Origin of the sequence: Actinophytocola sp. NPDC049390 (assembly GCF_044466355.1) — a bacterium.
In the GTDB taxonomy this organism is placed as follows: domain Bacteria; phylum Actinomycetota; class Actinomycetes; order Mycobacteriales; family Pseudonocardiaceae; genus Actinophytocola.
The window spans coordinates 57,672-170,240 of the sequence record NZ_JBITMQ010000012.1 but is presented as its reverse complement, the minus strand read 5'-3'; the positions used below and the strand labels follow the sequence as shown (position 1 = coordinate 170,240).

Sequence of the window (112,569 nt, the reverse complement as noted above, 5' to 3'; positions counted from 1 at the left end):
GTCCCCCAGCAGGTCCCACACCCGCCGGTGCGTCTTGAGCTGGGCGACGGGGCGCAGCGGGGCGCCGCGGGTCATCGCCGTCGTCAGGTCGGCCAGCTCGTCCGGCGGCGCGTTCGTCACGCGTTCCGGCCGGTCGTCGAGCGGCAACCGCAGCTCGGTGCGCGAGTCCGTCCCGGCGGGCACCTTGAGGTGCCAGCCCGCGTCCCCGCCGCCGGTGCGCCTGCGCAACGTGGCGCCGTACCGGGCGAGCCGCTGGTCGGCGGTGTCGAAGTAGACGGCCGACAGGTGTTCCGTGCGTGGCCCGCGCACCTCGGTGACCCCGGGGACGTCCGTCCACGCGGGCAGGTCGGCGTGCGGGTCGGCCTCGTACTTGCGTTCTGTCTCGGCATGGGCGGTGACAGCCATGCCTTCATACTTACCCCAATCAGGGCCCGGCGACGCGACTCCACGTCCGCAGGTACACCTCCGCGCCCCTGCTCATGTCGGACACGATCTGCTGCCCGTCCGGTCCGGCGACGATCCGCAGGTCCTCCAGCCAGTCCGGCAGCAGGCCGTAGTGCGCGAGCCCGTCGGTGTTCACGTCGAACACCCGCTGCCCCGTCCGCTGACGGTCCACAGTGGAGCCACCGTCGAACGTGGTGAACGGGTACCGGACGGCAGAACCGGGCCTGGGCGGCGGCTGGTGCCCGAACCCGCCGGTGTCGAAGCCCGCGCCGAAACCGAAGTCGGCGCCGGGGCCCGCGGCGGCCTTCATCGACCGCCACGCGCCGAGGAACTGCTCGGTGCCCCAGCCGTACGGGACCGCCATCCCGCCCAGCGCGTAGATCCGCGGGTAGTAGGTCGGGTCGACCCACGAGTGGCTGGACACCACACCCGGGTAGTTCCGCGACTCGAGCAGGTCGAGCGCCTGGTCGGTGGCCTTGGCGCTCATGTGGTCGATGTCGATGAGCATCCCGCGGTCCATCATGCCCCGCATGGCGTACGCGCCCAGGTCGGTGAGCCCGTTGACGTTGCAGTGCGGCGCGCTCGGGTAGACGGGCAGCGTCACGCCGGGCGGCAGCAGCGCCTCCAGCGGGCCGGATAGCAGGTCGCTCTGGAACTGGATCGTGTTGTCGTGTGCCGCGGTCGGACACTTCTCCACCTGCCAGAACCGGCCGGTGGAGGCGAAGTTCGCGGCGTTGATGATCGTCCCGGCGGCCCCTTCGTCGAACCGCACGCCGCACAGCGCGTTGTCGAACTTGTGGCACACGAACATCCGCCGCACGCCCAGGTCGTACAGCTCGTCGAGGCCCGCGTCGATGTCCGCGCGGTCGCACAGCGGGGTCCCGTCGCGGACGCCGCACCCGAACGGCTGCGACACCTCGACACCCAGCACCACCGCGAGCTTGCCCTGCTCGATCACCGACCGCGCCTGCGCGGGGTCGCGCACGATCCGGAACCAGCCACGGCCCGGCCCGCCGTGCTGGGTGTCGATGAAGTCCTCCAGCTCGTGGATCCGTTGCGCCTGCAGGCGGATCGACGCCATGTCGTCGCACGGGTTGGACTTGATCGGGTAGATCTCGCACAGGGCCTCGTTGTTCACGAACAGGTTCGTGTAGACCCGCAGCCCGCCACGCCACGCCCGTTCCAGCCACTTGTAGTACATGGCCTCGTGGGTCCACGAGTTGTGCTTGGGCCAGTCGGCGAAGGTGGGCCAGCCGGTCGTGTCATGCGTGAAGGTGGGGTAGCCGCCGCCCGCGAGGTTCTCCCACCACGCGCCGAGGCCGTTCGGTTCGTGGTCCGGGCAGTCGACGAGCGCGGCCGTGATGCCGTACTGGCTGAACGGGGCACCGCAGTGGATGTCGCCGCCGATGAACTCGTACGCCGTCAGGTGGCTGTGCAGGTCGGCGAGACCGCGCACCTCACCGTTCACGGTGCCGGTGAACGGTTCGCCGGTGATGTTCAGCTCCGCCTCGGGCGCGGTCGCACAGCCGGACGCGGGCACGAGCGTGAACGGGGTGGCGGTGGACCGCAGCGCGAGCGCCTTCAGCAGCGGGTCCACGGCGAGCTGCCGGTTCGCGGCGACTGCCGTGACCGTCACCGCGTCACCGGACGCGGTCAGCCGCCAGTTCGTGTCCGCGCCCGCGGCACGCGCGGCGAGCACGCCCAGCGCGCCCAGGCCCTGCCCGAGGAAGTCGTTGCCCGTGCCGTACAGCAGGTAGGTCGCGGGACCGGTTTCCTGCAACCGGAACGGCTGCGACGCACCACCGCCGGTGGCCTGGTAGCCACCGAGAGCGTTGCGCACCACGAACTTCCCGCTCGGCGCCTGGAGCGCGACGCACGCGCCGTCGAGCGCGGCGACGTCCGGCGGAGCGGCCTGCGCGCTGGGTACCGGCATGCCGAGCGCCGCGACGGTGAGCACGGCGGCGAGTGTTCCGAGCAGACGTCGACGACGCATGGCGACCTCCGTTGGTCCGAGCCACCCCCAGATTTACTCGTGAGTAAGTTTCACGTCAATCCTCCACCCAAAACCCCGCGAGTCACGCCCCCGAACACATCGAGTCGTCAACCTCGTGCACACCCAAGCGAACGCCGCCGACACAAACCCGACAACTCACCACGCACGAACGCGCAACTCGCACTGCCCAAACACGCGACTCGCGCACCAGAACCCCCGCGAGTCGCGCTCTAAAACAGCGCGAGTCGCGTTGCCGAACACATCGAGTTGTCGGTTTCGTGCACATCCGGGCCAGCGCCGCCTACACGAACCCGACAACTCACTACGCACGAACGCGCGACTCGCACTGCCCAAACACGCGACTCGCGTTCCAGAACCCCCGCGAGTCGCGCTCTAGAACAGCGCGAGTCGCGTTCTCGAACATGTCGAGTTGTCGGTTTCGTGCATATTGGGGCCTGCGTGGCCTGCATGAACCCGACAACTCGATGCGTGCGAGCGCGCGACTCGCGGTGTCTGGGCGCGCGACTCGCCGCGCGCGGTTCACGGTTGCGGCCGGCCTCTGTTGGCCGCAGGGCCTGTTTCACATTGTGCTGGACGTATGGGGGGCAGTCGCCACTCCCGCGACGATCGTCCGGCGCTGGACGAAGTCCTCGGGCCCCAGCTGCGCGAGCCGGGCGCGGGCGGCGGTCAGGAACTCCGCGCGTGCCGCGTCCGACAGACCCGCGTAGCGGCGCGCCGGGTGGCCGAACCCCGTGTACCGCACCACGAACTCCTCCAACGACGGCCGGAACTCCCAGTCGACCGCCCGCATGTCCGCGTCCGCGAACCCAGCCGCGGTGACCAGCTCGGCGACCTTCTCCGGCGTGTCGACCACGTCGTGGTTGGCGAGCAGCGACTCCTCCTGCGGCGCGCCGTGCCGGTCCAGCTCCTCCAGCCAGACGTCGACGGCCTTCATCTGCTGGTCCGGTCCCCACGTGGCCAGGCCGAGCACCCCGCCGTCGGCGAGCACCCGGCGTGCCTCCCGCAGCCCGGCGGCCGGTTCGGGCAGGTGGAACAGCATGAACGCGGCCACGGCGACGTCGAACGAGCGGTCCGCGAACGGGAGCCGGGTCGCGTCGGTGACCACGCGCGGGAAGTCGGTCGGCGCGCGAGCGATCATGCCGGGCGCGCGGTCGATCCCGGTGACGAGCGCGTCCGGCGCCGCCGCCCGCAGCGCGGGCAGGAGCGTCCCGACCCCGGTGCCCACGTCGAGGACGCGGCGCGCACGGGCCAGGGGTAGCCGCTCCATCAGCTTGCGGCTGACCGGGTGGAGGGCACCGGCCCAGGTGCGCTCGTAGGTGTCCGCCGCTTCGGAGTAGTGCCGCGCGAGGGCACGAACGTCGTCGCTCACGCGTCCACGATGTCACATGTCGAGTTGGGCGCGGCCCGTTCGTCCTCGGTGCATGGAGCTGTACACACGAGCACAGAACGAGTTCGACACGATGCTTGCCGCGGTGCCCCCGGGCGGCTGGGACAAGCCGTCCATGTGCCGCGACTGGACGGTCCGCGACGTCGCGGGCCACGCCGTCTGGGGCCAGCACCAGCTGCGTGCGTGGGCGACCGGCGGCGAGGACCCGGCGCGGGACGGCGCCCCGGGCATGCCGCATCCCGCGGTCATGGCGGGCGACGACCCGGTGGCGGCCTGGCGGGCGGCCCGCTACGTGCCCTCCGGCGCGGAGCTGAGCCGGACGGTCACCATCACCGGCATGGGTGAGGTCCCGGTCGCGGGCCTGATGGCGTTGCTGGTCACCGACCTCACGGCCCACACGTGGGACATCGGGCACGCGCTCGGCCTCCCGGCCGACCTGCCGCCGCCGCTGGTGACGGCGTCGTTCGACTGGGCACGCGAGCACGTGGTCCGGCGGCCCGGGTTCTTCGGACCGGAGCTGCCCGCCGCACCGGACGCCGACGACCAGACCCGAATGCTGGCGTTCCTGGGCAGGACCACGTGACCCGGCCAGCGACGCGAGGATGATCTCGCGCGCCGCGTGGACCGTGGCGGCGAAGGCGGCCGGGTCCCGGCCGATGCGCGCACCGGCGCGCATGACACCGGACAGCAGTTCCACCGCGAGCACGATCGCGGTGGAACGGGCTGTCCGGCCCCTTCGGCAACTCGTCGCCCCTGGTCCGTGGACGCCGCCAGGAAGGCCTGGTGATCGAGTCGTGGTTCTCGTAAAGACTACGAACTGTCGCCAAAATCGAGGCCGTAGTCCGCGAGCGCCGCGCCGACCGCGGCGGCCACGGTCAGCTCGAACACCTCGTCCTCGGAGCCGGGCAGGCGGGCGACGTCCTCGTCGGTGATCCGGTACGAGGCGTCACGGACCAGCGCCGTGTAGGACGCCCAGGGCTCGGTGAGCCCGTCTCCCGTCGCCGCGGCCCGGCGCCGCGCCGGGTCGGTCACCGCCGGGGCCTCGAAGACGGCGTGGCGCAGGTTGTCCACGGGATCGTCGTGCCCGGCATCGGTGCCGCCCGCGAGCAGGAACGCGGGAAAGCGGTACCCGAACCGGTGCAGCGCCTTCGTGCCGGTGTGCAACTGGTCGCCGCGCAACGCGAACCCGAACGCGTTGCCGAGCCGGTTCACGACGTTCCAGACCAGCGCCACCCGCGCCGCCTCCCGTCGCGCGGCAGGCGGCGCATCGTCGACGTCGCGGGACGTGGCGGGGTCGTGCCCGGCCAGGCGGGTCATCTCGGCGTGCGAGTCGATGCAGAACGGGCAGCGGAGGCGTTCCGCGATCCGGTGCGCCATGTCCTCCCGTTCGCCCACCGTCCAGTACGACGGGCCACGCATCGCCTCGACCGTCAGCGCCAGCAGCGGACGCGCGAAGAACTCCGGGCGGTACAACAGCATCCGCACCACGTCGGGTGCGTCGCGGGAGGTCATGCGGAGGAACAGCCTGGCCCGCGGCCGATGCCCGTTGTCCAGACAGGACAGTCTCATGTGGTCTCCAGTAGTCGGCCGGCCAGGAACCGCCGCTCGGCCGGGTCGGTGGCGAGGTCGTGCGCGTGCCGGTACGCGGCCGCGGCGTCGGCGCGCCGACCCAGCCTGCGCAGCAGGTCCGCGCGGGTCGCGTGCCACAGGTGGTAACTGTCGAGCCCGTCGATGCGGTCGACCAGCGCGAGCCCGTCAGCCGGACCTGCCGTCTCGGCGACGGCGACCGCGTGGTTGAGCGCCACCACCGGCGTCGGCGCCACCGCGAGCAGCCCTTCGTACAGGGCGGCGATCCGTGCCCAGTCGGGTGGTTCGCGCGTGTGCTGGACCGCGATCATCGCCTGCAGCTGGTACGGACCCACCACGCCGTGCCGGAGAGCGCTCTCCAGCACCCGGACCGCCTCGGCGATCATCGCGTGGTCCCACCGCGCCCGGTCCTGGTCGGCGAGCAGCACGAGGTCCCCGCCCGGCGACCGGCGCGCCGCCGCCCGGGACTCGTGGAGCAGGAGCAACGCGACGAGCCCCATGGCCTCGGGCTCGTCGGGCATGAGGGCCGCGATCAGCTTCGCCAGCCGCACGGCCTCGGCGCGCAGGTCGTCGTCACCCGGGTAGCCGTGCGTGTAGATGAGGTAGACGACGGCGAGCACCCCGGCCAGGCGCTCGGGCAGCCGGTGGTCGGGTGGCACGGAGAGCGCTATCCCGGCGTCACGGATCTTCCGTTTCGCCCGCACGAGCCGCTGCGCGAGCGTGGCCTCGCCGACGAGGAACACCCGCGCGATCTGTGCCGCGGTCAACCCGATGACGGCGTTCAGCGTCAGCGCCACCCGCACCTCCTCCGCGAGCGCGGGGTGGCAGCAGGTGAAGATCAGGCTCAGCCGCTCGTCACCGACGCTGACCAGGCGTTCCTCGGCTGGGAAGTCCGACGTGGGCGGCACCGACTCCTCCTTCTCCCGGCCGACCCGCGCGCGGCGGAGCCGGTCGATCGCCTGGTTGCGTGCGACGGTCAGCAGCCACGCGACCGGGTCCTCGGGCACGCGTTCGGCCCACCGGCGCAGCGCAAGGGCGCACGCGTCCTGCAGCACGTCCTCGGCCAGTTCGAAGTCACCGACCGCGCGCAGGAGTGCCGCGAGCATGCGTGCCCGGTGCTCCCGGTAGACCCGCTCGACCTCAGCCGACGGCGTGGTCGACACCGGGTACCCGGACGACGGGCCGGACCTCGATCGTGCCCACCGCCGCCAGCGGGCACAGGGCGGCCAGTTCGAGGGCCTCGTCCAGGTCGCGGCAGTCCAGGACGTAGTAGCCGCCCAGGTGCTCGCGGGTCTCCAGGAACGGGCCGTCGGTGATCATGGTCCGGCCGTCGCGGACGGCGACCGTCGTCGCGGCGCCGTCCTTGGTCAGCGGGTCGCCCGCCACGAACGCACCGCGCCGACGGCACTCGTCGGCGAACGCGTTCACCCTGGCCAGGGCGTCCTCGAAGCCGGGGTCACCGGGTTCCGGCCGGTCGCAGTTGTAGATCAACAGCAGGTACTGCACGTCTCCTCCTCAGGTGCGTACACAGAGGATGACGAACAAACCACCCGGAACTCGACAGGTTCAGCGAGGTTTTCTCGCGGCCGGGAGGGCGACGACGACGCTGTCCTCGCCGATCTGCCGCACGTCGGGGTGCTCGGTCTCGTTGCACCAGTAGCCACCCTCGCCGAGGTAGCGGAAGCGCATCTCGGCGCCGTGGGGCACGGTGACGGACACCGAGCGGGTGCCGTTGCTGCGCGGGCGCAGCTCGTGCGCGCCGGGCCGCCACTCGTTGAAGTCGCCGACGACGCTCACCCGGCCGCGCGGCGCGTTGGGACGCAGGACGAAGGTGACACGGACGGCGCCGGAGCGGTCACGGTCGATCTTCAGCATGGCTCTCCACGGTAGGTCCTTCTCGGGTGCGCGGACATCATGCCGTGGATCGGTGGGATTCGCCCGAAGGACAACGCTTCCGGGTGACGACACGAGGCCAGGACCTGCCTAGCTTTGCCGCATGGCACGTGTTCCCGTCGCTCTCGCGGCCGCCCTTGTCCTCACCGGACTGTCCCCTGTGGCCGATGCGGTCCCCGACGACGAGTGGGCCGTGTGCGACCGGATCGCCGCCGCACACCCCAGCCCGCCGGACGGTGCGGTGGTGGTGGAGCCGGTCGACAGCGCTGTGCAGCAGGCGACCGCCGCGCACCCGGCGGGCACGACGTTCTGGCTCGCGCCCGGCACCCACACGCTGGGCGACGACGAGTTCGGCCAGGTGATGCCGAAGAACGGCAACGTCTACCTCGGCGCCCCGGGCGCGGTGCTCGACGGCCGCGACGTCAACCGCTACGCCTTCACCGGCGAAGCCACTGGCGTCGTGCTGCGGAACCTGGCGGTGCGGAACTTCGCCGCCCCACGCGACGAGGGCGTGGTGAACCACGACTCGGGCGACGGCTGGCTGATCGAGCACAACACGGTCGAGGACAACCGCGGTGCCGCGTTGATGGCGGGAAACGACCAGGTCGTGCGCGGGAACTGCCTGCGGAACAACGGCCAGTACGGCATGAACGCCTACAAACGTGGCGGTCTGCGGGGCCTCCTGGTCGAGGGCAACGAGATCACCGGCAACAACACGGACGACTGGGAGAACCAGACGCCGGGCTGCGGCTGCACCGGGGGCGTGAAGTTCTGGGCCGTCGACGGCGCCGACGTCCGCGACAACTGGGTCCACGACAACCGCGGCGCCGGCCTGTGGGCGGACACGAACAACAACGACTTCCTGATCGAACACAACCTGATCGAGAACAACGACGCCGAGGCGCTGTTCTACGAGACGAGCTACAACGCGGAGATCCGCGACAACGTCTTCCGGGGCAACACCCTCGTCCAGGGCAGGAGGTTCGCCGACCGGGGCGACGACTTCCCCGTTGGCACAGTCTACGTCTCGGAGTCGGGCGGCGAACCGAGGGTGCCCGCCCGCACCGACCTGTTGGACATCCACCACAACACCTTCGACGGGAACTGGTCCGGCATCACGCTGTGGGAGAACGCGGACCGCTTCTGCAACAGCCCGGCGAACACGTCCACCGGCCACTGCACCCGCCTGGTGGCGGAGGAACACCAGTGCTCCCAGCCAGCCATCGCCCAGAAACCGCTGCGTGACGACTGCCGATGGAAGACCCAGCGCGTGGACATCCACGACAACCGCTTCACCATCGACCCCGCGGCACTGAACTGCGACACGCTCTGCGGCCGCATGGCGGTGCTGTCGAACTGGGGCACGTACCCGGACTGGTCGCCGTACATGGGCAAGGCGGTGCAGCAGGCGATCACGTTCGAGCAGCAGAACAGGTGGCACCACAACACGTACGTGGGCCCGTGGACGTTCACCCCGTTCGACCGGTCGCGGGTGCTGCAGCCGGCGGAGTGGCAGGCGGAACCGTACAACCAGGACGTGTGCAGCGCCTTCACCCTCCTGCCGACGACCTGCTGACCCTCGCCCAGGGCCGGAGGCCACCCCCGAAATCCGCTGACACACTGGGGCCATGGCACCGGTGACCGAGTTCGAGCCCCGCCGCACCAGGCTGTTCGGGCTCGCCTACCGCCTGCTCGGGTCCGCCGCCGAGGCGGAGGACGTCGTGCAGGACGCGTACCTGCGCTGGGACAAGGCCGACCGCACCACGATCGACCACCCCGACGCGTGGCTGGCGAAGGTGGTCACGAACCTGTGCCTCAACCGCCTGACCGCCGCCCGCACCACCCGCGAACGCTATGTCGGCCAGTGGCTCCCCGAACCCGTGCCGACCGACCTCCTCGGCCCCCTCGAGACCGTCGAGCAGCGTGACTCCGTCTCGCTCGCCGTGCTCGTCCTGCTCGAACGCCTGACCCCCGCCGAGCGCGCCGTCTTCGTGCTCCGGGCGGCGTTCGGCTACGGGCACCGCGAGATCGCCGAGGTCATGGAACTGTCCGAAGCCAACTGCCGCCAGCTCTACCGGCGCGCGGCCCAGCACCTGGCCGACCACAAACCCCGTTTCCAGCCGTCACGAGAGGAGCGTGAACGGCTCGCCACCCGGTTCTTGGCGGCCGCCCAGAACGGCGATCTGCGTGCTCTGGAGGACCTGCTCGCCGACGACATCACGTCCTGGGCGGACAGTGACGGTCGCCACCCGATGGCACGCAACCCCGTCTCCGGCCGCGCCCGGGTCGCGCGTTACTTCGCGGGCGCGTGGCGGAAGGTGCCCGACGGCATGGCGTTCACGTTCGCCGAGGTCAACGGTGGTACGGCGATCGTCGTCACGGTCGGCGGCATGCCCATGGGCGTGGTCGCGATCGACGTCGACGGGGAGCGGATCGCCGCGGTCCGGATCATCGCGAACCCGGCGAAGCTGTCACACATCGGGAGCCTCGCCGGTTCCTGACGGCATGACACCGATTCTCGTCACCGGCGGCACGGGCACGCTCGGCCGTGCGGTGGTGGCCGAGCTGACCGCTCGCGGCCACGACGTGCGGGTGCTAAGCCGTCGCACCGGAACCGACCTGGTCACCGGCCGCGGCCTCGGCGAGGCCCTGCGCGGCGCGGACACCGTCCTGCACCTCGCCACCACGCTCCGCGGCCGCCGCGACGTCGTCGCCACCCGCAACCTCGTCGACGCCGCCCCGGACGTCGGGCACCTGCTGTTCGTCTCGATCGCCGGCATCGACCGGATCCCGCTCGGCTACTACCGGGGCAAGCTCGCCGCCGAGCGGCTCGTGGCGCAGCGCCCGCACACGGTCCTGCGCACGACCCAGTTCCACGACCTGATCCGCACCCTGCTGGCCGGTGCGGCGAAGCTGCCGATCATGCCCGTGCCCGCGGTACGGGCCCAGCCGATCGACGTCCGCGACGTCGCCACCCTTCTCGCCGACCTGGCGGCGGGCGCACCGCGGGGCCGGGTGCCCGACGTCGGCGGCCCCGAGACCAAGTCCCTCCGCGAGCTCGCGGACGACTACCTGCGTGCCGTCGGAGAGCGCTCTCCCATGGTCTCGTTGTCCTTTCCCGGCAAGGTCTTCCGCGGCTACCGCGAGGGCGCCCACCTCGTGCCCGGCAATCCGGCGGGCACCATCACGTTCACGGAGTACCTGGCATCATGATCCGCGCCGGACTGATCTTCCTCGCCGCGGCGCAGGGCGCCGCCGGACTCGTCCAACTGTTCGCGCCGAAGTTCTTCTACGACGACTTCCCCACCGCGGCCACCCCGTGGGTGTCGCTCCTCCCGCCGTACAACGAGCACCTGATGCGCGACGTCGGCGCGCTGACCCTCGCGTACGTGCTCGTGCTGACGGCCGCCGCGATCTGGCCGGAGCCGAAGCTGGTGCGCGTCGCACTGGCCGCGAACCTCGTGTTCACGGTGCCGCACTTCGTCTTCCACGCCACCCACCTCGACCACTACCCCACCGGCTCGGCCATCGCGCAGACCGCGCTGCTGGCGGTCGCCGTGCTGCTCCCGGCCGCGCTACTCGTGCTCACCGTGCGACGACCTGCACGTCCGGCGGACTGATCACGATGTGACGCTGGTCACGACACGCTCGGTGGGCCGCCAGGACACGCGCACGGCTGTGAGTTGTGCCGGAACGTGCGGAACCGTGGCGCGTCCACCCCCGCCCACTCGTGTTCGTGGGCGAACGGCTCGGAGTCGATGTCCTGGCGCCATGCCTGGAAAAGGGCGATGAGCTGGGCTTCCGTCGACTCCACGAACCCGTACGTCGCCTTTTCCAGCATTACCGTTACCGCCGTTCACCCGTTTCACCGGCCGGGAGCGAAGTCCGCCACCAACCCACAGTGGTCACTGGGCCATACCCCATCCACTGGGGTGTCAAACGTTCGCGCACAGTTCGTCACTCTGAGTGTCGGCCCGGCGCGGCCGCAGCGGACGAAGATGTAGTCGATCCGGCGGTCGAGGTCGGTCTGCCAGTGCTCGTCGACGATCGGGACGAGCGACGGCGCGAACGTCGGGCCGGGCTCGTCGCCGTGCGTGAGCTCCCACGCGTCGCGGTAGCTGACGCTCGTGCCGTCGAGCGCCTGGACGCCCCGCCAGAACCGGATGCTGTCGGCCTCCGGCACGGCGTCCATGTCACCGGCGACGATGACGTGCTGGCCGGTCCGCTCCACCAGTTCCTCGACGAAGCCCGCGGTGAGCACCGCCTGCCTGCCGCGCTCGTACTCGAGGTCGGTGGCCCACGACGGCTTGTGGTTGACGAGCAGCAGCGGCGTCTCGGTGTACGGCCAGTGGATGTCGGCGATCTGCGCGCTGGCGGGGAAGTCGGCCGTGCGCGGCCCGACCTGCAGGTCGAGTTCGCGCACCACGCCGATGGGCCAGCGGCTGGCGATGGAGATGCCGGAGCCGTCCGGCCCGCGCAGCGGGTGGTGGGTGACGTGGAAGCCGTCGCCGAGCACCTCGGTAACCTGGTCGTGGTCGTCGGTCGCGATCGCCTCCTGGAGCGTCACCACGTCCGGGTCGAGGCGCCGGAACCAGTCGGCGGCCGCCGGCAGGCGGCGTGGCCAGTCCCTGTGATGGCCAAGCAGGTTCTGTGTGACCATGCGCATGCATTCGAGTCTGGTCGGGGCCACCCCCGCCCGCATGACGGTGCGCATGAACGACCGCGACCGGGGTACGCCGTCGTGGCGGGAAAGGTGACGTGATGCGGGAGACGTTCCACGCCGAGCTGGCCGAACTGCGGGCACTGCTGGCGGACATGTGCGAACGAGCGGCGACCGCCATGCGTCTGGCGACGGACGCGCTGTTGACGGCCGACAAGGAGACCGCCGAGCGGGTGCTGGTGGACGACGCGGAACTGGACAGCCTGCGCGACCGGTGCGAGGAACGGGCGCAGCAGATGCTGGCGCTGCAGGCGCCGGTGGCGACCGACCTGCGCGTCGTGCTGTCCGCCATCTACTGCGCCGAGAAGGTCGAGCGCATGGGCGACCTGGCCGAGCACATCGCGAACACGGCCCACCGGGTCCACCCGAACCACGTCGTCCCACCCGACCTGCGCGACGCCTTCGACAGGATGGGCACGATCACGGCCGATATGGCCACCGCGCTGGAGTCCCACGTGAGCGACCCCAGCCCGGGTGCCTACGCCGAACTGGACGCCACCGACCGGTTGGTCGACGACCTGCACGCACAGGTCCTGGCCACCGTCACGGCGAACCCGTGCGCGTACGACGTCCCCACCGCGACGACGCTGGCCCTGGTGGCCCGTTTCTACGAACGCTACGCCGACCAGGTCGTCTCGGCCGCGAAGCGCGTCGAGTTCGTCAGCACCGGCACGACGCCGACGCATCCGACGAACTGAGGCCCGCTCGTTCCGTCCAATCGCGACACTGCCCGGGGCGACTACGCCACCCCGGGCGGTTAGTCAAGGCTGGATCCTCGTCGGCGATGCGCATAAGCTGCCGGGTAATCGATTACCGGAGGCGTTCGATGACGACTGCATCCGAGTGCTGCGCAGACGGCGGCTGCTGCGAGGAACCCGCGGGCCACTCCCGGCGCACCTTCCTCGCCATGGGCATGGCGGGCGTCGGCATGCTGGCCGCCCCCGCCGCCGCTGCCGCCGAACTGGGCCTCGATCCCGACGGCCTCATCGCCGTCCCCGCCGACAAGGACCTCGATCCCGCCGCCCTCACCCGCCGCGGCAGACCCACCGAGTACACCGGCCCCGCGCTCCAGCGCATCGGCATGCCCGTCGGCGGCGGCTGCAGCGGCCAGGTCTACCTCGCGGGCGACGGCAAGCTGTGGGCGTGGGACATCCTCAACCCCTCGACCTTCCCGCTCGGCGGCGCCACCCCCGGCGGCCCGCACTACGCGCGACCGCTCACCGCCACGTCCCCGTTCGCGCAGGGATTCTCCTTACACGTCAACGGGACGACGCGCACGCTCGACGCCGACGGCTTCGCCGACGTCCGCTTCGTCGGCCAGTACCCCATCGGCACGGTCACCTACCGCGACCCCGACTGCCCGGTCGTCGTCACCGCGGAAGCGTTCTCCCCCTTCATCCCGCTCGACACCGCCGACTCGACGATCCCCGCCACCACCGTCGGTTTCACCGTCCGCAACACGAGCAGCCGCGCGGTCGACGTCGAGTTCGTCGGCGCGTCCGAGAACCCCGTCTGCCTCACCGCCCGCGGCCAACAGCCCACCGAACTGCTCGCGGCCCCGTTCCCCGGCGGCGTCCAGTTCGCCGCCCGCGCGGGCGAGGAACCCGACAGCACCGACATCGTGTTCGAGGACTGGGAGTCCGGCGGTTTCGACGGCTGGACCGTCGAGGGCGACGCGTTCACCATCGCCACCCAGGCCGAACTGCCCGCGTACATGCGCCGCTTCGGCGACCTCCTCGTGCACGGCACCACGTTCGTGACCTCGCACAACTTCCGCCTGGCCGGCGACCCCGACGGCCGTCGGGGAGCGCTCTCCAGCCGCGAGTTCACCGTCGAACGCAGCCACGTCGCGGTCTCGCTCGGCGGCGGCAACCGGCCGGGCGAGACCGGCGTCGAGGTCGTGGTCGGCGACCAGGTCGTGGCGAGCGCGACCGGCCGCGACAGCGAGCCGATGGTCGCGGTCATGCTCGATGTCAGCGCTCACCGGGGAAAGATGGCACGCATCCGGATCGTCGATCGCGCGACCGGACCGTGGGCGCACGTCAACTGCGACGCGATCGTGTTCACCGACCGCCCGGACGTCGTCTTCGAGACCTGGGACTCCTTCGACGGCTGGACCGTCGAAGGCGACGCGTTCGGCGCCGGACCGGTCACGCCCGCCGACTGCCCGCCGGACTTCCGCCGCCCGTTCGGCGAGGTCAACGACCTGAACGCGGTCGACGGCCGGTTCGCGACGTCGTACAACTTCCGCGCCTCCGGCGACCCGGACGCCTACCAGGGCCGCCTCGTCAGCCGACCGTTCCAGGTGGACAGACGGTACGTGACGGCCTGGGTCGGTGGCGGCGCGCACCTCGGCCGTACGTGCGTGAACGTCGTGGTGGACGGCGAAACCGTCGCGAGTCTCACCGGCCGCGAGATCGAACCGCTGACCGCCATGTCGGTCGACGTCAGCCGCTGGCACGGACGGACCGCCCACATCGAGGTCGTCGACTCGATCGCCGCGGGTTGGGGGCACGTCAACGTCGGCCGGATCGTGTTCAGCGACCGGCCGGTCCGGTCGATCCCGATCGAGCGGCTTCCCGAGTTCGGCACGTTCGTCATCGCCGCGGCCGACGACCAGGCGCGCGTGTCGACCGACGGCGGCGCCGCCGCGACCATCACCGTGCCGTTGACCGTCCGGCCAGGACAGTCGCGGTCGGCGCGGTTCGTGCTGGCATGGCACTTTCCCACCCCGCAACCAACCGCGTTCGGCTGGCTGCGTGACGGACCCCGGCTGCGCCACCACTACGCGACACGGTTCCGCGACGCCCGCGCCGTCGCCGACCACACGCTGGCGCACCTCCCCCGGCTCGACGCGCAGACCCGTGAGTGGGTGCGCACCTGGTACACGGATTCCTCGCTGCCCCACTGGTTTCTGGAACGCACGCTCGCTCCGGCGTCCACATTGGCCACCAGCACGTGCTTCCGCTTCGACAACGGCCGCTTCTACGCCTGGGAGGGCATCTACTGCTGCGCGGGCACCTGCGGTCACGTGTGGAACTACGCCCAGACCGTCGCCCGTCTGTTCCCCGACCTCGAACGCGACACCCGCGAGCGCGTCGACCTGGGCATCGCACTGCGCCCCAACGGTGAGATCGGCAACCGCGGCGAAGCGGGCGAGGGCTGGTTCGCCGACGGCCAGTGCGGCACCGTCCTGCGTGTCTACCGCGAACACCAGATGTCGCCGGACACCGCTTTCCTGCGCCGCGTCTGGCCGTCCGTCCAGAAGGCCCTGGAGTGGGTGATCACGCAGGACGGCGACGCCGACGGCATCCTCGAGGGCGGCCAGTGGAACACGCTCGACGCACAGTGGTGGGGTGAGATCCCCTGGATCAGCGGCCTGTACGTGGCTGCCCTGCACGCGGGTGCCGCCATGGCGCAGGAGATGGGCGACCCGGAGTCGGCGGCCCGGTACACACGGCTCGCCCACCGCGGCTCCTCGTATCTGGAGAGCGCTCTCTGGAGCGACGAGTACGGGTACTTCTTCCAGCGCGTCGACCCCGCGCACCCGACCGCGCCGAACTCCAACCGCGGCTGCCACATCGACCAGCTCTACGCGCAGACCTACGCCGACCAGCTCGGACTGCCTCGCGTGTTCCCCGCCGACAAGGCCAGGACCGCGTTGGAGAGCGTTTTCCGAAACAACTTCGTACCGGACGCGGCGTCGTACCGGCCGCCGGGCATCCCGGACCCGCGCGTGTACGCGATGCCGGGCGAGGCGGGCACGCTGATGTGCACGTGGCCGCACGGCGGGTCGACCGAAGCGGGCGCGGGTGGGGTCGTCGGGTACTTCAACGAGGTGTGGACCGGGCAGGAGTACCAGTTCGCGGCCGGCCTGGTGAGCGCGGGCATGGTGGCGGAGGGCCTGGCCGTGACGCGGGCGGTGCACGACCGGCACCACGCCGCGAAACGCAACCCGTACAACGAGATCGAGTGCAGCGACCACTACGCGCGGGCGATGATGAGCCACGGCGTGTACCTCGCGGTCTGCGGCTACGAGTACCACGGCCCACGGGGTCACCTCGGGTTCGCGCCGAAGATCAAGCCGGACGACTTCCGCGCGGCGTTCACAGCGGCCGAAGGGTGGGGCCTGTACCGGCAGAAGCGGCACGGCGGCAGGCAGACCTGTGAGATCGAGGTGCGGTACGGCAAGGTCCGCCTGTCGACGCTGGCGTTCGAGGTGGACGGCCGGGTCCGCACCGTGACCGTGCGGGGAGAGCGCTCTCCGTTCCAGCAGACGGGCTCCCGGGTGCTGGTCACGCTGCCGACCGCGACGACCGTGCGAGCCGGCGCCGCCCTCACCGTCGACCTTGTGGGGTAATCGATTACATGGCCATCTTCGTCCCGGTGAGCGGTTTCCTGGGTGCCGGGAAGACCACGACCCTCCTGGCGGCCGCACGGGAGCTGCGTGCCCGCGGCCACCGGCCCGCGATCGTCACCAACGACCAGGGGTGCGACCTGGTGGACACGCGACTGGCGCGAACCCTGACGGACGCGGTGGGCGAGGTGCTCGACGGGTGTTTCTGTTGCCGTTTCGGCGATCTCGCCGAGGTGACGACGACGCTCGTCGAGGCGGGCGCGGACGTCGTGCTGGCCGAGGCGGTGGGCAGCTGCACCGACCTGCGCGCGACCGTGGTGCGCCCGCTGCGGGCCTACCACGGCGACACGCTGACGGTGGCGCCACTGACGACGGTCGTGGATCCCGTGCGGTACCGGGCTTTCGCGCGGGCGTGGGCCGCCGGCCTCGACGACGACGCGGCCTACCTGTACGCACACCAACTGGCGGAGGCCGACGTCCTGGCGCTGAACAAGGTGGACCTGGTGGGCGCGGACGTCCCGGCACTGGTGTCGGACCTGACCCGGCGCAACCCGTCGGCGCTGGTGATCCCGTACTCGGCGCGATCGGGTTCGGTAACCGCTCTCCTGGACCGCTGGCTGGCGGGTGGCGCCGAGGACCGCCCGGACGAGGAGTTGGACTACGACCGGTACGCGGCCGCCGAGGCGGCGCTGGCGTGGCTCAACCAGGAGGTCGCGGTGACCGGTCCGCTCGCCCCGGGCCGGTGGGCGCGGGTGGCGCTCGCGTCCCTGTCCCGCGCGGCGGCGGGCACGTTGGTGGGCCACGCGAAAGTCAGCGTCGAGACCGAGGCGGGCATGGCGAAGGGCAGCGTGACGTCGGGAGGCGCGGCCCCGACCCTCGACCTACCGGGTCCGCCGACGGCGGCGAACGCGCGGGCGGTGTTCAACCTGCGGGTGGCGTGGCCACCAGCGACGCTGGACGCGGCGTGCGCGGAGGCGGTCCGGGCAGCGGACGCAGCCTGCGGCACGACGAGCACGACGGTCGGCGCGCCCGCGGCGTTCCAGCCGTCGTACCCGAAGCCGGTGCACCGGCTCACGCGAGACTGACGGATCGGCACGGTGTCCCACGCCGGAGCGAGTGACGCTCGAAAACCCGAGCCCCAGGACAGTTGCGCAGGCATCCCCCACCCGAACCCGGGGGGCCACCCCGACGCCAATTCTACCGGCGGACACCGACAACACGGCCGCTGACGATCTTGCCTGTGGACAACTCGCCGATCGCAGGCAGTTGCTCAAGTAGTGCCCGCGGGTACGCGGCACATGACCGGACGTCCGGCACCCGGCAAAACCGCCGAACCGCGAAAACGCCGCCATCGCAGGCCCCACCCGATCCCGGGGGCCACCCGCCTTGCCAGCCTACCAGCGGGGGGCGACAGACCCGGGGTTGTCGATCTTGGCTGTGGACAACCCGGCGAGCTGTGGACAACCACGAAACACGACACGCCGACACAACATATGGGTGCTGTTCTCGATCAAGACCCTATGTATAGTGATCGCGAGCTGGTTCGGCCATCGCGCCATGGTGGTCGTCGCAAGAGGGAACCCGGTGGGAGTCCGGGACTGCCCCGCAGCGGTGAACGGGAACGAACGCCGTCACGAAGCACTGGACGTGAGTCCGGGAAGCGACGGTCAGTAGGCGTCTGCCCGTAAGTCCGAAGACCTGCCCGCTCCCCCGGCCACACCCGTGGCCGGGTGCAGTCCGCTTGCCCCGAGGGAGGGCGTGCGGGGACAACCCCCAACGGTCGGGGTTCTCTCGCGCGCCCGAAAAGCGAGGAGAACACGTGACCGCCATCCAGGACACCATGCGTGTCCGGAAACGCAGTGGGGAAACCGAACCGGTCGACGTCGACAAGATCGTCCGCGCGGTCGCGCGCTGTGCCACCGGACTCCCGGCGGTGGCGCCGCAACGCGTAGCCACGAAGACGATCAACGGGCTCTACGACGGCGCCACCACGGAAGAACTCGACCGACTGTCCATCCAGACCGCCGCCGAGCTGGTCGCCGAGGAGCCCGAGTACTCCAAGCTCGCGGCGCGCCTGCTCGCCACCTACGTCGACAAGGAGGTCCGCGGCCACGGCATCCACTCGTTCAGCCAGTCGATCAGCGTCGCCCACTCCCACGGCCTGATCGGCGACGACACCGCCAGGTTCGTCGCCACGCACGCGCGCAAGCTCGACGACGCCATCGACCACGACGCCGACCGGCGGTTCGAGTACTTCGGGCTGCGCACCGTCCACGACCGCTACCTGCTGCGCCACCCCAACAGCCGCACCGTGCTCGAACGGCCGCAGTACTGGCTCCTTCGCGTCGCGTGTGGACTGTCGCACACGCCGGCCGAGGCGATCCGGTTCTACCGGCTCATGTCGAGCCTGTCGTACCTGCCCGGCTCGCCGACGCTGTTCAACTCCGGCACCCGGCACACACAGATGTCCTCCTGCTACCTGCTGGACTCGCCGCGCGACGAGCTCGAGTCGATCTACGAGCGGTACGCGCAGGTCGCCCGGCTGTCGAAGTTCGCGGGCGGCATCGGCATCCAGTGGTCACGCGTCCGCTCGCGTGGCGCGCTGATCCGCGGCACCAACGGCCACTCCAACGGCATCGTCCCCTGGCTGCGCACGCTCGACTCGTCCGTCGCCGCGGTCAACCAGGGCGGCCGTCGCAAGGGCGCGGCCTGCGTCTACCTCGAGACGTGGCACCCGGACATCGAGGAGTTCCTGGAGCTGCGGGACAACACCGGCGAGGACGCGCGCCGCACGCACAACCTCAACCTCGCCAACTGGATCCCGGACGAGTTCATGCGCCGGGTCGAGACCGACGCCGAGTGGTCGCTGTTCGACCCGGACGAGCTGCCCGAGCTGCCGGACCTGTGGGGCGAGGCGTTCGACGAGGCGTACCGCGCCGCCGAGCAGGCGGGCCGGGCCGTCCGCACGGTCAGGGCGCGCGACCTGTACGCGAAGATGATGCGCACGCTCGCCCAGACCGGCAACGGCTGGATGACGTTCAAGGACACCGCGAACCGCACCTGCAACCAGACCGCCGAGCCCGGCAACGTCGTGCACCTGTCCAACCTGTGCACCGAGATCCTCGAGGTCACGTCCGACGACGAGACCGCGGTGTGCAACCTGGGGTCGGTCAACCTCGGCGCGCACGTGGCGGACGGCGAGATCGACTGGGCGCGGCTGCGGGACACCGTGCGCACCGCGGTCACGTTCCTCGACCGCGTGATCGACATCAACTACTACCCCACCGAGGAAGCCGCGCGCGGCAACCCGCGGTGGCGACCCGTCGGGCTCGGCGTGATGGGTCTGCAGGACGTGTTCTTCGCGCTGCGCCTTCCGTTCGACAGCGACGAGGCGCGCACGCTGTCGACACGGCTCGCCGAGGAGGTCTACCTCACCGCGCTGGAGACGTCCGCCGACCTGGCCGCGTCCGCCGGCGCGCATCCCGCGTACGCGCAGACCCGCGCCGCGCGCGGCGACCTGCAGCCGGATCTGTGGGGCATCACGCCGAAGCAGTCCGACCGGTGGGCCGCACTGCGGGAGAAGGTCGCCGAGCACGGCCTGCGCAACTCACTGCTGGTGGCGATCGCGCCGACCGCCACGATCGCGTCGATCGCGGGCTGTTTCGAGTGCATCGAGCCGCAGGTGTCCAACGTGTTCAAGCGCGAGACGTTGTCCGGCGAGTTCCTGCAGGTCAACTCGTACCTGGTGGCAGAACTGAAAAAGCACGGACTGTGGACGGCGGCCACTCGCGACCAGCTCAAGCGCGACGACGGCTCGGTGCGGGGGCTGGCGGGGCTGCCCGCGGACGCGAAGCGGCTGTTCCGCACCGCGTGGGAACTGCCGCAGCGCGCGCTGATCGACCTCGCCGCCGCACGTGGTCCCTACATCGACCAGAGCCAGTCGCTGAACCTGTTCGTCGCGTCGCCCACCATCGGGAAGCTGTCGTCGATGTACCGGTACGCGTGGGCGAGCGGCCTGAAGACCACGTACTACCTGCGGTCGCGCCCGGCGACCCGCATCCAGCAGGCGACCGTCAGCACCGCGGTCCCCGCGGACGCGGTCGCCTGCTCCCTGGAGAACCCCGAGTCCTGTGAGGCATGCCAGTGACCACGCTCGAGAACACCGCCCGCAAGCAGGTGCTGCTCGACCCCGGCATGGACCTGACGCTGCGTCCGATGCGCTACCCGCTGTTCTACGAACGCTTCCGGGACGCCATCAGGAACACGTGGACGGTCGAGGAGGTCGACCTGCACTCCGACCTCGCCGACCTGACCAAGCTGACCGACGCCGAACGGCACCTGGTCAACCGGCTCGTCGCGTTCTTCGCCACCGGCGACACGATCGTCGCGAACAACCTGGTGCTGAACCTGTACGAGCACGTCAACGCACCCGAGGCGAGGCTCTACCTGTCACGCCAGCTGTTCGAGGAGGCCGTGCACGTCCAGTTCTACCTGACGCTGCTCGACACCTACCTGCCCGACGAGCAGGAACGAGCGGCCGCGTTCGCGGCGGTGGAGAACATCCCGTCCATCCGGGACAAGGCCGAGTTCTGCTTCAGGTGGATCGACTCGATCGAGCACCTGAACCGGCTCGAGACCCGGGCGGACCGGCGGGCGTTCCTGCTGAACCTGATCTGCTTCGCGGCGTGCATCGAGGGACTGTTCTTCTACGGTGCCTTCGCCTACGTGTACTTCCTCCGTTCCCGTGGTCTGCTCAACGGCCTCGCCTCGGGCACCAACTGGGTGTTCCGCGACGAGTCCATGCACATGGCGTTCGCGTTCGACGTCGTCGACACGGTGCGCCGCGAGGAGCCGGACCTGTTCGACGACGAGCTGCACGCGCAGGTGCGGCAGATGCTCCGCGAGGCCGTCGACGCGGAGGCCCAGTTCGCGGAGGACCTGCTCACCGGCGGCGTCGCCGGGCTCACCACGTCCGACATGCGTGAGTACCTGCAGCACGTCGCCGACCGCAGGCTCGCCGCACTCGGTCTCGAACCGGAGTACGGGTCGAGGAACCCGTTCGCCTTCATGGAGCTGCAGGACGTCCAGGAACTGTCGAACTTCTTCGAACGCCGCGTGTCCGCCTACCAGGTGGCGGTGACCGGCACCGTCACCTTCGACGAGGACTTCTGATCCGGTGGGAGCGTCCCCGATCGTGTGGGTTCCACCACACACGTGCGCTCCGGCGCTCAGGTGTTCTTGGATGACCCCATGGCTCTCCTGCTGCGTGATGTGACGGTCGGGTTCACCGGACGGCGCGCCGACGTGCGCGTGGAGGGGCGCCGGGTGGTCGCGGTCGAACCACCCGGTCTGCCCGTCGACGGCGCGCAGGTCGTCGACGGCGCAGGCGGCACCCTGCTGCCCGGCCTGGTCGACGCACACGCACACCTGTTGCAGTGGGCCAGCTCCCGGCAACGCGTCTCCCTCGCCGACGCCACGTCGGCGGCGCACGCGGCGGACCTGATCGCGGCCGCCGGCGCGGCGCCCGGCGAACTGCTGCAGGGCGCGGGCTTCCACGCCGCGCTCTGGCCCGACCGTCCACACAAGACGCTCCTGGACCGCGTGCTCCCGGACCAGCCGGTCGCCCTGTTCAGCAACGACCTGCACACCCTGTGGCTCAGCTCCGCCGCCATGCGCCTGGCGAACGTCGACCACCCGACCGGCGTGTTCATCGAGGACCAGTGCATGGCGCTCACCGCCGCGCTGCCCACGCCCTCGACGGACGTCACCGACCGCTGGGTGCTCGCCGCCACCGAGGCGGCCGCGGCACGCGGCGTCACCACGATCGCCGACTACGAGTACTCCGACACGGTCGCCGACTGGCGGCGTCGAAGCACCCCGGCGACACGGATCCGGTGCGTCATCGCCAAGTTCCTGCTCGACGAGACCATCGAACGCGGTCTGCGGACCGGCGACCAGGTCGGTGACCGGCTCACGGTCGGCCCGCTGAAGATCTTCATGGACGGCTCGCTCAACACCCGCACCGCCTACTGCCACGACCACTACCCGGACGGCGGCCACCACGGCGAGCTTCTCGAACCTCTCGACCAGCTCCTCCCTGTTCTCCGCAAGGCCGTCGACAACGGCATCGGCCTCGCCCTGCATGCGATCGGCGACCGCGCCAACGCCCTCGCGCTCGACGCGTTCGAGCGGCTCGGCGTCGGTGGCCGCATCGAGCACGCCCAGCTCCTCGCCCCGGCCGACGTGCCGAGGTTCGCCGCGCTGGGCGTGGTCGCCGGCGTGCAACCAGCGCACCAGCCCGACGACCGCGACGCCGCCGACCGCCACTGGCCGGGTCGCACCGACCGCGCCTACGCCTTCGGGTCCCTGCACCGTGCGGGCGCCACGCTCGAGTTCGGCTCCGACGCGCCGGTCGCGCCGCTCGACCCGTGGGACGCCATCGCTTCCGCGGTCACCCGCACCGACGACGACCGGCCCGGTTGGCACCCCGAGCAGTGCCTGCCGCTCGAGGTCGCGGTCGCGGCAGGCACGGGCGGACGCGGCACCACCGTGGCGGTGGGCGACCCGGCCGACCTGGTGCTGGCCGGCCGGGACCTCGCCGCCCTACCCCCGGACGAGCTCCGAGACCTCCCGGTCCTGGCCACCGTCGTCGACGGCGCGTGCACGCACCGGGCGTGACACCAGCACCAGCAGCCCCGCCGCGAGCAGCGCGACGATGCCCGCGATCGGCGGCAGCGCGCGGATGCCGACCGTGCTGATCACCACACCGCCGAACACGCCGGACAGCCCCACGCCGAGATAGATCGCGGACGCGTTCAGCGACAGCACCAACCCGCTGTTCGCCGGTGCGAGCCCGATGAGGAAGTTCTGCGCGGGCGGGTTGTACGCCCACGTGAACATGCCCCACAGGAACATCACGACGGCCGCCGAGGGCACGGTGGTCGCGGTGAACGGCAACGTCCCGAGCAGCGCCACCGCGACCCCCAGCGACACGTACAGCGGCGGCATGCTCCCGAACCGGTCGGCCGCACGGCCACCGAGCGAGTTGCCGACGCTCGCCCCGATTCCGTAGCCGAGCAGCAGGAAGCTCACCACGCTGCCGTGCGCACCGGCGGTCTCCGACAGAAACGGCGCCACGTACGTGAACGCCGCCATCGCCGACAGCACACCGAGCACCGTCACCCCGAGCATGCGCCGCACCCGGGGGTCGCGTGCCACCGCGAACCGTTCCCGCAACCCGACCGCGGGCGGGGCCTCGACGGTCGGCACCCCGAGCCGGACCGCGACCGCACCGGCCACCGACACGGCCGCCACGAGCGCGAACACCCCGTGGTAGCCGAGCGGAGCGCTCAGCAGGTTGCCCGCGGGCACCCCGATGACCAGCGCGAACGTGAGCCCACCGAACACCATCGCGACCGCCCGGCCACGCCGTTCCGGCGGGTTCAGCACGGTGGCGACCACGGTCGCCGCCGGCGTGTACACCGCGGCGCCGAGTGCCGCGACGACACGGGTGCCGAGCAGCAGCTCGTAGGTCGGCGCGATCACCGCGAGCGCGTTGCCGACGGCGCTGACCAGCAGCGCGATCACCAGCAGCCGACGCCGTTCCCACCGGCCGGTGAACGCGGCCAGCAGCGGTGACGCGATGGCGTAGGCGATCGCGAACACCGTGCCGAGCTGTCCCGCGGTGGCCACCGAGACGTCCAGTTCGTGACTGACCTCCGGCAACACCCCCGAGACGATGTACCCACTGGTGCCGATGGCGAAGGCGCCGAGCGCGAGCAGGTAAGTACGTGGCGACATGTCTCTCCCCGTGGTCTCCCTAAGTACGATCGACACCGTACTACGACAATCGTCAAACTACGATGCCTCTCGTACTATGGAGTCATGACGGAGACGCCCACGCACCCGGCGCGATCAGACATCCGGATCGAGTCGGTGCTGCACGCGCTCGCCGACCCGGTCCGCCTGCGGATCGTGCGCGAACTCGCCCGCATCGGCTGCGACGGCGTCGCGTGCGGCGCCATCGACCTGCCGGTCACCAAGTCGACCCGCACCCACCACCTGCGGATCCTGCGCGAAGCCGGCGTGATCAACGTCCGCCCGCTGGGCACCTCCCGGATCACCACACTGCGCCGCGACGACCTCGACGCCCTGTTCCCCGGCATGCTCGACGGCATCCTCGCCGCCCCACGCTGACCTCAGGCCGCGACGAACCCCGCGTCGTTCACCGACGCCAGGCGGCGCGGGACATCCACGCGACGCCGTCCCTGAGCCCCGGCTGCCGCTCGAACTGCTGGAAGTCCGCGCGTGAAGCGAACTTCCGCCGGTCATCCCGGCTTTCCGGCGAGAACGGCACCCCGGTCGACATCGCACGCACGCCCACCGCGACTGCCTCCCCCAGCAGTCCGACGCCGATCGACAGCGCCAGCGGACGCGCGTCGGGGTGCGCACCAGCCCGCGCAGCCAGAAAACCCAGGCCACCGTTGACGACCAGCGACACCGTCCACACGAGATACGTCCGCACGGGATAGCGCTGCCACAACGCACCGTCCCTGACCATCAGTCGCACGGTCGCACCACGCCACACCCCGAACGCCAGCCCGGCCAGCGACGTCCCCGCCAGCCAGACGACGTCGACGCCCGTCACGTACGGAACCTTCGCCAGGCCGTAGCCACCCGCGGCGAGCAGCACGACCGGCGTGCCGAACAGGTCCCGGGCGTTCAATGGCTCACCGATCGTGCGACGCACGATCGTGTACCCCACCGCGACGATGACGAGTCCGACCACGACGAGCGTGTGCATTGCCCCTCCTTTTTAGCACGACTGTGCCAAGTAAATTAGCAAGACTGTGCTATAAAGGCAACGTGCCGAAGATCGTGGACCCGGACGAACGCAGGCGACTGGTCGCGGAAGCGATCTTCACCATCGTGGTGCGCGACGGGCTCGCGCACGCCTCGCTGCGCAACATCGCCGAGGAGGCCGGCCTCGCCGTCGGCTCGGTGCGGCACTACTTCACGAACAGCGAGGAGATGATCCAGTTCGCGCTCCGCGCACTGGTCGACCGGATCGGCGCCCGGATCCTCGCCCACGCCGAACTGGCCATCGCCGAGTCCGACCGGGAGAAACGCCGCGCCCGCACGACCGACCTGCTCGGCGAGCTCCTCCCCCTCGACGAGACCCGGTACACGGAAAGCGCCGTCTGGCTGGCCTTCGCCACGCAGGCCCGCACCACCCCGAAGCTGCGCCCGCACGTCCGCGACCTGTACGACGGCACGCGGCGGCTCGTCGGGAAGGTCCTCACCAGGTCGCGTGACCTGGGCGGCCTCGCGGACCACGTGGACATCGAGGTGGAGACCGAACGCCTCACCGCGTTGCTCGACGGGTTGATGACGAACGGTGTCATCCAGCCCGATCGGATGACACCCGATCTCATGCGCACCGTTCTCGATGCTCACCTGGACAGCATCGCGAAGATTTGACGTACTGGTGACATGCCGCAGCAATGGCTCGTCGGTCACCTGCGGGCCATGGCCGCGAAGTACCGCACGCCGACCCCGGAGGAACGTGCCGAGGCCGTCGCCGTCCTGCACGCCGCGCTGACCCGCGACACACCCCGCCAGGACGGTCTCCCCCTGCGGACGTCACCCGCGACCGACGACCACGGCGACCCGTTCACGCTGCTCACCGACACCGCGTACGGGTGGGGCAGCGTCCTGCTGCGCGCATCCTCCGACCTGCTGATCGAGGTCCCGCATCCCGGCTCCGACCGCCTCACCGCGCGCCTCGGCCTCGAACTGTTCCACGCCATCCCGACCGCCACGCTGCTCGTCGCGGGCGCCCACCGCGACCAGGCCGACGTGGCACACCGCACCGACTCGCTGTTCCACGCGTTCGCGCAAGCGCTTGCGCTACCGGAGCTCCAGCTCCACGGCTTCGCCGCCGCGACCGCACCCGGCATCGACGCCGTCGTCTCCTCGGGCGCGGGCGAGCAGGGCGAGCTGCACGGGCAGGTCGAGCAAGCCCTGGTCCAGCGGGGATTCCGGGTCGGTCATCACGAACGGCTCGCGGGGCGCACGAACGCACAGGGCATCGCCGCGGCGGCGGACGGCAGGACGTTCCTACACCTGGAGCTCGCGCCGGTCCTCCGCGACCGGCGCTGCGGTCACGTCGTCGAGGCCGTCTCCGGAGCCGTCGCGGACACGGGGCACCAGCAGCGTGACCAGCACCCCGACCGCGGCCGCACCCGCGGCGATCAGGAACGCGACACGGAAACCGGTGAGCGACGGCACGGTCAGCGACCCCACCGTGACCGTCATGTGCGCCAGCAGTGTCGCCACCACCGCGCTGGACACCGACGTGCCGACGGACCGGGCCAGTGAGTTCAACCCGTTCGCCGACGCGGTCTCCCGCAGGGGCACCGAACCCATGATCAGGCCGGGCATCGCCGCGTACGCGATGCCGACGCCGGAGCTGACGACGATGCCGGCCACCATGATCTCGAACGCGCTGTGCAGCAACAGGGTCGAGAGCAGGTAGCCGATGGCGATGATCGACGTGCCGACGACCAGCGACGTGCGCGGGCCGTGCCTGCGCGTGATCCGCGCCGACACCGGCGACAACGCCATCATCACCAGGCCGCCCGGCGCCATCCACAGGCCGGCGGCGGCCATCGACTGCCCGAGGCCGTAGCCGGTGGCCGCGGGCGCCTGCAGCAGCTGCGGCAGCACCAGCGACATGCTGTACATCGAGAAACCGACCAGCACCGACGCGAGGTTCGTGAACAGGACCGGCCGCCGCGCCGACACCCGCAGGTCGACCAGCGGGTGGCGAACGCGCAACTGGTGGACACCCCAGACGGCGAGCACGACGACCGCCGCGGCGAACAGGCCCAGCGTGGTCGCCGAGCCCCAGCCCCACGTCCCGCCCTTGGTGATCGCCAGCAGCAGGCACACCAGCCCCGCCCCGAGCCCCAGCGCGCCGAGCACGTCGAACCGCCCGGACGCGCGGACGGACGAACCGGGCACGACCGTCCACAACAAGGTCAGGCAGACGGCGGCGAGTGCGGCGGACAGCCAGAACAGCACCCGCCACGACGAGGACTCCGCGACGACCGCGGACAGCGGCAACCCGATCGCGCCGCCGACCCCGAGGGTCGCGCTCATCGTCGCGATGGCGGTACCGACGCGTTCCGCGGGGAGAATGTCCCGCATGATGCTGATGCCCAGCGGGATGACACCCATCGCGCAGCCCTGCAGCCCACGGCCGACGACCATCGGGACGAGCGAGCTCGCGAGCGCGGCGACCACGGACCCGGCGACGAGCACGGCGACGCTGACGAGCAGCACGCGACGCTTGCCGTAGAGGTCGCCGAGGCGCCCGCTGACCGGCATGATCACCGCGGCGGCGAGCAACGTGACGGTGATGACCCAGGACGCGCCGGACGCGTCAGTGCGCAGGATCGCGGGCAGGCTCGGGATCAGCGGGATGACGAGGGTCTGCATGAACGACGCGACGAGACCACAGCTCGCCAGCACAGCGACGACGATCCCAGGGCGCACATGTGTACGGTACACATCCGACCATCGAGGACTGGACGATGCGAGGTAGAGAACACCTCCTTGACGCGATCGAACGCGAGCTGACGCTGGTCAGCCGACACCAACTCGCCACGACGGCCAAGGGTGTGCTCGAACGGTCCGCCTACCTGATGCTGAGCCGCATCGACGCCACCGGCCCGATGACGGCCCGCGAACTGGCGACCGGTCTGCAACTGGAGATCTCCACGGTGACGCGCCAGGTCCACGCGATGCTCCGGGAGCGGCTGGTGGACCGGATACCCGACCCGGACGGCGGCGCGGCGCGGCGGCTGCGCATCACCACGACCGGCGCGACCCGCCTGGCGGCCGACCGCGAGCGCTACCGCACGGGCCTGGGCAAGGTGATCGCGGAGTGGGCGGATGCGGACTGCGCCGACCTCTACCGCCTGCTGCGCGCGTTGAACGAACGCATCGAAACCCTGCAGGGCACACCGTGGCCGCGCACGGACTAACGCCGCCGCGCCAGGGTCACGGCTCGCGCGACCGCCCGCGCCTCCTCGTCCGTCGGACGTAGCCGGTCGAGCGCCGCGACGAGCTTCTTCTCCTCGTAGACCAGGTGCGTTTCCAGCAACGCGGCCAGTGTGTCCAGCTCGCGCTCAGCGGTCTCGACATCCATCGTGGACACCGCTTTCAGCCGATCGAGCACCTCGGCGACCTGGCGATGATCACGACTCAGCTCGGTCAGCACCGGCCCCAGCTCCGGGAAATGCCTTGCGAGCACGGGAAATCCCTCGTCGTCCTCGGCCGAGTGGTGGGCCGTCAGGATCGAGCAGAACGTCAAGCAATGAGTCGCCAGGTCGACTCCCGCGTACGTCCCGTCACGAAGTTCGCCGAGCAGTTCCCTCAAACGTATGTGCGAATCAATGAGCTGGTTACCGAAAGCGGTCAGGCGGTCGTTCATCGCCGCCATCAGATCACAAAAGCGGCGGACGCTGTCGGACCGTTCGTGTTTACTCGATCGCATGTTCCTCAGCGTCACCACGACACACACCCCGGCGACGGACCTCGGGTACCTGCTGCACAAACACCCGGACCGCACGCAGCGGTTCGACGTGTCGACCGGCACCGCCCACGTCTTCTACCCGGAGGTGACGCCGGAACGCACCACCGCGTCGCTGTTACTGGAGATCGACCCGGTCGGCCTGGTCCGCAAGGGCGGCGACACGCTCGGCCAGTACGTGAACGACCGGCCGTACGCGGCGTCGTCGTTACTGGCGGTCGCGTTGGGAAAGGTGTTCGGCACGGCGATGCGCGGCCGCTGCGACGCCCGCCCCGAGCTCGCCGAGACTCGGATTCCCTTGGAGATCCGCCTTCCGGCGTGTCCCGGCGCGCTCGCGGAGCGGTTGTTCGCACCACTGGGCTGGACCGTCGACGCCACGCGCGTGCCGCTCGATCCGGCGTTCCCCGACTGGGGCGACAGCCCGTACGCGGACCTGCGCCTCACCGGCACGCTGCGGCTCGCGGACGCGCTGACCCAGCTGTACGTGCTGCTGCCCGTCCTCGACGACGCCAAGCACTACTGGGTCGCGGCGGACGAGGTGGACAAGTTGTTGCGAGCGGGCAGGAACTGGCTCGCGACACACCCTGACCGCGAGCTGATCACCGCCCGCTACCTCGCGCACAAACGGCGCTTCACCGTCGAAGCGCTCGCACGGCTGACCGAGCTGGACGACCGGCCCGCGGAGGACGCCGAGGAGCAGGAGCAGCCGGAGCGCGAGCCGTCGCTGGCGCAGCTGCGGCGGGAGGCGATCGTGGACGAGCTGCGTTCCCTCGGTGCGCGCCGCGTCGTCGACATGGGATGCGGTGAGGGGCGGCTGTTGCGCGAACTGGTCACGGAGCCGACCCTCACCGAGATCGTCGGTGTCGAGGTCGCCGCGCGCCCGCTGCGCACCGCGGCCCGCCGTGTCGACCGGTTCGCCGAGCGGCAGCGCGAGCGCGTCACCCTGCACCAGGGCTCGGTCACCTACGCCGACGCGCGGATCGAGGGGTTCGACGCGATTGTGCTGTCCGAAGTGGTCGAGCACGTCGACCCACCACGGCTGCCCGCGCTGGCGGCGACCGTCTTCGGATCGGCCAAGCCCCGGCACGTGCTCGTGACGACACCGAACGCCGAGTACAACGTGCGCTGGGAAACGTTGCCGGCAGGCCACTTCCGGCACGCGGACCACCGTTTCGAGTGGACGCGCGCCGAGATGGCCGCGTGGGCGGACGGCGTGTGCGCGGCACACGGCTACGACGTCCGGCTCGTTCCGGTCGGCCCGGTCGACCAGGAAGTCGGCGCGCCGACACAGCTCGCCGTGTTCACGAGGAGGTCGGCATGACTCGCACCATCGCCGTACCCGACCTGAGCCTCGTCGCGCTCGTCGGTGTCACCGGCTCCGGCAAGTCGACCTTCGCGCGCGACCACTTCGCGGCGACGCAGGTGCTGTCGTCGGACGCGTTCCGCGCGATGGTCGCCGACGACGAGAACGACCAGTCGGCGACCCACGACGCGTTCGACGCACTGCACTACGTGGCGGGCAAACGATTGCGGTCCGGGCGGATCACGGTCGTCGACGCCACGCACGTGCAGCGCGACGACCGCGCGAAGCTCGTCGCGCTCGCCCGCGACCACGACGTGCTGCCGGTCGCGATCGTGTTCGACGTACCGCTCGCCGTGCTCCGGGAGCGCAACCGCGGGCACCGCGATCTGCCCGACCACGTGATCCGCCGCCAGCACGAGGCGCTGCGGCGATCCGTGCGGCACCTGGCGAAGGAGGGGTTCCGCAAGGTTCACGTGCTGTCCCCGGACGAGGACGTGGCGATCGAGTACGAGAGGGCGTACAACGACAAGCGTGAGCTGACCGGGCCGTTCGACATCATCGGCGACGTACACGGCTGCCACTCCGAGCTGGTGACCCTGTTGACGCGGCTGGGATACGTGGTCAGCGCGGACGGCGCGTTCCACCCGGAGGGCCGCACCGCGGTGTTCGTCGGCGACCTCGTCGACCGGGGCCCCGACACCCCTGGCGTGCTGCGGTTGGTGATGGGCATGGTCGCGGCGGGTACCGCGCTCTGCGTGTCCGGCAACCACGAGAGCAAGCTCGTGCGCGCCCTCGACGGCCGCGACGTGCGCGTGTCCCACGGGCTGGCGGAGTCCCTGGCACAGCTGTCCGAGGAGACCGAGGAGTTCCGCAAGAACGCGCGGGAGTTCATGTACGGGCTCGTGAGCCACTACCGGCTGGACGGCGGGAAGCTCGTCGTGGCGCACGCCGGGCTCAAGGAGGAGTACCAGGGCCGCTCGTCCGGACGGGTGCGCTCGTTCTGCCTGTACGGCGAGACGACGGGCGAGACCGACGAGTACGGCCTTCCGGTGCGTTACCCGTGGGCGAACGACTATCGCGGCGCGGCCACCGTCGTGTACGGGCACACACCGGTGCCGAAGGCGGAGTGGATCAACAACACCATCTGCCTGGACACCGGCTGCGTGTTCGGCGGCACGCTGACCGCGCTGCGGTGGCCGTCGAAGGAGCTGGTGTCGGTGCCCGCCGAGCGCGTGCACTACGAGCCGGCCAAGCCGCTCGACGCACCCACGCGTGCACCGGACATGTTGCGGATCGACGACGTCCTCGGCACCCGGCACGTCGAGGCGCGTCTGATGGGCAGGCTCAAGGTGCGCGAGGAGAACGCGGCGGGCGCGCTCGAGGTGATGAGCCGGTTCGCGATCGCACCGCAGTGGTTGCCGTACCTGCCACCGACGATGGCGCCGTGCGCGACCTCCACTGTGGACGGAATGCTGGAGCATCCGCTCGAGGCGTTCGACGCCTACCGTGCCGACGGCGTACCCGAGGTCGTGTGCGAGGAGAAGCACATGGGATCACGGGCGGTCGTCGTGCTGTGCCGCGACGCCGCGGTCGGCGAGCGGCGGTTCGGTGCGCTCGACGGCGGAGCCGGTGCGGTCTACACACGAACGGGCCGTGCGTTCTTTCCCGAACCGACAGCGTTCCTGGACCGGTTACGCGCGGCCGCGACCGCGGCCGACCTGTGGTCCACCGTGGACAGCGACTGGGTGATCCTCGACGCGGAGTTGTTGCCGTGGTCGGCGAAGGCGGGCCAGTTGCTGCGACGGCAGTACGCGCCGGTGGGTGCGGCGGCGACGGCGGCGTTGCCGACGGCGGTGTCCGCACTGGAGCAGGCGTCGGCCCGGGGCGCGGACGTGGCGGACCTGTTGGCGCGCCAGCGGTCCCGGCTGTCGAACGCGCGGGCCTACGTCGAGGCGTACGGCCGGTACTGCTGGCCGGTCGACGGGCTGGACGGGGTGTCGCTGGCGCCGTTCACGGTGCTGGCCGCGGAAGGGCACGTGCACGCGACGCAGCCGCGGTCGTGGCACGTGGACGTCCTGGACCGGCTGGTGGCGGCAGATCCTGAGCTGTTACGCCGGACGCGGCGACTGACGGTGGACCTGTCGGACGAGACGTCGGTGGCGGCTGGTGTCGAGTGGTGGACGTCGCTGACGGACGCGGGCGGCGAGGGCATGGTGGTGAAGCCCGCCGACCCGTCCGTGGCCGGGAAGCTGGTGCAGCCGGGCGTGAAGTGCCGGGGCAGGGAGTACTTACGCATCATCTACGGCCCCGACTACACGGAGCCGGAGCACCTGCGGCGCTTGCGGCAGCGGGTGCTGGGCCGGAAGCGGTCGCTGGCGTTGCGTGAGTACGCATTGGGGATCGAGTCGTTGACGAGATTTGTGGAGGAGGAGCCGTTGTGGCGAGTGCATGAGCCCGTGTTCGCGGTGCTGGCACTGGAGTCGGAGCCGGTGGACCCACGCCTGTGATCGCAGCACCGGTCCAGGAGCTACGCCGATTCCGCGCCGGTACCAGCCCCGGAAGAGCACCAACCTCGGGGCGGTCCCGGGCCGTCGCGACGGTCTCGGCCGGGTGCTACGGGGTGACCATGCCCGCTTCGTAGGCGAAGATCGTCAGTTGGACCCGGTTGGTGATGTCGAGCTTCGCGAAGGTCCTGGTGATGTGGGTCTTCACGGTCGCCTCGCTGAGGAAGAGTTCGGCCGCGATGTCGGCGTTCGACTTTCCCTGGGCGACGGCGGTGACGACTTCGCGTTCGCGGTCCGAGAGGGTGGCCAGTCTGGTCACGGCACGCTGTCGGCGGGGGTTCGCCCGGGCCGCGACGAAGTGACCCACGAGTTTGCGGGTGGTGCCGGGTGACAGCATGACGTCACCCCTGGCGACGGTGCGGACGGCGTCGATGATCTCCTGCGGCGAGCCCTCCTTGAGGAGGAACCCGCTCGCGCCCGCGGCCAGGGCGTCGAACACGTACTCGTCGAGGTCGTAGGTGGTCAGCACCAGGACCTTGGGTGCGTCGGTGAGGGCGGTCACGGCTTTCGTGGCAGCCAGGCCGTCCATGCGCCGCATGCGGATGTCCATGATCACGACGTCGGGGGCCGTCGCGCGTACGCGGGTGACGGCCTCGTCCCCGTCGCTCGCCTCGCCGGCCACCTCGATGTCCGGGGCACTGCCCAGGATCATCGACAAGCCGGTACGCACGAGCGGGTCGTCGTCGACGAGCAGCACCCGCAGCTGAGTCACCGGGACATCGTAGGGTCACGTCGGTTGCCACGGGAGCCAGGCGCGTACCGCGAACGTCCCCTCGGGTGTCGGGCCTGCCGACACGGTGCCGCCCAGCGCGGTCACGCGTTCGGAGATGCCGGTGAGGCCGGTGCCGCTGCCCGGGTTCGGGGCGGCCGGGACCAGCGGGTTCACGACCTCCAGGGTCACGCCCCCGCCCGGGCCGCCGCGGACCGTCACGTCCGCGGGGGCGCCTGGGGCGTGGCGCAGGAGGTTGGTCAGTGACTCCTGCACGATCCGGTACACCGCCATGCCCAACGGTGCGGGGGTGCTTCCCGCCTGGTCGAGCAGCACGGTCAGGTTGACCGCCACGGCGGCTTTCCTGGTTTCCGCCACGAGTGCGGGGAGGTCCGTCAGTGTGGGTGCCGGGCCCGACGACAGCTGGAAGTCCCTGCCGTCGCGCAGCACGCCGATGACCTGGCGGAGGTCGTCCAGTGACTGCTTCGCGGTCGTGCGTACGGTGCGGGCGACCTCGCTCGTCGACGTCTGGTCGGTGACCTCCAGGGCGCCTGCCTGCAGCGACAGCAACGAGAGACGGTGGCCGAGCACGTCGTGCATCTCGTGGGCGATGCGCGAGCGCTCTTCCTGACGGGTCATCTCGTCCCGCAGCGCCGACTCGCGTAGTTCGCGCTGTCTGAGGTCCGCTCGCGTGCCTCGCAGGATGCCGACCGTGAGCGGGATCGCCGTCAGTACGGCCGCTGTCACCAGCACGCCGATCAGGTTGCCCGGCACCGTCGCCGGTACCCACGTGCCCGCGATCGTCACCTCGGGGTGCCAGCCGGCGTCGCGCCACACCGCCAAGGACGTCGCCGCGTAGGTGAGGGCACCGGCGAGCCAGAGCAGGCGGTCGCGGCGGGTGGCGGCCAGGGCCGCGAGTGCGACGAGCGCCGCCAGCGAGTCCGACGCCAGGAACGCGGGCACCAGTGCGATGCCGAGCACCAGCTCCGGTTTCTGGTGCCGCCAGCACAACATCACCGCCGCGCCGATGGCCGCGAGGAAGGAAAGGACAGTGAGGACAGTCGGGTGCAGGTTGCGGTCCGGTGGCACGTAGCCGTCGGCGCCGAACGCGTAGAAGCTGCTCACCACGCTGACCGCCACCGCGATCACGGTGATCACCACGCCGAGCACCCGCCGTCCCATGCGCAGAGCGTACGGACCACCTCGGCGCGTCCTCATCGACCGTTCCGATGAGATGGATTACATCGAAAGTCGTAACGCCTGACGGCCTGCGTACGACGCGATCACCGCGCCTTGATTGCTTGCATTCGCGGCATCACTTTTTCCCGAAAGGACCTTCCGTGACCCAGTACGCCCCGAACCCGCCGCAGCAGCCCACCGCGAGGCCGAGCAACGGCCTTGGCACCGCCGGATTCGTCGTCGGCCTCATCGGGCTCCTGTTCTCGTTCATCCCGCTGATCGGTGTCGTGGCCTGGCCGCTCGTGATCCTCGGGATCATCTTCTCCGCCGTCGGCATCAGCAAGGCCGCCAAGGGCCGCGCGACGAACAAGGGGCTCTCGATCGCCGGGCTCGTGGTGTCGATCGTCGGGCTCGTCATCTGCGTGCTGTGGGTGGCCGTGTGGAACAAGGCCGTCGACGACGTGCGGGAGGAGGCGAACCGCGAAGCCGTGATCGTGTACGAGGTGACCGGCGACGCGCCGTCCGCGGACATCACCTACTCGACCTACGGCGACGAGATGACCACCAACCAGGAGACCGTCACGAAGCTGCCGTGGCGCAAGGAGGTCACGACCACCGGCATCATCAAGGACGGTCAGCTGATCGTCTCGACCGGCGCCGACGGCGGCAGCGTGACCTGCAAGCTGACGGTCGACGGCGAGGTCGTGAAGACCGCGACCGCGTCCGGCGCGTTCGCGATGGCGACCTGCGACAGCATCTAGCCGTTCGAGGGGGCCTGCGGACCGCCGGCCCCCTCGAACACGGTTTCCAGCACCACGATCGTCTGCGTGCCACTGACGCCGTCGATCATGAAGAGCCTGCGCAGCACGTCCTGCAGTTCCTCGGTCGTGCCGGTCCGGACCTTCACCAGCAGGGCCGCGGACCCGGCGATGACGTGTGCCTCCTCCAACTCCGGCAGCTCCCGCAGTGCGGCGTGCGTCGCCTCCTCCCCCATCCAGGCGTTCGCCTCGACCAGGACGAACGCCAGCACCGGCCGTCCGACGGCGACGGGGTCGACGTCGATGGTGGTGCGGCGGATGACACCGCGCTCCCGCAGCTTGCGCACCCGTTCATGGGCGGCGCCCGCCGAGAGACCCGCCAGCTTCCCGAGCGTCGCGTACGACTGGGTGGCGTCCACACGGAGCGCGCTCAACAGAATCTGATCCAACTCATCCACTTGTTCACCATATCTCGTTCGGTAGAGTCGCGGTCATGTCGAACACCATCCCAGCCGAGTTCAAACTCGTCGACGAGCGGTTCGCCCGTCTCGACGGCGACTTCGTGGTCCAGCGGCTCCACACCGACGCCCGCAAGTCCGAGGGGCCGGTCTACTTCCCCGCCGGGCGCTACCTCGTGTGGAGCGACATCCCGAACGAGCGGCTGCTGCGGTGGGACGAGACGAGCGGCGCGGTCGGCGTGTTCCGCGAGAACACCGGCCACGCCAACGGGAACACGATCGACCGCCAGGGCAGGCTGATCACGTGCGAGCAGGGCGCCCGGCGCGTCACCCGCACCGAGCACGACGGCACGATCACCGTCCTCGCCACGCACTGGCACGGGAAACGGCTCAACAGCCCCAATGACGTCGTCGTCCGCGCGGACGACACGATCTGGTTCACCGACCCGAGCTACGGCATCGCCGACGACTACGAGGGTCACCGCGCCGAGAGCGAGATCGGCGCGTGCCACGTGTACCGCCTGGACCTCGACGGCACGGTCACCGCGGTGGCGACGGACTTCTGCCGCCCCAACGGCCTGGCGTTCTCCCCCGACGAGCGCAGGCTGTACGTGGTGGACACGCGCCAGGAACCCAGCCACATCAGGGTGTTCGACGTCCTCGACGACAACACGCTGGCCGGTGGCGAGATCTTCGCCGAGTGCGACTTCGGCCGGTTCGACGGCATCCGCCTCGACGACATGGGCCGCGTGTGGGCCGCCGCCTGGGACGGGGTGCACTGTTTCCACCCGGACGGCACGCTGCTCGGCAAGCTCCTGCTCCCCGAGCCGGTGTCGAACGTCGCGTTCGGCGGCGCGCGGCGCAACGACCTGTTCATCACGGCAGGCGGTTCCCTGTACAGCCTGAAGGTCACCTTCACAGGCGCGCGTTACTGACCCCGGGCACCCGGCCACGGCCCGGGCGGTTCCGCGGGCATCGCCTCGTCCGTCGTTTCCGTCCGGTAGAGCGTCATGCCGCGCGCCTGGTAGTTCGCGAGCGCCGCGGGCCCGTCGAGCGAGCAGGTGTGCACCCACACCCGCTCACCGGTCAGCTCCCATGCCCGCCGCAACGCGACGGTGAGCAGGTGACCGCCGATGCCCTGCCCCACGAACGCCGGGAGCAGACCGAAGTACACGATCTCGACCTCGCCACCGGCGGCGGCCAGTTCGACGTACCCGGCGGGAGTCCCGCGCCGGTAGGCGACCCAGGTCTCCACGCCGGGCCGCGACAGCCAGTCGTGCCACTGCTGCCACGTCCACCCGAGACGGTCGAGCCAGAACCAGTCACCGCCGACCGCCGTGTACAGGAAGCGGTTCAGCTCCGGGCTCACCACCTCGGCGCGGGTGACGGTGACCGGCGCCGGACGAGCCGCGTTCAGCTCGTCCGGGCCGCGCTGCTCCAGGTACCAGGTCGTGATCTCCATGCCCTGATCATGCAGGCATGGCTACAGCAGTGACAGGTCGACGGCGTCCGCCATCGCGCGGTAGCCGGCGTCGTTGGGGTGCAGGTGGTCACCGCTGTCGTAGGCGGGCAGCATGCGCAGCGGGTCCGCGGGATCGCGCAGCGCCCTGTCGAAGTCGATCACCGCGTCGAACTCGTGGCCGTGGCGGATGAAGTCGTTCACCGCCTGCCGCGTCGCCTCGAGGGTCTCGTCCCACACGCGCCAGCCCTTGAACGGCACGAGCGTGCCACCGATGACGCGGATGCCCCGGGCCTTGGCCTGCGCGATCACCTGCCGGTACGCGGAGATGATCATCGCGGGGTCGGTCTGGTGCGGGTCCTGCTGGATGTCGTTGATGCCCTCGAGGACGATCAGTGTGCGGACGTCGCCCTGGCTGAGCACGTCGTCGGCGAGCCGGGAGAGCGCGTTCCGGCCGAAGGCGCTGCCGGGGACGTCGAGCAGGAGCCGGTTGCCGCTGATGCCCGCGTTGAGCACACCGAGCCTGCCGCGGAGGCGGTCGGAGAGCAGGTCGGGCCAGCGGTTGTTGGCGCCCGTCGCGGAGCCGACGCCGTCGGTGATGGAGTCGCCGAGGATCGCGACGGAGCCGGGTGCCGTCGACAGGACGTCGACGCCGCTGACGTAGTGCCAGACGCCTGTCCGCTCGGTGAACGCGGCACCGGACTCCTGGTCGGCGAAGTCGCCGGTACGGGTGAAGAACGAGGTCTGCGCGGTGAACGCGTGGTAGGTGACGGGGCCGGACGGGGTCGGGGTGTAGGTGGTGACGAGCAGGTCGCTGTCGCGGGGCACGACGAGGTCGACCGGGTCGCTCAGCACCTCGGCGGCCGCGGGCACGACGACGTCGCGGTGGCCGCCGAACGTGACCGTGCGCATGGTGCCGGGTCTCGCGGCGGGCGAGGTGCCGGACTGGGCGACGGCGATTGTGACGTGGCCGAGGGTCAGCCGGGCTCTGCCGAAGGTGTTGGACAACCGCACGCGGGCCTTCGTGCCGCCGACGCTCGTGTGGACGACGTTGCGGATCGAGAAGTTCGGGTAGCCGTTCTCCGTGCCGGCGACGCCCGCGCCGGGGGACGCCGCCCAGGTCCCGACCCAGCCGCCGGGCGCGTGGCTCGCGGGTGGGGTGGACGTGGCCGTGCTCGAGGTGACCAGTGCCGCGGTGAGCACCGTTGCTCCGAAAACCAGTAACCGCCTCATGACGATCACCGTGGCTTCCTGGCGCGGGAGGCGGCAACCGCTGTCCGGGTGACGGGGATTCGTCACGGGGAGTGGCCTCCGGCCCCCGGTGTCCATTTTACGCGGCAGCACCGACGTTCCGGGGTCGGTTGTCCACAGGCGACGGCCGCCGGCCCCCGGAATCCACGCTACCGCAAGGGAACGACAGTTCCGGGTCTGTGGGCCGGGGTTGTCCACAGGTGCGGCGGTTGTCCACAACGGCGGCGTCGGCCGGGGATTTGTGTCAGTGGGCGCCGGTAGCATGGATTCCGGGGGCCGGAGGCCGAGCGGGCCCGGGCGCCCGCCGGACTAGGTTGGCGGGCATGACCACTGTCGCACTGCTCGGCACCGGGATCATGGGTTCCGGCATGGGCCGCAGCCTCGCCCGCGCCGGAGTTGACGTCACCGTCTGGAACCGTTCCGCCGACAAGGCCCGTGCGCTCGGGCTGCCCGTCGCCGAGGACGTCACGGCCGCCGTCCGGGACAAGGACGTCGTGGTCACCATGCTGTTCGACGCCGAGTCGGTCGCCACCGTCATGCGGACGGCGCTGCCCGCGCTGCGCCGCGACGCGGTGTGGCTGCAGACCAGCACCGTCGGGCTCGAGGAGACGGCCGAACTCGCGGACCTCGCCGCGCGGCACGGCATCACCTTCGTCGACGCCCCCGTGCTCGGCACCCGTCAGCCCGCCGAGAACGGGCAGCTCACCGTGCTCGCGGCCGGGCCGCCGGAAGCACGTGACCGGATCGCTCCGGTGCTCGACGCGATCAGCGCCAAGGTCGTGTGGGCCGGCGAGGAACCGGGCGGCGGGCACCGGCTGAAGCTCGTCGCCAACGCGTGGGTGCTGTCGATCACGGCGGCGACCGCGCAGAGCGTCGCACTGGCGGAAGGGCTGGGGCTCGACCCGCGCCAGTTCCTGGACCTCATCGCGGGCGGCCCACTCGACTCCGGGTACGCGCAGCTCAAGGGCAAGGCCATGCTGTCCGGCGACTTCACCCCCGCGTTCGCGCTGAGCGGCGCGACCAAGGACGCGGGCCTGATCCGGGCGGCCGCGGCCGACGCGGGCGTGGCGACGGACCTGGTCGCGGCCCTGGAGAAGCTGTTCGCGGCGGCCGGGGACCAGGACGACGACATGGCGGCGGTGGTCCGGGCGACCAGACCCGCTTGAGCGGCTGTGCGATCCTCTATCCGGGATGACCGAACTGCCCCACCGCGTCGGTACCCGGACCGCGACGTCCCTGGTGGCGGACGTGCTGTCGCGCGTTCCGGAGCTGACCGACGCCCTCGTCACGCTCATCGGCGAGCAGAACCCGGGTTACCGCCGCATGAAGGTCGTCCCGCCGCACGACCTCTGGCAGTCCTGCCACGACAACCTCACCCGCGTGCTGCAGCTGGTCTCCCGCGCGGCCGGTGAGGAACCCGACGGCACCGACCTCTACGACGCGGCCCGCGCGACCGGGCGGCAGCGGGCCCAGCAGCGCATGCCGCTGGACGACGTGCTGCGCTCATTCCGGCTCGGCGGACGCCTGGTGTGGGAGGCGCTGATCCACCGGGCCCGCGCCGGTGAGCTGGCCGACCCGGACGAGCTGCTCAACCTCGCGTCGTGGGTGTGGACGGTCGTCGACGACACGTCCGCGCAGGTCGCGATCGCCTACCACGCAACGGAACGCGAGCTGGTGCGCGTCGACGAGCAGCGCCGCGCCACACTGTGGGAAGGCCTGCTGCACGGCCGCGCGAAGGAACCCGCGTTCGCGTTGCAGGCCGCGCAGAGCATCGGGGTGCCGGTCGACGGGCCGTACACGGTGGTCGTCCTCGATGCCGAAACGGGCGACAACCGGACCGGCTCGGCGCTCGAGTGCGGGCTCGCCGAGGCGGGCGTCGTGTCGGTGTGGCAGGCGCGGGCGGGCACGCTCGTCGGGTTGCTCGCCGTCGCCGACACCACCGTCGCGCTGCGGGTGCTGCGTGCGGACCCGCGGGTTCCGGTCGGCGTGTCGATGACCGTGCCGTCGCTCGCCGACGTGGACGTCGCGTACCGGCAGGCGGTGCTGGCGCGCAACACCGTGCCGCCGGGCCGGGTGGAGGTCGCCGCGCTCGCCGACCGGCTGCCGGAGGCGTTGCTGCTCAGCGCGCCCGCGCTGGCGGAGGCGCTGATCGAGCGGCGGCTGGGCCCGCTGCTGAAGGTGCCGCTGGCCGAGCGACGGTTGCTGCTCGACACGCTCAACTCGTGGCTGGAGACCGGCGGCTCGATCAACCAGACCGCGAACGCCGTGCACTGCCACCGCAACACGGTGATCAACCGGCTGCGGCGGGTCGAGACCATCACCGGCCTCGACCTGGCCGACACGGCCGCTCACCTGGAGCTTTCGCTGGCCCTGCGTGCGTCGTGGCTCCTGCCGCCAGGGCCACTCGCGTAACCACCTGTGCACGGTGCACAACCGGATACGCCCAAACGTAGGCATGGCGTTCCTTCTCATGGCGTATGTGACGTGACACACTCCGCGACCATGGCAGAACAACGTCGTTCGCCGGAGAACCCCACCCGCAGGCGGTTCCTCGGTTACCTCATCGCCGCCCCCACGCTCGCCGTCGGCGTGACCTGGGCCGCGGGTGGCTTCGACAGCGCCGAGGCGGCCATCCCCTCACCGCCGCAGCCGGAGGACCTCTTCGACCTGGGTGACCTGCAGAACCTCGCTGCCGCGCCCACCTCAGGGCTGATCTCGGTGCGGGTCAACGAGGACGGCACCGCCTCGTTCGCGCTGCACCGGTGTGAGGTCGGCCAGGGCATCACCACGACCGTCGCGATGATGATCGCCGAGGAACTGGACCTGCCCGTCGAGAAGATCCGCATCACGCTCGCCGACGCGCGTCCCGAACTGCTGATGAACCAGCTCACCGGCGGCTCCAACTCGGTGCGCAGCATCTACACACCGGTCCGCACGGCGGCCGCGATCGCGCGGCAGCGGCTGATCCGCACGGCGGCCGCGCGGTGGGGGGTGCCGGAGAACGAGGTCGCGACCCGCGACGGGGTGCTGTCCCACACGAGCGGGCGGACCGCGACCTACGGCGACCTCACGACGGCCGCGGCCAGCGACACGACGATCCAGGTGTCCGCCGACCTCAAGGCACCCGCGGACTTCCGGGTGCTGGGCAAGCCGCACAACCGGATCGACGCGCTCGAAGCCGTCACCGGCCGCAAGCAGTTCGGCATGGACCTGCGGGTGCCCGGCGCGAAGCCGTGCATGGTGCGCAGGGCGCCGACGATCAACGGCACCCCGAAGGCCGTGCACAACCTCGACGCGGTGAAGGCCATGCCGGGCATCACCGACGTCGCCGTGGTCACCTACGGCGTCGCGGTGCGGGGTGACACGTTCGGCCAGTGCATCGACGCGCTGCGGGCGCTCGAGGTGGACTGGCACCCCGGCACGGTCGCGGGCGAGTCCGACGAGACCGTCCTCGCCAAGCTGAAGAAGGCGCGGCTCCCCCTCGCCGTGCCGCCGCTCGGCTCGGTCTCCGTCGACGCCGAGTTCACGTTCGCCTTCGCCTCCAACGCGCCGCTCGAACCGGACAACGCGATCGCGGACGTGCGGTCCGACCGCGCGGAGGTCTGGTCGACGCTGAAGGTGCCGATCGTCGCGCAGAAGAACATCGCGGCCAAGCTGGGGCTGCCGATCGACAAGGTCGTCGTGCACGTCGTGCCGGGTGGTGGCTCGTTCGGGCGGCACCTGTTCGACGACGTGGCCGTCGAGGCCGCGGAGATCTCGCAGAAGATGGGCAAGCCGGTCAAGCTGTCGTGGTCCCGCACCGACGACTTCCGGCAGGGCCGCACGCACCCGATGTGCATCTCGAACGTGCGGGCCACCTACCTGCTGGGCAACGTGCTGACCTTCGAGCAGCGGCACACCAGCTCGGAGACCGACTTCGGCCACGGCCTCGGCGAGATGATCACCGCGACCGCCGCGGAGCTGCCGATCGCGGGGAACCTGTCGTTCGCCGAGTCGGTGTTCCTGCTGAGCCAGTCGGTGCCGTACAACTTCGGGGTCGTCACGCAGCTGCTGAACGAGATCCCGCTCAAGTTCAACACCGGCAGCATGCGCAACATCTACTCCCCCAACGTGGTCACCGCGATGGAGCTGGTCGTCGACCGGCTGGCGGCGAAGATGCGCAAGGACCCGGTCACGTTCCGTCGCGAGTTCCTCAAGGACCGCAGGTTGCGCGCGGTGCTGGACAAGGCCGTCGAGGTCGGCCAGTGGGGCAGGGCGATGCCGGACGGCACCGCGCAGGGCATCGCGCTGCACGCCGAGTACCGCGGCGCGGTGGCCATGCTGGTGGAGATCGACTGCAGGCCGGAGACCGTGAACCGGCCCATCGAGCACGGCGTGACCGGTCCGCGGGTCACGAAGGCGACGATCGTGGTCGACGCCGGGCTGGCGCTCAACCCGCGCGGCCTGGAGGCGCAGATGATCGGCTGCCTCAACGACGGCATCGCGCTGACGCTGACGTCCAGCCTCCACATCAGGGACGGCATCCCGCTCGAAGGCAGCTGGGACGACTACTTCTACACCCGGCAGTGGAACACGCCGCCGGACGTGCGGGTGGTCGTGATGCCGCCGACCGGTGACACCCCGAGCGGCGCCGGTGAGCTGGGTGTCGCACCCGCGGCCGCCGCGGTGGCCTGCGCGTACGCCCGCGCCACCGGCACGATGCCGACGAGCTTCCCGATCAACCACGGCACGCTCGGCTTCGAGCCGTTCCCGCTGCAACCGTCCACCCCGCAGTCGCCGACCGACGGCCTCGACCACAGCTATTAGGAGACTTCCGTGCCACAACACACGTTCTCGCTGAACGGCACCCGGGTCACCGTCGAGGTCGCCGACGACGTGCGGCTGCTGTGGGTGCTGCGCGACATCCTCGGCGTCATGGGCCCCAAGTACGGCTGCGGACTCAACGTCTGCAAGTCGTGCACCTCGCACATCAACGGCAAGGCGTTCAACCCGTGCGCGGTGCCGGTGTCGGCGATCAAGGAGTCCGACGAGATCACCACCATCGAGGGCCTGCCCGCCACGGTCGGCCGCGACCTGCACCCCATGCAGGAGGCGTGGCTGGAGGAGGACGTCTCGCAGTGCGGCTACTGCCAGCCGGGCCAGATCATGGCGGCGGTCGCGCTCGTGCGGAAGGCCCGCGAGGAAGGCCGCGCGATCACCGACGCCGACCTCGACGGGCTGCGCAACATCTGCCGGTGCGGCACCTACCAGCGGATCCGGACGGCGATCAGGAAGGGCGAGTCGCGGATGTAGTCACCGGTCCAGAACGCGCCGTTTGGCCTGCTCGAACTCCACGTCCGTCAGGTGACCCTCCGCGTGCAGGGCGGCGAGGCGCGTCAGCTCGGTGGACAACGAGTCGTCGTCGTCCTTGTCGTTCGTGGTCAGCACCGGCTGCTTCCCCGGTGCGGGACGGGCCCTGGACGGGTCGCGGACCAGGTAGTACGCGCGGACCGGCTGTCCGCGCAGCTGCTCGGGGGCCCGCACGCGGACCGCGTGCGGGCGCCCTTCGAGGTCGGTGAACGACAGCGTCGCCATCCCGTCGCGGAAGTCGTCCAGCTCCGCGGGCACGCGCGCCCAGCCGAGGAGCCGCCAGGTCGGTCCGGGCAGCCGCCACTCGATCAGCAGCCCGAGCACCGCGACGACACCGCCGACGATGGCGACGACCCGCCAGAAGCCGACCTGGTCCGACAGCACCTCGACCTGGCGGTCCGCGAACGCCGCCTCCCAGCCCGAGACCATGGCCAGCGGCGCGACGGCGAGCATCAACCCGACCCCGGCGACCCGCAGCACCGTCGCGAGCAGGACCAACGCCAGGACCGCGAGTGCGACGCCCGCGACCACGAGCATGACGCGCCCGTCGTTCGTGCCGCACTCGCCGTTGCCGTAGCAGGTCCACTCGATGTCGCCGGAGACGTAGGCCCAGTCCCGCAACACGAACCACGCGGCGACCGCGGCGAGAGCGCCGATGACGAGGCGGATCTTCATGCCGGGAGTATCGCCCGCCGAGCCGGTTTCGCGACGCCGCCTTACGATCACCGTGTGACCACGGTCTCGCGACGGGAAGGTGTGCTGCTCGTCGGGATCGTCGTCGTGGCGCTGGTGTGGTCGGCGATCGGCGCGAAGAGCATCGGCACGTGGGCGCTCGAGGTGGTCTGGGTCCTCGTCGGGGCGCCGCTGGTGCTGGTGTTCCGGCGGCGGTTCCCGCTCTCCCGGCTCGTGTGCTGGCTGCTCGTGTGCCACGCGGTCGTGCTCTGCTACGGCGGCCACTACACGTACGCGGAGACGCCGCTCGGCGACTGGTTCCGCGACCGGTTCGACCTGTCGCGCAACCACTACGACCGGTTCGCCCACTTCGTGCAGGGGTTCGTGCCCGCGGTGCTCGTGCGGGAGCTGCTGCTGCGGCTCACTCCCCTGCGGCGCGGCGGGTGGACGTTCACGCTCACCACCGCGGTGTGCCTGGCGATCTCCGCGTGCTTCGAGTTCGTGGAGTGGGCGTCGGCGGTCATCCTCGGCGCGGGCGCGGACGCGTTCCTCGCCACGCAGGGGGATGTGTGGGACACGCAGTGGGACATGTTCCTGGCGCTGTGCGGTGCGGTGCTGGCACAGCTGCTGCTGGGTCGTGTGCACAACCGTCAGCTCAGAGCAGCACGCTGAGCTTCTCGGTGCCGTGCTGCACGAAGCCCCGTGCGCCGTAGTGGAAGACGGGCGGGTCGTCCGGGTCGAGCCGCAGGTCGGGGAACTCGTCGAGCAGCGTCTCGACCGCCGCGCGGACCTCGATGCGGGCGAGCGGCGCGCCCGCGCAGTAGTGCGGGCCGAGACCGAACCCGAGATGGCTCGCGCCCCGGCCGAGGTCGAAGGTGTCCGGGTCGTGGTGCACGGTCTCGTCGAAGTGCGCGCCCGCGATGCACAGGTAGACCATGCTGCCCTGGGTGAAGGTGGTACCGGCGAGCTCGGTGTCCTCGGTGACGAGCCGGTACAGGCCCGCGGACGGGTTGGCCCAGCGGAACGCCTCCTCGATGGCGCCGTCGATCAGGTCGTGGTCGGCGCGAACGGCGGAGAGCGCTCTCCCGTTGAGCAGCAGGCTCGCGAGGGTGCCGGACAACATCTGGATGGTGGTCTCGAAACCGCCGAGCAGCAGGGAGATCACGGCCATCACGCACTCGTCGGCGGAGAAGGCGCCCTCGGCGAGGTGGGCGCGGACGACGTCGCCGAGCAGGTTGTCGCCGGGGTCGGCCGGGTCGACGAGCGTCTCGGTGTGGGCACGCAGCTCGGAGAACGCTGTCCTGCCCGGTTCCGCGAGTTCCTCGTTCATCGGTGAGCCGAGCCAGGTGACGATGGCGCGGACCAGCGCGAGCCCGCGGTCGCCGAGGTCGTCGGGGATGCCGAGCAGGTCGACGAACACGGCCATCGGGTAGCGGGCGATCATGTCGTCGACCAGGTCGGCCCGAGTGCGGCCGCGCAGCCGGGAGACCGCTCTCCCGGCGACGGCACGGACCCGGTCGGTGTAGCGCGCGGACGCGACCGGGCTGAAGAACCGGTTGTGGATGCGCCGCTGCCGCAGGTGCGCCGGCCCGTTGTGGGCGATCATCATCGTCTCCATCGGCGGGGTGCCGTAGAAGGCGGTGCTGAACACGGTGCTGTCGCGCAGCGCGGCGGAGACGTCCTTGTGCCGCAACACAAGCGGCGCGGCCATGAGGTCGTCGAACACGACGGGCCGGTCCCTGCCCATGGCGGCGAGCGCTCTCCCGAGCGTGGCAGGCGATGCGGAGCGAACGGCGAACGGGCTCTCGGTCATGACGCACCCCCGCGGCCATTACACCCCGCGGTCGGCGGGCCCCGCAATGTCGTAGTCAGACTGGGAGAGCGCTCTCTGCCCGGCGGCGACGAGCGCGGCGGCCACCAGCGTCAACCCGCCCGCGAGGACGAGCGCCCAGTGCAACCCGGTGGTGAACCCGGCGGCGAAGTCAGCACCGGACTTGGTGCCGAGGTTGGCGTTGACGATCGCGCCGAGTGCGGCGATGCCCAGCGCGGTGCCGGTCTGCCGGGCGGCGTTGACCGTCGCGGCGGCCGTGCCGGACCGTTCGCGGCCCACGGCCGACACCCCGGCCGAGTTGGTCGTGGTGATCGCGAATCCCATGCCGACGCCGAGCACCGCGAACAGGACGCCGATCAGCGGGTAACCGCTCTCCGGCTGGACCAGCAACAGCGACAGCAGGCCGCCGCCGATCATCGTGTAGCCGGCGAGCATCACGCGGTCCCCGCCGATGCGCCCGCCGAGCACCGACCCCGCCGCGATACCGAGCGAGTACGGCAGGAAGCGCACACCCGTCTCCGCCGCGGACGCACCCTGGACCTGTTGCAGGAAAAGGGAAAGCAGGTAGAAGCTGCCGTACGCGCCGAACCCGAGCACGAACGACGAGAACGTCACGACCGCGAACCGGGGCCGCGCGAACAGGCCCGCGGGCAGCATCGGCCGCGCGACCTTCCGCTCCACCACGACGAAGACCGCGAACAACACGACCGCGAGCGCCAGCAGCGACAGGATCAGCGGCGAGTCCCAGCCGCGGTGCCCGGCCTCGAGCACGGCGTAGGTCAACGCGGCGAGCCAGCCGACCGCGAGGACCTGCCCGGCGGGGTCGGCGCCGGCGTGCGCGGGATCGGCGGACTCGGTGATGCCACGCAGCCCCGCGACGATCGCGACCGCACCCAGCGGCAGGTTGATGAGGAAGATCGCGGGCCAGCCGAACGCGTCGGTCAGCACGCCGCCGACGAGCGGCCCGACGACCACCGCGAGCGCGACACACGCGCCCCACAGCCCGATCATCCGCGCCTGCTGCCGCGTCTCCGGAAACCCTTGCACCAGCAGGGAGAGCGCTCCCGGCGCGACCGCGGCCGCGCCGACCCCCTGCACGAGCCTGCCGACGATCAGCAAGGTGGTCGAGGCCGCGACCGCACACAGGAGCGAGCCGAGCACGAACACCCCGAGCCCGCCGAGGTAGAGACGTTTGCGGCCAAAGCGGTCGGCGAGGGAGCCGCCGGTGAGGATCAGCGCGGACAGGCACAGGGTGTAGCTGTCGACGACCCACTGGATGGTGCTGAAGCCGGCGGACAGCTCGTGCTGCATCGCGGGCAGGGCGACGTTGACCACGCTCACGTCGAGCAGCGACATGAACGTGCCGAGGAAGACGGCGACCACCACCGGTCCACGGCACCACGTGCGGCTCGAGGACCGGTGGAGTTCAGGCTCGGAAGTGGTCGGCCAGGTCCAGGCCGGCGGGGTCGGTGAGCCAGGTGAACTCGTCGTGCTCGCCGTCGTGGAGGACCACGTCGCGGGGCGCGCCCTCGTCGACGTCGAACACCCGCGCGTGGATGCGGAGATCCTTGCCGCCGATGTCCATCCACGTGTGGCGCCCGCGCTCACCGGTGACGTGGACGGCGAGCCCGGTCTCCTCGGCGACCTCCCGCACGGCGGCGATCTCGTGCGGCTCACCGGGTTCGACGGTGCCGCCGGGCAGCTCCCACTGCCCGGCGCGGAACACCCCGGGCGCCCGCCGCAGGTAGAGCACGGCTCCGTCCCGCACGATCCGGCAGTACACGAGGTGTTTCTCGGCGGTGTCCCCCATGCGCGGAGCCTAGCCCTTTCTTGACCGGTCACGGAGTGCGACAGGTTGACTGCGGAACCAATATGGTCTAAACCATACGTGTGGTCTAGACCACATCTCCGGAAACACCCCTGCGTACCGGGAGATTGGATCATGAGCCTGAAAAGAAAACTGGTCTTGTTCTCGACCGCCGCAACCATCGCGCCACTGGGGCTCGTGGTGCTCCCAGCGGCGACCGCGAACGCGCACGGCTACATCTCCAGCCCGCCGTCACGGCAGGCGCAGTGCGCACAGGGCACGGTGTCCTGTGGCGAGATCAAGTGGGAACCGCAGTCGGTCGAAGGGCCGAAGGGACTGCGCAGCTGCAACGGCGGTGTCAGCCGGTTCGCGGAGCTCAACGACGACAGCAAGCCGTGGCGGGCCACGTCGGTCGGCTCGACGGTCACGTTCACGTGGACGTTCACCGCCCGGCACTCGACGAGCAACTTCCAGTACTTTCTCGGCAACACCAAGGTCGCGGAGTTCTCTGGCAACAACCAGCAGCCGCCGCCCACGCTCTCGCACACCGTGAACCTCGGTGGCGCGAGCGGCAGGCAGAAGCTGCTGGCCGTGTGGAACATCGCCGACACCCCGAACGCGTTCTACGCGTGCGTCGACCTGCAAGTGGGTGGCGGGTCGCCGTCCGAGCCGCCGTCGGAGGAGCCGCCGCCGACGGAGCCGCCCGCGAGTGGCACGTGGGCGACCGGCACGTACTACGCGGCCGGATCCCAGGTGACCTACAACGGCACTACGTACCAGGCCTTGCAGAGCCACACGGCACTGCCGGGCTGGGAGCCGCCGAGCACCCCTGCGCTCTGGCAGGCCCTGTGATCCGGTAGCCGAGCCGGCCGGCCCGCTGCGGGGCCGGCCGGCGCTCCTGGAGGCATCGCACGATGAAACGCTGGCTGCTCGCCGTCCTGATGATCGCGCTCTCCGGGTGCGGCACCGGTGTCACCGAGACGACCGGGGTGTCGCTGTCGGCCCCGCCGCCGGACGGCTCGTACAACGACACCGACGTGATGTACCTGCAGATGGCCGTGCCCCAACACGAACAGGGCATCGAGATGGCCCGGCTCGCCACGGAACGCGCGGCCCGCGCCGACGTCCGCGACCTGGCCGCCGCGATCGCGGCCACCCAGACCGACGAACTGGACCAGATGAGGGCGTGGCTGGTGGAGTGGGACCAGCCGATCGCCTACGACCCGAACCCGGACGCGCACGCGGGACACGGCGGCATGCACGGCTCCGACCCGGCCGTACTGCAGGTGCTGCGGGACACCCCGGCCGGACCGGACTTCGACTCGCGTTTCCTGAACCTGCTGACCGGCCACCAGCACGGCGCGGTCGAACTGGCGCGCATGGAGGAGAAGGACGGGCGCCACCCGGACGCGAGAGCGCTCGCCGGCCGCGTCATCAAGTCCCGCACCGCGCAGATCCGGCAGATGGCCACCTACCTGCGACGGTGAACCCGGCCGAGATCGACGGGCGGCCCCCTTCGCGCCACCACCGGGTCGACGTCCACAGCGGACGGTCGAGCCGCTCGCTCCACCACGTGGATGACGCCTTCCCGGTATGTGAGGCGCCAGTGGTCGTTCCCACCCGGCCCGGTTCCGGCATGGCCCGGCTCACACCGTCCACAAGAGACTCCCCGGCCGGGGTCGTCACTCGTCGAAGTCGCGGGCGGCCAGGTCCTGGAAGGCCTGCACCGCCTCGTCGGCCTGCGGGCCGGTCGCCGACACGTGGACCTCGTCACCGCCGCGGGCGCCGAGCGCCATCAGCGCGAGCACGCTCCTGCCGTCCGCGGTCGCGTCGCCGAACCGCACGGTGACCCGGGCGTCGAGCTGCGACATCGCACGGGCGACCAGCGCGGCGGGCCGAGCGTGGAGACCGATCTTGTTCGTCAGCGGCACCGTCACCTCGGTCGGCGGCACCGGGGTGGCGGTGGCGAGGCTCTGGCTGCCGATGATGTCGACGCCGCCCGCGACCCCGTCCGCGGCGACCGGGCCGCCGGGCACGGTGACCGCGTCCTCCGCGGCGTAGGCCACCTCGTCGACGTCGGCACCGCCCTGCGCGGCGACCGCGGCCGCGACGGCGCCCTCCACCAGCGGCGCGTCCACGAGGCGGGCACCCTCGGTCGACTCCACGGCCATCTCGGCGACCATGCGCGCGCTGCCGAGGTCGTAGAGCAGCACCACGCCCGCGCCGCTCTCGGCCCGTTCGATCGCGGCCGCCACGGCGTCGAAGTCCGTGCCGATGCCGCCGTCGGCCGTGCCACCGGCGGGCACCACGATGACGTCCGGCGCCATCTGCGCCGCCACCTCCACCACACCGGCCGCGAGCCCGGCGCTGTGCGACACGACGACCAGCCCGACCCTGCTCACCGCGCGGCCACCTCCGCGAACGCACGCAGCAGCAACGACGTCGACCGCGCGCCGGGGTCCATGTGCCCGGCGCTGCGGTCGCCCAGGTAGGACGCACGGCCCTTGCGTGCGACGAGCGGGACGGTGGCCTCGGCGCCGGTGGCGGCCGCGTCCGCCGCGGCGGCCAGGAGCTCCGCCGCGGTGTCGCCCTTCGCCGCCTGCACGGCCGGGCCGAGCGCATCGACCATCGTCTTGTCGCCGGGCTCCGCCTTGCCGCGTGCGACGACCCCTTCGAGGGCCGCGGAGAGCGCTCTCCCGAGGTCCGCCGGGCTCAGCTCGTCGAGGTCCTTCACCGCGGCCGACGCCCGCAGGAACGCCGTGCCGTACAGCGGTCCCGCGGCGCCGCCGACCTTGGAGATCAGCGTGGTGGCGACGACCTTCAGCACCGCGGAGGGGCTGTCCGGGGTGTTCGTCTCGAACGCGGCGAGGACGGCCTTGAACCCGCGGTCCATGTTCTCGCCGTGATCGCCGTCGCCGATCGCGCGGTCCAGCTGGATCAGCTCGACACGGTGCTCCTCGACGGTCGCCGCGGCCGCTCGGAGAGCGGTTACCAGGTCGTTCGCGGTGCAGCCCACGTCAGTTCCCCCACCGCAGCGCGGCCGTGTGCACCGGCGCGTCCCACAGCTCGCGCAGCTCGTCGTCCAGTTTCAGCAGTGTGAGGCTCATGCCCTGCATCTCCAGGCTCGTGACATACGGCCCGACGAGCCGTCGTTCCACCACGATGCCCCGGTCGGCGAGCATCCGCTCGGCGATGCCGTGCGCGAGGTACAGCTCCACCAGCGGGGTCCCGCCCATCGAGTTGGTGAACACCAGCACCCGGTCGCCCTCGGTGAACGGCAGGTCCTCGAGGATCGGTTCGAGCAGGCGGGCGACGATCCCGTCGGCGTTCTCGACCGGCATGCGCGCACGACCGGGCTCGCCGTGGATACCGATGCCGACCTCCATCTCGTCGTCGGCGAGGTCGAAGCTGGGTTCGCCGACGTGCGGGACGGTCGGCGCGGTCAACGCCATGCCCATGGACCGGACATTGGCGACGACGCGCTCGGCGATGGCGTGCACGGCCGCGAGGTCGTCACCCCGCGCCGCCGCGGCGCCGACGATCTTCTCCAGCGGCACGGTCCCGCCGACCCCGCGACGGCCCGCGGTCCAGGTGGAGTCCTTCACGGCGACGTCGTCGTCGATGACGATCGTGCGGACCTCGGTCTCGGCCAGCTCGGCGGCGGTCTCGAAGTTGAGGACGTCCCCGGTGTAGTTCTTGACGACCAGCAGCGCGCCCGCGCCGCCGTCGGTCTTCTCGACCGCGGTGGTGACCTGGTCGGGGGTGGGCGACGTGAACACGGCGCCGGGGCAGGCCGCGTCGAGCATGCCGGGGCCGACGAGGCCGCCGTGCATGGGTTCGTGCCCGGACCCACCACCGGAGATGATCGCGACCTTGCCCTGCACGGGCGCGTCGGCCCGCACGATCACGGCGGGGTCGTGGATGACGGTGAGGAGATCACCGTGCGCCAGCTCGAGCCCCCGGAGGGACTCGGCGACGACGGTGGACGGATCGTTGATGATCTTCTTCATGATCGCTCCCGGTGACGTCGGCGGCGCTGCCCTCACACCGGTGTTGATCGTAGAGCGTTTTCCGGCTCGCGGGGCCAGGCCGGTTTCCGTCTCGTCGGAGAGCGCTCTCCACGGCTGTGACCACCGGCCGGAGTAGTTTCGGAGCCATGACAGAGACCCGGCAGCGGCCGAGGGCCGCCCGCCGCGCCAGGTTCGGGGTCGTGGTGGTCACCGCGTTGCTGCTGTTGTTCGGTGTGCCGTGGGCCACGCTGGTGCTGCCGTGGCAGGCGGCGGTCGTCGCGGTCGGCACGGTGGTGTTCGCGGTGGCGGCGGCCGGGTTCCCGTTCCTCATGTTCCTCGGGCACGCCCGCGGCCGGGACTGGGCCGCTCGCACCGGCGACACGCTCCTCGGCGTCGTCTGGGTGCTGTTCGCCTGGTCGTCGCTGGGTCTGGTGGCCCGGCTCGCGCAGGCACCGTCCCGGTTCGTGGCGGTCACGGTCCTCGTGGTGGGCGTGGTGCTGGTGGCGTGGGGCGTGTACGAGGCGATGCGCGTGCCCAGGGTCCGGCGCACCGAGGTCACGCTCCCCCGCCTCGGCCCTGGCCTCGACGGCACCACCGTCGTCGTGCTCACCGACACCCACTACGGCCCGATCAACCGGACGCGGTGGTCGGAGCGCACGGCTGCGGCGGTCAACGCGCTGACACCGGACATCGTGGTCCACGCGGGCGACATCGCCGACGGGACGGTCGCGCAGCGGCTGACACAGGCGGCGCCGCTGGGCACGGTCACCGCCCGGTACGCCCGCGGCTACGTGACAGGCAACCACGAGTACTTCGGCGAGGCCCAGGAGTGGCTCGACCACATGGCGTCGCTCGGGTGGGAGCCCCTGCACAACCGCCACGTCGTCATCGAACGCGGCGGCGACCGCCTGGTGCTGGCCGGTGTCGACGACGCCACGGCGAAGGCGTCCGGCCTCGACGGCCACGGCGCGCAACTCGACGCGGCGCTGGCAGGCGCTCCCGACGACGCGGCGGTGGTGCTGGTCGCCCACCAGCCCCGGCAGGTGGCGGAGACGGCGGGCCACGTCGACCTGCAGGTCTCCGGCCACACGCACGGCGGCCAGATCTGGCCGTTCCACTACCTCGTCCGCGTCGACCAGCCGTCGGTCCAGGGGCTGTCCCAGCACGGGCCGACACAGCTGTACACGTCCCGCGGCGCGGGGTTCTGGGGTCCGCCGATGCGGATCTTCGCCCCGAGCGAGATCACCCTGCTGACGCTGCGTTCGCCCGCCGCCTGAACGGCCGTGGTCAGGCGTCGCGCAGGCGCAGGGAGAGCGCTCCACCAGCCAGCGCGGCGGCAGCCCACAGGGCCAGCACGCCCAGCCCCGACCACGGCGCGATCGGCTCGGCCGCCACGTCCACAGTGGCCTGGATCGCGATGCCCGCGGTCATCGGGCTGAGCGCGCGCATGCGGTCGTACCAGTCCGGGTCCGCGACGAGTGTGGTGATGATCGGCGTCAGGTACAGCAGGCCGAGCACCAGCCCGGTGGCCGCCGCCGCGTCCCGCACGACCGCCGCGACACCGACGGCCAGCAACGCGATCAGCGCCAGGTAGAGCACGGACCCGGCCGCCGCCCGCACGACCGGCCCGTCGAGGGGCAGGCCTTCCGGCAACAGCGCGCGGCCTGCGAGCACCGAGCCCGCCACCGCGACCGCGCCGGCCGCCAACACGAGGCCGGACACGACGAAACCCTTGGCCGCCAGCACGTCCAGCCGACGCGGCAGGGCGGTGAACGTCGTGCGGATCATGCCGGTGCCGTACTCGCCGCTGACCGCCGCGACCGCCAGCACCACCACGACCGCCTGGCCGAGCGCGACGCCGGTGAGCGCGGACCTCGCCGGGTCGCCGCCCGCCCGCATGGTGGCCGCCGCGAGGGCGCCGAGTGGCACGGTCAGCGCGACGATCCCGGCCAGCAGCCAGGCCGTGCCGGGCACGGTCCTGATCTTCGTCCACTCCGCGTGCAGCGTGGTCACGCGTCCCTCCTGCGCAGCGCGACCACCGCGAGCACGACCGCGACCAGGGCGTACGCGCACAGCACCGCGAACCCGCCGCCCGGCGACAGCGGGAAGTACCCGTCCGCGGGCGTGTAACTGCCGTTGACCTGCGGGTACTCCGGGTTCGTCTGCTGGATGGCGAACGCGGCCGCCGGGGTGACGGTCGTCAGCCAGTCCGCCGGCGCGGCCGGCAGCACCGACGCGACCGCCAGCAGGTAGGGCAGCACGACCCCCACGATCACCGCCGTCACCGTGCCCGCGCCGCGGCGCAGCACCATCCCGACGGCGAGCGCGAGCACGGCCGCGACCGCGAACAGCAGCCCGGTGCCGACGATCACCCGCGCCACGGTCGCCGGGGACGCCGGGAACAGGAACATCCCCTTCGCCTCCTCCACCGCCTGCACGAGCGGGATCGCGAGCGCGGCCGACGCCACGCCGGTCACGAACGACACCGCGCCGAGCACGGCCGCCTTCGCCGCGAACAGGCGCCACCGGCGCGGACTCGCGGCGAGGCTCGTGCGGAGCAGGCCGCGCCGGTGCTCGGACGTCACGAACAGGGTCGCGACCACCAGAACCGCGATCAGACCGGCGAACACGCCGATGAGAGCGTTCTCCACGGTCCGCCCCCGGCTGCCCTGGTCGGGCACGAGCGGCGCGATGTCGCCGTGCCCGGTGATCGTGAACCGGCCGCCGTCGTCCGTGTGCCCGGTGTCCGTTCCGGACGGTCCGCCCACGTTCGTGCCCGCCCAGTCCGCCGACCAGTCGCCGTCGACGTCGACCTCGTCGAACGTCGTGGTGGCGCTGGTGGGGCCGCCGGTCGCGTCGACGGTGCCGAAGCCGCGGGTGATCTCGACGTGTTCCGGTGAGGACACGAACATGCCCGCTTCGACCGCGTCCCCGAGCCCGTCGAGCTGGACCGTGCCGAGCGTCGTCCAGTGCTCGCCGTCCGGTGACGTGCTACCTGAGAGCGCTCTCCCGGTGCGGGTCAACCGGAGCCACTGCTCCTGTGCGGTCGACTGTGGACCCGCGATGTCGGACGTGTAGTCGTGCTGCATGCGCACGCCGTGGTCACCGGTGAGCATGACGGCCGCGTACGTCGACCCGGACTCGGTGCCGTCCTTGACGATCACGCCTGCCTTGGCCCACGGCTCGGCATCCTCGGAGAGCGCTCTCACACGCGCGGTGATCGTGCCGTCGCCGGTGAGGGTGCGGTGGACGAAGTAGAAGCCGTCGTGGACGGCCTCGCCGCCCGGTCCGGTCGGGGGCACGTTGCCCGCACACGGTCTCCCGTCCGGGCCGACGCAGTTCATCTGACTGCCGAGCGGCCCGAGCAGTCCGACGAGGACGGTCAGCGGGATCGCGACGAGCATGCCGACCACCCATCCGCGCACGGTGCGGAACTTGGTCCACTCCGCGTGGACGAGGTGCCTCATGACTGCCCCGCCTGGAACTCGACGGCGTCCCTGGTCAGCTCCATGTACGCCTCCTCGAGCGAGGCGCGGTGCGCGGAGATCTCCGTGAACGGCACGGCGTTGTCGGTGAGCAGCGCGACGACCGCGGCCGCGGTGAGTCCGCCGACCGTGACGGTGTCGGCGCCGGTCGCGGCGACCGTGCCACCCGCACCGCCGAGGACGGTCATCGCCAGCGTGCGGTCGGACGTGCGCATCGTGACCCGGTCCCCCGACGCGGCGGCGATCAGCTCGGCGACGCCGGTGTCGGCGATGACCTTGCCCCGGCCGACGACGACCAGGTGGTCGGCGGTGTCCTCCAGCTCGCTCATGAGGTGGCTGGACACGAGCACCGCACGGCCCTCGCGGGCCTTCTCCCGCAGGAACGTGCGCATCCAGACGATGCCCTCGGGGTCCATCCCGTTGAACGGCTCGTCGAGCATGAGCACGGGCGGGTCGCCGAGCAGCGCGGCCGCGATGCCGAGCCGCTGCCGCATGCCGAGCGAGTAGCCACCGGCCTTCCGCCGCGCGGTGGGACCGAGGCCGGTGACGGCGATGACCTCGTCGACCCGTTTCGCGGGCAGGCCCTGCGAGTGGGCGAGCCAGAGCAGGTGGTTGCGCCCGGAACGGGACGGCTGGAGAGCGCCCGCGTCGAGCAGCGACCCGACGTGGCGCAGGGGCGTGCGCAGCTCGCGGTAGGGGCGGCCGCCGACGAGCGCGTGCCCGGCGTCGGCGGCGTCGAGCCCGAGCACGACCCGCATGGTGGTGGACTTCCCGGCCCCGTTGGGCCCGACGAACCCGGTGACCTGCCCGGCGTCGACGGTGAAGGTCATCCCGTCGAGCGCGGTGGTCCCCCCGAAGCGCTTCCGCAGCCCGGCGACCTCGATGGTGGCTTCCATGCTGACGAAGGCTAGGGAGAGCGTTCTCCCGGGTCGTCACGGCGAGGAGCCATCCCCGCGTCCCTCCTGAGAGTGACGCACCGTCCCGCCCGAGCGGCGACAATGATCGCCATGGTGTGGAGCGCGCTCGCCGCGGCCGCCGCCGTCGGCGAGGTCCTGCTGCGCACGGTCGGCGCGGGGGTGAGCGTCGAGTACGTGCTCGTGCTGCTCGTGTTCGCGCTCTCCGGAACGCTGGCCGGGCCGCTGCCCGCCAGGCCGGCCGTGCTGATCGCCGCGGCCGCCGGTCTGCTGTCGCTCACACTGCCGCACGTGCTGACCGTGGGTGCGGCCCTGGTGCTCGTGGCCCTGCTGGTGCGGGTGGCCGCGTTGTGGGCGCTGGCGCTCACGGTCCCGTTCGTCGCGGTCGCGGTGGTCTGGCCGTCGCCGATCGCGGTGCTGGTCGCGGCCGCCGCACCCGCCGCGGCGCTGTCGGGAATCGCTCTCCGCGCCGACAAGGAGGCGCGCCTGCACCGGGCGGCGCGGCAGGCGGTCGCGACCACACTCGTCGAGCACACGGCACTCGGCGAGCGGGCCAGGATCGCCCGCGAGCTGCACGACGTCGTGGCCCACCACATCTCCATGATCGCCGTGCAGGCCGAGACTGCGCGGCTCACCACCCCGGACCTCACGCCCCTTGGGGCGCAACGGTTCTCCGACATCGGCGACCGGGCCCGCGCGGGCCTCACCGAGATGCGGCGGCTGCTGGGCGTGCTCCGCGAGGACACCGACGACGACGCGGAGCGCCATCCGCAGCCGGGGCTCGCGCAACTGGTCGACCTGCTGGACGACGCGCGCCAGACGGCGGGCGCACGGCTCATCGTGTCCGGCGCGCCGGTGCCGCTGGACCCGGGCGTGGAGCTGGCCGCGTACCGGATCGTGCAGGAAGCGCTCACCAACGCCCGGAGGCACGCGCCGGGCGCCGCGGTGGACGTGGAACTGCGCTACGGCAAGGAGTTGCGGGTCCGGGTCCGCGACAACGGTCCCGGCCCGGCACACTCGGACGGGCACGGGCTGGCGGGGATGCGCGAACGCGCGGCGGCGGTCGGTGGCACGCTGCGCACCGGGACCACGGCGGTCGGCGGTTTCCTCGTCGAGGCCACACTTCCCGTGGAGGAGACATGATCAACCTCGTGGTGGCGGACGACCACGAGGTCGTGCGCACCGGGTACGCGGCACTGCTGGAGACACAGCCGGACTTCACCGTGATGGGCACGGCCACGGACGGCGCCGCGGCGGTGCGCCTGTGCGGAGAGCGCTCTCCCGACGTGGCGCTGATGGACGTCCGCATGCCCGGCATGGACGGCATCGAGGCGACCCGCAGGCTCGCGGGCGGTCCCCGGGTGCTGATCCTGACCACGTTCGACCTGGACGAGTACGTCTACGACGCGCTGCGCGCCGGCGCGAGCGGTTTCCTGCTCAAGGACGTCACGGCGGAACGCCTCTTCGACGCGGTCCGCGTGGTCGCCGCCGGTGAGGCACTGCTGGCGCCCACGGTCACACGGCGGCTCATCGGCGAGTTCGCCCGGCAGAAGCCGCGCCCCCACCCGCCGGAGCTGACGGGCCTGACCCCACGTGAGACCGAGGTGCTGCGGCTGGTCGCGGAAGGGCTCTCCAACACCGAGATCGCCGCGCGCCTGGTGGTCACCGAGGAGACGGTGAAGACGCACGTGTCCCGCATGCTCGGCAAGCTCGGCCTCCGCGACCGCACACAGGCCGTGGTCGCCGCGTACGAGTCGGGCCTCGTCGTGCCGAGAGCGCTATAGGCCGGGCAGCATCCCGCCGTCGACCGGGAGCATGACGCCCGTCAGGTAGGACGCGGCGGGCGACAGCACGAACGCGGCCACGCGTCCGAACTCCGCGGGCTCGCCCGGCCTGCCGAGCGGGATCGTCGCCAGGGTCGCGGTGCGTTGGTCCGGTGTGGACTGTGCGTCGAGGGACGCCATGCGGTCGGTCGCGATGCGCCCGGGCAGCAGGCCGTTGACCCGCACTCCCACCGGGCCCAGCTCGTTGGCCATCGACTTCGCGACCATGGCGAGGCCGGGCCGCAGTCCGTTGGAGATGCCGAGCGTCCCGATCGGCGCCCGCACCGACGACGACAGCACGAACGCGATCGACCCACCCTCGCCCAGTTGCGCCGCCACCTCGCGGGCGAGCCGGACCGCGCCGAGGAACACGGACTCGAACGCGTCCCGCCACTGCTCGTCGGTCGCGGCCGTGACCGACCCCGGCGGCGGCCCGCCGACACTCACCAGCAGCCCGTCGACCCGCCCGTACGCCTCCCGCGCCGCGGCGAGCAGCCGGCCCGGCGTCCCGGGATCGGCGTTGTCGCACGCCACCCCGACCGCACCCAGCTCGGCCGCCGACACCGCCACCGACTCCTCCGAACGGCCCGTGATCACCACCCGCGCGCCCTCGGCGACCAGCGCGGACGCGGTCGCGAACCCGAGCCCCTTGCTCCCGCCGGTCACCAGGTACACGCGGTCCCTCAGCCCAAGATCCATGCCCCAAGGCTAGGCCCTGAAACCGTCGTGAAACCGCGCTGATCCGCTCCGGGAGAACGCTCTCCGACGTGAAACCAACGGCCATCGGAGCCACCGGGCTCCGCAAGAAGTTCTCCGACCACGTCGTCCTCGACGGTGTCGACCTGCGGGTACCGGAGGGCACCGTCTTCTCGCTCCTCGGCCCGAACGGGGCGGGCAAGACCACCGCGGTGCGGATCCTGTCGACACTGATCAGCGCGGACGGCGGCACGGCCACGGTCGCCGGGCACGACGTCGCGACGAACCCGGACGGGGTGCGTGCCGCGATCGGCGTGACCGGCCAGTTCTCCGCGGTCGACAAGCTGTTGACCGGCGAGGAGAACCTGCGGCTCATGGGCGAGCTGTACCGGCTGCCGAAGGACGAGATCACCCGGCGCGCCACCACGCTGCTGACACGGTTCGACCTGGGGGACGCGGCCCGCACGCTGACCGCGACCTACTCGGGTGGCATGACCCGCCGCCTCGACCTGGCGATGACGCTGGTCGGCGAACCACGCGTGATCTTCCTCGACGAGCCGACGATCGGGCTGGACCCGCGGTCCCGCCGCGGGATGTGGGAGATCGTCGAGGAGCTGGTCGCGGGTGGGGTGACCGTGTTCCTCACGACCCAGTACCTGGAGGAGGCCGACCGGCTGTCCGACCGGATCGCGGTGCTGGACCACGGCCGGATCGTCGCCGAGGGCACGCCCGCCGAGCTGAAGCAGCGCATCCCGGGCGGTCACGTGCGGCTGCGGTTTCCGGACGTCCACGAGTTGGAGAGCGCTCTCCGCGTGCTGGGGAACGCCACTCCGGACGTCGACGCGCTGGCCATGGCCGTGCCGAACGACGGCAGCCGCCGTGCGCTCAAGGAGTTGCTCGACCGCCTCGACGACGCGTCGATCGAGGTGGCAGCGCTCTCCGTGCACACACCCGACCTCGACGACGTCTTCTTCGCCCTGACCGGCCACACCTCCGAGCAGAAAGCACCGCTGTCGTGACCCACTCCGCCACCATGCTGCGCCGCAACCTGCGGCACGCACTCCGCTACCCGTCGCTGACCTTCGGCGTCGCGCTCACGCCGGTGATCATGCTGGTGATGTTCGCGTACCTGTTCGGGACCGCGCTCTCCGCAGGCGTCGCCGGTGCGACCGGCGACGTCGACTACATCAACTTCGTGGTACCCGGCGTGCTATTGATGACGCTGGGCGCGGGCTCCCAGACCACCGCCATGTCGATCTGCGGCGACATGGCCGAGGGCATCGTCGCCCGCTTCCGCACGATGCCGATCACCCGCACGGCCGTCCTCACCGGGCAGGTGGTCGGGAGCGTCATCCTGACGATGGTCAGCGTGGTGCTGGTCGTCGCGGTGGGACTGGCGATGGGGTTCCGGCCGACCGCGGGTCCCGGCGAGTGGTTGGCCGCGATCGGGTTGATGGTGCTGATGACGATCGCGATCACCTGGCTCGCCGTCGGCCTCGGCCTGCTGTCGAAGGCACCAGAGGGCGCGGGCAACGCGGCCATGCCGCTGTCGTTCTTCCTGCCGTTCCTGTCCACGGCGTTCGTCCCGCTGGAGACGCTGCCGGCGGGCATCCGCTGGTTCGCCGAGTACCAGCCGTACTCGCCGACCATCGAGACGCTGCGCGGACTGCTGGTCGGCGGCCCGATCGGTCACCACGGCTGGCTGTCCGTCGCCTGGGCGATCGTGCTCGCGGGCGCCGGTTACCTGTGGTCGAGAAGGCTGTTCAACCGCGATCCGGTCCGGTAGCTCTGGCCGCCAGCACTCGGAGAGCGGTTTCCCGCAGCTCCGAGCGGTCGAGGCAGGCGTACTCCGCCACCGCGTCGGCGTACGCCTGCCTGCCGGTGATCGCGGCGGGCAGCGGGGGCTGGAGCGCTTGCAGGTACCGGAACCGGCGTGCGAGCGCGACGAGCCCCACCCCGGTGGCGTCGGCGCCGGTGGCGAGGTCGGCCATGCCGAGCGCGAACAGGAGCGCACCGGCGAGCGGCAGCTCGGCGACGTACACCGGCGGCCGGTCCACAGGGTTGGCCAGCAACCGTTCCAGGTGTCCGGCGAGGGTCGCCACGAGGCCGGCGACGGCGTCGAGCCTGCCGAACCGCGCGTGCGCGCTCACCACCCCGGCCTGGATCTCCAGCACCCACGGCTGCGCCTCGACACCCGGCTCGTCGGCCATGGCGACCGTCCGGTGCCACAACACGAGCCCGGTGTCGACGTCGTTCCTCGCGAGCGCAAGCTGGGCGCGGGTGGCGAGCGCGAACATGGCGGCGCTCGTGTCGTAGGCGGTGTACTCGTCGGCTTCGGCCGGGCTGCCCGCGTTGTCGGCGGTGGCCCGGCCCAGCCAGTACTCGGCGTCGTCCAGCGCGCCGAGGTGGTAGCACGCGAACGTCATGCCCCAGTAGACGCCGATGACGTCACGGCGCGCGCCGATCACGTCGAGCAGCCGCACGGCCGCCGCGAAGTGGTCGCGGGCCTCGGCGCTCCGTTCGAGCCGCAGGGCGAGTGTGCCGGTTCGTTCATGCGCCATCAGCCACAGCCACGGCGTCGCCGGGTCACCGAAGCCGTCGAGGAATCGCCTGGCCGCGACGAGCGCGTCCTCGAGTTCACCGTCACGTTCCGCGAGGTGGCTGCGCAGCAGCCCCGCGACGGCCGCCGTCAACGGCTCGTCGGGCTCGAACACGTCGTTGTGCGCCAACACCGTCGCCGCCGCACGCACCGGGGTGTCCGGTGGAGCGGGCGGGAGAGCGCGCAACACGTACAGCATCCTCGGCGGCGCGGAGCCGTGGACGACGATCGTGCCGAGCACGCACACGACCGCGGCCGTGCGCGCGGCCTCGACGACGTCCGGTTCCGGGGTCCAGTGGGCAAGCAGGTGTGCGGTGTCCACGGCCGGTGCGGCCGCACGGGCGTAGTTGCCGCCCGTCAGCCACAGCGTGACGAGCGTGGCGGTGACCGCGGCGACCGTCGCTGCGTCCCCTCGGGAGAGCGCTCTCCGTCGCGCGGACACCAGGTTGTCCAGCTCGGCACCGATCGCCTCGGTGGCAGCGGCCGGTTCGGGCCCGAGCACCGCGTCGTGGTGGGCGACGCCGAACTCCCGCGCCCACCCGAGGAACGCCGCGAGCACCCGCTCGGTCTCGCCCGCCTCCGCCAGCCGGGCGGCACCGAACTCGCGGACGGTCTCGAGCATCCGGAACCGCGTCCCGGCCGGGGTGTCCGCGACCTTCAGCAGCGACTGGCCGACGAGGTGCTCGAGCACGTCGAGCGCGTCCGTGCCGAGCACGCGACCGGCGGCCGCGGCAGTGAACCCGCCAGGGAACACAGAGAGCGCTCTCAGCGCGAACTGCCCGTCGGCGTCGAGGAGCTGTCGGCTCCAGTCGACGACCGCGTGCAGCGTGTGGTGCCGCTCCGGCGCGTCCCTGCGTCCGCCACGCAGCAACGCGAACCGGTCGGCGAGCCGCTGGTTGATCTCCGGCACGGACAGCACCCGCACCCGTGCGGCCGCCAACTCGGCAGCGAGCGGCAGGCCGTCGAGGCGGCGGCACAGTTCGACGACCGCGTTCTCCGGCAGGTCGACGTCGCGGCGAGCGGCGCGCGCCCGCTGGCGGAACAGCTCCGCCATCGCGACGACGGTCAGCTCGGGCAGCGGGTAAACGCTCTCCGAGGACAGGCCGAGCGGCGCACGGCTGGTGGTCAGGACGGTCACGTCGCGGCTGGTGGCGACGAGCGCGGCGACCAGGTCGGCGGCCGGCGCGAGCACGTGCTCGCAGTTGTCGAGCACAAGCAGCGCACCTGGTCCGAGTGCCTCGGCGATGCGCGCGGCCGTCTGGTCCGCCGCGCCCACCGCGGTGGCGACCTCGGCCGCGACGTCTCCGTCCGGCGCGATCCCCGCGAGTCCGACGAACCGCACGGTCCGCTGCGGTGCCCGCAGACCGACGGCGTGTGCGAGGCGGGTCTTGCCCAGCCCGCCCGGCCCGACGACCGAGACCACGCGTGCGGCGCGCAGGAGAGCGCTCACCGCGTCGAGGTCGTGGTCGCGGCCGAGCAGCGGGTTGGGTGTGTGCACCACCCCGTGGCGGGTCGCGGGTTCGTCCTCGCGCAGCAGCTCCTCGTGCAGTGCTCGGAGAGCGCTGCCCGGGGCGGTGCCCAGCTCGTCGCGCAGCATGCGGCGGTAGGAGTCGTAGCGCGCCAGCGCGGCGGCCGGCCCGGCGGTGCCGGCCTCGGCGCGGAGCAGCTCGCCGAGGATCTCCTCGTCCTTCGGGTGGTCGGCGGCGAGCTCGGTCAGCGGGCCGACGGCGTCAGCCTGCCTGCCCTGACGGGCGAGGGAGAGCGCGCGCAGCCGGGACAGCGTGCGGTAGGTGGTGGCCCGCTCGGCGCGCAGGTCGGAGAGCGCGTTCCCGCGGTCGTCCTCCGGCGGCGCGTCCCAGCACGCCAGGCCCGCCTCCGCTTCCGCCAGCGCACTGCCGTGGTCACCGGCGCGAGCGTGCTTCGCGGCCGCGGCGGCCCGTACGAGCACGACGGCCGCGTCGACCTGCTGCTCCCCCAGCGCGAGCCGGTAACCGGTGGGAGAGCGCTCCACCACGTCGGCGCCGAGCTGGGCGCGGAGCCGGGAAACCAGGATCTGCAACGCTTTCGCGGGATTGTCCGGTCGCGTGTCGGGCCACAGGCCGTCGACCAGCCGGGTCGTGCCGCACCCGGTGCGCAGGTCGGTCGCGAGCAGTGCCAGCAGCTCGCGCAGCCGCGGCGCGGAGATCGCTCTCCCGCGATACGCGACGCGCGTGAGCAGGCACAGCTCGATCGTCACGGGCACAGGCTAGCCGGGCGGGCATGATGGGCGGATGACTCGACGCGCACTCGTGCTCGGTGGCGGCGGTATCACGGGGATCGCCTGGGAATGGGGCATTCTCTCGGGTCTTGCCGCGGCCGGGATAACGCTCTCCGACGCGGACCTCGTGGTCGGCACGTCCGCGGGTTCGGTGGTCGGCGCCCAGGTGGCGAACGGCCTCGACCCGGCGGAGCGGTACGCGGCGCAGCTGGCGCCGCCGGACGGCGAGGTCGCGGGCGCACTCGGTGTCGGCACGATGATCCGCTACGGCATGGCGATCCTCGGGGGTTCGAGTACGCCGCGGAAGGTCAGGCAGCGGATCGGCCGTCTGGCGCTGGGCGTGCGCGGCGACGAGGCCGCGCGCGTCGCGGTGATCGAGTCGCGGCTGCCGGTCAGGGAATGGCCGTCGGGGAGCGCTCTCCGAGTGACCGCGGTGGACGCCGAGACGGGCGAGTTCCGGGTGTTCGACCGTGACTCGGGTGTGCCGCTGGTGCGTGCGGTCGCGGCGAGCTGTGCCGTGCCCGGGGTGTGGCCGCCGGTCACGATCGACGGTCGGCGGTACATGGACGGCGGCGCGCGGTCGGGCACGAACGCGGATCTCGCGGCGGGGTACGACAAGGTGGTCGTGCTGGCCCCGATCCCCCGCGGTTTCGGCCCGATGCCGGGCGCGGCGGCGCACATCGAGCGGCTGCGCCGGGAGTCGTCGGCGGTGACGCTGGTGAGCCCGGACGCCGAGGCGCTGCGGGCGTTCGGCCGCAACGTGCTCGACCCGGCGAAACGCGCCGACGCGGCCCGCGCGGGTCTGCGGCAGGCCGCGTCGGTGGTGTCGGCGGTGCGTGCGGCGTGGAGCGAATAGCCGATAACACGATCCTGTTATCGTCGAACACGTGGACACCCGGCACCGGATCGTCGTCGCCGCCGCCGCGCTGCTCGACGAGGGCGGCCGCGAGGCGGTGTCGACCCGCGCGGTGAGCGCGGCGGCGAACGTCCAGGCCCCCACGATCTACCGAATCTTCGGCGACAAGCAGGGCCTCCTCGACGCGGTGGCGACGCACGGTTTCCAGGCGTACCTGGAGAAGAAGACCGGCCAGGCGGCGAGCGACGACCCGGTCGAGGACCTGCGCACCGGCTGGGACATGCACGTCGAGTTCGGCCTCGCGAACCCGGCGCTGTACTCGTTGATCTACGGCGAGCCCCGCCCGGGCGCGACCACCCCGGCGGCAGCGGCGGCGGCGGAACTGCTGGCGATCCGGATCCACCGGGTCGCGGCGGCCGGCAGGCTGCGGGTCAGCGAGGAACGCGCGGCCAGGATGGCCCACGCGGCGGGCTGCGGCACGACGCTCACCCTCATCGCCGAACCACCCGACCGCCGTGACCTGACGGTGTCCACGCTGACCCGCGAAGCGGTGATCGCGGCGATCACCACCGACGCCCCGGCCGCCGAGGCCCCGGGCGCGGTGGCTGCGGCAATCGCTCTCCGAGCAGCACTCCCGTCGACCTCGGCGCTGACCGTCCACGAACAGGCGCTGCTGGCGGAGTGGCTGGACCGGATCGCGGGTTAGTTCAACAACCAGACGTGACCGTCGGGGTCGGCGACGGCAGCGGTGTAGCCCCATGGCTTCTGTTCGGGCTTCGCGACGACCTCCGCCCCGGCGGAAACCGCTCTCCCGAACGCCGCGTCCACGTCGTGGACGGTGATCGACAACGCGACCTCACTGGTCCCCCGCTCGGCGACCGGCCTGCCGACCGTCCAGCCGAACCCACCGGTGGGGATGAGCATGAGGGCGAGGTCGTCGCCGAGCCGGAACTGGAGCGGCTCGGGCACACCGTCGTCGCTCGGTCCGCCGAACGCCTCGAACCCGAACGCGTCCCGGTAGAAGGCGTGCGCGGCGACCCGGTCCTCGGTGGGCAACGCAATGATCATGATCGTGCTCCCTTCGTTTCCCAGCCGACGAACCGCGGACACCGTTTTCGACATATACTTACTTGGTGGAAGTAAACAGCTCGGTGGTGCTGCAACTGATGGCCGCGCTGCGGGAGTGTGCCAGGCACGTCCAGCGCGGGGTGGCGGATCAGCCACTGGACGAGGTGGACGTCGGGCTGCTCACGCTGGCGGGCGCGGAGAAGGGCACGTTGAAACCGTCACAGGCAGCGGCAGAACTCGAAATGGCGTTCCCGTCGATCACGAGACACGTCCGCGCGCTGCAGGACAAGGGCCTGATCACGATCGCCCCCGACACCGACGACGGCCGGAGCTACGCGATCACCCTTTCCAAGGCGGGTGAACAGGCACTGCGCGCCTACGGCGACAACCTGCTCGCCCGCTTCTCGCCCGCGGTGGCGGACTGGCAACCGGCCGAACTGGCGACGCTGACAGCGCAGGTGATCCGCTTGGCGGAGGCCATGTCCTCGGCGCAGTCGACCGCCCCCACCCGCCGCACCCCGACGTCAGCCATCTGGTGGCGCGAGACGTGACTTGTCCACAGCTCACCCGGTTGTCCACAGCCAAGATCGACATCACGGCCACTGTCGGTACCCACTGGTAGACTGGCAAGGCGGGTGGCCCCCGGGATCGGGTGGGGCTTGAGGTTACGTACTGGGCGCGGCGTTTGCGCAGTTCACGGGCGGTTGGCCAGGCCGCTGATCAGGCGCGGAGATCCTTTTCCGCTGCCTGCCAGTCGAACCCCGGGTAGCAGGGCGCGCCGTCCACGGCGAGGGCCATCAGGTCGTGCGCCCTGTGGTTGCCGGGGTCGGCGGCGAGCACGACCCCGAGGTGAGTGACGGCGTCGTCCCCGTTGCCGGCGCCCACCAGCAGTTCGGCGAGGTGCAGCCGCAGCACGACGTCGTCGGGCGCGGCCTCCACAGCTCTTCGCATGCTCGCGATCAGTGCGTCGGTCATGGCGTCCCCTGTCCGTGAGAACAGGCGAATCGTAAGTACGCCGCTCATCGCGGACAACCGCCTTCCGGCTCAGCCGACCGCTAACGTGCCGTCATGCCGAGAAGAGCCCAACTGTTCGGCGGCGCCGACGACCGACGGTTCCAGAACCCGACGACCGGCGACGAGCGCACCGTGCTCGCCGGGGTGCTGGCCGCACAGCGCGCGACACTGGAGGCGAAGTGCGCGGGCCTCGACACCGCGCTGGCCGACCGGTCCGTGCCGCCGTCGACGCTGTCGCTGCTGGGACTGGTACGTCACCTCGCCGACGTCGAACGCCGCTGGTTCCGCCAGGTCCTGGCGAAGGAGGACGCCCCGCCCCGCTTCTCGTCCCCGGCCGACCCGGACGGCGACTTCGACGGCGCGACGCCCGCGCCCGAGGTGGCGGCGGAGGCGTGGGCGGCGTGGCGCGCCGAGGTGACGTTCGCGGAGGAGGTCACCGCCGCGGCCCCGGACCTGGACGTCACGGGCGAGGACAGCTGGCGCGGCACGGTGTCGCTGCGCTGGGTACTGGTGCACATGATCGAGGAGTACGCCCGCCACAACGGCCACGCCGACCTGCTCCGCGAACGCATCGACGGCGCGGTGGGCGTGTAGCGAGGGCGGGTATCTCAGCGGGTCGCGTGGATGAACCACGCCGCCGAGCCCAGGCGGACGCCGGTCGGCGACTGGTGCTTCGCGAGGTCCACGCGCAGGGACTCCGCCGCCTCGTCCGGGTTGTCCAGCCGGGCGATCGCCTGCGCGAACTGGCCCGTCACGAAGTCGAGCGCGTCCTCGACCGTCGCACCCAGGTACATGTCCGCCACGCGGGGTTCGACGCGGATGTCGGTGAAGCCGGTGCTGGTCAACAGGTTCCGGGTCCAGTCCGGGTCGGCGAAGCCGGACGCGGCGGGCGCCGCACCGGCCCGTAGCGCACCGCGGATCACCTGCTGCCATTCGTTGGCGGACACCGCCTGCCACGTCATGAGCGCCAGCCGGCCGCCCGGGCGCAGCGCCCGCGCCAGGTTCGTGAACGCGCTCTCCGGGTCGCCGAAGAACATCACGCCGCTGCGGCTCATCACCACGTCGTGCTCCGGGAACGGGTGCACCTGCGCGTCCGCCTGTTCGTAGCCGACGTTCGGCAACCCGGTGGAGCGCTCTCTCGCCAGCGCCAGCATCGGGCCCGACAGGTCCACGCCCAGCACGTGCCCGTCGACCGCGAGGCGGGCCGCCGCACGGGTCGTCGCGCCGCTGCCGCAGCCCACGTCCAGCACGCGGTCCGTTCGCTCGACGCCCACCGCGCCCACGAAGTCGTAGTCGGCGACGCCTTCCTCGAAGCGGTCCGCGCGACGTGCCCAGTAGGCGCCGGACGCACCGTCCCAGTACGCCAGTTGGTCCATATTGGACGGATCGACCCGCACGGCACTCACCACATGTTCTCGAACCGGGATCCCAGCATCACGCGGGCCATCGTCACCTTGATCACCCTGCGCAGTTCGGTGCGAGAGTACAGCTCGGGCAGCGCCTCGAAGATGTCCTTTCCCACATCCAGCAACGTCACACCCTGTGTCCCCTCCTCGGCCCCGAGGACGAACCACGCCCAGCAGCGGTACGACTCCGGCTCGGACGCGCGGCCCTCGTTCCGCAGCATCGGGCACAGGAACACGCCCGACACCGCCGACACCTGCCGCAGCAACGCGCCCTCGCTGCTCCACCGGCGGGACCGGTCGTGCGCGACGTTCTCCCGCTGGATGCCCAGCAGGTCGTCCACGCCGGCGACCCGGACCGTGAAGTCGGGGTCACCCCACTCCACGTCCGACCGCCCGCGGAACCCGTGCGCGGAATTGCTGTTCACTCTCACCGATCCCCAGGAGACCGCTCTGGCCGACGACAACTACTACCACGGCCACGGACGGCTACAGTCGCGCCGTGGACCCGCTCGCCTGGCTACGTGACTCCGACCCGGCCCTGCGCTGGCAGGTGGAGAGCGCTCTCCTGCCTGAACCGCCCTCGGTGTGGAAGACGACACGCGCCAAGGTCGCCACCGAGGGGTTCGGTGCGCGGCTCCTCGCGCTCCAGGAACCCGACGGCCAGTGGGCGGGTGGGGCGTTCTTCCCCGCCGACGCCGACCCGGAGACCGAGGTCGGACAGCCCTGGACGGCGACCACGTGGTCGCTCAACGCGTTGCGGGAGTGGGGCCTCGACCCCGCCGTCCTGCGTGACCGCCGCACTGCCGAACTGCTCGACGAGCACTGCCGCTGGGAGTACGACGACCTGCCGTACTGGGGCGGTGAGGTCGACTGCTGTATCAACGCGTGGACCGTCATGAACGGCCTGTGGCTGCGCGCCGACGTCACCGGCATCGTCGACTGGTTCCTCGAGCACCGGCTGACCGACGGCGGCTGGAACTGCGCGTGGGTGGAGGGCTCGACACGCTCGTCGTTCCACTCGACGCTCAACGCCCTCAAGGCCCTGCTCGCCGTCGACGTCGCCACCGGCGGCACCGACGCCACGCGTGCGGCCCGGCGCTCGGGCGAGGAGTACCTCCTGCGGCGCGGGCTCTTCCGGCGGCTGTCGACGGGCGGACCGGTGGCGCCGTGGGTGGACGAGTTCGCGTACCCGTTCCGCTGGCGGTACAGCGTCCTCAACGCGGCCGACTACTTCCGCCAGGCCGCCGAGTTCGACGGCACCCCACCCGATCCGCGCATGACCGACGCGATCGAGATCGTGCGCGCCGCGCGGCGCCCGGACGGGACCTGGCTCCAGGGCGCGGTGCTCCCCGGGCGTGTCTGGTTCGACGTCGACGTGGCCGAGGGCGAGCCGTCGAAGTGGCTGACCTTCCACGGAACGCGCGTGCTCGCCTGGTGGGACGCGGCGGACTAGGACGAGTCGCGGATCACCAGTTCCGGCTCGAACATCACCTTGCCCAGCACCGAATCCGGGTTCCGCACGTGCTCGAGCAGCGTCTGCGCCATCGCGGCGCCCATCTCCTCGACCGGTTGCCTGATGGTCGTCAGCTTGGGGCGGGACGCCAGAGCGGCGCTGCTGTCGTCGAAGCCCACCACCGCTACGTCGCCCGGCACGTTCAGCCCGTTCTCGCGCAGGGCCACGAGCGCACCCTGCGCCATCAGGTCGTTGGCCACGAAGACACCGTTGATGTCCGAATACTCCTCCAGCAGCTCGTCCATCGCCTCCTCGCCACTCGCCATCGTGAAGTTGCCACGCGCGTTGGGCACCCGCTCGCCCGCGATGTCGCGGAATCCCCTGATCCGGTTCTGGCTCGCCGGCACGTGCCGTGGCCCGGAGATGGTCGCGAGCTTGAGACGACCGCGCTCGAGCAGGTGCCGTGCCGCCATCCGGCCGCCTTCCCGGTGCCGCACGTCCACGAACGGCAGCGGGAAGGCGGTTCTGGAGAACCCCACCGCGGGCAGGCCGGCGATCCGGAGCATCGCGGGCATGGGGTCCTCCGGGTCGGTGTTGACCACCAGCACGCCGTCGACGTCGCCCTGGCGGACGCGGTGGAGGACGTCCGCGCGCGTGATCTCGTCGTCGGCCAGCATCAACAGCGCGTGGACGTGGTGGTCGCGCAGGTAGCCGACCACGCCACCGACCACCCGGCCGAAGAACGGGTCGGCGAACACGTCACCGCTCGAACCCGACACGACCAGCGCTACCGCGTCCGTGCGGCGGGTGACCAGCGACCGCGCCGCACGGTTCGGCGAGTACCCGGTCTTCTCGATCGCCTGCCGCACCGCGTCCTGGATGGCGATGTCGACGTTGCGGGTTCCGTTCACCACACGCGAAACCGTCGCGCGCGAGACCCCCGCCATCTTGGCCACGTCCTCCAGGGTGACCGCGGACGGAGACCTTCTTGTGTTCATGGCGCCGATGGTACGCAAGAGGTCTCTCCAAACAGGGGGGTGAACCTACCATCGTGTGTTGTCAGCGGCGGTAGACGCCGAATTCGTACAGCGAGTAACCCCAGCCGGTACCCCGCCCCGTGCCGTACACCCGGATGTACCGACCGGACGCCGTCACGTCGATGTCGTCCACGCCGCCGTCACCGTTGGTAGCCGCGTGCACAGAGCGCCAGTCGGACCCGTTGTCCGAGACCTGGATCTCGTACGCCCGCCCGTACGCGGCCTCCCACACGAGTTGCACGTGCTGGAACGTGGTCACCGCGCCAAGGTCGACCGCCAGCCACTGCGGGTCGCTCCAGTCGGACGCCCAGCGCGTGGAGAGCGCTCCATCGACGGCGTTGGACGGCGGGAACGGCGCCCCGTCGCCAACCTGCTGGTGCGACGACGCGGTGGCGGTCTTGCCGCGTGCCACGTTCACCCCGTCCGGCGTCGGCGCGACCACCCGGAACGACCGCGTCTCGATGCCGACGTTGCCGTGCCCGTCGCGGGCGTACACGTACACCTTCCAGACGCCGAGCCGGTCCGGCGCCCGCACGGTGAACGGGCCGCCGCCGGAGAACGACGCGGGCACGAGCGCGCCGGCGTTGTCGATGTACTTGCTGTTCAGCATGATCGCGTAGGAGAGCGCGTCCCCGTCTGGGTCCGACGCCGCGACGTCGATCGTGAACGGCCCGCCCGCGGGCACGTCGGTGATACGGGACAGGTCCATCCGCGAGATCACCGGCGGGGTGTTCGCGCCCGGGTCGCCGCCGTACGCGGCCGCGACCGAGTAGTAGGAGAGCCTTCTCTCGTTGCCCGGCAACAGGTTGAACCACACGCCGCCGAAGTCCTGCTCGGTGCCGTAGTGGAACAGCGTGCCGCCGAGCGCGACACCGGTGTGCGCGGTCAGGCAGTCCCACGCGCGCCGGTAGCCGTCGCGTTTCGCGACGTCCGACGGTTCGGCCGGGACGCCGTTGACGTCGTCCGGCACCTCCCACTCGCCCGCGGGGCCGCCCTCGGTGAGGATGTACGGCTTCGTGTACCCACCGGCCTCCCAGTCGCCGCGGACCTGGCACACGGCGTTGTACGAGTTCACCGCGTACAGGTCGAGGTCGGGGGCGTTCGCCTCGTAGTACGGCCAGGCGCCGGTCCACGCGTCGGTCGAGGTGACCGGGTGGTTCGGGTCTATGCCGTGGATCGCGCGTGCCACGTCGTTGACGAACCTGGTGTACGCGTTGCGCTGGCTCTCCAGTTCCGCGCCGGAGAAGCAGTTCTGCATGCCCAGCACGGACTCGTTGCCCACGTTCCACATCAGGACGCCGGGGTGTCCTTTGTAGACATCCACCCAGCGGGTGAACTCGGCGAGCATGGTCGACTTGTAGTTCGTGTCGGTCACGTAGTTCACGCAACCGCCGCTGCCCGGTCCGCCGCCGGGCTGCAGCCAGAAACCGGCGATCACCTTGATGCCGTTCACGGCCGCCGCGTCGAACAGCGGCGCCGACGTGCCGTCGGTGCCCCAGGTGCGGACCGTGTTGACGCCCATGGCGTTCAGGTCCGGCATCCGCTGTGCCGCCTCGGACACCGGCGGGCCCCAGGTGAGGCCCTTGACCTGGAACGGGTTGCCGTCGACGGTGAGCTGCCAGTCGCCGTGCGATCCGGTCACGCGGACGACGCCCGGCGCCGCGGCAGCGGGACGCGCGGCGACGGTGAGCAGTCCGGCGAGCAGGGCGACGACCAGCGCGAGAGCGCGCTTCATTGCGACTCCTCAGCAGGGTTCTCGGAGTGGGTTCGGAGAGCGCTCTCCCACTCCGTTCCGAGTGTTGCGGGCGGATTGTGCGCATGTCAAGGGCGATATTGACACGGAGAGCTACGCTCGTGGGAGAGCGCTCTCCCTCGATCCCTGCCGAGGAGGAGTACAGCCAGATGAGGCGACATCTCACACTCGCGGCGACCGGCCTGGCCGTCGCGGCACTACTGAGCACACCCGCGGCCGCCGACCCGGCGGACGACGTGACGCACCACGAGTTCCAGGTCAACTGTTCGGTCACACACCGGCTCCCCGACGACCCGATCGTGCTCCCGAACCTGCCCGGCGCGTCGCACGAGCACAGCTTCACGGGCAACACGACGACGAACGCGTACACGACGCTGGAGTCGCTGCAGGCCGCCGGCGTCGGCGCGACGTCCTGCCTCGCGCCGGACGACCTGTCGGCGTACTGGTTCCCGACCATGTTCAACGGGAACGCACCGGTGATCCCGAACTTCAGACAGGTCATCTACTACAAGTCCGGGATCGAGCGGTACCAGGACGTCCGGCCGTTCCCGCCGGGCCTGCGGTACGTGGTCGGCAGTCCCAACTCGACGCTCGAGGAGTTCCGCGCGCACCCGGGCCGGGTCGAGGGCTGGGAGTGCGGGGACAGCTTCTTCAACTGGGACTTCCCCGCGCACTGCCCGGCGGGCACGCAGCTGAACGTGCGGTTCCAGGCGCCGAGTTGCTGGGACGGCGTGCACCTCGACTCCGCGGACCACAAGTCGCACATGGCGTATCCGGTCGGCGGCGTCTGCCCGTCGTCGCACCCGAACCCGGTGCCGATGCTGGAGTTCAAGATCGCGTTCCCCGTCGACGGGGACATGAGCCAGGTCCGGCTGGCGAGCGGACGCGGCTACAGCTGGCACTACGACTTCTTCAACGCGTGGGATCCGCCGACGCTCGCGGCTCTCGTGAGCCACTGCATCAACGGCGGCCTCCAGTGCGACCCCCGCGGCTACGACCAGTACAAACCCCACCGCGGCGCGGTACTCGGGGAGAACTACCGGCTGCCGGGCAGGCCGTGAGTCTCGCCGTGATCACTGCGGCACAAGGGATTGAGGCGTTCGGGACGAGGGTATTCCGCGAGCACGAAGGTCCCCAGAAAGGATCCCCGCCATGCTTGCGATCCTCGCAGCGGTGCTGTTCGCCATCGCACTGATCATGGATCTGGCCGACGCCACCACCGGCATCAGCGCCAGCGCGTTCCTGACCGCCGGGCTGCTCTGCCTCGCCCTGCACATGGCAGGCATCGGCGCGTCCCTGCCGGCGCGGAACGGCCGTCGCTGGTCCATGCGCCGGTGACCACTGCGGCATCGGGGTGACGCCCTGGTGCTGCCGGGTGACACCACAAGTAAACCTGTCGCACACCGGCTACGTTCCACGACTGTGCGAACCGGTGACGTACTGGAGCGGCATCCCGTGCCCGACTGGCAGTGGCCGGTGCACGCCGCCGACGCGGCCCGGATCGTCTTCCACAGCCCGGGATACGACGGTTCGGGCCGCGCGGCGGGCGGTTCGGTGTTCCTGCCCGTCGGGACGCCGCCGCCGGGCGGCTGGCCGGTGGTCAGCTACGTGCCCGGCCTCGGTCCAGGACCGACCGGGCCGGAGCGCGTGCACGTCGACCGGTGGCTCGGCGCCGGCTACGCGGTGACGGTCGCCGACCAGCACAGCCTCGGCCCGCACCCGTACCTCAACGGCGAAGCGGTCGCGGACGACGTCGTCGACATCGTCCGCGCGGCGCGGACGACGGACCCACACGTGGGCAAGGCCTGGCTCGTCGTCGGGTTCTCGCGGGGCGCGCACGCCGCGCTGTTCACCGGTCTCGTCGCGAGCCGGTACGCGCCAGAACTGCATTTCCGCGGCACCGTCGCGATCGCGCCGCCGGTGCACGCGCCGCTGCTCGTCGCCGAGCTGACCGCCGACGGCGACCGGCCGCTGTCGCCGCTGCTCCCGTACCTGCTCACAGGGCGGGAGAGCGCGTCCTCACCGAGACCGGCCGCGCGCTGGTCGCGCTGGCCGCGGTCGGCCGGTTCGACGAGGTCTCCGACGCCGCCTGGCACGTCACCAACGACGAGAGCGGGTTCACCGCTCTGCACACACGACCCGGGCTCGCGCCGCTGCTGGACGCGTGCCGCGTGCCGGTGACCCGCATGGACCGCCCTGTGCTGCTCACCGCGGGCGACGCCGACGACGTCGTGCCCGCCGACGTGGTGGCGCGGTACTACGCGGACGTCCGCGGCACCGGCGCGGACGTGCGGTTCGACCGGCACGACACCACGCACCGGGGGCTGTTGAGCGCGGGCGTCGACGAGATCGTCGCGTGGGCGCGACGTCCCGGCTTCGGCCGCCGTACCGGTGACCGCGACGGCGGGCTCACCGGCGACGACTTCGCGGTGTACGCGTTGCGGTTGGTGCAGGCGTGCGGCGAACCACCGGGATCGCCCTCGGCCCAGGCGGTGCGCCGGGGTTACGACGACCTGTGGCGGGCGGTCGCCGCCGCCAGGTCCACAGTGGACCAGCGGGAGCTGTCGGGATGGCTGGACTCCCGCGACACGGGTGGCTTCGAGGCACCACTGCGCGACCTCGCCGACGCGGTGCTGCGACTGGCGGAGAGCGGCGACTCGGTGTCCGCCGCGGAGATCGCGGCCGCCGTCCGCGACCCCGGCCGCACCGACGACTGGCTGTTCGGCCAGCTCTGAGTGCCCGGTGACGCCCGTCCCGAGGCGGCGGAGGCGTACTGGCGCATCACCGGCGACGCCGCCACCGCACTGTCCGTTGTGGACTCACTGACCACGGGCGACCTCGGCTCCCGCGCCCGCGCGGTCGCCGTGCGCGTGCGCGCGGAGCGCGGGCACCGCCACCAGCAACGCGAGCGCGGTGCCCGCTCCCCCGATCAGGAACGCACCGTGGGCTCCGACGAGCCCGATCAGCGGACCGGCCACCACGTAGGCGACCGCCGAACCCAGTTGTGCCGCGGTCGCGACGGCGCCGAAGGCCCGGCCGAGCAGGTGGCGCGGGGTGATCCGCTGCACGAGCGTGTCCGTCGCGATGTTCTCCGCGGCATTGCCCATGCCGCCCACCGCCTGCGCGACGGCGACCGCGGCCAGAGACGGGAGCAACGCGGTCGCGATCGCGCCGGTCGACACCAGCCCGATGCCACCCACCAGCAGCGCGACCGCCGACCGCCGCCCCAGCACCAGGCTCAGCAGGCCGGACGCGGCCAGCATGCCCACCCCGTACGCGGCCTGCGTCAGCCCGAAGTCGGCCGCGGAGCCGTGGAGAGCGCTCACCAGGAACACCAGAGCCACGTTGTCGATCGCGGCGAACGACACCACCAGGAACAGGGACGACACCAGTGCTCTCGGCCCTGGGGTGGTCGCGACGAAACGCAGACCGGCGGCGGTTTCCCGCCACAGTCCGTTGTGGACACCGGTTGACCGGAGCGCGGGCAGGCGGGTGAGGATCAGCGCCGACACGAGGAAGGTCAGCGCGTTCAAGCAGAGCGCTGCCCGAGCGCCGCCCAGCTCCATCGCCAGGCCGCCGACGGTCGGGCCCACCGCCAGTTGGATGGTGAACGCGGTGCCCAGCAGCGCGTTGGCGCGTCCGAGAGCGCTCTCCGGCACCAGGGCGGGCACCGCGCTGCGGCCCGCGGGCACGAACGCCGTCGCGAAGCACCCGCTGACCAGTACGAGCACGACGAGCACGGGCAGCGGTGGGAGCAGCAGGGCCAGCACCGCGAACACCGCGGCCTGCCCGGTCTCGCAGACGGCCATCAGCCGGCGCTGGTCGACGCGGTCGGAGAGCGCTCCCGCGACGGGACCGAGGAACCGCGGCAGCGCGATCGCGAGCAGCACCGCGCTGACCGCCGTCGCGCCCTTGCCCGCCGCGTACAGCACGAGCGCGGTGCGACCTATCCCGTCACCGGCGAACGAGATCGCGCGGGACCACCAGAGAACGCGGAACGACATGCCGGCAGCGTGCGTGGCACACGACCAGGCGACCATCATTTCGGGTAGAACCGAAACCATGCCGGTCACGTTCCGCCTGACCACCACCACGACCTGCCGGTGGGCCATCTCCCCGCTGCGGGAGACCACGAGCGCGGTCCGCCTGCTGACCAGGCCGGACCGGCAGGGCTACCACGGGCCGTGGCTGCGTGCGGTCGCACCGGCGCTCGAGGAGATGGACCTGACGCCGCTGCTGCAGGTCATGCGCGGCACCTACAACCCGGACTTCCTGATGCCGCCGCCCGCGGGCCCGAACCCGGTGTTCGCCGACGAGCTGGCGCTGGTCCGGCGGACACCGGCGGCCCAGGTCCGGGCCGAGCTGTCGCAGTGCCTGCACGCGCACCACGGCCGCCGCCTCCCACCGCCCGCGCAGGCGCTGGTGGACCACCCACCACGGGCACGCGCTCTCCTGGCCGACACGCTCGAGGCGTGCTGGGATCGGCTGATCGAGCCGTGGTGGCCGCGGCTGCGCGACGTGCTCGCCGGGGACATCGCGTACCGGACCGGCGTGCTCGCCGACGGTGGCCTCGCCGCGGTGCTCGCGGACCTGCATCCGAGTGTCCGGTGGCACGAACCGGTGCTGACCGTCGACGTGGGCACCCACGGGCACCGCGACGTCGGTGAGGAGGGCATGGTGCTGATGCCGAGCACGTTCGAGTGGCCGAACGTCGGCGTGATGCTGGACGAGCCGTGGCTGCCGACCATCGACTACCCGGCACGCGGGATCGCCGCGCTGTGGACACCGCGCACCGATCCGCCCGCCGCGCTGGATCGCCTGATCGGGCGCACCCGCGCCGTTCTGCTGTCCGCGCTCACCGAGCCGACGTCGACCACGGGCCTCGCGCGGCGCTGCGGCCTGCCGAACAGCACGGTCAGCGAACACCTGACCGTCCTGCGCGACGCCGGTCTCGTCACCACGCACCGGGTGGGCCGCTGGCTGCGGCACACCCGCACGCCGCTCGGCACCCAGCTCAGCGGCGGTAGTTGAGCAGCACCGCGCGGCCGTCGAACGTCCTCGTCTCCGCGAGTTCCAGGTCGAACCGCTCGGCGAACGGGAACAGCCGCTTGCCACCGCCGAGGACGACCGGGTGCACGACCACCTGGTACTCGTCGATCAGGTCCATGCCCGCGAGCGTGGCGGCCAGCCCGGCCCCACCCGTCAGCAGCATGTCCTTGCCCGACTGGGCTTTCAACTCGTGGAGAGCGCTCTCCACGTCGGACTCCACTCGCGCGCCCCACCCCGCGCCGGTGAGCGTGCGCGAGAAGACGATCTTCGGCATCTGCCGCCACACCTTCGCGAACGCGAGATCGTGCGGGTGGTCGGAGATCTGGTCGGCCGTGGGCCAGTAACCGGACATCAGCTCCCACACGACACGGCCGTACAGGAACGTGTCGACCCGGTCGTTGATCCCGTCCGACCAGGCGCTCAGCTCGGGCCCCATGGCGGGCCAGTCGAACTCGCCGTTCGGGCCGGCGATGTGTCCGTCGACGGACGTGTGCACCCAGTAGATGACCTTGCGCATGTCCTTGCTCCCTTCCCGGTGGCTACCGGGAACAGGTCGGAGCGGGAGAGCGGTTTCTCTACATCGGCGCACGGGTTCGGCCGGGTTTTTTGGCCGCTGGTTCCGGAGGCGCCGAGAAGACTGCCCTGGCACGCTTGCCCCCGGAGGTGGCCGTGATGGCGAACGAGGTCGTGCGGACCGTGTGCCACGGGTGCTGTCAGCTCACGCAGTACCGCGCCGAGGACGGCACGGTCCGCCCGATGATCCTGCCGGGCACCGGCGTGGTCTTCGCCGAGAAGGCGCCCGGTGTGATGGTGGAGCTGCCGTGCCCGGTGTGCGGTGAGTCCGACGACCCGGGCTGGGTGCCTGGCCTGGTCCCGCCCGCCTGACGTCAACCGCGCTGGAGCGAGCCCGGAAGCGTGAACCCGTCCGGGCCGGGCGGGAACTCGTGCACCGCCACCACGGCCTCGGCCGGGATCGGGCCGTACACGTGCGGAAACCACGGCCCGCCGGGGATGGGCGGCGACCCGGGCTCCCAGCGCAGCGGCACGTCGAGCCGCGACGGGTCGATCTCCAGCAGCACCATGTCGGTGCGGCCGGCGAAGAGCCGGTTCGCGGGCAGGTGCACGGTGCCGGGGTCGGAGCAGTGCAGGAACCCCTCGGTCGTCAGCGACGGGGCGGTGACCGGTTCGCCCGGCCGGTACGCCGCGCGTTCGGTGATGTGCAGGATCACGCTCTCACGCTACCGGCGGAACGTGGCACACTGTGCCGCACCAGCGCGGGACGGGCGCTGCGCGCCGGCCTTTGTAAAGGGGCCGGTGGCCCGGACAGACCCGGGCCACCGGCAGGGTTGGCCGAGTCCCGAGTGAGCCGTCTCGGTTCTCGGCCGGAACGACCACCGAGGTGGTCGCGGGTTGGGGGGAGTGGGTTCGGGCCGGGATCTGGGGTCGTATGGACCCGAACCCACTCCGTCCGGTCAGCTGCCCTTTGACGGCGGTTCGGCGCCGCTGGGGGGCACGGCGGATGCGGCGCCGGGGGCTGAGCTGTCCGGAGTCTCGGTGACCTCATCGCTGGGGTCGCTCGTCTGCTCTGTTTCTGTCCTGGTCGGTCTGTCGCGCATCTCCTCGGTGGGCGGCTCGGTACCACCGGGTCTCTCGGACGGACGTCCCGTCTCGCTCGGTGTCCTGGCCGTCGGGGTCTCCGGCTGACGATCATCCCGCGCGTCCTCGCCGGGCTCCTCGGGTTTGCCGGACTCCTCGGGTTTACCCGTGGTCGTGGTCGCACCCGCGGTGGCGCTGGGCGCCGTGGTCTCGACGATCTCGCAGTACTCCGCGACCTCGTCCTCTCCGCCCGCGGCATCGACCAGTGCCTGGAACGCCGGGGTGTCGAGGTCCTTGTCCTCGCCCGCCGTGTACGCCTCGCACAGGCCGACGATCGCCGGGTCGGGCGTCGCGGGCGACGGCCGGTCGTCGCTGACGCGGCCGATGGGCGCGTTCGGCACCGGGGTCGTCGTGCCCGGCGCGTCGGCCGGGACGTTCGACCACGGCACGGGCAGCGCGCCCTCGCTCGCGGCGAGCACCACCCCGGTGGAGCCCGCGACGGCCACCACCAGCACAGCCTTGATGGTCAACGCCTTCGCGACGCTCCGCCGGAACACCGACCGGTGCGGCGCGGGTGCGTTCGCCGCCTCCCGGAACGCGGCGACCGCGGCGCTCTCGCCCGCCAGCTCACCCACGTGTGCCGGTGCGGCGGCAGCGCGCAGCACCACCGCGACCGGTCCGGCCCCCTGGCCGGCAACCAGCCGCTCCGCGGTGTCGCGGTCCACACGTGGCGTGCCTTGAATGCTCATGACGTCTTTCTTGGCGTCGAGCCGCCTGTGCGTGTCACACCGGTGGCTGCGACCTCCCGACCTGGCATTTCCTCGAGCCGCTCACCGAGCTTGCGCAGTCCTCGCCAGACGGCGGTCCGGACCGCGCCGGGCCGCTTGCCCATGACGGCGGCGACGGCCTGCGCGTCGAGCCCCATCACGACCCGCAGCAGCACGGCCTCCGCCTGGTCCTTGGGCAGTGTGGCGATGAGTTCGACGGTCGCGTTGGTGGCCGCGTGCGTGATCGCCTGCTCCGCGGTGTCGTTGCGGTCCGGCAGGTCGACCAGCACCTCCGCCGACAGCCCGGGTGCCGGGCGGCGCTGCATGCGCCGGATGTGGTCGAGCGCCCGGTGGCGTCCGATGGTCGCCGCCCAGCCGCGGAACCCGCCGGCGCCGTCGTCCCGGAACGTGCGGATGTCGCGCGCGATCTGCAGCCAGGTCTCGGACGCGAGATCCTCCGCGTCCTCACCGCCCACCAACCCGCGCAGGTACCGCAGCAGACCGGGCTGTACCTCGCGGTACAGCAGCCGGAACGCCGCCTCGTCCCCGCCACGGGCCGCCCGCACCGCCGCGGACAGGTCAGCCGCCGTCTGACCAGCTGTCACTCAGCAAACCTCGACTCGACGTAGAAGGACCCCACCAGTGATGGCGCACGGTCCGCCGCGAACGTCACACTCCCCCGCGAGGCGGCAGCGCCGGGTTGGTCGTCGCACCCGTGCTGGCGCTGCCGACCTGCGCCTCGTACTTCGCGAGCACGCCGGTCCGGTACGGGTTGGGCGGCTGCTGCCAGGCCGCGGCCCGCACCGCGATGTCCTCGTCGGGCAGGTCGACGTCGATGCGGCGGGCCGCGACGTCGATGGTGACCGTGTCGCCGTCGGAAACGGCCGCGATCGGGCCGCCGCGCGCTGCCTCCGGCGCCACGTGCCCGACCATGAATCCCCTGGTCGCGCCGCTGAACCGGCCGTCGGTGAGCAGTGCGACGTCCGCGCCGAGTCCCGCGCCCATGAGCGCGCCGGTGACCGCGAGCATCTCCCGCATGCCGGGCCCGCCCGCCGGTCCCTCCGCGCGGATGACCACCACGTCGCCCGCCCTGATCTGCCCGGCGAGCACGGCGGCCATGGCGGCCTCCTCGCCGTCGAACACGCGGGCTGGGCCACGGTGGTAGTGGCGTTCGTGCCCGGACAGCTTCACGACGGAGCCGTCCGGCGCGAGGTTGCCGCGCAGGATCGCGAGGCCGCCGGTGGCTTTGAGCGGCCGGTCGAGCGGGAGCACGACCTCCTGACCGGCGGTTTCCTCGGCGTCCCGTGCGGCTTCGCCCAGCGTCCGTCCGGTGACGGTCACGGCGTCGGGATCGAGCAGCCCGCCGTCGAGGAGCCGCCGCACCAGCAGGGGCACGCCGCCCGCCGCGTACAGGTCGGTGGCGACGAACCGGCCGCCGGGCCTGAGGTCGCAGATCATCGGGGTCTTGGCGCTGATCTCGTCCATGTCGTCGATGTCGACGGCCACGCCCGCCTCGGCGGCGATCGCGAGCAGGTGCAGCACGGCGTTGGTGGACCCACCGGACGCGGCGACGGCGGTCATGGCGTTGCGGATGGACTCGCGGGTGATCACGTCCCGGGGCCGGATGCCGGCGGCGAGCACGTCCATGGCGAGGTGCCCGACCCGTTCGGCGACCCCGGGTTTGCCCTCGTCCTCGGCGGGCACCATGGCGGAGCCGAGCGGGCTGATGCCCATGACCTCGAACACCATGGCCATGGTGTTGGCGGTGAACTGGCCACCGCACGCACCCACGCCCGGTGACGCGGCGGCCTCCAGCTCGGCCAGTTCGGCGTCGGTGATCCGGCCCGCGGCGTGGGCGCCGACGGCCTCGAAGACCTCCTGCACGGTGACGTCCCTGCCCTGCCAGCAGCCGGGACGGATAGAGCCGCTGTAGAGGAGGACACCGGGAATGTCCAGCCGTGCCATGGCCATCACGACACCGGGCAGCGTCTTGTCACAGCCCGCGATCCCGACGAGCGCGTCGAAGCAGTGCCCGCGCGCGACGAGTTCGATCGAGTCGGCGATGACCTCCCGCGAGACCAGGGACGTGCGCATACCGGGGGTGCCCATGGTGATGCCGTCGGAGATCGCGATCGTGTTGACCTCCATGGGCGTGCCCTGACGTGCCCGGATCCCGGCCTTGACGGCGGCGGCGAGGGTGCGGTGCGTGAAGTTGCACGGCATGGTCTCGGTCCAGCAGTGCGCGACCCCGACGAAGGGCTTGGCCAGCGCCTCGTCGTCGTAGCCCATGCCCTTGAGCTGCGCCCGCGCGCCGGCCCTGGCCGGCCCCTCCACGAGCGCACGAGAACGATGCCGGAGCTCCATGGACGCCTCCCCACGGTGGACGGGTCACGCTCAACCGTAGAGCGCCACGGCGCTGTCGGCACGAGTTGTCCACAGGTGGTCCGGTTGTCCACAGTTCCGCTCAGCCGCCCGATTTTGTCGGCCCCCACTGGTAGACTGGCAAGGCGGGTGGCCCCCGGGATCGGGTGGGGCTTGAGGTGACGTACTGGGCGGCCCGTCTCGGCGGATTCCGGGTTGTCGGCGTTTCGGCCGCGACCTCGTGACCAGCCGTACGCCGTAGGGGACCATCGCGGCATGGAGTTGCGGCAGATCGAGCACTTCCTCGCCGTCGTGCGGTGTTCCGGGTTCACCTCGGCCGCTCAGGAGGTCCACATCGTGCAGTCGGCGCTGTCGGCGTCGGTGCGCAAGTTGGAGGCGGACCTGGGCGCGCCGTTGTTCGAACGGACCAGCCGGGGCGTGCTGCTCACCGAGGCGGGCCGGGCGCTGTTGCCGGTCGCCCACCGGATGGTGGCCGATGCCGACGCGGCGCGCGGGGAGGTCGCCGCGGTCCTCGGGCTCGCCAGGGGCCGGGTGTCGATCGGCACGATCCAGGCCCTGACGATGGTCGACCTGCCGCGTGAGCTCGGCGAGTTCCGGCGCAGGCACGAAGGCGTCCAGATCCACGTGCGTGACGGGCTCGTGCCCGCGCTCGCCGCCGCGGTCGCCGACGGGTCGCTCGACCTCGCCTACCTGGCCGCCGACGGGCCGCTGCCGACCGACCTCGCCGTCTTCGCCACCTGGCAGCAGCAGCTCGTGCTGGTGACGCACCCGGGTCACCGGCTCGCGGGCAGGCAGCGGGTGCGACTGTCCGATCTGGACGGTGAGCCGTTCGTGGACCTGTCCGGCAGCGGCATGCAGGAGATGGTGCGCCGCCGGTTCGCTGACGCGGGGCTGCGGCGCAACCCGGTGTGCGAGGCCACCCACGTCCCGCTGCTCCTGGACCTGGTCGCCGCGGGACTCGGGGTGACCGTCGTGCCGCAGCGCGTGGCGGAACGGACCGGCCTGACACACGCCACCGTGGCCGACGGGGACCTGACCCGCACGATCTACCTCGCGGGCCGCTCCTCCGTCCCGTCGAACCCCGCGGCGCGGGCGTTGCTGGCGCACCTCACGAGCCAGCCGCCCAGGACCGCGAAGAACAGCAGCAGCGGCACCCAGCCCGCCAAGCCCACGAACGCCGCCAGGACGAGCACCCGGGCGCCGAAGGCGAGCAGCAGCCGCCCGGAACCGTCCTGATTTCCAGCCATGTCCTGAGTGTTCGCCCCGGCGGACGGCCGGTCCAACACTCGTTCGCGCTGCCCGCCATCGACGGAATCGATGGCCCGCTCAACTCACGGCGAACAGCAGCGCGGCGCTGCCGAGCACGACGATCGCCGTCGCGAGGTGGATGCCGAACGCGACGGCTCTGGTGCCGCCGTTGCGGAGCACGACAACCGTGTCCCCCAACGGGTTCAGCGCCACGACGAGCATGAACCACGCCCCCGCCTGCGCGCCGACGAACGCCAGCAGCGCGAGGCCGAGCAGGCCGTAGCTGCCGTCGCGCAGTCCCTTGACGGTGAGGAAGGCGCGTTCGGTCGCCGGCACGCCGTAGCCGGCGGCCGCGGCGCGGGGCGCGAACAGGAACCGCAGTCCGATGTACAGGACGAACAGGTTGAGCACGATGGCGAGCCCGTAGGCGAGGTGGGTGAGCATGCGATCCTCCGATTTCTAGCAGTGCTAGCGACAGTGTCGACGCTAGCAGAGCACTGACACGTGCGCTAGCACTGCTAGACTCTGGGTCATGTCGATACAGGCGCGCCGGGAGCGCGAACGCGCCGAGCGTGAGCGGCTGATCATCACGGCGGCGCGTGAGCTGGCGGAGGCGGAAGGCTGGGACGCGGTCACCACCCGGCGGCTCGCCGAGGAGGTCGAGTACAGCCAGCCCGTGCTGTACAGCCATTTCAAGGGCAAGGACGCGATCATGACGGCGGTCGCGGTGGAGGGCTTCGCCGATCTCGCGGAGGAGCTGCGTGCCGTGGTCCCGTCCGGTCTGGCCGCGGTCGCCGTCGCCTACGTGTCGTTCGCCGAGCGACGGCCCGCGCTCTACGACGCGATGTTCAACCAGTCGGTCGACCTGCCGTTCGCGAGCCCCGCCGCGCCGGCCGCCCTGCACGCCGGCTTCGACGCGATCGCCGACGCGGTCCGCCCCCACGCGGACGGCGAGGACGTCGGCCTGCTGACCGAGACCTTCTGGGCCGCCCTGCACGGCCTGACGACCCTGACCCGCGACGCCCGCATCCCTCGCGCCGGCCACGACCAGCGGCTGGCGCTGCTGCTCGACCGTTTCACCCGGTAACCCCTGCTCGTCGTGCGGGCCGCGCCGTCGCGGGCGAGGATCGGCGGGTGCTCGACATCAGCGGACTGACCTGGATCGTCACGATCGGACTGATCGTCGCCCTGCTCGCGGTGGACCTCGTGATCGCCGCGCTGCGGCCGCACAAGGTCGGGTTCGGCGAGGCGACGGCGTGGTCGGTGTTCTACATCCTCGTCGCGGTCGCGTTCGGGGTGTGGTTCGCGCTGACGTACGGCGGCGAGTACGGCACCGAGTACTTCGCGGGGTACATCGTCGAGAAGAGCCTCTCGGTCGACAACTTGTTCGTGTTCGTGATCGTGATGACCACGTTCGCGGTGCCGGAGGAGCACCAGCACAAGGTGCTGACGTTCGGCATCGTGCTCGCGCTGGTGATGCGGGCGATCTTCATCGCGCTCGGCGCGACGCTGCTTTCCTTGTTCTCCTTCATGTTCCTGCTGTTCGGCCTGCTCCTGATCGTCACCGCGGTGCAGTTGTTCCGCCACCGCGACGAGGACCCGGACGTCGAGGACAACGTCATGGTCAAGGCCGCGCGGCGGGTGCTACCGCTGACCGACGAGTACGTCGACGGCAAGCTGGTCACCCGCGTCGACGGGCGGCGGGTGGTCACACCGCTGATGGTCGTCCTCGTCGCGATCGGCAGCATCGACCTGCTGTTCGCGCTGGACTCGATCCCCGCAGTCTTCGGCGTCACCAGCGAGTCCTACATCGTGTTCGTCGCGAACGCGTTCGCGCTGCTCGGGTTGCGCGCGTTGTTCTTCCTCGTGAAGGGGTTGCTGGACCGGCTCGTGTACCTGTCGACCGGTCTGGCGCTGATCCTCGCGTTCATCGGCGTGAAGCTGATCCTGCACTGGGCGCACGTGGACATCGACGAACGCGTCCCGGAGATCCCCACGCCGCTCAGCCTCGGGGTGATCGTCGTCGTGCTCACCGTGGTCACGGTCGCGAGCCTGCTCAAGACGCGTGGGGACCCGACGGCGAAGGCGCACCCCGGTTCGCTGCGCGCGCACCGGACGGGTGAGCGCGATCACTCGCGCGACTGACCGACCTGCCCGTGTCGTTCGGGCGGGCGCGCGGATGCGGTGAGCCGCTCGACCACCTCGGCAGGCGAAGGCAGGTGGGCGATCTCGTCCGCGAGCGCACGCGCGGCGTCTCGGAAACCGCTCTCCCGTCGCAGCGTCGCGGCGCACGTGGCGACCGCGGCCGTGGACACCTCGTCCGGGAGCAGGCGCAGCGCGGCACCGGACGTGACGAGCGCGTCGGCGTTCGCGAACTGGTCGGCCCCCTGCGGCAGCACCAGCTGCGGCACACCGGCCGCGAGCGCGCCGAGTGTGGTGCCGCTGCCGCCGTGGTGGACGACCAGGTCGGCGTGCGGGAGCAGCTCCGCCTGCGACACCCACGCCCGCGGGATCACGTTCTCCGGCACCTCGCCCAGCTCCTCGGGGCGTACCCGTCCGGTCGCGACCACGACGGTCGCACGCAGCATGGCCAGGCCCTCCAGGGCGGTGGTGAGCAGCTCGGGGGTGCCGAACGCGGTGCCGAGCGTGAGGTAGACGAGCGGCCCGGGAAAGCGCTCCCCGGCCTCGGCGTACGGGACCGGGCGCAGCGCGATCCGCTGCTCCGTGTCGAGGAAGTCCTTGTCCTGCAGCGACGGCGGGCAGATGTCGACGTGCGGGAGGCCGGTGCGCAGCGGCCGGTCGAGCCCGATGCCGTCGGGGAACATGCGCCCGAAACCGTGCCACAGACCTGGAATCCCGGCGGCACGCGCGGCGTCGGCGACGCCGGGCACACCCCACCCGTGGATCACGAGGTCCGGCCGCAGCCGCGCCAGGTCGGGTGCGATGTCCTCGGCGTAGATGTCGTAGTACGCCACCGCGGGCCGGAACGGCCGGAGAGCGCTCTTTCCCAACGCGTCGTGGACCGACTCCCCCGCCGCGAAGTGCACCTCGTGCCCGGCCTCCCGCGCGGCGACGGCGAGCGGGATCAGCGGGTAAGTGTGCCCGACGGAGGCGAGGCTGGCGAACAGGAGGCGCATGCGCGTCAACGTACGCGGCGGAAACCGCTCTCCGGGGACACGTTCGCGCTCGGCGAAGCGGCGTTCGCCCGGCGTGCTGGCATGACGTCCGGCCCCGTGACGTCCTCTACTGCCCGATCAGGTCAGCTGTCGAGCCAGTACCGGAATCCGGCCGCCCGCTATCACCGCCTCCACCTGCCGGGGCGACAGGCGGTGCCGCACGCGGTAGCGCTCGTCCCTGGTTTCGTTGCGCACGTCCACCTCCTGGCTCTCGGAGAGCGCTCTCCGGAGGTCGTCGACGACCAGCACGTCATCCTGCTCGACGCGGTCGTAGTCGGCCGGGTCGGTGAACTCCAGCGCGAGGACCCCGAAGTTGGCCAGGTTCTGCCAGTGGATGCGGGCGAACGACTTCGCGAGCACGGCGCGCAGGCCCAGGTAGCGCGGGGTGATGGCCGCGTGCTCACGGGACGAGCCCTGCCCGTAGTTCTCGCCGCCGACGACCACGTGGCCGCCGGCGGCGGCACGCGCCCGGGACGGGTAGTCCTCGTCGACCCCGGTGAACGTGAAGTCGGCCAGTTTCGGCACGTTCGACCGGAACGGCAGCGCCCGCGCCCCCGCGGGCGAGATCTCGTCGGTGGAGATGTCGTCGCCCACCTTCAGCAGCACCGGGCCCTCGATGCGGTCGGGCAGCGGCGGGAAGTCCGGCAGGGACGAGATGTTGGGACCCTTCACCAGCTCCTCGTGTTGGGCCTCGTCGGGCGGCAGCGGCGGGACGAGCATGGCCGTGTTGACCGTGGCGCGCGCCGGGAGAGCGATCTCCGGGTAGTCGATGCCCAGGTCGCGCGGGTCGGTGAGGACGCCGGTCAACGCGGACGCGGCCGCGGTCTCCGGCGAGCAGAGCCACACGGAGTCCTCCTTGGTGCCGGAGCGGCCCGGGAAGTTGCGGGGGAAGGTGCGCAGCGAGTTCCGTCCGACGGCGGGCGCCTGGCCCATGCCGATGCACCCGAGGCAGCCGGCCTGGTGGATGCGCGCACCGGCGGCGATGAGGTCGAACGTCGCGCCCGTCTTCGTGAGGTCGGAGAAGATCTGCCGGGACGACGGGTTGACGTCGAAGCTCACCGCGTCACGGGTCTGCCTGCCCGCCACGATCGCGGCCGCGATCGCGAAGTCACGCAGCCCGGGGTTCGCCGAGGACCCGATCACCACCTGGGACACCGGTTCACCGGCGACCTCCCGGACCGGCACCACGTTGCCCGGCGACGACGGCCGCGCCACCAGCGGTTCCACGGTGGACAGGTCGAGGTGGTCGGTCACGTCGTACTCGGCGTCCTCGTCGGGCGTCAGCGCGACGAAGTCGTCCTCCCGGTCCTCGGCGCGCAGGAAGGCGCGCACGGCGTCGTCGGCGGGGAACACGGTCGTGGTGGCACCGAGCTCGGCACCCATGTTGGCGATCACGTGCCGGTCCATCGCGCTCAACGTCGCGACGCCCGGGCCGTGGTACTCGACGATCGTGTTCAGGCCGCCCTTCACGCCGTGCCTGCGCAGCATCTCCAGGATCACGTCCTTCGCGGAGCTCCACGGCGGCAGCTCGCCGGTCAGCCGCACCCCCATGATCCGCGGCATGCGCAGGTAGAGCGGTTTCCCGGCGATGGCCATCGCCACCTCGAGGCCGCCGACGCCGATCGCCAGCATGCCCAGCGAGCCCGCAGCGCACGTGTGGGAGTCGGAGCCCACCATGCTCTTGCCGGGGATGCCGAAGCGCTGCATGTGCGTCGGGTGCGACACCCCGTTGCCCGGCTTCGAGTACCACAGCCCGTAGCGGCGGCACGCCGATCGCAGGAACTCGTGGTCCTCGGCGTTGCGTTCGTCGGCCTGCAGCAGGTTGTGGTCGACGTACTGCACGCTGACCTCGGTCCTGGCGCGGTCGAGGCCGAGCGCCTCCAGCTCCTGCATGACGAGCGTGCCGGTCGCGTCCTGCGTCAGCGTCTGGTCGATGCGGAGAGCGATCTCCGAGTCCGGTTCCGGCTCGCCGTCGACCAGGTGCGCCTCGATCAGCTTGTGCGCGACCGTGCCGCCACTCATCGCCGCAGTTCCTGCAACTTGGTCTTCGCGCCCTGCACGAGCAGGTGGAACGCCTCCGGATCGCCCTTGAGCAGGGCCTCCGTCACCGACTTCATCTGCTCGAAGGTGGCGTGCGGCGGGATCGGCGGCACCTCGGGGTCGCAGTGGACGTCCAGCACGACCGGCCGGTCCGCGCGGAGAGCGCTCTCCCATGCCGTCCCGAGGTCGCCGGGCTCGGTGACGACGACACCGCCGAGGCCGAGCGAGCGGGCGAACGCGGCGTAGTCGACGTCCGGCAGGGTCTGGGACTCCTCGAACTTCGGCGCCCCGCCCATGGCCCGCAGCTCCCACGTGACCTGGTTGAGGTCGTTGTTGTGGAACACGCAGACCACGCAGCGCGGGTCGTCCCACAGGTGCCGGTAGTGGGCGATCGTGATCAGTTCCGCCATCCCGTTCATCTGCATGGCACCGTCCCCGACCAGCGCGATCACGGGCCGGCCGGGGTGGGCGAACTTGGCGCCGACCGCGTACGGGACGCCGGGCCCCATGGTGGCGAGCGTGCCGGACAGCGACGCCAGCATGCCCTCGCGGATCTTGAGGTTGCGCGCGTACCAGTTGGTCGACGACCCGGAGTCGGCGGTGATGATCGCGTCGTCCGGGATGCGCCGGGACAGCTCGGCGACGATCCGCATCGGGTTCACCGGCTTGGCGTCCACGTCGACCTGTTTGTCCACTGTGGACCACCAGTCGGCGACGTTCTTCTCGACGGTCTCCCGCCAGGAACGATCCTCCTTGCGGGTGACCTCCGGCAGCAACGCGGTCAGCGTCGCCGCGGCGTCGCCGACGAGGTTCACCTCGGTCGGGTAGCGCATGCCGATGAACCGGCCGTCGATGTCGATCTGCACCGCGCGGGCCTGCCCGAACTCCGGCAGGAACTGGCTGTACGGGAAGTTCGACCCGACGATCAGCAGCGTGTCGCAGTCCCGCATCAGCTCGTAGCTCGGCCGCGTGCCGAGCAGCCCGATCGAACCGGTGACGTAGGGCAGCTCGTCGGAGAGCACGTCCTTGCCCAGCAACGCCTTCGCCACCCCGGCGCCGGTCAGCTCGGCCAGCTCCCGCACCTGCGCGGCCGCGCCGCGTGCGCCCTGGCCGACGAGGATGGCGACCTTCTCCCCCGCGTTGAGCACCTCCGCGGCCTGCGAGAGAGCGCTCTCCGGCGCGACGGGCGCCGCCCACGCGGTGCCGGGCGCGCTGGAGGGGACGTGCTTGAACGTGTGCTGGGGCGGCTGGTAATCGCTCTCCTGCACGTCGTTCGGGATGATCACGGCCGTCGGCGCACGGTTGGCCTCGGCGACCCGCATGGCGCGGTCGAGTGCGTTCGGCAGCTGCTCCGGCACGTTCACCTCGACGAGGTAGTCCGACGCGACGTCCTTGAACAGCGACTGGAGATCGACTTCCTGCTGGTAGCTGCCGCCCATCGCGCTGCGCGCGGTCTGGCCGACGATCGCGACGACCGGCACGTGGTCGAGCTTCGCGTCGTAGAGGCCGTTCAACAGGTGGATCGCGCCGGGCCCGGACGTGGCCATGCACACCCCGGTCCGGCCGGAGAACTTCGCGTAGCCCACCGCCGCGAACGCGGCCATCTCCTCGTGCCGCACCTGCACGAACCGCGGCTGGTTGTCAGCCCTCCCGAAGGCGGTGACCAGGCCGTTGATCCCGTCACCCGGGTAGGCGAACACGTGCCGCACACCCCACTCCCGCAGCCGCTGGAGAACGTGATCACCGACTGTCTGTGCCATGGCTCGACTCCCCGCTCGTCAGGTTTCCCGGACCGGCTACCCGACGAGCGGGGGTGTACACCTGCTCAGAGCCCGTGGCGTCGGTCGCCGAGCACCAGCTCGGCCACCCGTGCCTCGGACCGCGCGGAGAACGGGTCCCGGTAGGCCGCCACGGCCGTCCGGACCTCCTCCGCGATCAGGTCGGCGTTGATCTGGGCACCGGCGTTCGCGCCCGCCGCGGCGGACGGCCCGACCTGCGCGGACAGGTCGGTGACGTTGCCCGCGACCCAGACGCCCGGCACCTCCGTGCGGCCGGTCGGGTCGGCAGGCAGGTGCTCACCCATCCCGGACGGGTGCGGCACGGGCCGCAGCCCGAGACCGCCGAGGAACCCGGCACGCGCGACCATCCGGCTCGCGACGGCCACCGTGTCACGGGCGACGACCGTGCCGTCCGCCATCCGCACGCCGGTGATCCGGTCGCTGTCGGTCTCGACGCCCGCCACCGTGCCCGCGACGACCCTGATGCCGCGCGCGGCCAGTTCCTCCGCCTGCTCGGCGGTGGGCGGCGTCGTGTGCGAGAAGACGGTGACGTCGTCGGACAGCTGCCGGAACAGCTGCGCCTGGTGCACCGACATCGGGCCGGTCGCCAGCACGCCGATGGCCCGGTCGCGGACCTCCCAGCCGTGGCAGTACGGGCAGTGCACCACGTGCCTGCCCCACTGCTCGCGCAGCCCGGGGATGTCCGGCAGCTCGTCGACGAGACCCGTCGTCACCAGCAGCTGACGCCCGGAGAGCGCTCTCCCGTCGGTCAACGTCACGACGAACCGCTCGCCGTCGCGGACCACGTCGGCCACCTCGCCGGACAGGATCTCGCCGCCGTACCCGAGGACCTCCTCCCGTCCGCGCGCCAGCAGTTCCGCGGGCGGGGTGCCTTCGCGGGCGAGCAGCCCGTGGACCCCGTCGGCGGGTGCGTTGCGGGGTCTGCCCGCGTCGACCACCACCACCGAACGCCGCGAGCGGGCCAGCATCAACGCCCCGTTCAGCCCTGCCGCGCCCCCACCGACGACCACCACGTCGTATTCGTTCATCTCGACCACCTCCACGGCCCACGATGCGCGCCGACCCACTCGACTGGCAACTTATGTTGCCGAAGTGGCAAACTGCGTGTCATGGACGAATCGTTGTCGGCGGTCGGACCCCGGCTGCGTGCCCTGCGCAAGCAGCGGGAGACCACGCTGGCCGACCTGTCGGCGGAGACCGGGATCTCCGTGAGCACGCTCTCCCGCCTGGAGTCCGGGGACCGCAAACCGACACTCGAGCTGCTGCTGCCGCTGGCGAAGGCGTACCAGGTGACGCTCGACGAGCTGGTCGACGCGCCGCCCACGGGGGACCCGCGCATCCACCTGCGCCCGGTCCAACGCGGCGGGATGACCATGCTGCCGCTGACCCGCCGCGCGGGCGGCATCCAGGCGTACAAGCTCGTGCTCCCCGCCCGGAGTGGACGGCGAGCCCCGGATCCGCAGACACACGACGGGTACGAGTGGCTGTACGTCCTCAATGGACGACTGCGGGTGGTACTCGGGGAACACGACTTCGTGATGTCGCCCGGCGAGGCCGCCGAGTTCGACACCCGCGTGCCCCACTGGTTCGGCGCGGCGGACGAGGAACCCGTCGAGTTCCTGAGCCTGTTCGGCAAACAAGGCGAACGAGCACACCTGCGAGCCCGCCCACAACAGTGACGGTTCGGCGACCGAGAAACCGGAATTTCCTGACCCTCGTGGCACGACTCGCTGAATTCCTTTATGCTGGCGGGCAGCCGAGGCTCGAAGGGGCGAGCCGAGGAACTCGGCGACCATGAAATTGGGGGAGTTTTCTCGAGGGGGGGACCGCGTCCCAGGGGGTTCGTGACGCGCTCCTGTAACCGTTGTGGCACAACGGATGTACTCCCCTGCACATAAGCAGGAGGAATGGATGACCGACGTCATCACCCAGCCCGCACCGACCGCCGCGCCGGCGGCACCACATTTCGGGTTGACGAAATTCCGCGATCCACTGCGGATTCCACCGCTGATCCGCCCGCATTCGTGGTGGCACCAGGACGAGATCACGATCAACATGACCGCGGCGCGGGTGCGGCTGCATTCACAGCTGCCCGCGACCGCGGTGTGGACCTACGAGGGACAGTTCCCCGGGCCCACCATCGAGGTCCGCAGCGGCAAGCGGCTGCGGGTCGCGTGGAGCAACGACATCGAGGGCACCATCCCGCTCGTGGGCGTGCGGGCGCCGATCGGCCAGGCGCCCGCGAACACGCCGGGATACCGCTCTCCCGACGGCGGCCTGCCGCCGGGCGTCGAGATCATCGACGGGGTCGCCGACCTACCGCCGTGGACCGTGACGCACCTGCACGGCGCCCTGACCAACGCCGGCAACGACGGCTGGGCCCACAACGCCACGCTGAGCGGGCACGCCCAGCTCACCGAGTATCCGAACGAGCAGAAGTCGACCACGCTCTGGTACCACGACCACGCGATGGCGGTGACGCGGTTCAACGTGCACGTCGGCCTGACCGGCATGTACCTGGTCCGCGACCGCGAGGAGGACGACCTCGACCTGCCCGGCGGCGACCACGAGGTGCCGCTGATCCTCGCCGACCGCAACCTCGACACCGACCCGGCGACCGGCGCGCTCACCGGTCAGCTGCTGTTCAAGGTGCCGTACCTGCCGGGCGGCGCGATGATCCCGTTCACCGGGCCGTTCAACCTGGTCAACGGGGTCATCTGGCCGCATCTCGACGTGGACGCGCGGTGGTACCGCTTCCGCGTGCTCAACGCCGCGAACGCCCGGTTCTTCCGCCTGAACCTGATCGACGAGGAAGGACGGTCCCACAACGACGCGGTGCGGATCGTCGGCACCGACGGCGGCCTGCTGCCCGCGCCCGCCGCGATGCCGTCGACCGGGCTGGTGCTCGCCCCGTCGGAGCGCGCCGACCTGCTGATCGACTTCAGCCGCTTCAGGGGCGGGAACCTGCGCCTCACCAACGCGAACGTGCCCGTCGGCGGCCCCGTCGAGCCGGACCTCATGGAGTTCCGCGTCGAGAACCGGGACCGGCACGACTCGTTCGAGCTCCCGGAGAAGCTGGCCGAGTCGTACACCCGGCTCGACCACGATTCACCGGAGCTGGCCGACCACGACCACCTGTTCGTGGCCACCGTCCCGCCCGGCACCGCGGGCGACGCGCACCCGCAGATGTGGGAGCTGCGGGAGATCACCGACAACCCGCCGGACGAGTTCCCCGCCGCGGGGATCATCCAGGTCACCGACCCGGCCACCGGCAAGGTGCGCACCTTCGAGAAGGTCGCGAGCCTGTTCGACGAGACGACCACGTTCTTCGTCGACCACGGCCGGTGGGCGGTGTGGAACCTCATCAACCTCGGCGGGCCCGCGCACCCGATCCACATCCACATGTCGCAGTTCCAGCTGCTGACCAGGCGCCGGTACCAGGTCGACCAGCAGAACAACGTGCCCGGCTTCGACATCGCGGTCGGCGGCACCACCGCGCCGCTCGCCGTGCCCGGCGCCGGTGACCCGATCCAGCAGCACGAGGAGGGGTGGAAGGACGTCTTCCAGCTCAACCCCGGCGAGTGGCTCACGGTCGCGGGCAGGTTCGAGGGCGCGACCGGCCAGTTCATGTACCACTGCCACATCCTCGACCACGAGGACGAGGGGATGATGCGGCCGTTCGTCGTGCACCCGCCGGAAGTGGCGCGGTTCCACGTCCACCCTGGGGGCGGTCACGGGGAGCACTGACCGCCGTGGGGGTACCGGTCACCCGGTGCCCCCACACCGGTCTCCCCGGCGGCCGCGCCGTCAGACGCTGCGCAGCACCGACACGACGACGCCGAGCACGACCGCGCGGTCGCCGTCGATCACGTCGTAGGCCGGGTTGCGGGGTTCGAGGTACACGTGCCCGCCCCGCTTCCGGTACACCTTCACGGTCGCCTCGTCGTCGATCATCGCGGCGACGATCTGGCCGGAGTGGGCCTCGCGTTCCTGGCGGACCACGACGATGTCGCCGTCGCAGATGGCGGCGTCGACCATCGAGTCGCCGCGGACGCGCAGGCCGAACACATTGCCGCGGCCGGTGAGACCGCGGGGCAGCGTCATGATGTCGTCGACGTGTTCCTCCGCCGCGATCGGCACGCCGGCCGCGATGTCACCGACCACCGGCACGGGCACCGAGTCGCCGGAACCATCCGCGGCAGCCGTGCCGGACAGGAACACGCGGACGTCGATCGGCCGGGTCACCGACGCGCTGCGGCGCAGGAAGCCCTTGTCCTCCAACGCGGCCAGGTGCTTCGACACCGACGACGTCGACCGCAGCCCGACCGCGTCGCCGATCTGCCGGGTGCTCGGCGAGTACCCGTGCTCGACCACCCAGTCGCGGATGGCGACGAGGATCCGCTGCTGCCGCTCCGGCAGCGTCGTCGTGTCGAGGTCGAGGTCGTCGTAGGTGGTCACCGGCGGAATCCTAGCCGCCGGTGACCGAGGACGCGCCGGGTCAGTGCGGTGTCGTGAACAGGCACTGCTCGTACTCGTAGTTGGCTTCGAGCGTGATCGGCTCCGCCAGGCCCTCCGTCCACGCCGACGACGTGGCCAGGTAGTAGTAGGTGCTGGTCTTCAGCCGCACCGTCACCGACGGGCGGCCGTTCAGGTTGGCGCACGCCGCCGGATCGTTCTCCGGGTAGGTCGCCGGGCAGGACGGGCACGCGGGCAGCGTGATCTCGTGCGCGGTCGGCCCCGCGATGTAGATCGTCACCGCGTCCTGGCTGTCGTTGTAGAACGTGATCGGGATCGGACCGGGGTTGTTGCCGCCCAGCGGCGGTGGCACGGGGATCGTCACCTTCGCGGCGGCGGCGACCTCCGCGGCGATCCGCGCGGCCTTCACCTGCGCCGCACGGCGGTCCTTCGGGTAGCCGGTGAGGAACATGCCGAACGTGGTGACCGCCTGCGACAGCTTCTTGTCCCGGTACTGGCGCATCCCGCACTCGTACAGGGACCGGGCCCGGAACGTGTTCGCGTCCGCCGACACCTTCTTGCCCACGCTCGTCGCGTCGAGCCCCGCGAAGTACGTGAGGACCTCCAGCGAGTCGCAGAACTTCCCGGCGCCGTAGGGTTTCGTCGCCGCGGCGAACACATCGTCGATCGCGGCGGGCGCCTGCTTCGCGGCGTCGGTGTCGCCGAACTCCCTGCCCAGCATGAGAAGCGTGTCCACCGACAGCCGGGCGACGACCGCGGTGACCGGCTCCTGCCAGCTCGTGGCCTTCGCGAAGTGCGTGTCGGCGAGGTTGTCGCGCACGTACGGCGAGAGAACGCTGTCCGGGTAGAGCTTGCCGAAGTCGTCGTACAGCACGATCGCGGACTCGTAGTCGTCGCGGTTCTGCGCGGCGCGGGCCTTCTCGTACGCGGCGCACTCCGCCGACCGGTCCCGTGCGTCGAGCACGTCGGCGCTCAGCGTCAGCTCGAACGGGCCGGTGACGGTGTCGAACGCGTCCGCCGCGGCGACGCAGTCACCGGCCTCCTGCGCGGCGACACCGCGGTCGTACGCGGCGGCGCCCGCCACGCCGTACCCGGCGTAGCCCGCGGCCACCACGGCGACCGCGACGACCCCGGCGAGCACCGGGCCACGCGTGCGCGGGCCCGGCGCGCGGCGGCTCGCGAGGAACGCCGCGTGCAGGGCGAGCAGCACCAGCCAGCCGAGCACGGCGCCACGCCACAGCCACGGCCGGTCGGCGGCGCCGGTGAGGAACGCGACCGTGACCGCGCCGCCGGTGAGCAGGAACGCGAGGACCGCGAGCACGTGGTTGCGCAGGTAGGCGTAGCCGAGGCCGAGTCCGGTGAGGTTCAGCAACGCGGCGCCGGTCACCGACTTCGGCGGACCGGCGGGCTTCGGCGGCGGTGGTGGCGGGGACATTGGCGGCGGCCCGTACTGGGCGAACGTCGGCGCCTGCTCGTACTCGACGACCGGGATGATCGCGAGCGGCTGGTCGGGCTCGACCGGTTCGAGCGCAGGGTCGGGTCTGTCAGATGTGTCCACAGTGAAACCCCCAGGTTGTCAGGTGCGGCGGAAACATTGTCCCGCGTGCCGAACGCCGGTGGCCCGGACCCCCGAGTCGGGTCCGGGCCACCGAACGTCTCTGGCCGATATGGACTCAGCCGGCCGGGTTGACCACCGAGATGGTCAGGTCGTCACCCGCGTCACCGGTCACCGTGACCTTGACGCCGTGACCGGCGACCTTCACGCTGCCCTGCGGGTTGGCGGTGCTGTAGTAGGCGTCCGGGTTGGTGTCGTCGAACACCGGGATGCCCGGCACCGACGGCGCGCACGCGGCGAGCGTGGTGACCGTCTGGTCCTGCCCCTTGCCGGTCAGCACCTCCTTGTGCAGGCACGTCTCGTCGGTCGCCTCGAGGCCGAACGTGGCGTCGAACGGCTGGCGGCGGTTGCTGGGCCGCGACCCGTCCGACCACGTGAACGGCGCCGGCCGCGCGTCCACGACCATCGCCGAGCCGGCGCCCGGGTGCTGGCTGACGTTGTTGTCGCCGTACGAACGGTCCACGTACCAGACCAGCATGCCGTTCTGGAACTTGAAGAACTCGACCCAGTTCGGCGCGGTCAGGCCCTTGCTGAACTGGTACGGGCCCTCGGCGAGCAGCGCGTCCGAACCGACGTACTCGCGGTTCTCCACCAGGTAGTAGCGCTCGAACGTACCGGTCTCGGTGCCGGTCGAGATCTTCCACAGGCCCTGCGCGGTCCAGCCGTTGGTGCCGCTCTCGACGTCGTCGCTGAACAGCGTGGTGCCGCCGCTCTTGACGGTGATGTCGTCGAGGAACGCGCCCGGCAGGTGCACGCCGCCGTCGCTCTGGAAACGGAACCGGAACAGCGATTCCTGGCCCGCCGGGTCGTAGGAGAACCGCAGCGAGGTCCAGCGGCCCGCCGAGTCACCGTCGACCAGCGCACCGGCACGTGCCCAGTTGGCGCCGCCGTCGACCGAGTACTCGCCGACCAGGAAGTCGTAGTCGGCCTCGATCGAGTACCAGGCGTTCGTCGTCACGGTGATCCGCGACGCGGCCGGGACCGCCCTGGTCAGCGACTGGTTCAGGTCGTCGGCCGAGCCGGTCCACCAGGCGTGGCTGCCGGACGACGGCGTGGTGTAGCTGGTGCTGCGGGTCGTGTCGGGCAGGTTCACCCGCACGGCCTGGTCCTTGCCGTCGACCTGCAGCTGCGCCGGGTTGAGCGTGTAGTCGCCGGACGTGCCGAGGTTGACGGTGCTGTAGTCGAGCCAGCCCAGGAACAGCTTCTCCTCCGCGCCCATCAGGCCGGGGTGCGTGCCGATGCCGTTGTTCCCGGCGGCGCCGTGGCCGAGCCACGAGCCGGAGCTCATCAGCGTCCAGAACGCGGTCGAGTTCTCGCCGCCCGCGGTGTCGTAGTAGTCCGGCAGGCCGAGGTCGTGGCCGAACTCGTGGCAGAACACACCGAGGCCGCCGTTCTCCGGCTCAGTCGTGTAGTCGCCCAGCCAGTACTTCGAGCCGCCGATGCGGGCACCGCCCGCCTTGTTCTGGATGTCGCCGACGACCGGGCCGGTCAGGCCGTAGTCGTCGCCGTTGACGTACCAGCGGTGCGACCAGATGGCGTCCGCGCCCTGCGCGCCGCCGCCCGCGTCCTCGCCCTCACCGGCGTGGACGGCCTGGAAGTGGTCGATGTAGCCGTCGGCCTCGTCGAAGTTGCCGTCGTGGTCCCAGTCGTTGCGGTCCCACACGTCGAACTGCGCGAGGTAGGCGTCGATCTCGGCCGGGGTCTTGCCCGCCGCGAGCTGCGAGTCCCACCAGGCGTTGCCCGAGTCGGTGATGAAGTCCCACGACCCGCCGTTGTCCTCGCGGGCGTTGTCGCCGTACCACGACGCGTTGTAGGGCACCTTCACCCAGTCGGTGACGACGTTCGACACCGAGTAACGGCCGTTCGACAGCGCCTCGTAGTACGTGCGCATCGACTCGCCGTCGCCGTTGAAGTGCTGCTCGTAGAACGCCTTGTTGAAGTCCGGCGCCCACTCGGTCGAGTTGTCGACGCTGCGGTCGGGCTGGGGGATCTGGTTGTGCAGCGGACCGGGGACCGTGCCGTAGCGGCCCGCGCTCTGCTCACCGAACTCGGCGAGGATCGTGAAGATCTTGTCCTGGCGGACCGTGGTGGTCTCGACGAACTTGCCGGGCTCGAGCTCGACGACGCCGTCGGCGTTCGGCTTGGCCTTGCCCTTGGCGACCTTCTCGATGGCCTGCTTGCGCATCTCGGTGCGCTGCTTGGTCAGGGGCCCGGGACGGTTGTCCTCCCGGTGCGCGGCGGGCTTGGACGCCGGTCCGGCGTCTTTCGTGGGGCTGGCGTCGACCGCGCCCGGCAGCACGGCTGCCAGTACGGCGGCGATCGCGGCGCTCGAGAGCACCCCGACGGCTGACTTCTTCTTCACGGGCTAGTCCTTCTTGGTGGAGCGAAAACTCAACGACCGGCGGGGAGTCTTACACACCGAAAGGACGAGGAGAAGTTTCTTGGCGACACCGTGATATTCCCATTAACAGCTTCCCAATGGGAACGGACGCAGCGCTCTGACCTGGGGTTTTGCCGTCGCTAATCGCGCAGCAAAAATGCCCGTCGAGCCGGTTCCGCACAATTCCGGCGCGACGGGTCGTCGACTTTCGTCGACTCTTCCCACCTTCATAGGCGTACGGACGGCCGTTCGTGTCACAGGGGGAAGCCGGGCAGGCGAGCGGAACGGCCGCCGGTGACCTCCCGGCGGCCGTTCGGAGTGGCGGTGCCCAGTGCTCAGCCGATGCCGACCACCGCGACCATCACCGGCATCCCAACGAGGATCAGCACCGCGCCGAGCACGTCGAAGGAGATGCCGGAGCGGATCATCGTGGTGATCGACACCGCGCCGGAGCCGTAGACCACCGCGTTCTGCGGGGTCGACACCGGCAGCATGAACCCGAACGACGCCGCGAACGTCGCCGCGAGCGCGGGCACGATCGGATCGACCCCGGCACCCGCGGCCACGGCGATGACGATCGGCACCACGACCGACGCGGACGCGGTGTTGCTCGTCGTCTCCGACACGACGACCGCCAGCAGCACGGCGAAGATCGTGATGGTGACCCCGGTGGACAGGCCGAGCGCGTCCGACGCGGACGTGCCCATCGTCTCGGCGAGCCCGGTGGTGCGCAGCAGCGCGCCGAAGATGATGCCGGTGCCGAACAGGATGATGGTGCCCCAGTCGATCTGGCCCGCGTCCCGCCAGCGCAGCGTGTACTCCCGCTTCGACCAGTCGGTCGGCAGCAGGAACAGCAGGCTCGCGCCGAGCACCGCGACGATGCCCTCGTCGAGCCGGTCGCTGATCATCCCGTAGACCTGCGACTCGGTGCCCGCGATCAGCGCCACCACACCGGGTGTGATCCACAGCGCGACCGTGGTCCCGAACGCGACCAGCGTGTTCTTCTCCGCGCGGGACAACGCGCCCATGGCCGCGCGTTCGTTCGCGACGTACTCCGCGACCCCGTCGATGCGCCGGATCTCCGGGCGGTTGAGCAGGAGCAGCACCACCGCGAGCACGAGGAACATCAGCAGGCAGATCGGCAGCGCGGCGCCATCCACTGCGCGAAGGAGATCCGTTCCCCGGTGGCCTCCTCGATCTGCGCGCGCCCGATCAGGTTGGGCGGGCTGCCGACCGGGGTCAGCAGGCCGCCGACGCTCGCGCCGTACGCCAGCATCAGCATGATCGCCGCACCGACCCGCAACCGCAGCGGGTCGAAGTCCGCCGCGACGATGCCCCTCTCCTGCAACAGTTTCGCGATCACCGAGAGGATGCCGATCGCGGTCGGCAGCAGCATGGCGACGGTCGCGGTGTTCGACACGAACGCCGACAGCAGACACGTGATGACCCCGAACGCGACGATCACGCCGGTGGTCGAGGTGCCCACCCTCGGCAGGGCGAGGATGCGGAACGCGAACCGCCGCGCGAGGCCGTGTTTGAGCATGGCCTGCGCGAGGATGAACGCGCCGATGAAGGTGAAGATCGTCGACGACCCGAACGGCGCGAGCACGTCGTCGACCGGTGCGACGTTGAGTACCACCACGGCCGCGATCCCGATCAGCCCGCCGATCGGGATCGGCACGGCCTCGGTGATCCACAGGACGATGACGCCGAGCAGCACACCACCGAGCGTCTGCTGGTCACCGGGCAGGTCCAGTGGCAGCACGAGGAACACGGTGGTCACGAGCGGCGCGAGCCACAAACCCGTGGTGCGCCTGGCTTTCTCGAATCTCTCCTCGGCGGGGGTGAGCCGCTGCTCACCGAGGCTGCGGTAGGTGGCGTGCCCGAGCAGCGCCTTGTCCACGTCAGTGCGGGTACCGGTCCTGTCCTGGTTCTGGTCCTCCGGCACGGTGGCCTCCAACGGATCGACGATGATCCAGCAGACCCTCCAATTCAACCGCGTACCGCAAGCCCTCCCGGCGGACGGACGCATGCCCTGGCGACCGGTTCACAGCCGGCTGGGGCGCCACCGGATTTCCTCAGCCCGTCAGCGTCTGTCTCGCCGCCGCGGCCGGGTCCAGTGCCGGGCCTGCCGGGAGGCGGGCCACGAGACCGCCCGGCAGGCGGACCGCGGTGGCGCCGCCGTAGCCGAGGGTGCCCAGCACCTCGTGGGACACCACCGTGTAGCGCCTGCCCGTGTCGGTGACCACCACGAGCGTGCCGACCTGCGCGTCGGCCGACGGCATGGCCTCCACCACCGCCGCCCAGCCCGGTCGTACGTGCACGCGGTCGGCCAGCGGGGTGCCCTCGGGTGACCGGCCCGTGGTGGCGGCCATCGGGTCCGCGGGCGGCGGGGTCGCGTCCACCAGCAGCCTCGGCACCCACGACTTCGGCGCGAACGCGGCGCACACCGTCGACTCGCCGTCGCGCAGCCGGGTCACCGCCGGCAGGTGGGCCGGGAGGCCGGGGTCGGCCCGGGGTTCGCGGCGGTTGGCCGTCGTGGCCAGGGACGACGACAGCGGCAGCGCCGTCGGTTCGCCGTCCGGGTAGGCGGCCCTCGTCGGGGCGTACGCGCGCTGCACGTCGTACTGCAGCTCGGTGATCGGGATCAGCACGTCCCGCGTCGCCAGGTAGTACTGCGTGGCGCCACCCGTCGTCAGCACCTGAAGCAGGGCGCCGACGCGGAGGTCGGTGCGGCCGGGCACCGCCGTCGACGGACGCCCCGCGTCACGCACCGGGATCGGGCTGATCGGCTCGCCCTCGGGCAGCACGTCCAGCCACGCGCGGCCGACCCGCGCCCACGGCTGCGCGGTCAGCGCGAGCCCGGTGCCGGTCACCGCGTAGTCGGCGAGGCGGTGCCGGTGCCCGCGCCACACGAGGTACCGCTCGTCGGTGTCCGCGAGGCGCACCAGCAGCGCCTGGTCGCCGAGCGTGTGCCCGCCCGCCGGGTCCTCGCCGACGACCAGCACCGACTCCTCGACCCGGTCGCCCGCCGCGTCACTGGCCGGGACCGAGCACAGCGACCACGCACCGGCGAGCAGCCTGTCCCTGCCCGGCAACGCGTCCGGCGCGTCCGGGATGCCGAGCCGGGGACCGCGCGGCACGTCCACCATGGAGTCCCGCGACACCGAACGGGTGGTGGCGTTCGAGCCGGCCAGCAGCAGCGCCGACGCGTAGTTGCTGACCGGGTGCAGCCGCCCGTCCAGGTACACGTACCGGGTGCCGGTCTCCTCCTCGACGACGACCGCGTTCGCGTCGCGCCACGCGTCGTTGCCGCCCGGGACGATCATGCCGTACACGCCGACGCACGCCAGCGCCACGATCGCGAGCGCCACCCCGACGAACGACGACGTGACCGGCCTGCGGAACGGCGGCTGCTCCAGGTCCGTCTCCCCGACCACGAGCGCCGACGTCGCCCGCTGCACCACGAACTGGTACGCCTGCAGCTGGTCCCGCTTGCTCGCCATCAGCCCCCCAGCCCGCGCACGTAGCCGTACAGGCCGAGCACCGAACACGTCACCGGCACGACCGCCACCATCACCAGGATCTCCGCGTACTCGGCGAGCCTGCCGGGGTAGGGCCCGGCGGCACGCGCGCTGTACGCGATGCCTGCCGCGATCGCGCCCGCCGCGACGAGCACCAGCGCGGGCGCCGTGATCGCGAGCAGCGCGACCCGGCCCGTGATCAGCGGGCCCGCGACGACGGCTCCGACGGCGACCACGCCGGTCGCGAGCACCGGCACCCGGTGGTGCAGCACCGGGTACACCCGTGAGCGCAGCAGGAACCCGGCCGCCAGCAGGCCCGCGAGCACCACCCCGGCCTCGCTCGCGCCCCGCGCCAGCACCACCACACAGCACGACACCACGACGAACGTGCCGGTCAGCATGCCGGTCAGGAACGCGTCCGCGCGGAGCACGCAGGCGTGCACCCGCGACAGCGGCGGTTGCGGGTCGTCCCGCACCAGGTCCGCTGTGGACCGTGGCAGCACCGGCATCGGCACCCGGCCGAGCCGCAGCGAGAGCGTGGCGTACGCGGCGGTCAGCATCAGCAGGACGCCGCCGACGACGGCCGCCGACTCGTGCGCGCTCAGGTCCCACGTGGACAGTGCGGCGCCCAGCACGGTGCTCAGGCCGACGGTGATCCCGCCGGTGAACAGCGCGGGCGCGGCGGTCACCGCGAGCATGCCGAGCACGGCGGCGAGCAGAAGCACCGCACCGGCCAGCAGCAGGTGGCCCGCGGACAGCTCCCCGACCGGCCGGTCGCCCGCGAGCACGAGCCCGCCGCCGGTGAACGCGAACGGCAGCGCGCACGCCGCGACCACGACCCCGGCACCGGCGTCGCCGACCGCCCGCGCGAGCACGGCGGCGACGGCGAGCAGCACCGCGGCCGCGCCGAGCGCCCAGAACGCGGACGCGTCCCACGACGGCCCGGCCCGCAGCACCACGACCAGGCCGAGCAGCAGCGCGAGGACCCCGGCGGCCAGCCCGGCGAGCCGCGTGTGCCGGGGCCCCCACGGCCGCCGGACCCGGCCGGAGCCGGTGGCGATCGCGTCGACCAGGTCGTCGTACTCGAGCTCCGGCCACTCCAGCTGTCCCGGGGTCAGGTGCAGGATCTCGCCGTCGCGCACGCGGTGCGCGGCGAGTGTGCGGCCGAGCGCCAGTTCGGTGCCGTCGGCTCTGCGCAGCACCCAGCCGCCGCCGGTGACGCCCGCGTCCGCGAGGTCCTCGCCCGCGCGCGACAGCACGCCGGGAAGCACCTCGGCGAGCGGCGCGTGCTCCGGCAGGGCCATGTCGATGCGCCGCTGCGGCGCGGACACGGTGACTCTGACGAGGCCGGTAGTCTGCATGTCAGCAGGATCGCCGGTCACGACCGGGCACAACGGCGTCGGCAGCAAGATGCCGTGACCGGGCGGGGCCGGTGAACGTTCGTACGTTCTGGTCATGACCGCAACCACCACCCACACCCGTTCGGGGGGTCCGGCGTTGAGTGTCGACGGCGGCGGGGCGATTGTCGCCGCGACCGTGCTGGGGCGCGGCCCCGTCGCGGTCGTGTACGCGGGCAGGCTGGCGGCCACCGGCGCCGAGGTCGCGGTCAAGGTGTTCCCCGACCGGTTCGACCGGGACACGGCCGGCCGCCTCGAACGTGAACGCCGCGCGCTCGTCGGGGCCGTGGCGGCGACGCCGTCGATCCTGGCCGTCGAGTCGGTCGGCGAGTACGCGGGCGACCGGTCGAGCGTGGTCACGCAGCTGTGCGCCGGATCCCTCGCCGGGATGCTGACCAGGGGCGCGCTGCCGGTGTCGGAGGTGCTGGCGGTCGGCGCGGCGGCCGCGGGTGCGCTGGCGGCCGCGCACGAGGCCGGTGTGGTGCACGGCGGGGTGACGCCGCACAACGTGCTGTTCCGCCGCTCCGGTGAGCCGGTGCTCGGCGACTTCGGCCTGGCGCTGCGGGAACGGTTCTCCCGCGACCCGATGCACGCGCTCGAGTACACGGCGCCCGAGACACTGCGCGACGACGCCCGCACGACGGCGTCGGACCTCTACGGTCTCGGCGCGGTGCTGTACGCGATGCTGACCGGCGCGCCGCCGTTCCCGCGCCGCACGGGCCAGGCCCCCGGCGAACGCATCCTGCGCGTGCTCCGCGACCCGGTGCCGCCGATCCAGTCCATCCCGGGTGAACTGTCCGAACTGGTCAGTCTCCTGCTGGCGAAGGACCCCGCCGACCGCCCCGCGGACGCGGCCCGCGTGGCGGCGTGGTTCGACCACGTCCGCGGCCGGTCCACCGCCGTACCGCCCGCCCTGAACCCGCTGGCACCACCGGCCGCCCACCCGGACACGGACTTCGACTCCTTCGCCGGACGCCCGGAAACCGCTCCGCCCCAGCGGTTTCCGGCGGCTCCCCCGCCGGTGGCCGCGCCACCGCTCGCGCAACCGCGGCCGAGTGCCCAGCCGCTTCCCGCGATCGCCCAGCCCGCGGTGACGGAACCGACGCGGCCCGCGAGCCCCCGTCCGCCTTCGGTGACCGAACCGCCGACCCCTCCGCCCGCGAACACCCCGGCCGCGTTCGTCCAGCCGGGCCCCGTCGCGTTCGCCCGGCCCGCGCCCCCGCCCGGGCGCACGCTCGTCTACTCCGTTTCCGGGCAGGAGACCGCGCGGAAACCCCGCCGCTGGAAGGTCCCGGCCGCGATCGGTGTCGTCCTCGTCGCCGCCGCGGTCGCGGCCGTCGTCCTCACGTCGGGCGACGACGGTGGTTCCCCTGTCGCGCAACAGACTCCCGCACCGACGACCACCACGGCGCCCGAGACGACCGCCGCGCCGGACATCGGGCTCGAGGTGACCAAAGTGGACGATCTCGGCGACCGGGTCGACCTGACCTGGGCCGCCGAGGGCGACCTGGACTTCTCCGTCGTCGTGGCGGGCGAGAAGATCGACACGATGGTGCTCGTCGCCAACCGGCAGCGGGAGATGACCGTGCCGGTCGACCCCGGCCGCAAGTACTGCTTCCAGATCCGCGCCACCGACAGCCGCGAGATCTACACCAGCGAGCCGGTACCCATCCGCGGCGCCCGCTGCGCGTTGTGACGGGACGACGAGCGCTGCCCGGGCGGGAACGGCTTGTCCCCCGTGAGAGCTACCCGGACCGTCCTCTCGCTGGTGATTTCCCGGCGGTGCCGCGCTCGTAGCGTTTCCGGCAGGTCGCGAGGGACGCGGCCCTGGCTCAACCGGAGGCCGCTCATGAACGTCACGTCGGCAGCGCACACGGGTCACCGGCCCGGCCGCGTCCTGCGCCAACCGGCCGTCTGGATGGTGGTCGGGATCGCCGGTGTCGGTGGGGTGTCGGTGCTGTCGGCGAGTGGGTCACCGGTGCTCGCGGTCGTCGCCGCGGTGGCCGCGTTCGCCGTGTACTGGGCGGTCATGCGCTACGTCGCGGGGCGGGACACGCCGGAGATCGCGCGGACGCGGGCCGGGCGCGAGGCGTTGCTCGGCGTCGGCCTCGGCGTCGGGTTCATCGCCGTGTCGATGCTGGTGGTACTCACCGAGTTCGACTTCACCCGGGCGTCGGGTGGTGTCGTGGCGACCGTGCTGAGCATCGCGGCGGTGCAGTTCGGTGCGGCGGTGATCGAGGAACTGATCTTCCGCGGCCTCCTGTTGCAGGGGCTGGAACGGCTGTGCGGCAGCTGGGTGGCGCTGGCGGCCACCGCCGTGCTGTTCGGCGCCATCCACCTGGCCAACCCCGGCGCCACGTGGTGGACCGCGTTCGCGATCGCCGTCGAGGCCGGTGTGCTCATGGGGGCCGCGTTTCTCTGGCGGCGCAGCCTCTGGACGGTGATGGGGCTGCACTTCGCCTGGAACACCACCGAAGGACTGCTGGGCGTTCCGGTCTCGGGGCACGCGTCGCCGGGGCTGCTGACCGCCGAGCCGACGGGACCGGACATGCTGACCGGCGGCCAGTTCGGTTTCGAGGGCTCGATCGTCCCCGTACTCGTGAGTCTGCTGCTCGCCGTGCCGATGCTTGTCGTCGCGCACAGGCGCGGCAGGATCGTGCCCGTGCGGAGGGCACGCCGCTAGGCTCACCGCATGTCCCGCCCCAGCACCACGCGCAGTGCCGCGGTCGATGCCTGGCGGGTCCGCTCGCCGGCGACGAAGGACGGCGTGCTGGCGGCGGTGGTGACCGTGCTGGCGTTCGTGCCGACCCTCGCGCACCTCGGGCCGGAGATCGGTGACCTCCCCCGGCCCGGCACCGGCACGTCCGGCGGGGCGACCGGCGTGGTCCTGACCGTGGCCATGTGCCTGCCGCTGGCGGTGCGCACCCGCCTGCCCGGCCTGTGCCTGTCGGTCACGGCGGTCGCGTTCGCGCTCGGTCAGGTGCTGGGTTACCCGGACACGTTCGGCAAGGTGGGGCTGCTCCTCGCGTTGTACGCCGCGGGCGCCCATCTGGCGCGGTTCCGGCGGGCGCTGGCCACCGTGCTGACCGCCGGGTACGCGGCGCTCGCCCTGGTACTGCACAACCTCGGTTCACCGCAGGGGTTTCCGGATTTTCTCGCGTTCGGTCTGGTGTTGGTGGTGATCTGGATGGCCGGTACCGGCATGCGTCGATGGCGCCGGGACGAGGCCGAACGCAGAGCGCTGGCGGCCGAGGTGGCCGCCGCCGCCGAGCGTGCGCGCATCGCCCGGGATCTGCACGACGTCGTCACCCACCACGTGACCGCGATGGTGGTCCAGGCCGACGCGGCCCAGTTCCTGCTCGACAGCGCACCGGCACGAGCCGGTGACGGGCTCAGCGCCATCAGCGACACCGGCCGACGGGCACTGACCGAACTGCGGACCCTGCTCGGCGTTCTCGAGGCGACCGGCGAGCCCACGACAGCGGACCGGGCACCGGCCCTTGGCAAGGTCGCCGATCTGGTCGAGCAGGCGAGGCTGGCGGGTCAGCCCGTCGAATGGACCGAGCAGGGCGAGCAGCGGCCGCGCTCGGTCGACGTGGAACTGGCCGCCTACCGCGTGGTGCAGGAAGCGCTCACCAACGCCCTCAAACACGCGACCGGAAACGCGACGAACGTCCTGGTCCGCCACGAGGAGGACCACATCGAGGTCGAGGTGACCACGACCGGTCCCGCGGTCGGCACGCCGGTGACACCGTCCGGTGGCCGAGGGCTGACCGGGTTGCGGCAACGGGTGCTGATGCTCGGCGGAGACCTGGTTTCCGGCCACGTCCCGGAACGCGGTTTCCGGGTGTGGGCCATGATCCCGGGTAGTGCGAGGTGACCGCGCCGATCCGGGTGCTGATCTGCGAGGACCAGGAGCTCGTGCGCACCGGCTACGTCACCGTCTTCTCCGCGTACCCCGACATGGCGGTCGTCGGCGAGGCCGCGGACGGCCGGGAAGCGGTGGCAGCGGCCCGTCGGCTACGCCCCGACGTCGTCGTGATGGACATCCGCATGCCTGTCCTGGACGGCATCGAGGCGACTCGCCTGCTCGCCGGTCCCGGCGTGGAGGCACCGTCGAAGGTACTGGTAGTCACCACCTTCAACGTCGACAGGTACGTCTACGACGCGCTCCGCGCGGGCGCCAGCGGATTTCTCCTCAAGGACACGCCACCCGCACGACTGGTCGACGGCGTCCGCACGATCGCCCGCGGCGAGTCGCTCCTCGCACCCGCGGTGACCCGTGACCTGATCGGCCACTTCGCCGAACGGCTCCGCCCCGCCGACACCACGAGTCCGGCACGGGACCACGTCGTGCGGACGCTGGCGCGCCGCGAACTCGAGGTGCTCGAACAACTCGCCGCCGGCCTGTCCAATGCCGAGATCGCCGAGAAACTGGTCATCTCGCTCGAAACCGTGAAGACCTACGTGTCCCGCATCCTCACCAAGCTGGACCTCCGGGACCGCGTACAAGCGGTCGTCCTCGCCTACCAGACCGGACTGGTAACCCCCACGGACTGACGCTTGTCCCTCGGAAGAGCTACCGGATCTGTCCGCGTCAGGGCGACGTCCGGCCTCGCCCCTCCTCGATAACTTCGCCCCGTCAACGCACACGACCGGCGGAAACGTTCTGGCCGCGTCGGAATCGGAGGGTGGGCGATGAGTGGGAAACGACGCCATGGCCGGTATGTCACGGCACTGGCCACGGCACTGTGTGTGGTCGGCGCGACCGGGTGCGACGCCGCCTACGAGGAAGACCGGGCCCCGGCCGCGGCACACGCGCCGGACCCTGCCATCACGTGGGGATCGTGCCCGGAACCAGCGCCGGGAGTGACCCGCGATCCCCGGCTGACCTGCGGGACGGTGGCGGTCCCGCTGGACTACGACAGGCCCGGCGGGGAGTCGATCGAGGTGACGGTGTCCCGGCTCGCCGCCGCCGACACCGAGAAGCGGCACGGAGTTCTGCTGCTGAACCCGGGCGGCCCCGCGCTGCCGGGGCTGGACATGCCCGGCGCGATGGCGCCGACGCTGCCGAAGTCCATTCTGGACGGTTACGACCTGATCGGCTTCGACCCGCGCGGCGTCGGGCACAGCACACCGCAAAGCTGCGGCTTCGATGCCACCGAAGCGGGCGGCCCCTTCCCCTATCCAGCCGCTGACGGCTCGATCGACGCGAACGTCGACGCCGCCCGCACCCAGGCCGAGCAGTGCGCCGACACGGCTCCGAACCTGCGGTTCTTCACCACCGCCAACGCCGCTCGCGACCTCGACCGCGTTCGCGCGGCACTCGGCGAGGAGAAGATCTCCTACTGGGGCCAGTCCTACGGCACCTACCTCGGCACCGTCTACAGCTCGCTGTACCCGGACCGGACCGACCGCGTGATCCTCGAGGGCAACGTCGACCCCACCAAGGTGTGGGCGGGCGAGGCGGCGGGCTGGGGCAAGGCCATGGCCGAACGATTCCCCGACGCCGCCACCGTCGCGGCCGCCCAGAACGACACCCTCGGCCTCGGCGGCACGGCCGACGAGGTCACCAGGACCTACCTCGCGCTCGCCGACCGGCTCGACCGCGAGCCCGCGCCGGTTCCCGGCACACCGCACGCCCTGAACGGCGCGGTGCTCCGCGACGTCACGTACTCGTTGCTGCTGCGGAACGACACGCTGCCGGTACTCGCACAGTTCTGGCGGGCCGCCACGAACCTGGCCGACGGCAACCTCACCGACGCCGACGCCGCGGTGCTCGACCAGGTGTTCGCCGAGGCGCCGCCCGCCCCGGGCGTCCCCCGGGACAACCAGGCCACCATGTTCCTGGCCATCACCTGTGGTGACGCCGAGTGGTCCCGCGATGTCGACGAGTACGCCACCCGCGTCGCCGCCGACCGCGCGACCTGGCCGCTCACGGCGGGCATGCCCGCCAACATCCGGGCGTGCGCCTTCTGGGAGCCGCCTGTCGAGGACCCGGTGACCGTGACCGACGACGGCCCCCGGACCATCATGGTCCTGCAGAACCGCCGCGATCACGCCACACCGTGGGAATCCGCGGTCGAGCTGCGCGACGTCCTCGGTGACCGCGCCGCCCTCGTCGGCGTCGACAACGGCGGGCACTACGTCTACAACGCGGGTTCGGCGTGCGCTGACGAGGCGGTCGTCGATTTCCTGGAGACGGGTCACCTGCCGGACGAGGACGTCAACTGCACCGACGCCGCGCCACGGTGACGGGCAGGTGGCCCTAGCGCGGCCGGATCAGCACGCGTGGGTTGACCGCCGCACGGAGGCGTGCGCGGGCGGGCCGGGCCGCCATGCCGCGGCGCACCTCCGCCACCCGTTGCCACGCCTGCCGTGCGTGCCCGTCGGCCACGTCGACCCCGGACCACAGCGCCATGTCCACGACCCGGCCCAGCTCACGGATCGCCCGGCCGGTGTCGTGGCCCGCCACACCGGCCGTCACCGCGGCGAGGTCGCGGGGTGTCATGCCGACCCGGAACGCCACGCCGTGGCCCCGCAACCGGTCGCACACCTCGGCCCACGCGCCCAGCACCCCGGCCGTACCGGCTCTGGCCCTGCGCCGCCGCGCCCGCACCGCCGTCGCCAGCGGCACCCCGAGCAGCCACGCGACCAGCGGCACACCCGCCACCACGGCGGTGACGACGAGCCAGCTCACCCCGCCCGACGAGTCCGGCTCGGCGGCGGTGTCGGCACGCTCGTCCTCCGGCAGCACGGGCGGACGCAGGTCCCGCTCGGGCGGGAGTTGTCGCCGCGCCTGGTCGACCGCCGCGCCCAGGCCGGTCCGGGCGGCGGCGCCCGCCGACGCGGCGGACTCGGTGGGGTCGAGCGGGATCCAGCCCACGCCGCGCACCGCCACCTCCGGCCACGCGAGCACGTCGCGGTTGCGCACCACGTGCTCGGCGCCGTCGGACTCGGTGCCGCCGCGGAAACCCACGGCCAGCCGTGCCGGGATGCCGTTCATCCGCGCCAGCACCACGTACGCGGCGGCGAACTGCTCGCTCGTGCCGCGTTTGGTCTCGACGAGGAACCGGCGCAGCTGCGACCAGCCGTGCCCGGTCGGCAGGTCGTCACCGACGGCCAGCCGGTAGTTCGACCGCAGGAACCGGTCCAGCTGCAGCGCGGACTGGAACGTCGGCCGCAGCCCGGCGACCGCGTCCTTCGCCAGCCGGTCGACCTCCGGTGGCACCACGCCGACGTCGCCGAGGCCGCCGCGCGCCCGCGCGTCGACCGGCGCGGCGCCGAGCGTGGCGGCGTCCACCTCGGGTTCCGCCCATGTCAGCCGGTACTCCCCCGCGCCGGTGTCGGCGTCGCGCAGCAGCACGCCGGTGTTCTCGTCGACCAGCGGCGCGAGCCCGTCCACGTCCAGCGGGATCGCCTGGCTGGGCAGCCACGGCCCGGAAAGGTCGGTGCCGAGCACGACCTCCGCGGTGCTCGTCGTGGTGCCGGCCGGGGTGGCGATCTCGCTGCCGAGCCTGCTGGGCCGGACGTCCGAGGAGAACCCGGCGCCGTCGAACCCGTCGAGTACCGCGAGCCGCCACAGCGCGACCGGTTCGCCCGCGCGGTACCGGAACACCTCGGTGTCCGGTGTGGACAGACGGTGCGCGATCTGCTGGAGGGGACTGGTGGTCCGCGTCTCCCGCATCGGCGCGAGCCTGCCGTCCTTGAGGCTCACCGGGCCGCGGTCGAGCGGGTCGGCGCCCGCGACCGCGAGTGTGCCGACGAGCGTGGCGACCACGGTCAGCACTATCGGCCACGCGTCCGAGATGGACCGCCGGGTGCGGCCGCCCCACACGAGCACCGCCGCGCACGCGCCGTACCCGGCCGCGGCGAGCACGGCTGTCATGCCGTCGAACGCGTGGTACGCCTGGGAAAGCCCGGCCAGTGCGAGGCTCGGCAGCAACGCGACCAGTGGCCGGGCGAGCAGCTCGACGCCGAGCACCGTGGCCGCCAACACCGCCAGCGGCACGAACAGCAGCTGTTCCGGCACCGGCCGGGCGGGCCACGTCGACTGCAGCGTGAGGAGCCAGCCGTCGGTGGCGCCGTGCCACAGCAGCCGGAACGTCTCCGCCGTCGGCAACCCGGCCACGGTGGTGGGGAACAGCACCACCTCGACGACCACGAGCAGCCCGGCCAGCGCCACCAGCAACGGGCGCGCCCCGGCGAGCCGTGGCCACCGGGCGGCCGCCTCGACGCACACGTACCCCGCGGCGACGACCGCGAGCACCGGTGCGAGCAGCGGCCCGAGCCCGAACACCGGCGCGAACAACAGCCCCGACACCGCGGTGGCGCCGAGCAGCCCGAGGACCGCGACCCTGTTCATCGGCCCGCCCGCAGGACGTTCCACGCGGCCGCGGCCGACTCCGC

General features: G+C 71.6%; 107 protein-coding genes and 1 riboswitch (2 of these 108 running past the window's edge). Of the genes, 51 read left to right on the top strand and 56 right to left on the bottom strand.

Features of this window, described 5'->3' with window-relative positions; all coding sequences use genetic code 11:
• The 3 genes from ACIBVP_RS30535 to ACIBVP_RS30525 form a co-directional block, all read right to left on the bottom strand.
• Positions 1-405, bottom strand: the beginning of a protein-coding gene (locus tag ACIBVP_RS30535) for a CHAD domain-containing protein (protein ID WP_396109830.1). 1,074 nt of this gene lie to the left of the window's left edge; the window shows 405 of its 1,479 coding nt (coding positions 1-405); its start codon is at positions 403-405; its stop codon lies off the left edge, out of view.
• A gap of 19 nt (positions 406-424) precedes the next feature.
• Entirely contained in the window at positions 425-2,437 is a 2,013-nt protein-coding gene (locus tag ACIBVP_RS30530) for a hypothetical protein (protein WP_396109829.1), read from the bottom strand.
• Between the two features lie 580 nt (positions 2,438-3,017).
• A complete protein-coding gene (locus ACIBVP_RS30525) occupies positions 3,018-3,827 on the bottom strand; it encodes a class I SAM-dependent methyltransferase (protein ID WP_396109828.1) in 810 nt (269 codons plus the stop codon).
• Positions 3,828-3,879: 52 nt separating this feature from the next.
• Here ACIBVP_RS30525 and ACIBVP_RS30520 point away from each other — a divergent pair, with 52 nt between their 5' ends.
• Positions 3,880-4,428 (top strand): TIGR03086 family metal-binding protein, encoded by a 549-nt coding sequence (locus ACIBVP_RS30520; RefSeq protein ID WP_396109827.1) that lies wholly within the window; start codon positions 3,880-3,882, stop codon positions 4,426-4,428.
• A gap of 227 nt (positions 4,429-4,655) precedes the next feature.
• Here ACIBVP_RS30520 and ACIBVP_RS30515 read toward each other — a convergent pair whose 3' ends face one another.
• From ACIBVP_RS30515 to ACIBVP_RS30500, 4 genes are read right to left on the bottom strand one after another with little or no spacing between them, the layout of a single operon-like run.
• On the bottom strand, positions 4,656-5,414 hold the full coding sequence (locus ACIBVP_RS30515; RefSeq protein ID WP_396109826.1) for a hypothetical protein: 759 nt from the start codon (positions 5,412-5,414) through the stop codon (positions 4,656-4,658).
• Entirely contained in the window at positions 5,411-6,595 is a 1,185-nt protein-coding gene (locus ACIBVP_RS30510; protein WP_396109825.1) for an RNA polymerase sigma factor, read from the bottom strand. Before ACIBVP_RS30510 ends, ACIBVP_RS30515 begins: the two co-directional genes overlap by 4 nt.
• Positions 6,573-6,938, bottom strand: a complete 366-nt coding sequence (locus tag ACIBVP_RS30505) for a YciI family protein (protein WP_396109824.1) — start codon at positions 6,936-6,938, stop codon at positions 6,573-6,575. Before ACIBVP_RS30505 ends, ACIBVP_RS30510 begins: the two co-directional genes overlap by 23 nt.
• 60 nt (positions 6,939-6,998) lie before the next feature.
• Positions 6,999-7,307: an isoamylase early set domain-containing protein gene (locus tag ACIBVP_RS30500; protein WP_396109823.1), complete on the bottom strand. Its 309-nt coding sequence runs from the start codon at positions 7,305-7,307 to the stop codon at positions 6,999-7,001.
• A gap of 121 nt (positions 7,308-7,428) precedes the next feature.
• On the opposite strand from ACIBVP_RS30500, the gene ACIBVP_RS30495 reads away from it, so the two are divergent.
• The 4 genes from ACIBVP_RS30495 to ACIBVP_RS30480 are packed head-to-tail and all read left to right on the top strand — an operon-like array spanning position 7,429 to position 10,945.
• Positions 7,429-8,901, top strand: a complete 1,473-nt coding sequence (locus ACIBVP_RS30495) for a right-handed parallel beta-helix repeat-containing protein (protein ID WP_396109822.1) — start codon at positions 7,429-7,431, stop codon at positions 8,899-8,901.
• Positions 8,902-8,953: 52 nt separating this feature from the next.
• Positions 8,954-9,826 carry an RNA polymerase sigma-70 factor gene (locus ACIBVP_RS30490; protein ID WP_396109821.1) on the top strand — a complete coding sequence of 291 codons (873 nt, stop codon included), beginning with the start codon at positions 8,954-8,956 and terminating at the stop codon, positions 9,824-9,826.
• Positions 9,827-9,830: 4 nt separating this feature from the next.
• The gene (locus tag ACIBVP_RS30485; RefSeq protein ID WP_396109820.1) at positions 9,831-10,538 is read left to right on the top strand and encodes an SDR family oxidoreductase; all 708 of its coding nucleotides are present in this window, start codon (positions 9,831-9,833) and stop codon (positions 10,536-10,538) included.
• Entirely contained in the window at positions 10,535-10,945 is a 411-nt protein-coding gene (locus tag ACIBVP_RS30480) for a hypothetical protein (protein ID WP_396109819.1), read from the top strand. Before ACIBVP_RS30485 ends, ACIBVP_RS30480 begins: the two co-directional genes overlap by 4 nt.
• A 17-nt stretch (positions 10,946-10,962) precedes the next feature.
• On the opposite strand, the gene ACIBVP_RS30475 is transcribed toward ACIBVP_RS30480, so the two are convergent.
• Positions 10,963-11,166, bottom strand: a complete 204-nt coding sequence (locus tag ACIBVP_RS30475; RefSeq protein ID WP_396109818.1) for a hypothetical protein — start codon at positions 11,164-11,166, stop codon at positions 10,963-10,965.
• Between the two features lie 24 nt (positions 11,167-11,190).
• Positions 11,191-11,991, bottom strand: coding sequence for an endonuclease/exonuclease/phosphatase family protein (locus tag ACIBVP_RS30470; RefSeq protein WP_396109817.1), 801 nt, complete (start codon positions 11,989-11,991; stop codon positions 11,191-11,193).
• Between the two features lie 95 nt (positions 11,992-12,086).
• On the opposite strand from ACIBVP_RS30470, the gene phoU reads away from it, so the two are divergent.
• From phoU to ACIBVP_RS30440, 6 genes are all read left to right on the top strand, one after another.
• Positions 12,087-12,743: a phosphate signaling complex protein PhoU gene (gene phoU / locus ACIBVP_RS30465; RefSeq protein ID WP_396109816.1), complete on the top strand. Its 657-nt coding sequence runs from the start codon at positions 12,087-12,089 to the stop codon at positions 12,741-12,743.
• A 128-nt stretch (positions 12,744-12,871) separates the two neighbouring features.
• Positions 12,872-16,405, top strand: a complete 3,534-nt coding sequence (locus ACIBVP_RS30460; protein ID WP_396109815.1) for a GH116 family glycosyl hydrolase — start codon at positions 12,872-12,874, stop codon at positions 16,403-16,405.
• A gap of 8 nt (positions 16,406-16,413) precedes the next feature.
• Positions 16,414-17,487, top strand: a complete 1,074-nt coding sequence (locus ACIBVP_RS30455) for a GTP-binding protein (RefSeq protein WP_396109814.1) — start codon at positions 16,414-16,416, stop codon at positions 17,485-17,487.
• A gap of 437 nt (positions 17,488-17,924) precedes the next feature.
• Positions 17,925-18,123, top strand: a riboswitch (cobalamin riboswitch).
• A gap of 98 nt (positions 18,124-18,221) precedes the next feature.
• Complete coding sequence (locus tag ACIBVP_RS30450) at positions 18,222-20,549, top strand: ribonucleoside-diphosphate reductase subunit alpha (protein ID WP_396109813.1); 2,328 nt, start codon at positions 18,222-18,224, stop codon at positions 20,547-20,549.
• Positions 20,546-21,574 carry a ribonucleotide-diphosphate reductase subunit beta gene (locus ACIBVP_RS30445; RefSeq protein ID WP_396109812.1) on the top strand — a complete coding sequence of 343 codons (1,029 nt, stop codon included), beginning with the start codon at positions 20,546-20,548 and terminating at the stop codon, positions 21,572-21,574. Before ACIBVP_RS30450 ends, ACIBVP_RS30445 begins: the two co-directional genes overlap by 4 nt.
• Positions 21,575-21,652: 78 nt before the next feature.
• Positions 21,653-23,080 (top strand): amidohydrolase, encoded by a 1,428-nt coding sequence (locus tag ACIBVP_RS30440; RefSeq protein WP_396109811.1) that lies wholly within the window; start codon positions 21,653-21,655, stop codon positions 23,078-23,080.
• On the opposite strand, the gene ACIBVP_RS30435 is transcribed toward ACIBVP_RS30440, so the two are convergent.
• Complete coding sequence (locus ACIBVP_RS30435; protein WP_396109810.1) at positions 23,006-24,202, bottom strand: MFS transporter; 1,197 nt, start codon at positions 24,200-24,202, stop codon at positions 23,006-23,008. The two genes, ACIBVP_RS30440 and ACIBVP_RS30435, sit on opposite strands and share 75 nt — an antisense overlap.
• Before the next feature lie 84 nt (positions 24,203-24,286).
• Between ACIBVP_RS30435 and ACIBVP_RS30430 the strand changes: the two genes are divergently transcribed.
• Entirely contained in the window at positions 24,287-24,598 is a 312-nt protein-coding gene (locus ACIBVP_RS30430; protein WP_396109809.1) for an ArsR/SmtB family transcription factor, read from the top strand.
• A gap of 28 nt (positions 24,599-24,626) precedes the next feature.
• Here the strand turns inward: ACIBVP_RS30430 and ACIBVP_RS30425 are convergent, their stop codons facing one another.
• Positions 24,627-25,205, bottom strand: coding sequence for a DUF1453 domain-containing protein (locus tag ACIBVP_RS30425; protein ID WP_396109808.1), 579 nt, complete (start codon positions 25,203-25,205; stop codon positions 24,627-24,629).
• Between the two features lie 62 nt (positions 25,206-25,267).
• Between ACIBVP_RS30425 and ACIBVP_RS30420 the strand changes: the two genes are divergently transcribed.
• Positions 25,268-25,882: a TetR/AcrR family transcriptional regulator gene (locus ACIBVP_RS30420; protein WP_396109807.1), complete on the top strand. Its 615-nt coding sequence runs from the start codon at positions 25,268-25,270 to the stop codon at positions 25,880-25,882.
• Between the two features lie 639 nt (positions 25,883-26,521).
• Here ACIBVP_RS30420 and ACIBVP_RS30415 read toward each other — a convergent pair.
• Complete coding sequence (locus tag ACIBVP_RS30415; RefSeq protein ID WP_396110011.1) at positions 26,522-27,904, bottom strand: MFS transporter; 1,383 nt, start codon at positions 27,902-27,904, stop codon at positions 26,522-26,524.
• 95 nt (positions 27,905-27,999) lie between these two features.
• On the opposite strand from ACIBVP_RS30415, the gene ACIBVP_RS30410 reads away from it, so the two are divergent.
• The gene (locus ACIBVP_RS30410) at positions 28,000-28,452 is read left to right on the top strand and encodes a MarR family winged helix-turn-helix transcriptional regulator (RefSeq protein WP_396109806.1); all 453 of its coding nucleotides are present in this window, start codon (positions 28,000-28,002) and stop codon (positions 28,450-28,452) included.
• Here ACIBVP_RS30410 and ACIBVP_RS30405 read toward each other — a convergent pair.
• Positions 28,449-28,910 (bottom strand): hemerythrin domain-containing protein, encoded by a 462-nt coding sequence (locus tag ACIBVP_RS30405; protein ID WP_396109805.1) that lies wholly within the window; start codon positions 28,908-28,910, stop codon positions 28,449-28,451. The genes ACIBVP_RS30410 and ACIBVP_RS30405 overlap by 4 nt on opposite strands.
• A 52-nt stretch (positions 28,911-28,962) precedes the next feature.
• Between ACIBVP_RS30405 and ACIBVP_RS30400 the strand changes: the two genes are divergently transcribed.
• Together ACIBVP_RS30400 and ACIBVP_RS30395 are read left to right on the top strand one after the other, a co-directional pair.
• Positions 28,963-30,321: a 3' terminal RNA ribose 2'-O-methyltransferase Hen1 gene (locus tag ACIBVP_RS30400; protein ID WP_396109804.1), complete on the top strand. Its 1,359-nt coding sequence runs from the start codon at positions 28,963-28,965 to the stop codon at positions 30,319-30,321.
• The gene (locus ACIBVP_RS30395) at positions 30,318-32,810 is read left to right on the top strand and encodes a polynucleotide kinase-phosphatase (RefSeq protein ID WP_396109803.1); all 2,493 of its coding nucleotides are present in this window, start codon (positions 30,318-30,320) and stop codon (positions 32,808-32,810) included. Before ACIBVP_RS30400 ends, ACIBVP_RS30395 begins: the two co-directional genes overlap by 4 nt.
• A 106-nt stretch (positions 32,811-32,916) precedes the next feature.
• Here ACIBVP_RS30395 and ACIBVP_RS30390 read toward each other — a convergent pair whose 3' ends face one another.
• Positions 32,917-33,564: a response regulator gene (locus ACIBVP_RS30390; RefSeq protein WP_396110010.1), complete on the bottom strand. Its 648-nt coding sequence runs from the start codon at positions 33,562-33,564 to the stop codon at positions 32,917-32,919.
• A gap of 30 nt (positions 33,565-33,594) precedes the next feature.
• Positions 33,595-34,758 carry a sensor histidine kinase gene (locus tag ACIBVP_RS30385; protein ID WP_396109802.1) on the bottom strand — a complete coding sequence of 388 codons (1,164 nt, stop codon included), beginning with the start codon at positions 34,756-34,758 and terminating at the stop codon, positions 33,595-33,597.
• Between the two features lie 158 nt (positions 34,759-34,916).
• On the opposite strand from ACIBVP_RS30385, the gene ACIBVP_RS30380 reads away from it, so the two are divergent.
• The gene (locus ACIBVP_RS30380; RefSeq protein WP_396109801.1) at positions 34,917-35,516 is read left to right on the top strand and encodes an MmpS family transport accessory protein; all 600 of its coding nucleotides are present in this window, start codon (positions 34,917-34,919) and stop codon (positions 35,514-35,516) included.
• Here ACIBVP_RS30380 and ACIBVP_RS30375 read toward each other — a convergent pair.
• A complete protein-coding gene (locus ACIBVP_RS30375) occupies positions 35,513-35,971 on the bottom strand; it encodes an Lrp/AsnC family transcriptional regulator (protein WP_396109800.1) in 459 nt (152 codons plus the stop codon). The two genes, ACIBVP_RS30380 and ACIBVP_RS30375, sit on opposite strands and share 4 nt — an antisense overlap.
• A 35-nt stretch (positions 35,972-36,006) precedes the next feature.
• On the opposite strand from ACIBVP_RS30375, the gene ACIBVP_RS30370 reads away from it, so the two are divergent.
• Entirely contained in the window at positions 36,007-36,906 is a 900-nt protein-coding gene (locus ACIBVP_RS30370; protein WP_396109799.1) for an SMP-30/gluconolactonase/LRE family protein, read from the top strand.
• On the opposite strand, the gene ACIBVP_RS30365 is transcribed toward ACIBVP_RS30370, so the two are convergent.
• Together ACIBVP_RS30365 and ACIBVP_RS30360 are read right to left on the bottom strand one after the other, a co-directional pair.
• Positions 36,900-37,433, bottom strand: a complete 534-nt coding sequence (locus ACIBVP_RS30365) for a GNAT family N-acetyltransferase (protein ID WP_396109798.1) — start codon at positions 37,431-37,433, stop codon at positions 36,900-36,902. The two genes, ACIBVP_RS30370 and ACIBVP_RS30365, sit on opposite strands and share 7 nt — an antisense overlap.
• Before the next feature lie 21 nt (positions 37,434-37,454).
• Positions 37,455-38,663 (bottom strand): SGNH/GDSL hydrolase family protein, encoded by a 1,209-nt coding sequence (locus ACIBVP_RS30360; RefSeq protein ID WP_396109797.1) that lies wholly within the window; start codon positions 38,661-38,663, stop codon positions 37,455-37,457.
• Between the two features lie 341 nt (positions 38,664-39,004).
• Between ACIBVP_RS30360 and ACIBVP_RS30355 the strand changes: the two genes are divergently transcribed.
• The 4 genes from ACIBVP_RS30355 (at position 39,005) to ACIBVP_RS30340 (ending at position 43,973) form a co-directional block, all read left to right on the top strand.
• Positions 39,005-39,847: an NAD(P)-dependent oxidoreductase gene (locus ACIBVP_RS30355; RefSeq protein ID WP_396109796.1), complete on the top strand. Its 843-nt coding sequence runs from the start codon at positions 39,005-39,007 to the stop codon at positions 39,845-39,847.
• 25 nt (positions 39,848-39,872) lie between these two features.
• Positions 39,873-41,093 carry a PucR family transcriptional regulator gene (locus ACIBVP_RS30350; protein ID WP_396109795.1) on the top strand — a complete coding sequence of 407 codons (1,221 nt, stop codon included), beginning with the start codon at positions 39,873-39,875 and terminating at the stop codon, positions 41,091-41,093.
• Between the two features lie 90 nt (positions 41,094-41,183).
• Positions 41,184-43,487, top strand: coding sequence for a molybdopterin cofactor-binding domain-containing protein (locus ACIBVP_RS30345; protein WP_396109794.1), 2,304 nt, complete (start codon positions 41,184-41,186; stop codon positions 43,485-43,487).
• Between the two features lie 9 nt (positions 43,488-43,496).
• A complete protein-coding gene (locus ACIBVP_RS30340; RefSeq protein ID WP_396109793.1) occupies positions 43,497-43,973 on the top strand; it encodes a (2Fe-2S)-binding protein in 477 nt (158 codons plus the stop codon).
• Here ACIBVP_RS30340 and ACIBVP_RS30335 read toward each other — a convergent pair whose 3' ends face one another.
• The gene (locus ACIBVP_RS30335; RefSeq protein WP_396109792.1) at positions 43,974-44,705 is read right to left on the bottom strand and encodes an SHOCT domain-containing protein; all 732 of its coding nucleotides are present in this window, start codon (positions 44,703-44,705) and stop codon (positions 43,974-43,976) included. It lies immediately after the preceding gene.
• A gap of 54 nt (positions 44,706-44,759) precedes the next feature.
• Between ACIBVP_RS30335 and ACIBVP_RS30330 the strand changes: the two genes are divergently transcribed.
• Complete coding sequence (locus tag ACIBVP_RS30330; RefSeq protein ID WP_396109791.1) at positions 44,760-45,374, top strand: DUF2238 domain-containing protein; 615 nt, start codon at positions 44,760-44,762, stop codon at positions 45,372-45,374.
• Here ACIBVP_RS30330 and ACIBVP_RS30325 read toward each other — a convergent pair.
• The 3 genes from ACIBVP_RS30325 to ACIBVP_RS30315 are packed head-to-tail and all read right to left on the bottom strand — an operon-like array spanning position 45,358 to position 48,343.
• Entirely contained in the window at positions 45,358-46,515 is a 1,158-nt protein-coding gene (locus tag ACIBVP_RS30325) for a cytochrome P450 (RefSeq protein WP_396109790.1), read from the bottom strand. The genes ACIBVP_RS30330 and ACIBVP_RS30325 overlap by 17 nt on opposite strands.
• An 18-nt stretch (positions 46,516-46,533) precedes the next feature.
• A complete protein-coding gene (locus tag ACIBVP_RS30320) occupies positions 46,534-47,919 on the bottom strand; it encodes an MFS transporter (RefSeq protein WP_396109789.1) in 1,386 nt (461 codons plus the stop codon).
• 40 nt (positions 47,920-47,959) lie between these two features.
• Positions 47,960-48,343: an NUDIX hydrolase gene (locus tag ACIBVP_RS30315; protein WP_396109788.1), complete on the bottom strand. Its 384-nt coding sequence runs from the start codon at positions 48,341-48,343 to the stop codon at positions 47,960-47,962.
• Positions 48,344-48,475: 132 nt separating this feature from the next.
• Here ACIBVP_RS30315 and ACIBVP_RS30310 point away from each other — a divergent pair, with 132 nt between their 5' ends.
• The gene (locus tag ACIBVP_RS30310) at positions 48,476-49,192 is read left to right on the top strand and encodes a lytic polysaccharide monooxygenase (protein WP_396109787.1); all 717 of its coding nucleotides are present in this window, start codon (positions 48,476-48,478) and stop codon (positions 49,190-49,192) included.
• A 62-nt stretch (positions 49,193-49,254) separates the two neighbouring features.
• On the top strand, positions 49,255-49,827 hold the full coding sequence (locus ACIBVP_RS30305) for a DUF305 domain-containing protein (RefSeq protein ID WP_396109786.1): 573 nt from the start codon (positions 49,255-49,257) through the stop codon (positions 49,825-49,827).
• Between the two features lie 195 nt (positions 49,828-50,022).
• On the opposite strand, the gene dhaM is transcribed toward ACIBVP_RS30305, so the two are convergent.
• From dhaM to dhaK, 3 genes are read right to left on the bottom strand one after another with little or no spacing between them, the layout of a single operon-like run.
• Positions 50,023-50,742, bottom strand: a complete 720-nt coding sequence (dhaM, locus tag ACIBVP_RS30300) for a dihydroxyacetone kinase phosphoryl donor subunit DhaM (RefSeq protein ID WP_396109785.1) — start codon at positions 50,740-50,742, stop codon at positions 50,023-50,025.
• Entirely contained in the window at positions 50,739-51,356 is a 618-nt protein-coding gene (gene dhaL / locus ACIBVP_RS30295) for a dihydroxyacetone kinase subunit DhaL (RefSeq protein WP_396109784.1), read from the bottom strand. The genes dhaM and dhaL overlap by 4 nt, the downstream gene beginning before the upstream one ends.
• A gap of 1 nt (position 51,357) precedes the next feature.
• Positions 51,358-52,350 carry a dihydroxyacetone kinase subunit DhaK gene (dhaK, locus tag ACIBVP_RS30290; RefSeq protein WP_396109783.1) on the bottom strand — a complete coding sequence of 331 codons (993 nt, stop codon included), beginning with the start codon at positions 52,348-52,350 and terminating at the stop codon, positions 51,358-51,360.
• 146 nt (positions 52,351-52,496) lie between these two features.
• Here dhaK and ACIBVP_RS30285 point away from each other — a divergent pair, with 146 nt between their 5' ends.
• Positions 52,497-53,627, top strand: coding sequence for a metallophosphoesterase (locus tag ACIBVP_RS30285; protein WP_396109782.1), 1,131 nt, complete (start codon positions 52,497-52,499; stop codon positions 53,625-53,627).
• 10 nt (positions 53,628-53,637) lie between these two features.
• Here ACIBVP_RS30285 and ACIBVP_RS30280 read toward each other — a convergent pair whose 3' ends face one another.
• The 3 genes from ACIBVP_RS30280 to ACIBVP_RS30270 are packed head-to-tail and all read right to left on the bottom strand — an operon-like array spanning position 53,638 to position 56,731.
• A complete protein-coding gene (locus ACIBVP_RS30280; protein ID WP_396109781.1) occupies positions 53,638-54,363 on the bottom strand; it encodes an ABC transporter permease in 726 nt (241 codons plus the stop codon).
• Positions 54,360-55,817, bottom strand: coding sequence for an ABC transporter permease subunit (locus tag ACIBVP_RS30275; protein ID WP_396109780.1), 1,458 nt, complete (start codon positions 55,815-55,817; stop codon positions 54,360-54,362). The genes ACIBVP_RS30280 and ACIBVP_RS30275 overlap by 4 nt, the downstream gene beginning before the upstream one ends.
• Positions 55,814-56,731, bottom strand: coding sequence for an ABC transporter ATP-binding protein (locus ACIBVP_RS30270; RefSeq protein ID WP_396109779.1), 918 nt, complete (start codon positions 56,729-56,731; stop codon positions 55,814-55,816). Before ACIBVP_RS30270 ends, ACIBVP_RS30275 begins: the two co-directional genes overlap by 4 nt.
• Before the next feature lie 111 nt (positions 56,732-56,842).
• Here ACIBVP_RS30270 and ACIBVP_RS30265 point away from each other — a divergent pair, with 111 nt between their 5' ends.
• Positions 56,843-57,892: a sensor histidine kinase gene (locus tag ACIBVP_RS30265; RefSeq protein WP_396109778.1), complete on the top strand. Its 1,050-nt coding sequence runs from the start codon at positions 56,843-56,845 to the stop codon at positions 57,890-57,892.
• Entirely contained in the window at positions 57,889-58,533 is a 645-nt protein-coding gene (locus ACIBVP_RS30260; RefSeq protein ID WP_396109777.1) for a response regulator, read from the top strand. The genes ACIBVP_RS30265 and ACIBVP_RS30260 overlap by 4 nt, the downstream gene beginning before the upstream one ends.
• Here ACIBVP_RS30260 and ACIBVP_RS30255 read toward each other — a convergent pair.
• Positions 58,528-59,271, bottom strand: a complete 744-nt coding sequence (locus ACIBVP_RS30255; protein ID WP_396109776.1) for an SDR family oxidoreductase — start codon at positions 59,269-59,271, stop codon at positions 58,528-58,530. The genes ACIBVP_RS30260 and ACIBVP_RS30255 overlap by 6 nt on opposite strands.
• Before the next feature lie 68 nt (positions 59,272-59,339).
• On the opposite strand from ACIBVP_RS30255, the gene ACIBVP_RS30250 reads away from it, so the two are divergent.
• Together ACIBVP_RS30250 and ACIBVP_RS30245 are read left to right on the top strand one after the other, a co-directional pair.
• Complete coding sequence (locus ACIBVP_RS30250; RefSeq protein WP_396109775.1) at positions 59,340-60,287, top strand: ATP-binding cassette domain-containing protein; 948 nt, start codon at positions 59,340-59,342, stop codon at positions 60,285-60,287.
• On the top strand, positions 60,284-61,054 hold the full coding sequence (locus ACIBVP_RS30245; protein ID WP_396109774.1) for an ABC transporter permease: 771 nt from the start codon (positions 60,284-60,286) through the stop codon (positions 61,052-61,054). Before ACIBVP_RS30250 ends, ACIBVP_RS30245 begins: the two co-directional genes overlap by 4 nt.
• Here the strand turns inward: ACIBVP_RS30245 and ACIBVP_RS30240 are convergent.
• The gene (locus ACIBVP_RS30240; RefSeq protein ID WP_396109773.1) at positions 61,032-64,103 is read right to left on the bottom strand and encodes an ATP-binding protein; all 3,072 of its coding nucleotides are present in this window, start codon (positions 64,101-64,103) and stop codon (positions 61,032-61,034) included. The genes ACIBVP_RS30245 and ACIBVP_RS30240 overlap by 23 nt on opposite strands.
• Before the next feature lie 34 nt (positions 64,104-64,137).
• Between ACIBVP_RS30240 and ACIBVP_RS30235 the strand changes: the two genes are divergently transcribed.
• Together ACIBVP_RS30235 and ACIBVP_RS30230 are read left to right on the top strand one after the other, a co-directional pair.
• Positions 64,138-64,980 (top strand): patatin-like phospholipase family protein, encoded by an 843-nt coding sequence (locus ACIBVP_RS30235; protein ID WP_396109772.1) that lies wholly within the window; start codon positions 64,138-64,140, stop codon positions 64,978-64,980.
• Between the two features lie 31 nt (positions 64,981-65,011).
• Entirely contained in the window at positions 65,012-65,686 is a 675-nt protein-coding gene (locus ACIBVP_RS30230; protein ID WP_396109771.1) for a TetR/AcrR family transcriptional regulator, read from the top strand.
• Here ACIBVP_RS30230 and ACIBVP_RS30225 read toward each other — a convergent pair.
• A complete protein-coding gene (locus tag ACIBVP_RS30225; RefSeq protein WP_396109770.1) occupies positions 65,683-66,048 on the bottom strand; it encodes a VOC family protein in 366 nt (121 codons plus the stop codon). The genes ACIBVP_RS30230 and ACIBVP_RS30225 overlap by 4 nt on opposite strands.
• Positions 66,049-66,113: 65 nt before the next feature.
• Between ACIBVP_RS30225 and ACIBVP_RS30220 the strand changes: the two genes are divergently transcribed.
• Complete coding sequence (locus tag ACIBVP_RS30220; protein ID WP_396109769.1) at positions 66,114-66,599, top strand: MarR family winged helix-turn-helix transcriptional regulator; 486 nt, start codon at positions 66,114-66,116, stop codon at positions 66,597-66,599.
• A gap of 169 nt (positions 66,600-66,768) precedes the next feature.
• Here ACIBVP_RS30220 and ACIBVP_RS30215 read toward each other — a convergent pair whose 3' ends face one another.
• On the bottom strand, positions 66,769-67,023 hold the full coding sequence (locus tag ACIBVP_RS30215; RefSeq protein WP_396109768.1) for a tetratricopeptide repeat protein: 255 nt from the start codon (positions 67,021-67,023) through the stop codon (positions 66,769-66,771).
• A 93-nt stretch (positions 67,024-67,116) separates the two neighbouring features.
• On the opposite strand from ACIBVP_RS30215, the gene ACIBVP_RS30210 reads away from it, so the two are divergent.
• Positions 67,117-67,656, top strand: a complete 540-nt coding sequence (locus ACIBVP_RS30210) for a DinB family protein (protein WP_396109767.1) — start codon at positions 67,117-67,119, stop codon at positions 67,654-67,656.
• Positions 67,657-67,670: 14 nt separating this feature from the next.
• Here the strand turns inward: ACIBVP_RS30210 and ACIBVP_RS30205 are convergent, their stop codons facing one another.
• Both ACIBVP_RS30205 and ACIBVP_RS30200 read right to left on the bottom strand, forming a co-directional pair.
• The gene (locus ACIBVP_RS30205) at positions 67,671-68,459 is read right to left on the bottom strand and encodes a class I SAM-dependent methyltransferase (RefSeq protein ID WP_396109766.1); all 789 of its coding nucleotides are present in this window, start codon (positions 68,457-68,459) and stop codon (positions 67,671-67,673) included.
• Positions 68,460-68,464: 5 nt separating this feature from the next.
• Positions 68,465-68,893 carry a hypothetical protein gene (locus ACIBVP_RS30200; RefSeq protein WP_396109765.1) on the bottom strand — a complete coding sequence of 143 codons (429 nt, stop codon included), beginning with the start codon at positions 68,891-68,893 and terminating at the stop codon, positions 68,465-68,467.
• Positions 68,894-68,967: 74 nt separating this feature from the next.
• Between ACIBVP_RS30200 and ACIBVP_RS30195 the strand changes: the two genes are divergently transcribed.
• A complete protein-coding gene (locus ACIBVP_RS30195; protein WP_396109764.1) occupies positions 68,968-69,921 on the top strand; it encodes a squalene cyclase in 954 nt (317 codons plus the stop codon).
• Here ACIBVP_RS30195 and ACIBVP_RS30190 read toward each other — a convergent pair.
• Both ACIBVP_RS30190 and ACIBVP_RS30185 read right to left on the bottom strand, forming a co-directional pair.
• The gene (locus ACIBVP_RS30190) at positions 69,918-70,919 is read right to left on the bottom strand and encodes a LacI family DNA-binding transcriptional regulator (protein ID WP_396109763.1); all 1,002 of its coding nucleotides are present in this window, start codon (positions 70,917-70,919) and stop codon (positions 69,918-69,920) included. The genes ACIBVP_RS30195 and ACIBVP_RS30190 overlap by 4 nt on opposite strands.
• A 61-nt stretch (positions 70,920-70,980) precedes the next feature.
• The gene (locus tag ACIBVP_RS30185) at positions 70,981-72,693 is read right to left on the bottom strand and encodes a discoidin domain-containing protein (RefSeq protein WP_396109762.1); all 1,713 of its coding nucleotides are present in this window, start codon (positions 72,691-72,693) and stop codon (positions 70,981-70,983) included.
• 167 nt (positions 72,694-72,860) lie between these two features.
• Here ACIBVP_RS30185 and ACIBVP_RS30180 point away from each other — a divergent pair, with 167 nt between their 5' ends.
• From ACIBVP_RS30180 to ACIBVP_RS30165, 4 genes are all read left to right on the top strand, one after another.
• Entirely contained in the window at positions 72,861-73,772 is a 912-nt protein-coding gene (locus ACIBVP_RS30180) for a DUF1996 domain-containing protein (protein ID WP_396109761.1), read from the top strand.
• Between the two features lie 91 nt (positions 73,773-73,863).
• Positions 73,864-74,049 (top strand): hypothetical protein, encoded by a 186-nt coding sequence (locus ACIBVP_RS30175; RefSeq protein WP_396109760.1) that lies wholly within the window; start codon positions 73,864-73,866, stop codon positions 74,047-74,049.
• A gap of 84 nt (positions 74,050-74,133) precedes the next feature.
• A complete protein-coding gene (locus ACIBVP_RS30170; protein ID WP_396109759.1) occupies positions 74,134-74,892 on the top strand; it encodes a lipase family protein in 759 nt (252 codons plus the stop codon).
• Between the two features lie 5 nt (positions 74,893-74,897).
• The gene (locus ACIBVP_RS30165; RefSeq protein ID WP_396109758.1) at positions 74,898-75,446 is read left to right on the top strand and encodes a hypothetical protein; all 549 of its coding nucleotides are present in this window, start codon (positions 74,898-74,900) and stop codon (positions 75,444-75,446) included.
• Positions 75,447-75,530: 84 nt separating this feature from the next.
• On the opposite strand, the gene ACIBVP_RS30160 is transcribed toward ACIBVP_RS30165, so the two are convergent.
• Positions 75,531-76,715, bottom strand: a complete 1,185-nt coding sequence (locus ACIBVP_RS30160) for an MFS transporter (protein ID WP_396109757.1) — start codon at positions 76,713-76,715, stop codon at positions 75,531-75,533.
• Positions 76,716-76,773: 58 nt separating this feature from the next.
• Here ACIBVP_RS30160 and ACIBVP_RS30155 point away from each other — a divergent pair, with 58 nt between their 5' ends.
• Positions 76,774-77,742, top strand: a complete 969-nt coding sequence (locus ACIBVP_RS30155; protein WP_396109756.1) for a DUF5937 family protein — start codon at positions 76,774-76,776, stop codon at positions 77,740-77,742.
• Here the strand turns inward: ACIBVP_RS30155 and ACIBVP_RS30150 are convergent.
• Entirely contained in the window at positions 77,726-78,277 is a 552-nt protein-coding gene (locus tag ACIBVP_RS30150) for a dihydrofolate reductase family protein (RefSeq protein ID WP_396109755.1), read from the bottom strand. The genes ACIBVP_RS30155 and ACIBVP_RS30150 overlap by 17 nt on opposite strands.
• Positions 78,278-78,432: 155 nt before the next feature.
• On the opposite strand from ACIBVP_RS30150, the gene ACIBVP_RS30145 reads away from it, so the two are divergent.
• A complete protein-coding gene (locus ACIBVP_RS30145; RefSeq protein WP_396109754.1) occupies positions 78,433-78,645 on the top strand; it encodes a hypothetical protein in 213 nt (70 codons plus the stop codon).
• 2 nt (positions 78,646-78,647) lie between these two features.
• On the opposite strand, the gene ACIBVP_RS30140 is transcribed toward ACIBVP_RS30145, so the two are convergent.
• From ACIBVP_RS30140 to ilvD, 4 genes are all read right to left on the bottom strand, one after another.
• Positions 78,648-78,989, bottom strand: coding sequence for a DUF952 domain-containing protein (locus ACIBVP_RS30140; protein ID WP_396109753.1), 342 nt, complete (start codon positions 78,987-78,989; stop codon positions 78,648-78,650).
• A gap of 243 nt (positions 78,990-79,232) precedes the next feature.
• Complete coding sequence (locus ACIBVP_RS30135; protein WP_396109752.1) at positions 79,233-80,105, bottom strand: hypothetical protein; 873 nt, start codon at positions 80,103-80,105, stop codon at positions 79,233-79,235.
• Positions 80,102-80,728, bottom strand: coding sequence for an RNA polymerase sigma factor (locus ACIBVP_RS30130; RefSeq protein ID WP_396109751.1), 627 nt, complete (start codon positions 80,726-80,728; stop codon positions 80,102-80,104). Before ACIBVP_RS30130 ends, ACIBVP_RS30135 begins: the two co-directional genes overlap by 4 nt.
• Before the next feature lie 64 nt (positions 80,729-80,792).
• A complete protein-coding gene (gene ilvD, locus ACIBVP_RS30125; RefSeq protein WP_396109750.1) occupies positions 80,793-82,487 on the bottom strand; it encodes a dihydroxy-acid dehydratase in 1,695 nt (564 codons plus the stop codon).
• 273 nt (positions 82,488-82,760) lie between these two features.
• On the opposite strand from ilvD, the gene ACIBVP_RS30120 reads away from it, so the two are divergent.
• The gene (locus tag ACIBVP_RS30120) at positions 82,761-83,741 is read left to right on the top strand and encodes a LysR family transcriptional regulator (protein WP_396109749.1); all 981 of its coding nucleotides are present in this window, start codon (positions 82,761-82,763) and stop codon (positions 83,739-83,741) included.
• A gap of 90 nt (positions 83,742-83,831) precedes the next feature.
• Here the strand turns inward: ACIBVP_RS30120 and ACIBVP_RS30115 are convergent, their stop codons facing one another.
• Positions 83,832-84,197 carry a DUF4267 domain-containing protein gene (locus ACIBVP_RS30115; RefSeq protein WP_396109748.1) on the bottom strand — a complete coding sequence of 122 codons (366 nt, stop codon included), beginning with the start codon at positions 84,195-84,197 and terminating at the stop codon, positions 83,832-83,834.
• Between the two features lie 88 nt (positions 84,198-84,285).
• On the opposite strand from ACIBVP_RS30115, the gene ACIBVP_RS30110 reads away from it, so the two are divergent.
• Both ACIBVP_RS30110 and ACIBVP_RS30105 read left to right on the top strand, forming a co-directional pair.
• A complete protein-coding gene (locus tag ACIBVP_RS30110; protein ID WP_396109747.1) occupies positions 84,286-84,840 on the top strand; it encodes a TetR/AcrR family transcriptional regulator in 555 nt (184 codons plus the stop codon).
• Between the two features lie 47 nt (positions 84,841-84,887).
• Complete coding sequence (locus tag ACIBVP_RS30105; RefSeq protein ID WP_396109746.1) at positions 84,888-85,898, top strand: TerC/Alx family metal homeostasis membrane protein; 1,011 nt, start codon at positions 84,888-84,890, stop codon at positions 85,896-85,898.
• Here ACIBVP_RS30105 and ACIBVP_RS30100 read toward each other — a convergent pair.
• The 4 genes from ACIBVP_RS30100 to ACIBVP_RS30085 all read right to left on the bottom strand — a co-directional run bounded on the left by ACIBVP_RS30100 (position 85,883) and on the right by ACIBVP_RS30085 (position 91,796).
• Positions 85,883-86,890 (bottom strand): glycosyltransferase, encoded by a 1,008-nt coding sequence (locus tag ACIBVP_RS30100; RefSeq protein ID WP_396109745.1) that lies wholly within the window; start codon positions 86,888-86,890, stop codon positions 85,883-85,885. The genes ACIBVP_RS30105 and ACIBVP_RS30100 overlap by 16 nt on opposite strands.
• A gap of 117 nt (positions 86,891-87,007) precedes the next feature.
• Positions 87,008-88,951: an aconitate hydratase gene (locus ACIBVP_RS30095; protein WP_396109744.1), complete on the bottom strand. Its 1,944-nt coding sequence runs from the start codon at positions 88,949-88,951 to the stop codon at positions 87,008-87,010.
• Positions 88,948-90,729 (bottom strand): thiamine pyrophosphate-requiring protein, encoded by a 1,782-nt coding sequence (locus ACIBVP_RS30090; protein WP_396109743.1) that lies wholly within the window; start codon positions 90,727-90,729, stop codon positions 88,948-88,950. Before ACIBVP_RS30090 ends, ACIBVP_RS30095 begins: the two co-directional genes overlap by 4 nt.
• Before the next feature lie 65 nt (positions 90,730-90,794).
• Positions 90,795-91,796 (bottom strand): NAD(P)/FAD-dependent oxidoreductase, encoded by a 1,002-nt coding sequence (locus tag ACIBVP_RS30085; RefSeq protein ID WP_396109742.1) that lies wholly within the window; start codon positions 91,794-91,796, stop codon positions 90,795-90,797.
• An 81-nt stretch (positions 91,797-91,877) separates the two neighbouring features.
• Between ACIBVP_RS30085 and ACIBVP_RS30080 the strand changes: the two genes are divergently transcribed.
• Positions 91,878-92,447 (top strand): helix-turn-helix domain-containing protein, encoded by a 570-nt coding sequence (locus tag ACIBVP_RS30080; RefSeq protein ID WP_396109741.1) that lies wholly within the window; start codon positions 91,878-91,880, stop codon positions 92,445-92,447.
• Positions 92,448-92,679: 232 nt separating this feature from the next.
• Positions 92,680-94,515, top strand: coding sequence for a multicopper oxidase family protein (locus ACIBVP_RS30075; protein WP_396109740.1), 1,836 nt, complete (start codon positions 92,680-92,682; stop codon positions 94,513-94,515).
• A gap of 60 nt (positions 94,516-94,575) precedes the next feature.
• Here the strand turns inward: ACIBVP_RS30075 and lexA are convergent, their stop codons facing one another.
• The 7 genes from lexA to eccD form a co-directional block, all read right to left on the bottom strand.
• Positions 94,576-95,226, bottom strand: a complete 651-nt coding sequence (lexA, locus tag ACIBVP_RS30070; protein WP_396109739.1) for a transcriptional repressor LexA — start codon at positions 95,224-95,226, stop codon at positions 94,576-94,578.
• A 40-nt stretch (positions 95,227-95,266) separates the two neighbouring features.
• Entirely contained in the window at positions 95,267-96,802 is a 1,536-nt protein-coding gene (locus ACIBVP_RS30065) for a hypothetical protein (protein ID WP_396109738.1), read from the bottom strand.
• A gap of 115 nt (positions 96,803-96,917) precedes the next feature.
• The gene (locus tag ACIBVP_RS30060; RefSeq protein WP_396109737.1) at positions 96,918-99,221 is read right to left on the bottom strand and encodes an immune inhibitor A domain-containing protein; all 2,304 of its coding nucleotides are present in this window, start codon (positions 99,219-99,221) and stop codon (positions 96,918-96,920) included.
• 353 nt (positions 99,222-99,574) lie between these two features.
• The gene (locus ACIBVP_RS30055; protein ID WP_396109736.1) at positions 99,575-100,399 is read right to left on the bottom strand and encodes an SLC13 family permease; all 825 of its coding nucleotides are present in this window, start codon (positions 100,397-100,399) and stop codon (positions 99,575-99,577) included.
• Complete coding sequence (locus ACIBVP_RS30050) at positions 100,366-101,199, bottom strand: SLC13 family permease (RefSeq protein ID WP_396109735.1); 834 nt, start codon at positions 101,197-101,199, stop codon at positions 100,366-100,368. The genes ACIBVP_RS30055 and ACIBVP_RS30050 overlap by 34 nt, the downstream gene beginning before the upstream one ends.
• Before the next feature lie 118 nt (positions 101,200-101,317).
• A complete protein-coding gene (gene eccB, locus ACIBVP_RS30045) occupies positions 101,318-102,745 on the bottom strand; it encodes a type VII secretion protein EccB (RefSeq protein ID WP_396109734.1) in 1,428 nt (475 codons plus the stop codon).
• Positions 102,745-104,124, bottom strand: a complete 1,380-nt coding sequence (gene eccD, locus ACIBVP_RS30040) for a type VII secretion integral membrane protein EccD (protein ID WP_396109733.1) — start codon at positions 104,122-104,124, stop codon at positions 102,745-102,747. Before eccD ends, eccB begins: the two co-directional genes overlap by 1 nt.
• A 94-nt stretch (positions 104,125-104,218) precedes the next feature.
• Here eccD and ACIBVP_RS30035 point away from each other — a divergent pair, with 94 nt between their 5' ends.
• The 5 genes from ACIBVP_RS30035 to ACIBVP_RS30015 all read left to right on the top strand — a co-directional run bounded on the left by ACIBVP_RS30035 (position 104,219) and on the right by ACIBVP_RS30015 (position 110,415).
• Positions 104,219-105,856 carry a serine/threonine protein kinase gene (locus tag ACIBVP_RS30035; RefSeq protein WP_396109732.1) on the top strand — a complete coding sequence of 546 codons (1,638 nt, stop codon included), beginning with the start codon at positions 104,219-104,221 and terminating at the stop codon, positions 105,854-105,856.
• A 153-nt stretch (positions 105,857-106,009) separates the two neighbouring features.
• Positions 106,010-106,843, top strand: a complete 834-nt coding sequence (locus tag ACIBVP_RS30030) for a lysostaphin resistance A-like protein (protein WP_396109731.1) — start codon at positions 106,010-106,012, stop codon at positions 106,841-106,843.
• 9 nt (positions 106,844-106,852) lie between these two features.
• The gene (locus tag ACIBVP_RS30025; protein WP_396109730.1) at positions 106,853-108,040 is read left to right on the top strand and encodes a sensor histidine kinase; all 1,188 of its coding nucleotides are present in this window, start codon (positions 106,853-106,855) and stop codon (positions 108,038-108,040) included.
• On the top strand, positions 108,037-108,720 hold the full coding sequence (locus tag ACIBVP_RS30020) for a response regulator (protein ID WP_396109729.1): 684 nt from the start codon (positions 108,037-108,039) through the stop codon (positions 108,718-108,720). Before ACIBVP_RS30025 ends, ACIBVP_RS30020 begins: the two co-directional genes overlap by 4 nt.
• 138 nt (positions 108,721-108,858) lie before the next feature.
• The gene (locus ACIBVP_RS30015; protein ID WP_396109728.1) at positions 108,859-110,415 is read left to right on the top strand and encodes an alpha/beta hydrolase; all 1,557 of its coding nucleotides are present in this window, start codon (positions 108,859-108,861) and stop codon (positions 110,413-110,415) included.
• Positions 110,416-110,428: 13 nt separating this feature from the next.
• On the opposite strand, the gene ACIBVP_RS30010 is transcribed toward ACIBVP_RS30015, so the two are convergent.
• Positions 110,429-112,525 (bottom strand): DUF3488 and DUF4129 domain-containing transglutaminase family protein, encoded by a 2,097-nt coding sequence (locus ACIBVP_RS30010; protein WP_396109727.1) that lies wholly within the window; start codon positions 112,523-112,525, stop codon positions 110,429-110,431.
• On the bottom strand, positions 112,522-112,569 hold the end of the coding sequence (locus tag ACIBVP_RS30005; protein WP_396109726.1) for a DUF58 domain-containing protein. It continues 1,095 nt past the right edge of the window; 48 of the gene's 1,143 nt are visible here — the last part of the coding sequence; its start codon lies off the right edge, out of view; it ends in the stop codon at positions 112,522-112,524. The genes ACIBVP_RS30010 and ACIBVP_RS30005 overlap by 4 nt, the downstream gene beginning before the upstream one ends.

Bases quoted from the DNA above. Each gene is read 5' to 3' on its own strand.
- ACIBVP_RS30190 (WP_396109763.1), bottom strand. From the start codon at position 70,919: ATGAACACAAGAAGGTCTCCGTCCGCGGTCACCCTGGAGGACGTGGCC.
- ACIBVP_RS30085 (WP_396109742.1), bottom strand. From the start codon at position 91,796: ATGAACGAATACGACGTGGTGGTCGTCGGTGGGGGCGCGGCAGGGCTG.
- ACIBVP_RS30490 (WP_396109821.1), top strand. From the start codon at position 8,954: ATGGCACCGGTGACCGAGTTCGAGCCCCGCCGCACCAGGCTGTTCGGG.
- ACIBVP_RS30495 (WP_396109822.1), top strand. From the start codon at position 7,429: ATGGCACGTGTTCCCGTCGCTCTCGCGGCCGCCCTTGTCCTCACCGGA.
- ACIBVP_RS30275 (WP_396109780.1), bottom strand. From the start codon at position 55,817: ATGAGGCACCTCGTCCACGCGGAGTGGACCAAGTTCCGCACCGTGCGC.
- ACIBVP_RS30255 (WP_396109776.1), bottom strand. From the start codon at position 59,271: ATGGATCTTGGGCTGAGGGACCGCGTGTACCTGGTGACCGGCGGGAGC.
- ACIBVP_RS30455 (WP_396109814.1), top strand. From the start codon at position 16,414: ATGGCCATCTTCGTCCCGGTGAGCGGTTTCCTGGGTGCCGGGAAGACC.
- ACIBVP_RS30180 (WP_396109761.1), top strand. From the start codon at position 72,861: ATGAGGCGACATCTCACACTCGCGGCGACCGGCCTGGCCGTCGCGGCA.
- ACIBVP_RS30155 (WP_396109756.1), top strand. From the start codon at position 76,774: ATGCCGGTCACGTTCCGCCTGACCACCACCACGACCTGCCGGTGGGCC.
- ACIBVP_RS30345 (WP_396109794.1), top strand. From the start codon at position 41,184: ATGGCAGAACAACGTCGTTCGCCGGAGAACCCCACCCGCAGGCGGTTC.
- ACIBVP_RS30360 (WP_396109797.1), bottom strand. From the start codon at position 38,663: ATGAGGCGGTTACTGGTTTTCGGAGCAACGGTGCTCACCGCGGCACTG.
- ACIBVP_RS30480 (WP_396109819.1), top strand. From the start codon at position 10,535: ATGATCCGCGCCGGACTGATCTTCCTCGCCGCGGCGCAGGGCGCCGCC.
- ACIBVP_RS30090 (WP_396109743.1), bottom strand. From the start codon at position 90,729: ATGGCACAGACAGTCGGTGATCACGTTCTCCAGCGGCTGCGGGAGTGG.
- ACIBVP_RS30405 (WP_396109805.1), bottom strand. From the start codon at position 28,910: ATGGCGGCGATGAACGACCGCCTGACCGCTTTCGGTAACCAGCTCATT.
- ACIBVP_RS30210 (WP_396109767.1), top strand. From the start codon at position 67,117: ATGCCGAGAAGAGCCCAACTGTTCGGCGGCGCCGACGACCGACGGTTC.
- ACIBVP_RS30430 (WP_396109809.1), top strand. From the start codon at position 24,287: ATGACGGAGACGCCCACGCACCCGGCGCGATCAGACATCCGGATCGAG.
- ACIBVP_RS30215 (WP_396109768.1), bottom strand. From the start codon at position 67,023: ATGACCGACGCACTGATCGCGAGCATGCGAAGAGCTGTGGAGGCCGCG.
- ilvD (WP_396109750.1), bottom strand. From the start codon at position 82,487: ATGGAGCTCCGGCATCGTTCTCGTGCGCTCGTGGAGGGGCCGGCCAGG.
- ACIBVP_RS30515 (WP_396109826.1), bottom strand. From the start codon at position 5,414: ATGAGACTGTCCTGTCTGGACAACGGGCATCGGCCGCGGGCCAGGCTG.
- ACIBVP_RS30260 (WP_396109777.1), top strand. From the start codon at position 57,889: ATGATCAACCTCGTGGTGGCGGACGACCACGAGGTCGTGCGCACCGGG.
- ACIBVP_RS30030 (WP_396109731.1), top strand. From the start codon at position 106,010: ATGAACGTCACGTCGGCAGCGCACACGGGTCACCGGCCCGGCCGCGTC.
- ACIBVP_RS30110 (WP_396109747.1), top strand. From the start codon at position 84,286: ATGTCGATACAGGCGCGCCGGGAGCGCGAACGCGCCGAGCGTGAGCGG.
- ACIBVP_RS30530 (WP_396109829.1), bottom strand. From the start codon at position 2,437: ATGCGTCGTCGACGTCTGCTCGGAACACTCGCCGCCGTGCTCACCGTC.
- ACIBVP_RS30425 (WP_396109808.1), bottom strand. From the start codon at position 25,205: ATGCACACGCTCGTCGTGGTCGGACTCGTCATCGTCGCGGTGGGGTAC.
- ACIBVP_RS30500 (WP_396109823.1), bottom strand. From the start codon at position 7,307: ATGCTGAAGATCGACCGTGACCGCTCCGGCGCCGTCCGTGTCACCTTC.
- ACIBVP_RS30080 (WP_396109741.1), top strand. From the start codon at position 91,878: ATGGACGAATCGTTGTCGGCGGTCGGACCCCGGCTGCGTGCCCTGCGC.
- ACIBVP_RS30035 (WP_396109732.1), top strand. From the start codon at position 104,219: ATGACCGCAACCACCACCCACACCCGTTCGGGGGGTCCGGCGTTGAGT.
- ACIBVP_RS30175 (WP_396109760.1), top strand. From the start codon at position 73,864: ATGCTTGCGATCCTCGCAGCGGTGCTGTTCGCCATCGCACTGATCATG.
- ACIBVP_RS30325 (WP_396109790.1), bottom strand. From the start codon at position 46,515: ATGACCGAGAGCCCGTTCGCCGTTCGCTCCGCATCGCCTGCCACGCTC.
- ACIBVP_RS30335 (WP_396109792.1), bottom strand. From the start codon at position 44,705: ATGAAGATCCGCCTCGTCATCGGCGCTCTCGCCGCGGTCGCCGCGTGG.
- ACIBVP_RS30270 (WP_396109779.1), bottom strand. From the start codon at position 56,731: ATGGAAGCCACCATCGAGGTCGCCGGGCTGCGGAAGCGCTTCGGGGGG.
- ACIBVP_RS30475 (WP_396109818.1), bottom strand. From the start codon at position 11,166: ATGCTGGAAAAGGCGACGTACGGGTTCGTGGAGTCGACGGAAGCCCAG.
- phoU (WP_396109816.1), top strand. From the start codon at position 12,087: ATGCGGGAGACGTTCCACGCCGAGCTGGCCGAACTGCGGGCACTGCTG.
- ACIBVP_RS30120 (WP_396109749.1), top strand. From the start codon at position 82,761: ATGGAGTTGCGGCAGATCGAGCACTTCCTCGCCGTCGTGCGGTGTTCC.
- ACIBVP_RS30095 (WP_396109744.1), bottom strand. From the start codon at position 88,951: ATGAGTGGCGGCACGGTCGCGCACAAGCTGATCGAGGCGCACCTGGTC.
- ACIBVP_RS30075 (WP_396109740.1), top strand. From the start codon at position 92,680: ATGACCGACGTCATCACCCAGCCCGCACCGACCGCCGCGCCGGCGGCA.
- ACIBVP_RS30100 (WP_396109745.1), bottom strand. From the start codon at position 86,890: ATGCGCCTCCTGTTCGCCAGCCTCGCCTCCGTCGGGCACACTTACCCG.
- ACIBVP_RS30365 (WP_396109798.1), bottom strand. From the start codon at position 37,433: ATGGAGATCACGACCTGGTACCTGGAGCAGCGCGGCCCGGACGAGCTG.
- ACIBVP_RS30310 (WP_396109787.1), top strand. From the start codon at position 48,476: ATGAGCCTGAAAAGAAAACTGGTCTTGTTCTCGACCGCCGCAACCATC.
- ACIBVP_RS30435 (WP_396109810.1), bottom strand. From the start codon at position 24,202: ATGTCGCCACGTACTTACCTGCTCGCGCTCGGCGCCTTCGCCATCGGC.
- ACIBVP_RS30145 (WP_396109754.1), top strand. From the start codon at position 78,433: ATGGCGAACGAGGTCGTGCGGACCGTGTGCCACGGGTGCTGTCAGCTC.
- ACIBVP_RS30410 (WP_396109806.1), top strand. From the start codon at position 28,000: ATGCGAGGTAGAGAACACCTCCTTGACGCGATCGAACGCGAGCTGACG.
- ACIBVP_RS30440 (WP_396109811.1), top strand. From the start codon at position 21,653: ATGGCTCTCCTGCTGCGTGATGTGACGGTCGGGTTCACCGGACGGCGC.
- ACIBVP_RS30305 (WP_396109786.1), top strand. From the start codon at position 49,255: ATGAAACGCTGGCTGCTCGCCGTCCTGATGATCGCGCTCTCCGGGTGC.
- ACIBVP_RS30015 (WP_396109728.1), top strand. From the start codon at position 108,859: ATGAGTGGGAAACGACGCCATGGCCGGTATGTCACGGCACTGGCCACG.
- eccB (WP_396109734.1), bottom strand. From the start codon at position 102,745: ATGGCGAGCAAGCGGGACCAGCTGCAGGCGTACCAGTTCGTGGTGCAG.
- ACIBVP_RS30165 (WP_396109758.1), top strand. From the start codon at position 74,898: ATGGACCGCCCTGTGCTGCTCACCGCGGGCGACGCCGACGACGTCGTG.
- ACIBVP_RS30470 (WP_396109817.1), bottom strand. From the start codon at position 11,991: ATGCGCATGGTCACACAGAACCTGCTTGGCCATCACAGGGACTGGCCA.
- dhaK (WP_396109783.1), bottom strand. From the start codon at position 52,350: ATGAAGAAGATCATCAACGATCCGTCCACCGTCGTCGCCGAGTCCCTC.
- ACIBVP_RS30010 (WP_396109727.1), bottom strand. From the start codon at position 112,525: ATGAACAGGGTCGCGGTCCTCGGGCTGCTCGGCGCCACCGCGGTGTCG.
- ACIBVP_RS30315 (WP_396109788.1), bottom strand. From the start codon at position 48,343: ATGGGGGACACCGCCGAGAAACACCTCGTGTACTGCCGGATCGTGCGG.
- ACIBVP_RS30025 (WP_396109730.1), top strand. From the start codon at position 106,853: ATGTCCCGCCCCAGCACCACGCGCAGTGCCGCGGTCGATGCCTGGCGG.
- ACIBVP_RS30160 (WP_396109757.1), bottom strand. From the start codon at position 76,715: ATGTCGTTCCGCGTTCTCTGGTGGTCCCGCGCGATCTCGTTCGCCGGT.
- ACIBVP_RS30235 (WP_396109772.1), top strand. From the start codon at position 64,138: ATGACTCGACGCGCACTCGTGCTCGGTGGCGGCGGTATCACGGGGATC.
- ACIBVP_RS30265 (WP_396109778.1), top strand. From the start codon at position 56,843: ATGGTGTGGAGCGCGCTCGCCGCGGCCGCCGCCGTCGGCGAGGTCCTG.
- ACIBVP_RS30485 (WP_396109820.1), top strand. From the start codon at position 9,831: ATGACACCGATTCTCGTCACCGGCGGCACGGGCACGCTCGGCCGTGCG.
- ACIBVP_RS30415 (WP_396110011.1), bottom strand. From the start codon at position 27,904: ATGCAGACCCTCGTCATCCCGCTGATCCCGAGCCTGCCCGCGATCCTG.
- ACIBVP_RS30115 (WP_396109748.1), bottom strand. From the start codon at position 84,197: ATGCTCACCCACCTCGCCTACGGGCTCGCCATCGTGCTCAACCTGTTC.
- ACIBVP_RS30350 (WP_396109795.1), top strand. From the start codon at position 39,873: ATGACCGAACTGCCCCACCGCGTCGGTACCCGGACCGCGACGTCCCTG.
- ACIBVP_RS30460 (WP_396109815.1), top strand. From the start codon at position 12,872: ATGACGACTGCATCCGAGTGCTGCGCAGACGGCGGCTGCTGCGAGGAA.
- ACIBVP_RS30370 (WP_396109799.1), top strand. From the start codon at position 36,007: ATGTCGAACACCATCCCAGCCGAGTTCAAACTCGTCGACGAGCGGTTC.
- ACIBVP_RS30355 (WP_396109796.1), top strand. From the start codon at position 39,005: ATGACCACTGTCGCACTGCTCGGCACCGGGATCATGGGTTCCGGCATG.
- ACIBVP_RS30135 (WP_396109752.1), bottom strand. From the start codon at position 80,105: ATGAGCATTCAAGGCACGCCACGTGTGGACCGCGACACCGCGGAGCGG.
- ACIBVP_RS30520 (WP_396109827.1), top strand. From the start codon at position 3,880: ATGGAGCTGTACACACGAGCACAGAACGAGTTCGACACGATGCTTGCC.
- ACIBVP_RS30385 (WP_396109802.1), bottom strand. From the start codon at position 34,758: ATGGGACGGCGGGTGCTCGGCGTGGTGATCACCGTGATCGCGGTGGCG.
- ACIBVP_RS30395 (WP_396109803.1), top strand. From the start codon at position 30,318: ATGACTCGCACCATCGCCGTACCCGACCTGAGCCTCGTCGCGCTCGTC.
- ACIBVP_RS30285 (WP_396109782.1), top strand. From the start codon at position 52,497: ATGACAGAGACCCGGCAGCGGCCGAGGGCCGCCCGCCGCGCCAGGTTC.
- eccD (WP_396109733.1), bottom strand. From the start codon at position 104,124: ATGCAGACTACCGGCCTCGTCAGAGTCACCGTGTCCGCGCCGCAGCGG.
- ACIBVP_RS30150 (WP_396109755.1), bottom strand. From the start codon at position 78,277: ATGCGCAAGGTCATCTACTGGGTGCACACGTCCGTCGACGGACACATC.
- ACIBVP_RS30185 (WP_396109762.1), bottom strand. From the start codon at position 72,693: ATGAAGCGCGCTCTCGCGCTGGTCGTCGCCCTGCTCGCCGGACTGCTC.
- ACIBVP_RS30400 (WP_396109804.1), top strand. From the start codon at position 28,963: ATGTTCCTCAGCGTCACCACGACACACACCCCGGCGACGGACCTCGGG.
- ACIBVP_RS30225 (WP_396109770.1), bottom strand. From the start codon at position 66,048: ATGATCATTGCGTTGCCCACCGAGGACCGGGTCGCCGCGCACGCCTTC.